This is a genomic window from Vibrio glycogenivorans, from assembly GCF_051660965.1.
Classification (GTDB): Bacteria; Pseudomonadota; Gammaproteobacteria; order Enterobacterales; family Vibrionaceae; genus Vibrio.
The window spans coordinates 519,045-615,586 of sequence record NZ_JBPVIS010000003.1; the positions used below are offsets into that span (position 1 = coordinate 519,045).

Consider the following 96,542-nt stretch of genomic DNA (forward strand, 5'->3'; position numbering starts at 1 on the left):
CTCAATCGATTGGGTTTTGTGGTTCAAACTGTCGGTTGAGGAGCGCACCTCGGTCAACATCGATTGCAGACCAGAGATAAAGGAGTTCACGCCAGCGGCAATTTCCGTCAGCTCTCCCTGTCCTTTTGTCTCAAGGCGCTGGGTTAAATCACCATTACCTTGTGACAAGCCCTTGATCAGGCGATTAAGGTTAACTATTGGCTCATAGAGCTTGTGCAGAATGACGAGTACCGCAACACAAGTTGCTAAGATGCCAATCACAATGGTCAGTAAAGATTGCTGATTGGCGCGGTTGAGCTCTGCTAATGCCACAGATTCATCAACAACCACCCCAAGTTGCCAAGTTTTCTGCTCGCCCAGACTCAATGGAGAGAGCAGCATCAGTGAGTTGACGCCCTCTACTCTCAGATGCTGAAAGTGATTTGGGTTCGCGATAGCTTGTCGCACATTGGCCTGATAAGGGAACTGACTAATATTGCTCTGTGTGGCGAGAGAAGGCAACGTCGATGCAACCACCAAGCCGTTTTCATCAATGATAAATGCCTTAGCATTGCTGCTGGCTTCCAACCCCAACAATTGTTCATGCATGTCATCAAAGCGTAGATCGCCAAGTAGCACACCGTTACCTATGTTGTAAGCGACACCAATCATTGGTATTTGGTCATGCTTGGTAAAGAACACGTCGCTTAAAGACAGTCCAGAGGTCCGTTTCGCTTGAATGTACCAGGGACGCTCGGTCGGATTGTAAAGGCTCGGGATCCCGACGCCAGCAGGGAAGGAGTCCGACTCACGTGAGGTAAAAGAGGTGCCATCATCAAAACCAACCAGCACTTTATCAATACCACCTAACTCCACAGCCAGATGCATTAGCCTTTCATGAGCAATCGTCCCCTCCACTTCATTGGCTTGGTACTCTACCGCTAGGGCCGTTACTGTTTGAATTGTCCGTTGTGCAACACTCTCAAGCGCATCCACTTCGGAGCCAATCGAATGGTTGAGATCTTCAAGGATACGCTGATTGACCTGCTGATTTAGCTGGGAATAAGAGAGATAACTGGTTGCGATCAGCGACGTGGCGGTAGTAATCAGTACTGCCGTGATCAGTTTGGCTTTAAAACCTAACTTAAGTATGTCCATCTTCCAATGGTACTCCATCTTTAATTGTTCCTTCTGCACAACTCATTTCCACCCTATATCATTTTCGGGCAAGAGAACGTCTATGCAGCTTAAAATGTCATACAAGATGATAAATTAGTCAGAAATGATTACCGTGAAGTTGCTCGAAATTCTGTCAGGATATGGATGATGTTTCACACAAAAGTGAACAAATTTATACAATTACATTTAATCGCTTAGTTTTTAAAGCCCTGCCAATTAACCACCAAATTTAAATATAGTTGAAAATTATAAAATTAATTTGATAAGTTCATCGGCTGTTAAGCAATATATAATGACAAACCTGCCTACTCATACTAAGCAGCCGTTAAATCTATCAACGAAAAATATCAGCCCTCGAGGTTAGGTAACCGCGTAGGATCAAGTTGTTGTTGCTCGGCTATAACACCGGTGTCTTAGCAGTCAACCGAAGGTGGAAGCGCGTGAACCTATAACCATGTGAACTCTAGCACAACATTTGTTGCAGAGCTTACTATTAGTCGTACAAAATCTAATATTCGTACATTTTTCCCCCTCACTTCTGACATCAAATCGTTGCATCAAAAAAAGTTTACAGAAATGACAAGCCTACCCAAATCACGTCAAACCATTGTTTATAAAGGATAATTAACATTAATCAAATGACCTACTTCAAACATTTTTTTGATTAATTCAAAAAAAAATGCAATTTTTACTTCACTTTTATTTGTCATACTTTATTATGTATAACAACTGTTACGGGGTGAGTGGTGCTGTCGTTCCCTTGCCTCTTTTATTCAGGTTACTTCACAGGGTTATCGTGGAGTGATGAGAACATCATAACCGACCTAGAATGTTTGGTCGTGAATGAACAGGCGGTGTTGAGTTGCAACGCAAAAGGCAACTTAATTAAGCATGTTCATAGTGGAGAGAGTATCAACTGTTGGTTAGATCAAACCACACAGTCTCCACTAAGTTCGATCAGAGCATGGGTTTGTCTAGATTCGAGCATGGCTAATTTCCTCGGATTAATAACTTAAGTGTTGGTACCCAACCGATGCTGTTGCTGCAAAAGTCAGCGGGTTAACGATGAACTAACAGCGGTACAAGTCACTCTGTCGGAGTAAGTGCGTTTACCGTGTTCTGATTGAAGCCCTTATTAAGGTTTCGATAACAATAATAAATTTGGCTGATTTTTCCCCCAAAATCTAGCTACCCATACCTGCTGCGCTCACACGATACAGGCCGTGTGAGCGCTTTTTTTTTCCCTCGGGAAAGAGGCGAGAGGCGAGATCGCTTTGCTACGAGTGGCGACCGGCTGGGTGTGGCCGACTAGATGTGGCCGACTAGATGTGGCCGACTAGGTGTGGCCGACTAGGTGTGGCCGGCTAGGTGTGGCCGGCTAGGTGTGATAGGTGCTTGTGATGAGGTCTCATTTTTGCCAAACCTCCGTGACTATCGTAACTCACGTTTTTCATTACTTTGCATCTACAAGCTTGTTCTGAATATATCTAACAGCCAACATTCAAACGTGTGTAAGAAGCTAAGATTTTTAGTTTATTATTCTTTACTTTCTAGCACGCCTATTTTGCACCTCGAGTGCAAATAATACCAACATCACACTTGTACTATTTTATACCGACACACTTGTAGTGCAGATTTTCCCCAAGCGGTTATTAATCATACCTAATCCAACATTCTGATTTGTTTGATCTTCGTCATATCCTTTATTCCATAAAGGGTTGAGCTCTATTTGGCTAAATGGCACGGGAAGTAAGATCTAGATCACTTGTATGACTAATTAACTCATCACAAGTGAGGATTTTGTCACGCTCTTGAAATATTGTAGTACAAATTTATCTGGCCAAAGTTAGTATTAGTATCAAGCCATTACTAATAACAGAAGGTTTAACAGATGGATCTCAATACTCTCATTGTTGGCATCTACTTCCTATTTCTAATTGCAATAGGTTGGATGTTCCGAACATTTACAAGCACTACCAGTGACTACTTCCGTGGGGGCGGTAGCATGCTGTGGTGGATGGTTGGTGCAACCGCGTTTATGACGCAGTTCTCAGCTTGGACATTTACCGGTGCAGCAGGTAAAGCGTATACGGACGGTTTCGCGGTTGCGATGATCTTCCTAGCAAACGCGTTTGGTTACCTGATGAACTATCTATACTTCGCTCCAAAGTTCCGTCAGCTTCGCGTTGTTACGGTAATTGAAGCGATCCGCATGCGTTTTGGTAACACCAACGAGCAAGTATTTACTTGGTCAGGCATGCCAAACAGCGTAATCAACGCGGGTATCTGGCTAAATGGTCTAGCGATCATTGCATCAGGCATCTTCGGCTTCGACATGACCATGACCATCATCCTAACCGGTTTGGTTGTACTGGTTATGTCTGTAACGGGTGGTTCATGGGCGGTAATCGCATCTGACTTTATGCAGATGGTTATCATCATGGCGGTTACTGTGACTTGTGCGGTTGTTGCGATCATTCAAGGTGGCGGCGTTGGCGAAATCATTGCTAACTTCCCAACTGACGAAGGCGCAAACTTCGTATCAGGTAACGACCTTAACTACCTAAGCATCTTTGGTATCTGGGCATTCTTTATCTTCTTCAAGCAGTTCAGCATCACCAACAACATGCTTAACTCATACCGTTACCTAGCGGCGAAAGACTCTAAGAACGCGAAGAAAGCCGCTCTACTGGCTTGTATCCTAATGACCATGGGTCCACTGATCTGGTTCATGCCTTCATGGTTCATCGCAGGTCAAGGTGTTGATCTAGCACTACAATACCCAGATGCGGGCTCAAAAGCAGGTGACTTTGCCTACCTATACTTCGTACAAGAGTACATGCCAGCAGGTATGGTCGGTCTACTGATTGCAGCAATGTTTGCAGCAACCATGTCTTCGATGGACTCTGGTCTAAACCGTAACTCAGGTATCTTTGTTAAGAACTTCTACGAACCAGTGGTACGTAAGCACACTGCAACAGAGAAAGAGCTAGTGGTGGTCTCTAAGATCACTTCAACCTTCTTCGGTATCTCTATCATCTTGGTTGCACTGTTCATCAACTCACTGAAAGGCCTGAGCCTATTCGACACTATGATGTACGTGGGCGCCCTAATCGGCTTCCCAATGACTATCCCTGCATTCTGTGGCTTCTTTATTAAGAAGACGCCAGACTGGGCTGGTTGGGGTACGCTAGTGATGGGTGGTATCGTTTCTTACGTGGTTGGTTTCGTTATTACCGCAGAAATGGTTGAAGCTTGGTTCGGCCTAGAGCCTCTAACTGGCCGTGAATGGTCTGATGTGAAAGTGGCACTTGGTCTAATTGCTCACCTAGTGTTCACTGCTGGCTTCTTCTGCCTAACCACTCTGTTCTACAAGCCTCTTTCTGAAGAGCGTCAGAAGAACGTTGATAAGTTCTTCGAGAACCTGGCAACACCACTGGTTGCTGAGTCAACTGAACAGAAGAAACTGGACAACAAACAGCGTCGCATGCTTGGCTCACTTATCGCAGTAGCAGGTGTGGGTGTTATGGCAATGTTCCTACTGCCTAACCCACTGTGGGGCCGCTTCATCTTCGTACTGTGTGGTGCGATTGTTATGGGCGTCGGTCTCCTACTTGTGAAAGCCGTTGACGACTCTGTCGAAGACGCAGCGACACAAACTGCAGAGCAAAACTAATCACACTCAATACTCTCAAGGCGGCCGCGATTAGGCCGCCTTTTTTAACCCCAAAAAATCAATTGTTCCAATTTAAAGAGAGAACATATTATGAAAAAGACCCTGCTTGCTGGATTGATTACCGCGTCGGTTGCCACCCTTGGCCTTAGCGCTCAAGTTTTTGCTGACACGACTAGCCCATCAATCGCTTCACACATCGCTGTATCTGAGATCACTCGCGACCAGCTGCTTGCTACTGACCGCTTGAGCACCGTTGATGGCAACAAGCTCGACACTCACGCTGAAGCTGCCGTTGCTGCGCTAAAAACACAAATCGAAAACGCACAAGATGGCACAACCATCACGATTCCAGCCGGTAAATTTGCCCACCTAGGCGTCGTGACCATTAATGCAAACAACATCACTATCGAGGCAGAGCAGCCGGGTGTGACCTGGCTGACCGGTCTGGTGCAGTTCGTGCTCAATGGTGATGACATTACTCTGGATGGTCTGGTATTTACCGAGGGTGGTCCTGCAGAGCGCTTTGGCGGTATCCGCATGATGGGCAATCGCAACACACTGCAAAACTCAACCTTCTACTACTTCAACCACGACTACGCCTACGAGCCTGACGAGCGTCGCTCTGAGTACCCGAAATACCTATGGGTATCACTATGGGGTAAAGATGGCAAAGTGGTAAACAACCAATTTGAAGGTAAGCAAAAGCGCGGCACCTTGATTGGGGTACAAAAAGACGAGACGCCAGATAACCACTATATTGCCCACAACATCTTCCTTGATCAGCAGCAAAACCAATTTGATGAGCTCGCGATCAAAGAAGCGATTCGTTATAACGGCAACAGCTGGGAAGCGATCCGTATCGGTGATTCTAAGTCTTCTCAATGGCCTTCAAAGTCGCAGTTCGTCGATAACCTTATGATCAACATGGATGGTGAGCGCGAGCTTATCTCAATCAAATCTGGCGAAAACGTGATTGGTGGCAACACCATTTTTGAGAGTGCCTCACTGATCTCGCTGCGTCACGGTAAGGCTAACGTAGTAGATAGCAACGTTATCCTGGGTAATGAGAAGCGCCTAACCGGTGGTATTCGTGTCTACGATGAAGATCATGTGATCAACAACAACTACATCTCGGGTACGCGCGGCCGTGATGGCTTAATTGAAGGTAATGCTGACTTACGCGGTGGCGTGGTGATCAACACCGGTATCATCGACGTGGTCAACAACGAGATCCTAGACCAAGAAGTTAAAGGCAAAGAGCTCAACAAGCAGTGGACACCAAAGAACATCACCGTGAAAAACAACACGCTGGTAGATACTGAGTGGGGCTTTGTCTACGGCAACCAAACTCACCGTGTCAGCCTGTTTAACAACGATGTGGTCGAAAACACCTTTACTGGCGCCAACATCAAGTTTGACTCGAACGTAATCGATAACTCGCGAAACCCTGAGTTTGTCAGCGTGCGCGCAACCGAGGAACACCCACTGGTTGATGCGACTTATAACAACGAAACTTACGTTGGTACAGTAACTGAAGCGAAGCAGTTGGGTGAATTCACTGCTGTCCTACCTAAGAACCAAAAACAGGCGGGCTTCAAATCCTATCAAGGCGTGGGCGCAGATGTGACCAGCCTGAAACTTGTTACTGCTGAAACGGCCGGTCCGGATTACCAGTTGATCAATACGTTCCAGCGTTAGAGAGCAACTCTCCAAGGTGCCGTAAAAGGCAATCTTTGCCAGTCCTTTTGGGGCTGGCTTTTTTCACTCGCCTTACAGGCTCAAGGAGCGAGGTTCGGGGACGCTTCGCTACGGGGAGCGAGGAGAACATCGTTCGCTTTGAGTCATTAGGAAAGCATTAAATATTGAGATTACTTTACGTCTACTACGTTGCCAAACTGTTGTTCGATAAAGTCAAAGCGATCTCGCGCATTACTCGCTCCCCGAAGGGCAACGCCCGTCCCCGCAACTCGCCCCTGGTTTTCGTTGGTAGTCGATGATGTTGCCTTGGTGATCAAGGGAGAATTCACAGCATTGATTGAAGATGGCGAGTAGGTTTTGGCGGCTTTTTTGTACTCGCGACTTTAGGGTGGAGTACTTAATACCATGTTGTTCAGCATAGACTTTTTGTGAGATACCCTGGATCTCGACTGCCTTGAGTAACTGTGCTTGGTCCTGATCCAATTGGTCAATAAAAGGCTCAATACACGCGGCCAGTTCGTTTATCTCAGATTCAGTGGGTGTTTCATGCCATAACTCTCCGACGCTCATGTCTTTCTCACGAGCACGTTTACGGTAAAAGTCGATAATGGTGTGGTTGGCAATTTGGAATAACCAAGACTTAAGCTTTTTACTGTCTTGCAGCGATGGGAAGTTAAGATGGGTCTTGAGCAAAATCTCTTGCAGCAAATCATCCACATCCTCCTGATTAGCGATTTTTTTGCTTAAGAACCCTCTCAAACTTTGCCTATACTGCTTCCAAACCATCTCAACACTCATTGGCCGTTACCCTCTCTATTCTTCGCCATCACTCTCGTGCCATTCAATTATTTCACATACAACACATAAAGCTAAATTTGAGTCAAATTGATTCATAGATATGACAATAAAGCATGAAAAGTGTTGAAGGTTTTCACAGGATTTTCACCGCACAATAGGTGCAAAACGACCATAATGTGCACACATAGAAATAGAAAAGCCATAGAAATGTGAGATAAACCCAAGAAATGCTCCATGTTAGTGCAATAAATGTGAGCCAGCATAAAAATAATACAGTAATACAAGGATGTAACTTAGAGTTTTGATATGATAACGTTTTCACATATATGCAAAAAACAATAATAATTTCATGGATAAGAATATAATCCGCTACAGCTTAAAGCTGACAGATAGCGAACTTAGTGGGATCATCAACACGTCTCGGCCAACTTTACTAAAAAAGATAGACTGGGTATATGACGCCTTACTATACAAATTCAATGGCGATATTGAGGAAGCAATCCTCTCAACGCTGTCTCAGTTATGTACTAAAGACTTCGAGCAGACTCCACGCAATGGCCTGCTTACTGCGCTGCTTGCGGCATATGCCAAAAAGACCGGTAGCTTGCCGACAGCGAGTATCAACTTAGACTGGCAGCAGATCTTAGAGGTTTTCTCCATTTCACCAGCCAAGTTGACCGCCAGAGTTAACTTCAGTGCTTAAACACTATGGCAATCTGCGCTCCGGCTTAAACGCAGATTGCCGTTTTCATTTCTAGTCTGAGCGACCTCGCCCAGCTATCGCCCACTGCTCAACCAGCTGCCCATCTCGCACACCATACAGCACATCAAAATTATTCAACGTGGTATCACAATGACTTGGCATCAAGGCAACTCGATCACCAATCGCGAGCTTACGTGACGCTTCGCTAAGGTGAAGAATGCCATGCTCATCACCACCGCATTGGTAGATGATTGACGAATCTTTGATAACTTTTGGCATTCCTAAATCTATCGATAGTGACTTCATACCGGCATCAATCACGGCACGATTCTCCGCTGGGTGACTAATTACTGTACTTAAAACAGAGAGCGCCGAAAGAAACTGGTTATTTACCTTTTCATTAGCTTCATCGCCGATAGCGGTATAACTAGCGTCCATAAAAAGATAAGAGCCGGCTTGGATCTCGGTATATTGCTGCTCACCATGTGCCTCAAATGTACCAGTCCCCCCGCCAGAGATGATACTAGGGCGTAGCCCTCTGGGCGTCAGCTGCTGTTCAATATAGTCAAACACCTCAGTAACGGCATCACGTGCGGCTTGATGGCGCTCTTGATAACCTTTTAATAACTGCAGGTGGCCGCTGTACGCTTGGATACCGTCATAGCGCACCCCTGGGGTCTCTAGGATCAGCTCAATAAGCTCAAGTAAAGCGTCGCCCGGTAATACGCCGCAGCGCTGTTGACCACTCTCTACCTCGACTAGCAATCCCACCTCAAGCCCAACCGCTGCAGCTTGCTGTCCAATTGCCTTGACGTGATCGGCATGGTCTATCACCTGACGAACAATCGCACTTGGGTTTTGTTGGATCAGTTGGATCAAGCGCGCAATCTTGATCTCACCTGCGATTGGCGTAGTGATAAGCACATCGCGTATACCACCTGCTACCATCACCTCTGCTTCACCAAGCTTCGAGGTACAGATCCCCTGAGCGCCATAGTCTATCTGCATCTGAGCAATAGCGGGTATTTTATGTGCCTTAGTATGTGGCCGCAGTACTACGCCCAGTTTATCTATGCGGCGTTGCATCTGTTCTAGATTGGATTCTAGCTTATCAAGATCAACAATCAGTGCGGGTGTATCGAGTTGGACCATAGTTATCGCTTTTCAACGTGAGGGAAAAGTAAAACTCTACCACATTCGAACTCAAACCATGAGCCCCCGTAAGCAAGCCCAAACACTAATCCAATGAGCCAAACTAAGTTGGCTCCCACTGTCCCAGCAACTTTTTCAGCAATCCTTCGAGCTGACGCTGCTCTTGCTCGTCCAACACCGTTAACTTGCGATTTTCATGTCCATGTACCTTTTCAATCACCACTTCAATTGTCGATTTTCCATGGCTAGTCAGCTGCACTAACTTGCTTCGACCATCCTCTGGATTTTCAATGCGTGTGATCAATCCTGCTTTTGTCAGACGAGCGAGCACTTTAGTCAGACCGCCAGAGCTAAACAACATAGAACGATAGAGGTTAGTCGGTGATAAGCAAAATGGCTCGCCACTTCTGCGTAGGGTAGCCAACACACCAAAATCGGCTTTCTGCAAGTCATAACCACGAATAATTGGTTCGAGGTCGGACTCGAGATGATCATGTATTCGATGAATACACAGGATAGATGGAGTGATGTTCGCAAACGCCTCGGGCCAATTCGCTAGGCCCTGAGACAAAAGGGTTTGCAAGTTATCTTGCTGAGACATACAACTCGAGCTCCGCTAAGTAGGATACGGCTGTAAATATATCTTGCTAGCAAGCTAAAATCCACTTAGTATCTTTCTGGAAAGATAAATAATCATAACAACAATCTAGAGGAATCTATGCAACCCACAATTTCTAAGCGACTGATTGTACTGCTCGCGTCAGTGTTTGCGATGACACCATTTGCGATAGACAGTTACCTCCCTGCAATTCCTACGATTGCCGGCGCACTTGAGGTTAACACCGCAATGATCTCTATAACGGTCAGTATATATGTCTTCGGTCTTGCGATGGGCCAGTTGATTGGGGGACCACTATCCGACCGCTTTGGTCGAATGAAAATCATGGTAATCGGACTCGTCATTTTTTCTGGCTGCAGCATGATGCTTGCATTCAGTAAACACATATATGCCTTTTGGGCGTGGCGTATTATCCAATCAATAGGTGGTGGTATCGCTGTGGTTGGAGTGCCCGCAACCATTCGGGATAATGCTGAGGGTAAAGAGGCGGCGAAACTATTAGCTTTAATTGCACTAATCAGCATGATCGCCCCATCAGTCGCACCTTCAGTTGGCACACTAATAATGAACCTCATCAGCTGGCACTGGATCTTTATCATCTCAGGCGTGTTAGCACTCATTGTCGCTCTTGGAGCAGCTAAAGTACTGCCAAACTCAAACTCACGGGTAAATAAAGCAAAAGCAATCGGCTACCGGGATGTTTTTACCAATAGTAAAGCCATAGGCTACCTTCTATCACAAGGCTTTAGTTTCGCAGTGTTGATCACATTTATTGCCAATGGTGCATTTGTCTACATGGTACATTTTGAGATCAGTGCAGAGCTCTTCTCGAGCTTATTCTTTTTCAATATCTTGGGCCTGGGCATCATTAACCGACTCAACTCATTTTTGCTTAATCGTCATGCACCAGCCTATTTATTACCGCGATTTATAAGCTTACAGGTTTTCGGGACCAGTGTATTAGTTCTCTCTCAGCTGTTTGCCCCTGATTTTCTATGGCTAACTGTCGCTGGCTTTGTTATCAGTATCTCTGCTAATGGCGGGATCATGGCCAACTCTAATGCTAGCTTCCTAAAGCATTTCGGTCAGGGGGCAGGCGTTGCCTCTGCCGCTTTGGGTGCAAGTCAGTTTCTTATCGGTGCGAGCTTAAGCGCCCTTGCTGCCGTGCTAAGCACAAACAGTTTATGGCCCATCGTAGCAATCATGTTTATCACATCTTTACTCTCACTTGGCAGTACACTGCACGCGAATCATAAAAATCGCGAGCCTTCTTTTTTGCGTCGCGTCCAAGCCTAAAGTAGGTCTGTCATCAGTAAGTAGAAAGCCAAATCGTCTTAACAACGCCTTAGCCAATAAGTTTCAGTTGCAGTTACTGTTTTGGGCTGAAAATGAAACAAGGGGCACATCATGTGCCCCTTGTTTCGTCGATTTTATCATGATGAAGGGACTTTGACCCCCCCCGATCATCTGCGGCAATTACGCCTCTACCTCTTGGTATGTACTGATGACACTGTTGTCACTGCCTTGGCCATTTGGCACATAAGCATCTGCCTGATGATCGTTTTCCCAAACTGAATCATCGAGTACGTAACGGAATTGGAATTGTGCATCTTTTGGCAAGCGGATTTTGGTGGTAAAGACTTTTTGGCGATTCAATTTCAGCGGGGTCGCCTGCCAGTCATTAAAGTCTCCACTAATTGCGACAGTTTTAACGTCCGAATCACCCTTCGGCCACTGAAACGTTACCTCTACTTCATTCTTGGTTTTAAAAAAACGTTTTGTGAACATATCAACTCCTAATCAATCCTTTCTCTCGGCAGCTGCAATTAAAATGCCAATAAACAAACAGTTACTAAACAAGCTCGAATCCTACCTTGTGCCCAATTAGGTCACCGTGTGAGTACAAGTTGCACTCAAAGCGAACGAAATTCGCTCACGCCCAGCATTAAGCAACAAGTGGCACTAAAAAGCCATCCCTTGACACAGATAAATTAAAACTGGGCTACAAAACGTGATCACTGTCGCTGATAACTAGAAATCATCTGCGAATTTCGACAACGAGAATCGCTGCTGAGGAGAGGAAAAAACACCCAAGCACCGCACAAAAGCGGTGCTTTTTGCATCATCTTGGAACATCCAAACTAAAACGCCAACAGCCATGGAATAATCAGCGCGTTGGCCAGATCGATGAAGAACGCACACACCAAGGGCACCACTACAAAGGCCAAGTGTGAGTTACCATAGCGCGCGGCGACTGCAGACATATTTGCCATGGCAGTCGGAGTTGAGCCGAGCGAGATCCCACCAAAACCGGCGCACACCACCGCCGCGTCATAATTTCTTCCCATTGCCGGGAAGACAACAAATAAGGTAATAAAAACCGCGACGGCAAACTGCATCGCCAGTATGGCGAATATTGGACCGGCGAGATCGATCAGCGTCCATAATTGCATACTCATCAGTGACATTGCCAAGAAGGTGCCGAGTGAAATCTCTGAGATCAGGGCAATCGCTGGCCTGCGCGATGGCCATTGAGTGCCCGTGATACGCGGGATAGATTTCGGGACGAGATTGGTGGCGATGATCCCGGCAAACAGACAGGTAACAAACAGCGGTAGCTGCAAACCTAGGTTCTCAATCGCTTCGTTCAATAACACACCAAAGATGATACAAATGTGGATAGCAAGAATCGCATCTAAGAAATCATGCGCGGTAATCGTGCCTTGCCCCTCACCTTCCTCAATACCAACATCTAATGGCTCAATGCTAGATGGGCTTAATTGATAACGCTTGATCAAGAACTGCGCAATTGGTCCCCCCATCAAACTGGCTAAGATCAAACCGAACGTGGCACACGCTATACCGATTTCCATCGCGTTACCAATACCAAAGTCTTCACTGATCCTGGGTGCCCAAGCGATGGCCGTACCATGACCGCCAATCAATGACACACTACCACCAAGCAGCCCAACCTGAGAGGGGAGCTCAAACAACCCAGCCACACCAATACCAACGAAATTCTGTACGAACATGTAGCCTATGGTAATGGCGAGCAAGATCAGCAGGGGCTTGCCCCCTTTTGCCAAGTCCTGCAAACTGGCATTGATACCAATCGTGGTAAAAAAGTACACCAGCAACAGATCTCGACTGACGAGATTAAACTCAATCTCATAGCCAGAAGCAAAAAACACAACTGCAATCAGCACTGAGATCAGTAAGCCGCCACTCACTGGCTCAGGGATATTAAAATGCGCCAGTGGCCCAATCGCTTTGGTCAGACGACGCCCGAGAAACAGAACCACGATCCCCAGGGTAAAGGTAAAAAACGACCCGATGAGGACTTGATTTCCAATCACTTCCATTTGTTCACCTAAGTTTTAGATTGAAATAGTTGCACCATAGTTTACTGGCACAAGATCATTAACTCGTGCCCTTAAAATTCAGCCCATGATAAAAAGTGAAGAAAACCAACCCCGTAATATCAACCTTTTAAGCCATTTCTGGTAACTGACTCACTGTTTCCCCTGCGACTTTTCAATAAGAAAATCAATCAACACACGAACCCGCTTAGCTTTTTGCGTGTTTTGATGGAAATACACATACAGCCCAGCATAGGGATACCAATACTCGCGCATCACTGGGATCAGTTGGTCATTGGCAAATAGCGCTGCAACCATTGGCTCAACTACCCGCCCTATTCCTACGCCTTTAAGTGCAGCATCGACCATCAGATTGGTATCGTTGACAATCATGGCACTGGGCATTTCCACCAACCACTCTTTCTCTCCCTGGGCCAGCTTGAGTGGCGCTACTTGATTAGAGGCGACAAATCGATATTGAATCAACTTATGTTGCTTGAGATCTTGTGGTGTCTGAGGCAGCCCATATCGCTTAACATAATCCGGCGATGCAAACAGAGCCTCAGACATTGGTGCGGTCAGTTGACGCGCCACCATCCCCTCTTCAACCCGATCGCCAAAGCGGATACCCAAGTCAAAACCCTGATTTAAGATATCGACCTTGGCATCTGAGATAGAGATCTCGAGCTCGATATTGGGATAACGTTGACAGAATTCGGCGTAAATTGGGCGCAATAAATACTCATAGACAAACCTTGGCGTGGTCAAACGTACCTTGCCTGACGGCACTTCGCTCAAATCACTGATGCTCTCAAACGAAAGTGCCAATTCGTTCATAATGCCAAAGGTGCGTTGATGTAAAAGCTGCCCCGCTTCCGTCAACTCAATCCGGCGAGTGGTGCGCGTAAATAGAGGCAAGCCGACTTGGTCTTCTAACGCCTTAAGTGCATTACTCACCGAGGGTGAAGCCATCTGCAGCTTTCGTGCTGCCCCGGTGATACTGCCCTCAACCGTGATCGCCTGAAAAATCCGCAACTGATTAAATGTGCTGCCGTTCACTGTGAACCTCAATTATTAGCTAGTGACTAATAATATATTAGATATACAGCATCTAATCATTATCAATTTGGCGACATATACTCTCTTCATCGCTTAGACAGCCCCCAAATTACTCAGTTAGGAGATATACCATGAGCCAAGTTGTTGTTATTTCAGGTCACCCAGATCTTGCTTCTTCTCACACCAATACTGTGATCCTAAAAGAGCTACAAAACAAAGTAGATAACATCGAGATACGCCGTCTAGACACGCTCTACCCTGACTACCAAATCGACGTAGAGGCTGAGCAAGCCGCACTACTAAAAGCCGATGTGATCGTGCTGCAGTTCCCATTTTACTGGTACTCGGTGCCGGCATTGATGAAGAAGTGGCTCGATGATGTGCTTAGCTATAACTTTGCTTATGGCTCAAAAGGCGACAAACTGAAAGACAAAGAGCTAATCACCTCTTTCACCATTGGTGGGCCAGAGGAGTCTTATGATCCGCTCGGTTATAACCACTTCACCATTGAGCAGCTAATTTTACCAATACAGCAAACCGCCTATCTGGCAGGTATGCGCTTTAACAAACCTGTTTATACACACCGCATGGTCTACATTCCCGGTGTCTACAACGAGCTTGAGGAAGTACAAGGTCGCGCCAAGCAACACGCTCACCGCGTTGCTGATTTGATCACTGAGCTGACTGAATCACCAGCAAAGCTTATTGAAAAGTTTGTTGCCAACTGGTTTAAACAACTTGATAGTTTGCCGCAGGAAACTGCTTATTATGAGCCGCATCTAGCAGAGGGCTTTGTAATGAATATGCCAGAGGGCACCTTCAATGGTTTAGAGGGCTTTCGTGATTGGTACGGTCAAGCACGAGAGACTTTCAAGCCAAACTGCCAGCACATCGTGGAGCAGATTGAAGTCAAACCTAATGGTGATGACTTCCAAGTTGAGTTGCGAGTTCGCCTGCAAGCAGAGACTTTTCCTCACTCCGTGTTTGAAGGGCAAGCCATCAACCTGTTGGTCAATGAAACATGGCAAGTAAAACTAGGCTCTCAATCGGACGTTAAACTGCACAATTACACTGTCGAACTTGTGCAAGGGTAACGGCATACAAAAGCCCCAAGTCTTTGTTGCTTGGGGCTTTAAGTACCCATCACCAGCAAAAAACGCTATAGTTAAACCATATGACTTGTCTTGGATTTTTCCTATCTATGGCTAAAGATTTGTACCTCACACTCGACTTAAACCTGCTGCGAACCTTTCTTGTCCTGCATCAGGAGCTCAATATGAGAAAAGCCTCTGGTCGTTTGCACATCTCTCAGCCAGCACTTAGCCAAGCGTTGAAAAAGCTCAGAAATCACTTCGATGACCCGCTGTTTGTTAAAGTGCCTTCAGGACTTGAGCCGACTTACTTTGCCAACGAATTGGCAACCAAGGTGGCCCCCCACTTAGATGGCTTAGCAAAATCCCTCAATACGCTGCAAAAGTTCGAGCCGGAGCAAGTTGATCAAACCCTGCGTATTGCCCTATCGTCTCTTATTGTTAGCTCACTCGCAGGCTCACTGTTTGCGCAGCTCAAGAGTAAGGCCAAAAATGCCAATATTGAGTTAATCCTGTGGAACCAGAGTACTGAAGACAAAATTCGTACGGGTGAAGTGATCCTTGGCATCCATTACAACCTACGACTGCCAAAAGATATCTATCACCAAAAGCTGATTGACATAAGGGCCCAAGCGATTGTCAGAAAGGAGCATCCATTGGCCGGTCGCCCCATCGATATGAAAGATCTAGAAGCCTATGAGTTTGCTTCTGTGGTCAGTGCTGGCTGGAATGACAACTTCAACTATGCCGCAAATGTCCTTGCCGAGTACGATATCAACATCAAAACTGGAATGCGCGCCGAGGATGCGCTAACCATACTCAATGTGGTTGAACAAACCGACATGATCTTACCCCACTCCAACCTTTTCCCGCTTTACAGGTACCCAGCGTTTACCTCATTGGATATCGCGCAAATTGAGCAAGATGAGAATCCATTCATTTATCCTATCTACGCGCATTTTCATACCAAAAACCTTGATAGCCCGCTAATCCATTGGTTGTTAGAGGAAATCACTCAACTCATGCAGGATCAAACCGCTCGTGTTGAGCAGTTCCTAGCGCGACGCTAACCATCTACCTTCCGACTCACCTGATAAGAAATGCTTATTAGGGCTATTGCACTTTACAATTAGCACTTAAAGTGCGTGCCTCATACAATCCCGCATTGAAAATTAGGGACTTAACGCCCCACGGAAGAAAAAAGGGCCTCTATTTACATAAATTGGAATTTATTAGATGAAATTTTTACTTCCGGCCTTGATTAGCAGTGTCGTTCTTTCAGCTGGTGCATTTGCCAACGACTTTAGTGGCCACCGTGTTGGTTTGGGTTACTCTAAAACAGAGCTAGATTTAGGCGATATAAATGTTGAGTGGGGAACGGGTATTAAGCTTGAGTATGGTTATGACATTAACCAGATCTTTGGTGTGAATGTATCTTACGCTAAACATAAAGAGAGTGATAGGTATGCATCACTTGATGGTAGCACATTCAAAATTGATACCGACATTGGTTACAAGTTTGTCTCAGAGGGCTACTCCATTAAGCCATATGCTGCAATTGGTCTAGCATTCTTGGATGAAGACCTCAAAGTGGATGATGTTAAAGGCAACATCACTGAGAACACGATTTTTGTTGGCCTAGGTCTACGTGCTGACATTGGCGATCATTTCTATACCGATCTTCGCGTCGACATTCCAAGCTTTTACGAAAATTTTGACCAAGCATCCGTAACATTTGGTTACCGCTTCTAATCACTGGTCATTGAGAACATCGTTCTCGATAAAGTAGACAAAGCCCCCTTTCGGCAATGCTTGCAAAACAAAACCACCGTCACACACGGTGGTTTTTTTAATATCAATGCGAAGTAACGTTATCTATTTCGATTCAGGTAACTTGATAGAGTATGTACTTGATGAGAAGAGTAAATACTGCGGCAAGATCTTAACCTCACAGCAAAGCTATGACGTTAATGGCGATCTAAGATTTGATACAACGATTGAGGTTGAGTATGTCGATTATCAACAAGACTTTGTCAGCCAAACCTTCACTCGTTACGATGATGAACTCTGGTTGCTTTACCCTGATTGCCAACAGACTATTCAGTCGTACGATGGGTATTACCAAACCAATTCATCAGCAGAACCAATGGAGTATTGGCGAGTTCAGCAAGAAATGGCGCACCGACTAGATTGGCGCGATGACTTAGGCTGCCACACCGCGACTGCGATTGAACAATGGCAAGTACACGATTATCTTGCTGCCAACTCCGTGCTTCAGTTTACTGCTATGGCTGCAGAAAACGGTGCTTTTCAACCAAAAGAGTTGATATCAATTAACGATCCTGATGTGCATGAGCACTTAAGTATCGTTTGTCACTAGACAAAAAAAAGTCCCAAGTTCAACTTGGGACTTTTCTAAAGATAGATTTACGCTAGCCAGTTCTTCCTGACTGCACTATTCCCAATCAAGAATCACTTTACCTGACTGACCGCTACGCATCACATCAAAGCCTGCTTGGAAGTCATCAATCTTGTAGTGGTGAGTGATGATTGGCGATAGATCGAGACCTGATTGGATCAGTGATGCCATCTTGTACCAAGTTTCGAACATCTCACGACCGTAGATACCCTTGATCACCAGGCCTTTGAAGATCACCTGGTTCCAGTCGATGCCCATGTCTGATGGTGGAATACCTAGCAGTGCGATACGACCACCGTGGTTCATGGTTTCTAGCATGGTGCTGAACGCTGCTTGAACGCCTGACATCTCAAGACCCACATCGAAGCCTTCTGTCATGCCTAGCTCGTTCATCACATCTTTCAGGTCTTCTTTCGCTACGTTAACCGCGCGAGTCACACCCATTTGACGTGCCAAGTCTAGGCGGTATTCATTCACATCCGTGATCACCACGTGACGTGCACCCACGTGCTTAGCCACTGCCGCAGCCATGATACCGATAGGGCCAGCGCCTGTGATCAGCACGTCTTCACCGACAAGGTCAAAAGACAATGCCGTGTGAACTGCGTTGCCAAACGGGTCAAAGATTGATGCTAGATCGTCTGAGATGCCTTCAGGGATCTTGAACGCATTAAATGCTGGGATCACTAGGTATTCGGCAAACGCACCTTCACGGTTTACGCCCACACCGATGGTGTTACGACATAGATGAGTACGACCACCGCGACAGTTACGGCAGTGACCACAAGTGATGTGACCCTCGCCAGACACGCGATCGCCTACTGCAAAGCCACGTACCTCTTGACCGACTTCAACCACTTCACCCACATATTCGTGACCGACAACCATAGGCACAGGAATGGTGTTTTGTGACCACTCGTCCCAGTTGTAGATGTGAACGTCAGTACCACAAATTGCGGTCTTCTTGATTTTGATAAGCAGATCGTTGTGACCGATTTGTGGCTTATCCACCTCAGTCATCCAGATGCCTTGCTCAGGCTTTAGCTTAGATAGTGCTTTGATTTTCATAACTTTTACCTAGTGTTGCTGCCAGTCAAAAGATGCGACTGACAGCAATAAAAACTCTTTACCGTATTCAAGGTAGTTGGGTGTGTCTCTAAAGTGCAACTAACCCAAACTGCCGGGCAACTTAGATGATGCCCATCTCTTTACCGACTTCGATAAACGCGTCGATGGCACGGTCTAGCTGCTCTGGAGAGTGAGCTGCTGACATTTGAGTACGGATACGTGCTTGGCCTTTCGGTACCACTGGGAATGAGAAGCCTACTACGTAGATGCCTTTCTCTAACGCGCGCTCAGCAAACTCTGCCGCTACTTTTGCATCACCTAGCATGATTGGGATGATCGCGTGATCAGCACCGCCCATGGTAAAGCCTGCACCTTCCATGCGAGTGCGGAAGTGTGCCGAGTTCGCCCATAGGCGATCGCGCAGGTCACCGCTCTCTTCAAGTAGCTCAAGCACACGCAGTGAAGCGTTAACAATCGCTGGTGCCACTGAGTTTGAGAATAGGTAAGGACGTGAGCGCTGACGTAGCCAGTCGATCACTTCTTTCTTACCTGAGGTGTAGCCGCCTGAAGCGCCGCCCATGGCTTTGCCTAGCGTACCAGTAATGATGTCGATGCGATCTACAACGTCGTGGAACTCATGCGTGCCCGCGCCGGTTTTGCCCATAAAGCCAACCGCATGCGAGTCATCTACCATGGTCAACGCGCCGTACTTGTCTGCAAGGTCACAGATAGCTGGTAGGTTTGCTACCACACCGTCCATTGAGAATACGCCGTCCGTCACGATCAGGATGTGGCGTGCGCCTGCTTCTTTAGCTGCAATCAGTTGCTGCTCTAGCTCAGCCATATCGTTGTTCGCGTAGCGGAAACGCATCGCCTTACACAGACGGACACCGTCGATGATTGACGCGTGGTTCAGCGCATCAGAGATGATCGCATCTTCTTTGCCAAGAATAGTCTCGAACAGACCTGCGTTAGCATCAAAACATGATGTGTAAAGGATAGTATCTTCTTTACCCAGGAAGCTTGATAGCTTCTGCTCGAGGTCTTTATGAATATCTTGCGTACCACAGATAAAGCGCACTGACGCCATACCAAAGCCGTGCTCATCCATACCTGCTTTACCCGCTTCAATAAGCGCAGGGTGGTTAGCTAGACCTAGGTAGTTGTTCGCACAGAAGTTCAGTACTTCTTGGCCGGTTGAGATCTTCACTTCAGCTTGCTGCTGTGAGGTGATCACGCGCTCAGACTTGTACAGACCTTCGGCTTTTACACCTTCGATCTGCTGTTGAATTTGTTGGTAAAATGCAGAAGACATTAATTGTTCCTTCCCGATTAGCTCGCAGATAAACCCTTGAGCAATGTGACTTGAGCCTTTATGTGACAAGGATCACAGGCTGTTTGTTATCAATTAAGTCTAGTGTAATTCAAGGGACCGATGAGGATTATCCCCCTGCATGGAAAAGCATTCATGAATCTCAGGCACGAATCAAAATACAGGTTCGAGGTGCGGGGACGGGCGGAGCCCTTCGAGGAGCGAGTAGCTTAGCACGCGTGAAATATTCCTTGCATCTCTAGAAACGAAGTGAAAGGCCTTTACCATCTTCAAAAGAATAGGCGAACGACATGCTGAGCCCGCCGAGAAACGCTGAATTTACGCCACGTGACATACTCCTCGAACCCCGGAACGAAGTGAAACCCGCTCCTCGGAACGCAGTGATACTGGTTTCAGCCCGGGGCGTTGAGGCAAAAACGCTGCTCATACTGGTCATCTGTTTGGTGGGTTTCTAGCACGCTGTAGTGGAGCATTAGGATGGATTTGACGATGCGGGTGCCGATGCCTAGGGAGCCACTTGGGGCGTCGGTGTCGACTTGGTTGCGGAAGGAGAAGTGGATCTTGCCGGTTTGTTGCTCTAGGGTGACCTGACACGCTACTTTGGTATGGGCTGGGCTGTGACGTAGGGCGTTATCAAGTAGGTTTAAGACTAAGCGCTCGAGCAAATGGCGATCGCCTATGGTTTCGATGCCGTTATCTATTTTTAGCTCTAACTCGACACTGCGGCGTAAAAACTGGCTGCGCATCATCTCTTTGCACTCCTCCAGTAAGGGCTTGATCGCCACTAACTGATATTCATAGCTCGGCAGGACGGAGTCTTTGCGCGCGGTATCGAGCAGGGATTCTAGCTGCGCAGAAAGCTTTTCACAGTTTCGGTAGGCGACATCAATCAGAGGGTCTCCCTGTGGCTGACCTATCTTCCAGGTTTCTAAATAACCAAGCACACTCGACAGTGGGGTTTTTAAGTCATGACTGAGCTGAAATAGGCTCTGTTTGCGGGCTGAAGCCTGATATTCGAGCAGGAGAAACTGCTGCTGAATATGCTTAGCCATGAGTTGGTACGACTCAGCAATCGGGATCAGCTCGGGTACTTGGTGGGTAAAATCAGCGGTGAGGCGAAAGTCTTGCTCGGCCTGCTGCTGCAGTTGCTCGGTGACCTTATGAATGGGATTGAGAAGGCTGCGTTTAACCAGCCAGTATGCACCGAGGGCAAAGCCCAAAATAGAGATAAGCACCAGTCCGGTTAACGCTGAATAGTGGCTGCCGACAATCGAATCGGCGATCACCCCGTGGCGAGTACTGCCAATCACCACATACAGATACCCAACCACTGAGCCAAACTCCTCAATAGCGGCAACGGAAAACACCTTGCCTTGCTCAGGGTTCCGCGGATCTTCACCAAGAATTGGGAAGGCATCACCAGCGAGAAAGCGTTTGATTGGAGCGAGGTCAATCTCACCCATCATCTGCGCGCCCTCTGGCGCGGCATGGGTGGTGATCTTGCCCTGACTGTCGAGAAAATAGATCTCAAAGTCCGGGCCGATCAACATCAAGGTGTGGAAGATGGATTTGAGTGCCTTGGGGTTGTAATCAGTGCCGATCATCAAGGGGTTGTCATCGCGCATATGGCTGGCAAGGTCTTTATGCAGGCTCTGCTTGGTTACTTGTTCGGTGATCTCGCGCTGCCAATTGTAAGTGGCGGCAATCGCCACTGTCGCAAGGCAAAACCAGATGCTGGTGAAGATCACCAGTCGAGACTTAAAGCTCATCGAATTCATTGTCGTTATCCCTGCGGCTGAAACTTATACCCCACTCCCCAAACCGTATGAATAAACTGCGTCTCGTCCGGTGAGCGCGATAACTTAGTGCGCAGGCGATTAATCGTGCTGCACACGGTATGGTGATAGCCCGCGTGGTCGGTGTGCCATACATGTTCAAGCAGCTCATCCTTACTGAATACCCGTCCTGGGCGAGCGGCGAGAAACTGCAGCAAGGTGAACTCGGTCGCGGTAAGGTTGACTTCCCTGTCATTGAGAGCTACTCGGTGTAACTCGGGGGTGATGGTTAGATCACCAAAATGCATAATATCCTGCGCGGTCTCACCAGGCTCATTCTTACCAGAATTCGTCGCCGAAAGGTTTTCGCATGAGCGGCGCAAAATGTTTCTAACTCTGGCCTGAAATTCAAGCACGCTAAAAGGCTTAGTGATGTAGTCATCTACGCCGGCTTCCAGCCCTTCGACCTTTTCCATTTCACTGCCTCTTGCGGTGAGAACCAAAACTGGTGTCCAGTTATTCTCTTGGCGCAAACGCTGGCAAACGTCCAGCCCATCGCCATCGGGGAGACCACGGTCTAATACGATCATATCGAAATTGCCTGCAGCATATTGCTCGAATGCTTGTGCGCAGCTCGACACACGCGTGGTCTGGTGCCCCTGAAACTTGATGTGCATTTGTACTAGCTCAGCGAGGTCGTCATCGTCCTCAACCAATAGTATCGATGCCACCTGATTGTTTGCTTGCACTAACATGGCTCCTCCTCACCTTGCACTCATCCACACTGACATGACCGAGGTGAGAAGAAGTTTCTTTCATTTATTTTTTCAAGCGGGTAATGTTTATTCCAAGCGGGTAATCGTTAGCCTTGCACCTGGGTTTAAGAAGCGATGCTGAGCATTGAGCGCTGAGGTTGCTAGACCATCATCTTGTGAGATCACGCCAGAGTGAAACGTCACGCGATCATCGTCATTGCGCTCGGCATTAAATCCCTCACCGCCACCAGCCGGTCCCGGAATCGTCTCGGCTAACTCATCGTTGGCCTCAGTGCCCGCATCCCAAACATTCATGTTCATCTGATAGCTCTCTCCGACCTCGAGATCCGCCACCGAGATACCCGTTTCACCGACAAAGGCATCGTTGGTGTTAACCAACATGGTCGCGACCGAAAGGTAGTTAAAATCACCATCAATGGTCAGCTCAACCGAATCCGAGTTACCCGGTAAAAGCAAGCCGTTGCCAGAAATGGCATGGTCAATATTGCTGTCGCTATCCATCAAAGCCATCAGCTCGGCATTACTCCCAGCCTCAGCCAAATGTTCAAGTTCAACCGACGCACTGCTACCCACCTCAAACAGAGTAAATTCACCGTTGTGAGTCATGATTGCTAGTGGCGACATTGGCTGATCAACAGTCAGGTTAGACACGCTAACGCTAAAGCGACTGGTAGTGTCGAATACCGCAGCTGTATTGTTGTCATCGTCGTCATCAGGACAACCGGCTAACGCCACAATAGACCCCGCGATGAGTAAGATACGATGTTTCATATCAGCCTCCTTACTTCACGATGATAGTGATAGTGGCAACAGGGTTGAGCCAACGATGGGCGCTGTTATCCAGATCGCTGATCCCGCCAGTTGGGTCGCTATCCCCTAAATTACCAGGATGGATATGCACCTTATCATTGGTCACTTCAGTCTCAAGGCCCGAGCCATTAGTGCCAAAGGTGATAAAAGGTGGGTTAGGCATGTTGCCTGCGATCTCATCATTGGCCTCGGTACCAGCATCATAGCCGTATAGCGCTGCGTGATAAGTACCTGGCGTTGAAGGGATCGCCCAGCTGTCTAGGCCAACAAAGCCATCATTAGTCGGAAGTAGCATAGCACCGAGTGACAAGTAACCTAACTCACCACTATCAAGATCAAATGTGGTGCTGATGCCTGGGTTTAAAATGCCACCGGCTGGGTTTTCAACCACCACACCACCGGCATTGCCAATCACGCCTGAGAGCTCAGAGATATCGCCCTCTTCTGCCATCAGCTCCAAGCCACTTGAGGCCACCTCACCGGTGCGGAACATAAACAGATCGTCGTTGTGCGCGGCAACAAGCAGTGGTGTGAAGTAAATACCTTTGGTGGCATTAGTAATGGTAATTTCCATCTCTGCCGCGTGGGCTATTGATGAGCTCATCGCCACAGCGGCGGTTGAGACAAGTAATCCTAGTTGATTGAGTTTTAGCATCTTGATTCCATCCCTATGTTTGTCGAACACCCTAAGCATGGAAATCAAATCTAGCGATTCGCTCATCAAATTCTCATAAAAGTCTCACAATCCCGTCACGAAATAATTCTTCTTTTTAATTCAGAACTTTAAAGCTGGCGACAAGCCCTTGGTTTGATGTGTTTGGCAAAAGCGCGGGACGGCACCGCCATTTGCCGCAGGCGCTGCTGTGAATCTTTGGCCTGAGCAGAGATTAGGCCTACTAGGTGCCACTGCCCACGCTCGCGGCGAAGCAGAGGGGCGCCGGAATAGCCAGACTCGACGTGACAGTTTTTTAGTCTTAGTGCAGTATTTTCTCTCGGTGGCAGAGCATATTCACAACCATGACTGGCCACTTGCTGATGCGGAGTATTGCTGCCATAACCGAAGGTCGACATAGTTTGAGTTGTTGCTGGCTTGTGGTCAATCTCGAGCGGCTCGATATTGCAACCAATCGGCGTGCTCAGTGTCACCACCGCCCAATCATTGTAGAGAAACTTCTCATCGAACTTGCCTGAGGGGAAGCTCTTTACACCAATCACATAACTCCGTGCCATGGATGACAAGCGATAACTGCCATCTTGATAACCGGCATAAAAGTTAACATAGGAGGGATGGTAAAGCTTGCGCGTCTTGCTGTTAAACAAGCAGTGCGCAGCTGTGACGATTTGATGGCTACTGAGCAGCGTCGCACTGCACTGCTTTCGTCCTGCCTCTAGGCGCCCTATAGCAATAATCTCCGCCGATTTGGCCCATGCGCTCAGGCTCGAACCACTTAGAAGTAACCCTATCAGCACATTCCTTGTTGCAGATTTCACGGCATAAGCCTCAGATTAACAGTTAAATGAGTCTTAAACTTAGCGCATACTGCGCAGCTTGCTCGGGGAAAAAGTGTGTTAGTATCACCGCATTGATTGTTGCTGGCGCCTTTTTCTATGGTAAACCCCAAGCTGATTGCACTGCTTCCTGACCTGGCCTCCTACATTCTCGTCGTCAACGAGGGCAGCTTTACTGCGGCCGCAAAAAAACTCGATGTCTCCCCTTCAGCGCTAAGCAAGCTGATGACTCGATTAGAGAAGGCTCTCAACGTCAAGCTGATCCAGCGCACTACACGCAAGCTGATCGTCACCGAGTCGGGTCGCCGTGTCTATGAGCAGGCCTCATTAATGCTCAATGCCGCTCAGCAAGCGGTTGAGATCTCGACCATCGATCACGCAGAACCTGTCGGTACCATCACCATAGCGGCACCTGAAGCGTTCCTTAACTCGGTGTTACAACCCTTTATCAAGCCTTTTCTCGAACAATACCCAGGCATCAATCTGCATCTAAGAGCTATGGATGGCGAGATTGATCTGTTCAAGCATGGTATTGATGTGGCGTTCAAGCTCACCGACCGCCCGGATGAGGCCTTAGTGCTTAAGGAGTTAAGTAAGACTGAGTTGGTATTGTGCGCTAGCCCTGACTACCTCACTGACAAAGGCATACCAACCCACCCCGAGCAACTGGCGGGGCATGAGTGTCTCTACTTAGCCGAAACCAACAACGACAATGTTTGGACATTTATTCAAGGCAAACAGCAACATGCCGTTGAGGTCAGCGGCCGTTATGCGGTCAATCACTCGCAGATGCGCCTTAACGGCGTCAAGCAAGGACTAGGGATTGGCCTATTTCATGACTTTGTTATTAAGCAAGCGCTCGAAGAGGGTGAAGTGGTGCAGGTGCTAGAGGATTGGCATATCAAGAGTAACTACTACGGCGCGATTGCGATGCAATACGCGCAAACCCAGTATATGCCGGCTCGGCTGCGCGTATTTATCGATTACATCGACCAGCACCTCGACCTAACCAAATAGGCGACGCCAAATCGACGGATTGCGTTTTTCGTGATACTCAATCCGCAGCGCATCAACCTGACGTAAGCTGTGCTGTGCTTGGTCAAGATCATCAGCGTCGAGGTGTGCATTCACCTCTTCAATCACAGCCGTTAAGCGTGCAAAACCCTCAAGATAATGCTGCTGTTTCTCCTCAGGGTAATCAGCTCGCTGGGACGCTTTGATTAGCTCATTCAATTGATTGACAGAGGCTCGCATTGTCTCGACACTGCTTGCCTCCGCTGCCTGCTTGAACGACAAGCGCATCTCTTGCATGTTGGCTTTTAGATCAAAATCTGCCGCTGCATGTCCACTGACAAATAGCAAGGTGAGCATCAGTGCTCTTAGCATGATGAGTTTCTCCATTTCTCTACAACTAATACGCTAACTCACATTAGTAACATTAAATCTCTTGCAGAGAAATGGCCGACAGCACAAGCTGAATCGAAACTATAATCCAGCAAACTCCTCGATGGGCGCTCGACCTCGCTGCTCTAAAAATCCCGTGAACTGCTTAACGCTTGCAGTGATCACCTGCTCTGCTGGAATACCAACCTGCTCGAGGAGATCTTTGACTAGGTCAAGATTACCCACCGCAGTGCAGTAATGAGCATCACTACCTGTGGTGATTGGCGCTCCGGCGCGCTTGGCCACATTAGCAATCTCAAAACAGCGCTCGATACTGCCAACACGGCTGTTACCCAGCAAAGTGGTGTTGTTGATCTCAATCGCCACCTGATGCTCAGCTGCGCAGTGGATCACCGATTCAAAGTCAAAATCAAAATTTGGGTTACCTAGATGCCCAAGCGCGTCGATGCGGCCAGAGCGGATCGCATTAAGCAGTGCCTCAGTATGAGTGCTGGCGTTGGCAGGACGGAAAACCGGCTCGTGAAAACTAGCAATAACCCAGTCGAGGTTGCGGTCGACGGTTGGGTGCAAGTCAATTTCCCCTTCTGTGTTGAGCAAGTTGGCTTCCACACCACGGACAATGCCGACGCCATCAATTAAGCGAGGCAAGATTCTCTGATTAGAAAAAAACCAATAGTGAGGCGCGCCTGGCATCGACTCTGCGTGGTCGGTGGTACACAACAGCTTTAACCCACTGGCTTTGGCGCAAGCCGCATTTTCATTCAAGGTACTGTAGGCATGCCCACTGGCATAGGTATGGGTGTGAGTATCAACAACTAGCTGCAATTTCTTTTCCTCAAATCAGGATTTTGGTCTCGTTTAGCTAAGTGTACACCAGCTAAACGACAGATTAATGATCATCGCGTGCTTACCAAGCTGAGTGTCCGCCCGACCTAACGCGTGAGCATGACGCAAACGTTTGGCTTAATCATCATACAATTGAACTTAAAATGGCTCTAAAAGGTTGATGTATATCAATTTGTCGTAGACAATAGCACCTCATTTAGTAGCACGTCAGTGTCGACATTATAGAAAAAACCTATTGAATCAATAGCTAATATCGAATGTCACCTTCTACGCTGCCTTGATAGGTTTAGTAGATAACTCAATGGATGACGGTAAACTGAGTAGAAACTGCGCAGATTATCGCCATTCACCTAAACTGACGAAGATTGATTATAAAAGTGTTCTTCACCTCCCCTGATGAAAGGAAAGATGATGGTAATACCTGAAAACAGCTGCATCGTGATTTTTGGTGCTTCTGGTGATCTCACCTACCGTAAACTAATCCCTGCGCTTTACCATTTGTACGCAGACAAGCAGCTTCCCGAATCCTTTGCCATCCTAGGTGTCAGCCGTACTGAGTACAGCGATGAGTCTTACCGTGAAAAGTTGAAGAAGTCTTTGCTTGAGATGGAGCAAACCGAGCCAGAAGCGCTGGATGCCTTCATCAACCACCTGCACTACCAAGCGATCAACACCTCTGACGCTTCCGATTATGCCAAGCTTAAGCACCGCCTTGCCGACCTCCGTGGTCAGTATCAGTTTGAAACGGCGAATACTCTCTACTACCTCGCAACGCCGCCTAGCCTATACAGCGTGATCCCAGCTAACCTGGCCGCGCATGGCCTTAACAGCGAAGACGACGGCTGGAAACGCCTGATCGTTGAAAAGCCGTTTGGCTACGACCTGGCATCGGCTCGTCAGCTGGATAAAGACATTCACGAGCACTTTGAAGAGCACCAAATCTACCGTATCGACCACTATCTTGGTAAAGAGACAGTACAAAACCTGTTGGTGTTCCGCTTCTCTAACGCCATGTTTGAGCCGCTTTGGAATCGCAACTACATCGAGTATGTCGAGATCACCGGTGCTGAGTTCCTCGGCGTAGAGGGCCGTGGAGGCTACTACGACGGCTCCGGTGCAATGCGTGATATGTTCCAAAACCACCTGCTGCAAGTTCTGGCGATGGTGGGTATGGAGCCACCTGCGCAGATCAACGCCGATGCGATGCGTGATGAAGTGGTTAAAGTTCTCCAGTGTCTTAAGCCGCTGGATGAGTACGACCTGCGCAACAACCTTGTCTTGGGTCAATACACCGCCTCTGACGTGCGCGGAGAGCACTTGCTTGGCTACCGTGAAGAGCCGGGCGTTGCCGAAGACTCGCGCACCGAGACGTATGTCGGCCTAAAAGCTTACATCAACAACTGGCGCTGGAATGGCGTGCCTTTTTATGTGCGCACAGGCAAACGCCTACCAACCCGCGTGACTGAGGTGGTGATCCACTTTAAGAACACTCCGCATCCAGTGTTTGGTCAAAACGCACCGGAGAACAAACTCATCATTCGTATCCAGCCGGATGAGGGTATCCAGATGAGCTTTGGTCTCAAAGAGCCAGGGGCTGGCTTTAAGGCCAAGGAAGTGAAGATGAACTTCCACTATACCTCGCTGCAAGAAACTCATATGCTTACCGCTTACGAGCGACTGCTGCTGGACGCCTTGAACGGTGATGCCACGCTGTTTGCTCGTAGCGATGCGGTTGAGGCGTGCTGGAAGTACGTACAACCGCTCCTTGATTTCAAACAAGACCCACAAGCGCTATTTGGATACGCTTGTGGCACATGGGGCCCCAAAGAAGCCGATGTGCTCCTCTATCGTGATGAGCGCGCTTGGCGATTCCCATGTAAAAACCTAACTGACACGGACTACTGCGAACTATGATCAACCATAAGATCTTTCAAACCGCTGACCAAGTAGTAGAAAGCCTCGCCAACGATATGAAGGCGTTTAGCGAGCTTGGTCGCCCTGTACACATTTCTCTGTCGGGTGGTAGCACCCCTAAGATGCTGTTCAAGCTGCTTGCGACAGATACCTATGCCACCAGCATTGCCTGGCAAAACCTGCACTTCTGGTGGGGTGATGAGCGCTGCGTGGCACCGGATGATGCAGAAAGCAACTATGGTGAAGCCAACGCGCTGCTGTTTAGCCAAGTCAACATTCCAGCTGAGAACATCCACCGTATTCGCGGTGAAAATCAGCCAGAGCAAGAAGCACTGCGCTTTGCCAATGAAATGAGCGACGTGATCCCAACACAAAACGGCACCCCAGTGTTTGACTGGATCCTGCTTGGTGTGGGCGCAGATGGTCACACGGCCTCACTTTTCCCAGGTCAAACAGACTACGCAGATCAAAACCTAGCGGTATTGGCGTCGCACCCTGAGTCAGGTCAGATTCGCGTATCGAAAACTGCTAAGGTACTTGAAGCGGCTAAACGCATCAGCTATCTGGTGCTCGGCGCGGGCAAAGTGGACATTGTAGACGAAATTCATACGACTCCTGCGAGCGAGTTGCCTTACCCGGCAGCCAAGATCCAGTCTACGACTGGCGTAACAGAGTGGTACTTAGATTCAGACGCAGCGGCGAAAATCGCGTAACGCGGTTGCTCGTCCAAAAAACGACAATTGGAGACAACGAATGAAAGGTGATATCGGTGTAATTGGCCTAGCTGTAATGGGTCAAAACCTTATCCTAAACATGAACGACAACGGCTTTACCGTTGTGGCTCACAACCGTACGGCTGCGAAGGTAGACGAGTTCCTAGAAGGCGCTGCTAAGGGCACTAACATCATCGGTGCTTACTCTCTTGAAGAGCTAGTAGAAAAACTAGAAGCCCCGCGTAAAGTGATGCTGATGGTTCGCGCAGGCGAAGTGGTAGATAAATTTATCGAAGCACTGGTTCCACTGCTTGATAAAGGCGACATCATTATCGATGGCGGTAACACCAACTACCCTGACACCAACCGCCGCGTGGCAGCGCTGCGTGAAAAAGGCATCCACTTTATCGGTGCTGGCGTATCTGGTGGCGAAGAAGGTGCGCGCTTTGGTCCATCTATCATGCCAGGCGGCTCTGAAGAAGCATGGCCAGCAGTAAAGCCTATCTTCCAAGCGATTTCAGCCAAAACTGACGCAGGCGAGCCTTGCTGTGACTGGGTTGGTAACGACGGTGCGGGTCACTTCGTTAAGATGGTGCACAACGGTATCGAATACGGTGACATGCAGCTGATCACCGAAGCGTACCAATTCATGAAAGACGGCCTTGGCATGTCGAACGACGAGATGCAGGCGGTATTTGCTGATTGGAACAAGACTGAGCTAGACAGCTACCTAGTGGAGATCACGGCCGACATCCTTGGCTACAAAGATGAAAACGGTGAAGCGCTGGTTGAGAAAATCCTGGATACTGCGGGCCAAAAAGGCACTGGTAAATGGACTGGTATCAACGCCCTTGATCTAGGCATCCCACTAACACTTATCTCTGAATCAGTATTCTCTCGCTGCCTATCGGCACTGAAAGAGCAACGCGTGGAAGCAGAGAAGCTATTTGGCAAGACCATCACGCCAGTCGAAGGTGACAAGCAAGAGTGGGTTGATGCACTGCGTCAAGCACTACTAGCTTCAAAGATCATCTCTTATGCACAAGGCTTTATGCTAATGCGTGAAGCGTCAAACGAGAATGGCTGGGATCTGAACTACGGTAACGTTGCCCTGATGTGGCGCGGCGGCTGTATCATTCGCTCAGCATTCCTTGGCAACATCCGCGATGCGTTTGAGAAGAACTCAGAGCTAGCGTTCCTAGGCTCAGACGACTACTTCAAGAACATCCTAACTGGTTGTCTTGCCGCATGGCGTAAGGTGTCAGCGAAGTCACTAGAGGTGGGCATCCCAATGCCTTGTACTATCTCTGCACTGTCATTCCTAGACGGTTACACGACTGCTCGCCTACCAGCAAACCTGCTTCAAGCGCAGCGTGACTACTTCGGTGCTCACACTTACGAGCGTCTAGACCGTCCACGTGGTGAGTTCTTCCACACCAACTGGACTGGTACGGGTGGTGATACGGCGTCTACGACTTACGACGTATAATATTCAGTAGCGAGGAGCGGGTTTCACTTCGTTCCGGGGAACGATTAGTTCAACGCACGAGTGTGATATCCCACTTCTCGCCTCTCATAACCTCGCCCTCGTAGGGCAAAGCCCGTCCCCGAACCTCGTACCTTTTATTCTCTGAGTAATCTCGGCCAATTGCGATCCCCTTTCGCAATATTGCCCGGAATATCCTGCTGCCAGTCTCGCTGCACAGATTTGCTGTAGTTGAGGTATAACTTGCCATCGACCACTGACCACGCATTCGGGTCAATTTTCGCAGTGTAACCTTTGCTCACAGCCCATGCGCAGTAGCCGCCATATTGGGGGGCGTATTTTTGTGGATCGTCGATAAACTTCTGACGATTTTGTGCCGAAGAGAAGTACCAGTCGGCGCCGTTCCATTGATAGCGGAATTGACGTGTACCTTCAATCGGCATGGACTGAGTAAAGTAGGCAACTGGATCATAGCCTTTAATCGCCTTTCCAAAAAAATCACTGTAGACCGGTTCGAGTGCCAGTGCTGGCTGGGTGAGCCCGATAGCGAGAATACACGCTGCCAATATTCGTTTAATTACTTTCATCATGACCACTCCCTGTGAGTTAATTAATCTAGATCGACTATGAGTTAATAGAGTACTTGGGTATATAGACCCGAGTCCGCAGCAAAACTTTCACTTTGCCTCCAGACAAAATGGCCTCAGGTGACGTCACACCGAGATAAACAAGGTTAATCCGAAGATGAAACCCGCCCTAGGTCAAGAAAGTCCAACACTCGCTCAAGACGCTCATGTCGGATATCGGAGTTACGATCCATAAATGGGTGGTCATAATTTTCGCCATCATAGACTAGCGCACCGCGTGCCTTGGCAACCTGACGAAACTCTGCGGTCATTTGCTCAGGTGTCACGTCATCACGCTGTCCTGTGATCACCATTAAGTTGTGCGCGTTAGCAGGAAGGTTCTCGATCGGATCGAACTTGATCGGACAACCATACATCGAGATCCGACTGGGACTGGAGTCGATCACTGCACGATCAAACTGCCCACCGCGGCCAATCGCGTTCGCCACCACGATACCGCCCATGGATACCCCATACAGCAGAGCACGCGAGTAATCTGCATTGAGGTATTCAAGTAGCTCTAGGCTATCCTCAACAAACGCATTGATCCGGCGTTTGCCCTCAGATTGACCATAGCCACGATAGTCATAGATATAAACATCATAACCACGTTGGGCAAAAGGCTTGAGAGCGAGAATGGTTTGGTCGGCAATCATGGCATTACCTAGCGCCATCCATACAAAACCCTTGGGCTCTCGCATCGTCCCATCCTCGTGATGGGCATTATAACGATAGCCACGCAGGACTCTGTCATCCAAGGTGTGAAATTCAACTGGCTCAATAAGAGGTTGGCCAGCCACATTGTCTGGGTTGGCACTCGGCGCGGCTGCACTCCACACCTGAAACGAAAAACGCTCTTGGAACCAGCCGCAAACCGTCACCTCTCTGTCGGCAAGAGTTTCAAAACTCACCAGACTCAACAAACACATCAGCCAAATCGACTTCATACCACACCTCGAGAGAGAATCAGGTGACCAATTGCATCAAGTACTCTTGTTGCGATTCCCCTACCACTTTGAACCCAAGACGAGTGTATAGTCGCTGTGCTGGGTTGGTCTTGATCACTCCTAGCCCGACTGTTGCCTTGGTCACTTGCGCTGTCTCAATCAGGTTTTCAATCAAATAGCGACCAATATTGCGCCCTTGATACCTAGGATCAATCTGGATCTGTACCAAAAACCAGTGATTATTTTCTGGGGTAAACTCAACCTTGAACAGGCCTATCGGCAGCCCATCGTCTTCGACGATCTGCGCATGTTCAAACGCATGGCGCACGCGCTCCTCAAAGGCCTCTTTGCTGGTCGGCATGCCCACATCTTGTAAATAGCCAGTCATGGTCTGATTGCGCAGACCAATCAAAAAATCCACATCAGACTCTTTGGCCGGACGAAGCTTTATCGCCATCACTCACTCCTTCCCTATCAGTCACTATCAACGCACGAATGGAACTATTCACCTGTAAGATCAAGTCGATAATGTTCAAAGTCAGTGATCTCTTTATACCCAACTGATAAGTAGAGGCATTTCGCACTGTGATTTTCAACCGCAGTTGCCAACTTGAGCGTCGTGGCCTGACACTCACGTGCGTAAGACTCGGCATGCTGCAATAGTTTTCTGGCGACACCCTGACCGCGCTTTTCCTCTACAACGTACAGATCATTGAGGTAAAAGAGTGGCTGCATAGCGACCGATGAAAATGACGGGTATAGCTGACAAAATCCGACAGCGACGTCATTGTCATCCAATGCTAAGAAGATCACTGAATCGTCAGCGGTAAGCCGCTCAAAGATAAAACCTCGAGCGGCGGATAAGTTGGCACTTTGGTGATAAAACTGCCGATAAAGGTCGAACAGGAATGCGACCGAATCAATATCACCGACCTTGGCTTGAATCGTTTTCAATCTCTCCTCCTTGTGTTCTCGCATGAATAAGAGGGAAGCAACACGCGATATCACTTCATTGAATGAAGCCCTATTGTGTTGCCTTCGGTATCACTTACGATGCTGATAAATCCATAATCACCGATGGACATCTTTGGCACTTGTACTTGCCCACCGCTCGTCGCTACTCTGGACTCTTCTATGGCGCAGTCATCGCAGGAGAAGTAGACCAAGGTGCTATTGCCACCTGCCTTTACTCCACTCATGTGAGCCAGCGCCCCCGCAGCGCCATAGCGTTCCATTTCACTTGGGAAACACCACATTTCAATGTCCATCTTGGCAGGGCTTTCAAGCTTCTCAAGTGTTACGTCGAGCACTGCTTCATAGAACGCTTTCGCTCTGTCCATCTCGTCGACATAGATCTCAAACCAGCCGACTGGATTAGATTGCCTCATCTTTATACCCTCCATTAGTGACGGTATCGCAAGCACCTCAGGCAGCATGCGATACTATTAGCATAGCCAAGTAAATCACCCTGCGGTGAGAGCTAGCGCACCAAGAGGCTTCCTAGATTAGAAATGTGGGATAATCATCAGCACGTATTACCATGTTAAACCTTGGTCGGGTTGAGTAAATCTCTTAATACTGCAAGGTTAGATTGAGGGTCGTGTCCGTCAAGTCATCCCCAGCGAACAACGCTGGCTGGCTCGACAATCTAACGCAACCATTGGCGATATTCAGGCCTGTGATCTTGCATGTCGTGATACACCCATACCATGCGATCAACAAACCACGCCTTAGACAAAACCACCGCGAACATCCCAGATAAAGTCGCACTCAGGTTTAGGCTGACTAATCCCCCAAGCCACACCACAGAAGCAATAATCGAGATTCCAGTAATCACATTCGCTGCCTTGAGGTGATGTGGTGGCAGCGCATCGTGGCGATGAGCAAGAAAAATACGCTCGCCAAAAGTTCCCTTAGATGCCCAATTGTCGGTTGAATGCGGGGCTTTGAACGCTCGCGGGTTAAGCCAAATCCATACTAGGGCCAGCACTGTTGGCAGCAAGGCATACCAACCAATCCACGCTCGGCTCCACACCGCCAGCGTAAGTAGAGGCACACAAGTGAAGAATCGTGACCACACACTCCATGGGCTGGCATGGCGCAGCCAAGTCGCCTCATCCATGCTCAATAACTTCTCTGCACCCTTAAATAAATCCATGATCTTACTCCTCATTTTTCTAAGCGCAGTGTGCGCTTTGCGCTGGAGTTTGTCTAGGGTTCCAATGGTAAGCTTGGCCGTTGAAGCACGATAATCACAGCTTGAGAAAGAAACACTTAACACCATAAGCCATAGCCTTCGCCCTTTGCTCTCGTCTATAATCAGCAACATATCAATGACGCAATAAGGGTTGCTATGACAACTGCAAATTCTCCCCAAGTACCAAAAGATCCATCTGAGCGCATGAATCTGTTTTTCAAAGCGGTAACCAATGAGCTCAAGATCTGGCTACTGATTGATGAACATGGCAGCGTACTGCTCAATACCGAAGAAGAAGAGTGTGTGCCAGTATGGCCATCAGAAGAACATGCCCTACAGTGGGCAACGGATGAATGGGAGGGCTTTAAAGCTGAGCCTATCTCACTCGCAAAATGGAAGAGTCGCTGGACCCGCGGCCTAGAAGAAGACGAGCTTTCACTGGTCGTATTCCCAGATGAAAACGGTGAAGGGATTGTCCTTTACCCTGATGAATTCGAATTCGAGCTCATCAAACGCGAGAAGAAAAAGTAGCGAGGTGCGAGGACGGGCGTTGCCCTTCGGGGAGCGAGGGGTCCAACACTAGCGATACACTCCTCGATACCCGGAGCGAAGCGTAACCCGCACCTCGAACCTGAAAACACAGTAGCGAGGCGCGAGGACGGGCGTTGCCCTTCGGGGTGCGAGGAGTCCAACACTAGCGATACACTCCTCGAACCCAGAACAAAGGTTCGAGGAACTCAACACAAGTGACACAATCCTCGATACCCGGAGCGAAGCATAACCCGCACCTCGAACCTAAAAAAAAGAGCCCTTTAGGCTCTTTTTTAAGTCTTAACCGATGTGAGTCGCGCCGCCCATGTATTTCTGCAGGGCTGTTGGGATGGCGATGCGGCCATCGGCTTCTTGGTTGTTCTCTAGGATTGCAACCATAGTACGGCCAACCGCTAGACCAGAGCCGTTTAGCGTGTGTACTAGCTCTGGCTTCTTCTCACCTTTGCGACGGAAGCGCGCTTGCATGCGGCGTGCTTGGAAGTCCCACATGTTTGAGCATGATGAGATCTCACGGTACGTCTCTTGCGCCGGTACCCAAACTTCAAGGTCGTACGTCTTGCGTGCGCCGAAGCCCATGTCACCAGTACATAGGATCACTTTACGGTAAGGAAGCTCAAGCAGTTGCAGAACTTTCTCTGCGTGACCTGTCAGCTCTTCTAGTGCTGCCATTGAATCTTCAGGCTTAGTGATCTGTACTAGCTCAACTTTGTCGAATTGGTGCATACGGATAAGACCACGTGTGTCACGGCCGTAAGAGCCTGCTTCAGAGCGGAAACATGGCGTGTGTGCCGTCATCTTCAGTGGCAAGTCCGCCTCATCAGAGATGGTATCGCGCACCATGTTAGTCACTGGCACTTCTGCCGTTGGGATCAAAGATAGACGACGTGGCTCTTCGTCACTGGCCTTCTCTTCAAGAGGCTCAGTGTGGAACAGGTCTTTACCAAACTTAGGCAGCTGACCCGTGCCGTATAGGCTGTCAGCATTAACTAGGTAAGGTACGTACATCTCGGTGTAGCCGTGCTCTTCAGTGTGCAGGTCAAGCATAAACTGAGCAATTGCACGGTGAAGGCGAGCAAATTGACCCTTCATCACGATAAAGCGCGCACCCGTGATCTTGGTTGCACTTGCGAAGTCTAGACCGCCGCCCATTTCACCAAGGTCAACGTGATCTTTAACTTCAAAGTCGTAAGTCTTTGGCTCACCCCAACGAGAGATCTCTACGTTGTCGTCTTCATCTTTACCGTCTGGCACTTCGTCATCGGGTAGGTTCGGTACCGACAAGGTGATCTCTTCCAGCTTGACTTGAATCTCAGCCAGTTCAGCTTTCTTCGCTTCCAGATCGCTACCTAGCGTACCAATCTGCTTCTTGATCTCTTCAGCACCCTCTTTATCGCCAGCCGCCATTTTTTGGCCGATCTGCTTAGAGATGGAGTTACGAGTGGATTGTAAATTTTCTACTTCTACTTGAATCGACTTACGTTGCTCTTCAAGTTGACGAATGGTCTCAACGTCAAGGCTAAAGCCTCGGCGCGCCAGTTTAGCAGCTGTTTCATCCAGCTCTGTACGAAGTAATTTAGAATCCAGCATTGTTAATCCTATGCTTTTTATTGATAAAAAAACGCGCAAAGCCATTCACGCGTTTGTCAAAATATAGTGTGGTAAAAGATACCCAAAAGCCGCTACTTTTCATAGCGCTTTATTGGGCTTTTTGCGTCTAATCCTGCGAGATAATCGAGTTTTTCCCCAATCTTGGTTTCTAAACCGCGATTGGTTGGAAAATAGTAGCGAGTTTGGCTCATTTCTGGTGGCAGGTAACGCTCACCCGCCGCATAAGCACCAGGCTCATCATGCGCATAACGATACTCGGCCCCGTAACCCATATCCTTCATTAGATTGGTTGGCGCATTGCGCAGGTGATGAGGCACCTCATACTCAGGCAGGTTGCGCGCATCATCGAGCGCCTGCTTCCACGCTGTGTACACCGCGTTACTTTTTGGCGCACACGCCAGATACACCACGGCTTGGGCTATTGCGCGCTCGCCCTCAGCGGGGCCAATGCGAGTAAAGCAGTCCCACGCGTCCATCGCCACTTGCATCGCCCTTGGGTCGGCGTTACCGATATCCTCAGAGGCGATGGCTAGTAAGCGACGGGCGATATACAAAGGATCGCAGCCCGCAGCAATCATCCGCGCAGACCAATACAACGCCGCATCGGGGTTGGAGCCACGGATTGACTTGTGCACGGCAGAGATGAGGTCGTACCAAATATCGCCCTTGTTATCAAAGCGCGCGACCTTTTCACCTGCGACTTCGGCAAGCAAAGGCAGGGTGATCTGCTTGACGCCCTCCGCGTTGTCCTCCGCCATGTCATAGAGCAGCTCAAGGTAGTTAAGCGACATGCGCGCATCACCATTGACGTGCTCAGCCAGTCGCTCTAGTACATCATCGTGAAACTGCGCCGCGGTCTTACCAAGGCCACGCTCAGGATCGGACACCGCCTGATTGAGCGCATTGAGCACCTCTTGCTTGGACAGAGAGGTCAGCTTATACACTCGCGCTCGCGAGAGCAGTGCGTTGTTGAGTTCAAACGAAGGGTTTTCAGTCGTCGCGCCAATAAAGGTCACAGTCCCATCTTCGATATGCGGCAAAAAGGCATCCTGCTGCGATTTGTTGAAGCGATGCACCTCATCAACAAACAAGATGGTGCGATGACCGGCAAGCTTGTTTTCACGCGCGCGGTCAATCGCCGCGCGAATGTCTTTGACGCCCGAGGTCACGGCAGAGACGCGCTCAACCTCAGCATTAGCGTAGTTAGCTGCCACTTCTGCTAGGGTGGTTTTACCGGTCCCAGGTGGCCCCCACAAGATCATCGAGTGGATATGACCTGCTTGCAGGGCTTTACGTAGCGGCTTACCCTCGCCAAGGATATGCGTTTGACCAATGTACTGCTCAATGGTGGCTGGGCGCATACGCGCAGCCAAGGGGCGAAAATCTTCTTGCGAGCTAAAGTCTAAGCTGTAGTTACTCACGCCCGTTAGTTCCTTTGATCATCCACTTCAACGCCTTCTGGGATCTCAAATGAGAAGCGCGAGCGATCTGGGGTGGCTTGGCTTAGATTACTAAACACGTAATCACCACGCTGGCCATCTTGCTCAATCACCTTAAAGCCAGAGACCTCGCCTTGAGCATTGATAATGATTTCAAACGTACCTTGGTTGAGCTCATCTGAGGTAGGCACCAAGGTAAACACGTCTTGCTTCTGGGTCACATCGTAGTTCTCCCAGTCGCTCTCTTGATCGCGGGTGAGCAAGATAAACGGAGTTTGCGCTGTCGCTTGCTCTTGCCAGAAGATACTCACTTGCTCAATAAATGGGCTGTAGTAGTAGATTGACTGACCATCAGAGACCAAGACATTTTCATCTGGGAAGGTTGTTGTCCAACGAAACAGGCTTGGGCGGGCAATCTCCACCGTGCCTTCGCCTTCCATAACCACATCCCCTTCTGGGCTGGTCACCACCTGAGTAAAATCGGCGCTGAAGCCATCACTGAGGGACAGGCGTTCACTCAATTCCTCTTGCGCACCGGCCCATACTGAAGAGCTGACTAACAATAACGCGATCAGTTTTTTCATTCCATTACTCCAAAATACACGGCTGCTTAACGACCGCAGCACTGCTTAAATTTCTTGCCGCTGCCACAAGGACAGTCGGAATTACGACCCACATCTTTATACGGATTATAGCTTTGTGCTTTGTCGCCAATCATTTCTGCATCTGCCGCCATCGCAATTTCATTGATCATAATATCAAGCTGATCGATAAAATTATCAAGTTGCGGCAAATCCTCAAACCCGGCCTCACGCATCTGCTGGTGGGTTCCCTCTTGGTCAATCGCCAACATCATTGTAGTCAAATAGGCTTGTAGCATGCGCAGAGTCCCATCAGATGGCTGCTTCTCTTGCCACTGCTGCTCAATCACTGGCCACAGCGTCATAAAGCCCTCGGCAAAGTCCGCCAGAGCACTTTCCTCTGCCTGCGTTTCCTTGAGCAGCGTTAGCAGTGAGAAGCTCTGCGTCTTGAGCGCTGCATACTGGGCATTGATCTGTTGCTCAAGTACTGCCTTGCTCTCTACAAGCTGTGGGGAAAAAATATCGCCCAACCAGCTCGTCGGATCGAGCGGCTTAACAGCAAAGTTGGCAGCCAATACCGCGCCTTCAACAAACCAAGACGACTCTTGGGTCGGGAAATCGCTAGTGTTAATAAGCGAGTAAGTCATAGTGTTCGATTTCTCTATAATGAGGATTGCTGCGAGTATACCGTTAATGGGGCTATTCAGCGACAAAGAGTCGTGACTTTGCACATAATTCACTCTACAATCTCGCTCCATTTTTGTGACCGGAGAGACTATTTACAATGCGTGTCGTGTTAGGCCCTATGGAGGGTGTTCTCGATCATCTGATGCGAGAGATTCTTACCAACATCAACGACTACGATCTTTGTGTCACAGAGTTCGTCCGTGTCAGCGACTTACTGCTGCCTGATCATGTGTTCTATCGCCTCTGCCCTGAGCTAAAACAAGGTTCACAAACCAAGTCTGGCGTCCCCGTGCACCTACAACTGCTGGGTCAGCACGCCAACTGGATGGCGGAGAATGCGTTTAAAGCAGCTGAGCTTGGCGCCAAGGGAATCGACATCAACTTTGGCTGCCCTGCCCGTCTAGTCAATAAACACGGCGGCGGTGCGGCGCTGCTTAAAGAGCCCAACACCATCTACGAGGTGCTTAAAGCATGTCGTGAAGCCGTGCCAAGCCATATCCCAGTGACGGCGAAGATCCGCCTTGGCTGGAGTAATCCTGAGGACTGTTTTGAAGTCGTCGATGCGATTGAGCAGGCCGGCGCAGATGAACTGACCATCCATGCTCGCACCAAAGAGGGCGGCTACAAGGCCAGTGAGATCCGCTGGGAGTACATCGATAAAATCCGTCAGCGCACTCAGATGCCATTGATTGCCAACGGTGAAATCTGGAATTACGCCGATGGCCAGCGCTGCATCGAGACCACGGGCGTGGACTCGCTGATGGTATGCCGCGGCGCATTCAACGTACCTAACCTAGGTAATGTGGTTAAACACAATGCTACGCCAATGCCGTGGTATGAGGTCGTTGATCTCCTGATCGTCTACTCGCACTACGAGATGAAAGGCGATAAGGGCTTATACTACTCCAACCGTGTTAAGCAATGGTTCTCTTACCTGCGCCAGCAATATCCTGAAGCCGATGCCCTATTCAGAGAGATCCGCACGTTCAAAAAAGCCGATGATATCGTTAAGGTTATCGAGCAATACCAACTAAAAATCAGGGGCGGGGAGCGAGTTTCACTTCGTTCCGAGGAGCGAGGAGTTAACGGCATATTTTAAGGTTCGAGGAACGGGTTACACTTCGTTCCGAGGTTCGAGGAGCTTATCACGTTCGTTGAACTACTCGCTCCTCGAAGGGCTACGCCCGTCCCCGCACCTCGCTACTTTATTTAGATTCGAGGAGCGAATTTCACTTCGTTCCGGGGTTCGAGGAGCATATCACGTGCGTTGAACTCCTCGCTCCTCGAAGGGCTTTGCCCGTCCCCGCACCTCGCTACTGTTGTTCTCGCTACTGCAGCGCTACGCGCTGCGCCGTGCTTGAATAATCAAATTTCGTGGCGTTGTCGCCTTTTCACAAAAAGTGCCGACTTCGACTTGATAGCCGTGTTCGATGAGGAACAGTGCCTTGTCTAGCACTAGCCACAACTCTAGCGGGCGGCGGAATAGTTGAGGGAGTAGACTCAGCCCTTCCATACGCCAAAATGATTGCTCTCCTTGCAACTGATAGTGAGAAAAATCCAACCCCACGGGCAAAGTCAGTGATTTTTTCTCCGCTGCCCACTGGCAAAATGCTTCAAAGCCTTCGCTCAGCTGCGATTTCTTAATACTCGGTACTGGCAGGTAGGTTGAGTCGCCGCGCAGCTCACTGACTAATTGATGAAAACCCAGTCTATAGCTCATTTCAGTTTGACGATGGCGATGAACACGCTCGCCACCGGTGACGGTTTCTTGAAGCGGAATACGCAGCTCAGATTTGGTTAGTTGTAGGTGACTCGACTTACCCAATGATGACAGTGGCTGATAGTGCTCATCACGAGTTAAGTGATAGCAACAAGGCGCAACCGTCAGCGCCGCCATGCAAACCTCGGCGGCATGGGTAAGCAGTGTGGTGTGCAAATCACCACAAGCATGCAGTGCCACACCATGTTGGTGAGATTGACATAGCGCTTTGGCTTGTTGGCTAAAGGCGTCCCCTTGGACAAAGTGCATGTCCAACTGCTTTTGATCGGCAAACTGCTGACCATCGAGACACAACTGGGCTTGGTACTCCAGACTGGTCACTGGCTGCTGAGATGAACTTGCCAATACTCGCCCTAGATAGCCTTTACCCGAGCACCACTCAAGCCAAGGGTGAGCCCCCTCTTGTATCAAGCATACGCTGCTCATGGCAGTGATCTGATCGACTTTACGTCCAGGGATACCACTCAACAAACGGGGATTAATCTGTGTCGTTTGCTCAGTAAATAGCTCGGGCAGCTCCGCCTCTGCCCAAAAGCCAATCGCGGGCACAAAGGCTGCTAGGGCATCGCTGAGCTGATGTGGGTTAGATTTGAAATTCACAATTTGCTCAGGAGTGAGCGAGGCGAGCCAATCAACCAACTCCGCAGGCAAATCATCCAACGCACCCTGTGTTGAACAGACCGCCTTAAACGGTTCTAGTCTCCAAAACGCTTGGTGCTCGATGAGCCAGTGATCGATATCGGCAAATTGTTGATGCATCTCTTCCTCCTTAGCGGATGGGCCATTTTAGAAGGAAGAGCGCAGAATTCAAGCTATCTTACTGGCAGTTTGATCCCCTTAAACATCTCTTCGATTTCAGCGTTGGATTTGAGGGAAATCGCTTGTTCCACAACCGGTCTCGTTAGGTGAGGGGCAAAGCGCTCCATAAAGTCGAACATGTATGAGCGCAAGAAAGTGCCGCGGCGAAAGCCAATACTGGTGGTACTGGCACCAAACAGATGGCTGGCATCGATGGCCACTAGGTCCGAATCAAGCTTCTCATCCACCGCCATACTGGCTATCACACCCACGCCGATGCCCATACGCACATAGGTTTTGATCACATCGGCGTCGGTGGCGGTGAACACCACTTTCGGTGTTAAGCCTTCTTTATCAAACGCCGTGTCTAGCTCTGAGCGCCCAGTGAAACCAAACACGTAAGTCACGAGCGGATAATTAGCCAGATCATGAATCGAGATTGACTCGCTCTTTGCCAATGGGTGATCTTTCGGTACCACAATGGAGCGGTTCCAGTAATAGCACGGCAACATAATGGCGTCTTGATAAAGGTGCAGCGCCTCAGTCGCAATAGCAAAGTTGGCCGTACCCTTAGCAATTGCCTCTGACATCTGGCTTGGCGTTCCTTGGTGCATGTTGAGCGAAACGTTAGGATAACGAGTCGTGAAGCCTTTAATCACCTCCGGCAGTGCATAACGCGCCTGAGTATGCGTGGTCGAAATATTCAGTGCACCGCGCTCTGGGTGGGTATGCTCTCCCGCGACCGCTTTGATACTCTCAACCCGACCTAAGATCTCTTGTGAGATGCTAACGATCTCCTCACCTGCCGAGGTGACTTTGGTTAGATGCTTGCCACTTCGCTCAAAAATCTGGATCCCTAGCTCATCTTCCAGCAGCCTCACTTGCTTACTGATCCCTGGCTGTGAGGTGTAGAGACTTTCCGCCGTTGCTGAGACGTTAAGGTTATGGTTAACAACTTCAACGATGTATTTTAGTTGTTGCAGCTTCATGGTTAATCCTTTAATTCTCCGGTACTTCTTAGCCAAAAATTCCGTTTGGCTACCTTGCGATATAATCGTTGGTTATATCAACATTCAATCGCGACTGCAATGCCGTGTTCTACACCCGGCCAATGTACAAAGTGTGGGCTGGGCGAGTTTTTGCAAAATTATTGAGCAAAGGTTAAAAAATTCATCTAATTAGCGTGATTATTGCCACGAATTTAGATACCGATGCCATTTTAATTGCGGTATGCTAAGCAAAGCCATAACCGACGGATTAGTTGTATATGAATTTCATCTTGATTATTGCCTTGATTGGCGTGCTGCTGATCCTGATACTCGGCTATAACATCATGCTGCAGTACAAAATCAAAGTAGAGGCAACCAAAAAACAAGAGCTTGCCCGCTATGTGGCGATTATCGATGGTACCGAGGAGCTGATTGGTAATGCTCACCAGCTCCCTTTTAGTAACCAGCTCCTGATGTGCTTAAATAATCGTATTCTTGATAGTTTACAAAGCATGCGCGACCTAGACCCAAAGAATAAACACCACAAGCAGCGCATCGAGCAGGTCACCGCGCAAATCAACCAGCTCAGCGAACAAAGCGACAGTCAAGATGGTGCCTCATTCAGAGTCCCCACCAGCGATAAGCAGGCCATTGCGATGCTTAAACTGGTCAAACGCTTGCGCAGTACCGTAAGCAGTGAACACAACAAAGGCCGCCTAGCGACGCCAGAGTATATCAACGAGAGTGCGCGCCTTGAGACCATTCAGCTTAAGATCAACATCGAGAATGTTATCAAACGCTCCAAGGATGCGGTGAATCGAGATCAGCCCGGCACAGCAATCCAGCTGCTAAAAAAAGGCATTGATGTGTTGAGCACCAAGAGTGATAGCTACTCTATCCGAGCACGAGAAAAGCTTCAGCACATGTATGATGATATTGAGCAGCGTCGACAAAATCGCCACTCACTGATGCAAAGAAGGTTTGAGGACAGCGAGCGTAGCCAAGATATTGATGCATTATTTGGTGAGAAGAAAAAGTGGTAACTCTGATATAAGACAATTTATTCCGTTTGTTTTTCTGTGCATATGAATACGAAGGCCAAGGTTATAAAAATCTTGGCCTTTTCTCTTGATGCTCAGTCAAATTCAATCGTGCTAAACTGGAGATCAACGCTCAACATAACCAAAAAAACAACGCATGTATCAGCAACTATTGGAACCTATTCATCGCTTTCTTAAGTGCCCAACCCCCTCATCATGGATTGATGAGGCACAAAAGCCAGAAAACTTATCGATCATTTTGCGCGATCACTTACTTTGTGAGCTAAAGGCGGCGCAGAGTGCCATTTTCTTACTCAAGCGCTACGTAGTCACCGATGAGGGCAAAGCGCAACTCTCTGAGCTAGTCGAACCCTTCGAGCTGTTCGCCTATAAAGGCCAAGGCAGCCTTGAGAGCCTCAAGGGCAAGAGCGCGCTGTCTAAATCAATTCAAGCCAAAGATGGCTGTGCTTATGGTCAAGACATGATTGATAAGTTGGTACTGTTGATCAGAGAAGAGCTGCACCACTTTTACCAAGTGCTGGAAATCATCGAAGCGCAAGGGATGGCTTATCGCCCTATCACGGCGAGTCGTTATGCTAAGGGCATGATCAAACATATCCGCACTTTCGAGCCAGCAGCGCTGATTGATAAACTGATTATCGGTGCCTTTATTGAGGCCCGCTCATGTGAGCGTTTCGCCCAGCTTGCCCCTTTCCTAGACGAGCCAATACAGAAATTCTATATCTCTCTACTTCGCTCAGAAGCTCGCCACTATCAAGACTATTTAGACTTAGCACAGACGATCGCAGATGATGATATTTCAGATCGGGTGGACTTTTTTGCCCACATCGAAGCCAAGCTCATCACCAGTGACGACAACGAGTTCCGCTTTCACTCAGGTGCCCCGGCTATCCTTGCCGAGCACCTCTAGCCGAGCGCCTCTAGCCGAGCGCCTCTAGCCGGGCGCCACTCGACTCTAGGGGCAGAGCGATCCCGCCTCTCGCCTCTTCAATGAACAGACCGTTGAACTGTCCCTTACCAATAGTTGAGTAGGAATAACGGTCTCTTTAGCGGCATTACCGGTCTTGATCAACTTGATCAAGACCTTCATTGCGGTCTCCCCAATCAGCTTCTGAGGCTGTTTGATCGTGGTAATGGTTGGGCTGCAATACTGACTGAACAGCAAGTCATCAAACCCGACCACTGACATCTGCTCAGGGATTTTTATGCCCATTTCTTGCGCCGCTCGCATCGCGCCGAGCGTCATCATGTCATTGAAGCAGAATAAGGCGGTCATGGCGTACTGCTTGTGTAAGCGGCGAAAAGCGATATAACCCGAGTCAAAGCTAAAGTCCCCCGACTCTATCGCTTGATCCTCAACACCGATACCAGCCTGCTCTAGGCTGGCGAGAAAGCCGGCCTTTCTCGCAATACAGATGGGATTCTCCATCGGGCCTGTAATGCAGCCGATGTGCTGGTGCCCGAGATCAATCAAGTAGTCGACCGCTTTTTTCGCTGAGCCGTAGTTATCAATTCGTACTGTCGGAATCGCCGAGTCAGGGAAATACTCACAGGCCATGACCATTGGGATATCTGGCTCGTTTTGATACTCCGCGGGCAGCTCTGCGGTCAGTGAAATCACCCCATCGGCTTGGCACGAGCTGACAAGCTCTAGATACTCCTTAGCTTGGTCGACTATATGTACGGTATCGCCCAAGAGCACCTTGTAGCCATATTTTTGTGCCACCAACTGGATGCCGCGGACAATCTCAGCAAAAAACATGTTTTCGATATCAGGCACGATAACAATTATCGCACGCGATTCACTGCGGCGTAAATTACGCGCGGTGGCATTTGGCGTATAGTTGGTTTCCCGGATCGCCAGCTCAACTTTTTGTCGGGTTTTGGCGCGCACTTGCTCAGGGTGAATCAGAGTGCGCGATACCGTGGCTGTCGAAACCCCGGCCAGTTTGGCGACCTGCTTAATTGTGACCATCTTTCCACCTTGCAAAATGAAATCGTTTACAATTTTCACAGGTTACCAAGCAACATCGAGCCGTTCAAATTATCTACGATAATTGTTTACTAATTAAACACACCGATCACATTACACCACTAATTGCGTATAAAACGGTCTTTTTTGTCGATATATTAACCATTAAAACATGTTTTTGCTCAAAGAATGTACTAAACGATAGCCAATCAATCCTAGTGCATTTTATTCCCTGATTTATGTACACGATTACATTTTGTGGTCTTAATAAACGAGGTGAGTAATGAAAACAATCAAAGGACCAGCACTATTTCTCGCGCAATTTGCTTCTGATGAGGCGCCGTTTAATTCCCTCGACACTATCGTCGCATGGGCAAGTCAATTAGGTTACAAAGGGGTACAGATTCCCAGCTGGGATGGTCGGCTGTTCGACCTTGAAAAAGCAGCCCATGATCAAGACTACTGCGACTCTCTCCTTGCCGTCTTAGCTTCGCACAATGTTGAATTGACTGAATTGAGTACCCACTTACAAGGCCAACTTGTTGCTGTTCACCCTGCTTATGATGAGATGTTCGATGGCTTCGCCCCTGAGCATGTCCATAACAACCCAGCTGCGCGTCAAGAATGGGCTGTCGAGCAAATGATGCTCGCTGCCAAGGCGTCAAAAAACTTGGGTCTTACCGCACACGTGACCTTCTCTGGCGCGCTGTTATGGCCATTCATTTACCCATGGCCCCAGCGTCCACAAGGGTTAATTGAGACCGGTTTTGCCGAACTGGCTAACCGCTGGAAGCCTATCCTTGATGCGTTCGATCAAGCCGGTGTCGATGTTTGTTATGAAATCCATCCAGGTGAAGACCTGCATGATGGCGTGACGTTTGAAATGTTCCTCGACGCGGTTGATAACCACCCTCGCGCCAATATTCTTTACGACCCAAGCCACTTTGTTCTTCAACAACTTGATTATCTGGCCTTTATCGACAGATATCGCGACAGAATCAAGATGTTCCATGTCAAGGATGCCGAGTTCAACCCAAGCGCACAGCAAGGCGTTTACAGTGGTTATCAAGGCTGGACTGAGCGCGCGGGGCGTTTTCGCTCACTAGGTGATGGCCAAGTCGATTTCAGTGCCATTTTCTCCAAGCTGTCGCAATACGACTTCGATGGCTGGGCGGTCGTAGAGTGGGAATGTTGCCTCAAGCATCCCGAGGCAGGGGCAGCTGAGGGCGTCGACTTTGTCAACCAACACATCATCCAAGTGACCGATAAAGCCTTTGATGACTTTGCTGATGCAGCGACAGATGTTGACGCTAACAAGCGCATTCTTGGTCTGAAGTAAGGAGAGCTGACATGAAACAACTCAAACTTGGTATGGTCGGCGGTGGAGAAGGCGCCTTTATCGGTGCGGTACACCGCATTGCCGCCCGCATTGATGGTCATTATCAGTTGGTGGCTGGTGCATTAAGTTCAACCCATGACAAAGCACTTCGCTCTGGCAAGGCACTTGGGCTTGAATCGGAGCGCATCTACACTGATTATGCTGAAATGGCCAAGGTGGAAGCCCAGCGTGAGGACGGTATCGATGTGGTGGCGATTGTCACCCCGAATCATATGCACTTTCCTGTCACCAAGGCCTTTCTTGAGGCTGGGATCTCGGTGATCTGCGACAAACCCTTAACCTCAACTCTCGAGGATGCCAAAGCGCTTAAACAGATCGCTGAACAATCACAGGCCTTTTTCTTCCTCACCCATAACTACACCGCCTACCCACTGGTTCGACAAGCACGACAAATGGTGCAGCAGGGCGATCTTGGCACGCTGAGAGTCGTTCAGGTTGAGTACCCTCAAGACTGGCTCACCACCGATGCTGAACACGGCGATAACAAGCAGGCGCAATGGCGCACAGACCCCACTCGCTCAGGTCCAGCTGGCTGCCTCGGCGATATCGGAACCCACGCCTACAACTTAGCTTGCTTTGTCACTGGATTAGAGCTCGATCAAGTCAGCGCAGAGCTGACATCCTTCGTCGGCGGGCGTCAGCTTGATGACAACGTGCATGTCATGCTGCGCTTTGATCAAGGCGTCAAGGGAATGCTGTGGAGTAGCCAAGTAGCGCCAGGGAACGAAAACGGCTTACGTATTCGCGTTTATGGCGACAAGGGAGGACTTGAATGGGCACAAGAGAACCCGAATGTGCTGGCATTCAGTCCATTTGGTCAGCCGACTCAGCGTTTAACCCGCGCGGGTAACGGGTATCTTGATACTGGAGCGCATTTGGCGAGAACGCCGGGTGGACACCCTGAGGGATATCTAGAAGGCTTCGCTAACCTGTATACCGAAGCGGCAAACTGCCTAGACAAGAAGCGCAACGGAGAGCAGCCAGCCGATATCCTTGAGCAAAGCTTGATCCCAGATATCAACACTGGCCTTGACGGCATGAAGTTTATCTCTGCCGTCATTCAGTCCTCTGAGCTCAATGGTGATTGGATATCTCTTAAGGAGATGTAGATGAACACAGACTCAGTGACTCCCTTACTGCGTCTGAATAATATCTGCAAATCATTCTCTAAGGTCACTGTCCTGCACAATATCTGCCTAGATATTCGTGCAGGAGAGGTGCTTGGCATACTTGGAGAAAACGGTGCAGGTAAATCGACGCTGTTAAAAATCATCGATGGGATCTATCACGCCACCCGTGGCACCGTTGAGATGGATGGTATACCCGTTGATATCCGCACACCTTCTGATGCGAAGAAGCTCGGGATAGCCATGATCCCGCAAGAGTTTAATCTGGTCCCGACCTTGAATGTGTTTGAAAACATTTTCTTGGGTCAGGAAATCCGCTCAAAGGGCACGTTGGGGCGAAAACTCCTCAATAAGCGCGAGATGCGCAGTCGTACCCAGCAATTACTCGAGCAACTGGACACCCCACTCTCTCCCGACGCTTTAATCGAAGACCTGACGGTGGCTGAAAAACAGATGGTGGAGATCGCTAAGGCCTTAGTCCATGATGCGCGGGTATTGATCATGGATGAGCCCACGACAGTGCTGACCCATCATGAGGTCACCATCCTGTTTGATCTGATCAATAAGCTCAAACGCCAAGGTGTGACGATCCTGTTTATCTCGCACAAACTCAAAGAAGTGAAACAGTTGTGTGATCGCCTGATCATCCTACGTGATGGCGAGCTCGTCTCCATCGATGAAGTGGCTAACATCAGCGAACATGACATGGCGACCAAGATGGTTGGTCGCGAGCTTAACCAGATATTTCCGGATAAAAACCAATCACTTGGTGAATTAGCACTGCAAGTGCGGGGGTTATCCCTGACTAAACTGGTCTCTAACATCAACCTCGAGGTTCGCTGCGGAGAAGTGCTTGGTCTTGGCGGCTTAGTTGGCAGTGGACGTACTGAGATCGCTGAGGCGCTGATGGGCCTAAGAAAAATAAAATCAGCAGACATCCAAATTTTTGGCCGTCCTTATCGACCAAGCAACGTCAAAAAAGCCGTATCTGAGGGCCTCGCCTATCTGAGCGAAGACCGTCAGGGCAGTGGGTTGATTCTCAACTTTAATCTGTTTGAAAACATCACCCTTTGTTCACTCGATAAATACCAAAACCTATTGATTAATCATAGTAAAACCAAGCAACAAGCCGAGCGTTATATCGACCAGTTCGACATTAAGACCGAAACCGCACACACCGAGCTGCAATACCTCAGTGGAGGCAACCAACAAAAAGTCTACCTATCGAAATGGATGGATACCCAGCCGAGGATCTTGATCCTTGATGAGCCAACCCGTGGCGTTGACGTCAACACCAAAAAAGATATCTACCACTTCATTCACTCCCTGACCAAACAAGGATTGGCTGTCATCGTTATCTCCTCTGAAATGGAAGAGCTAATAGGGCTCTCAAATCGCATCATTGTCATGCGCGAGGGGCAGCAGCAAGGCGAGCTTCAGGGGGAGGATATTACCGAGCAGCAAATTATGTTACTCGCTGCCGGATTAAAGGATGCAGCCAAGCCCAATCAGCCACAAGGAGTCTTATCATGAGCGAAACGATACCTGTGCACAAGCAGGATAACGGTCAATCAGCAACCGTGTTTGACAAATTACGTGCAGTAAACTGGGCGACTTTTGCCCCCTTGATTGCGCTCGTCATCCTTGTCGCGATCTCCGCCATGGCTAGCGAACACTTCTTAATGACCCGCAACCTGACCAACATATTGCGTCAAGTCTCCTACACCGGGATCATTGCGATCGGCATGACGTTTGTGATCATCGCTGGCGGCATCGATCTGTCGGTTGGCTCGGCACTGGCGCTGGTTGGCGCGCTGATCATTATGCTGCTTAACTACCTCGGCGTTGGATGGATGGCCGTGTCACTGGCCATTGTGGCGGCGATGATACTTGGCGCGCTGTTTGGCGTGATTAATGGCTTGCTCACCACAGTTGGTAAGATCACGGCCTTTGTTGCGACGCTGGCTACCATGTCCATCTACCGCTCTCTCACACTCTACATCAGTGATGCGGGTGAAGTGGTCTCAAACAACCCTTACTATCCCAAGATTGGTACCGGTTATTTTCTCGAGCTACCCATCCCTGTGTGGGTATTCTTAATCCTTGCGGTCATCGGTCATGTGCTGCTCAAACATACAGCGTTTGGCCGACATGTCTGCGCGGTGGGTTCCAACCCAAAGGTCGCCACGTATTCGGCGATCAATGTGCAAAAAATTGTCTTTCTGACCTTTGTCCTACTGGGCTTTACGGTCGGGGTCTCCGCTGTGATGCTCTCCTCAAGACTGAACTCGATCAGTCCAGGGGATGCCGGGCTGTTCTATGAGTTGGACGTCATTGCTGCAGTCGTGATTGGTGGCACAGCGATGTCCGGTGGCAAAGGCTCGATATGGGGCACAGTCGTAGGGGCAATCATTCTAGGCATAATCAACAACATGCTTAACCTCATGGGCGTTAGCCCATATCTACAAGGAACGGTAAAAGGTTTGGTCATTCTGGTCGCAGTACTGATGCAATTTAAACGCTCAGAGTAAATCAAACACCGTAAAATAGGAGAACTAAATGATGTTACTAGTTAAAAAGTTTACGCAGTTTGGCTTCGCTATCCTGTTTGCTTTGCTGTTGTGCACCACGCAAGCCTTAGCAAAAACCCATAAAATAGGGGTTTCTGTTCCCTCTGCTGACCATGGGTGGACCGGCGGCGTGCTATGGTGGGCAGAGCAAGCGACCAAAGACTTTAAAGACTCTGACTATGATGTAGAATTCTTTGTGGTCGCGGCAAGCTCAGGCTCTAAACAAGTGGGTGATATTGAGGATCTAATGATCCGTGGTATTGATGCTCTGGTCGTACTGCCGCATAACCCAGCGACACTGCAAACGGTGATTGAAGAAGCTTACGAGAGTGGTATCTACACCGTAGTGGTTGACCGTGAGCTGGCCAAGCCTGCCCAAGATGTGTTTATCGCCGGTGACAACGCAGGGTTAGGTTCAGTCAGCGGCAAATGGCTGGCTGAGGAGATGAACAAAAAAGGTAAGGTCGTGGTGATTGAGGGTATGTCGATCCCAATTAATAAGCAGCGTGTTGATGCCTTTAACGAGATCATAGCCAACTACAAGAACATTGAGATCCTTGATAGCCAGCCTGCTGACTGGTCGACTCAAAAAGCCTTGGCGGTGATGGAAAACATGCTCCAGCGCCATCCTCATATTGACGCAGTTTGGTGTCAAGACGACGATATGCTCAAAGGCGTCATGCAGGCGATTAAAGAATCTGGACGCACAGAGATCAAAACTGTACTTGGTGGCGCGGGATCTAAAGATATTATCAAGATGATTATTGATGAAGACCCTGTAGTACGCGCTACGGTGACTTATCCTGCCAATATGATTGCTTCAGGTATTGGTCTTGCGGTGACAGGGTTAAAAGAAGAGAATCTAGGAACTCTATACCATACCTCACCATCACGCGTTATCCTGGCCGCTGAGCTAGTTGATAAGCACAATGCGGATAAATTCTACGAGCCACGTTCGGTTTTCTAAGCTCTATATTAAGCTAGGCGGATAGCTTTACTAACAAGGTGGTAAATAGTGCCATACCCGAGCCTGCCTGTTTACCAAGTTAATAACCTTTACCACGTTAAAACTATCCGCCGAGTGTGCTTGACCCGCAATCCTCGTTGGTCGTTATCAATAAATAGTGATTAAATATTGGAACGAGCGACTCGGTCGCAAATTAAGCTACTCGCGCTCAAACTGCATATTGAGGTTGCTTGGGAATATATTTACAGTAACTAGATAAGTCGTTCTGTCTTAACCAACTTGTGATCATCATTTCTCTTACGCTTTAGCCAATCACTATTCGGATTTTTCTCAAGGAAGTATGACTCAACATCATTTGTATTTTCAAACATGGAAATAACAAATCTTAACGTATCCAAATTACCTATAATACGCACCTGACCTAAATTGTTTGCTACCCCTTTTTGAATATCGAATACCTCATGGTCATGACCGCGTATCGTATAGGTCCCTTCACCTTCACCCAGTGCAATGACAATTTTGGCCAACGCAAATTGATACTGACCAGGTTCAATCTTAAAGGTACTAAAGTAACCATGACTGTTGCTGGAAGTGACGACCTCTATCTTACCTGTTTTAACATTTTTAAACCTTAGTTCAATGCTAATTGGATAGCCTTTTGTCAACTCGGTTTGCTTATCATCATCCACGTAGTCAAATGACAGTTTGCCATAGACAAGAGCCATACGAAGGTCAGAAGGCTCAGGTCCAATTTTTCCCGAAGCACAACCTGACAGGAAGGTTAAAACTAATAATGATATTATTTTATTCATACTACACTTACTAAATTCATTTTTATAAGTAACCATCTTAAGTAGCCAGAGGTTACTCTATGTTACTATGAGATAGTGACTTCTATGCTAAGTAAATGATAAATAAAACCATGGAAAATTAAAACAATTAGCCACACTATTCCCATTCAACAGAATTAACTACCAAAACAGAAAATAATCAGACCAAGCTAAGAAAATAATATCAAACCACCAAATAGTTAATAACTTTGTGAAACCAGTTAATTTTCGCCACTATGAGTACATTATTATTTCAAATAGCCAAACGCTAGTTAATTAAAATAGCCTATCCAACTATACCCAAGTGACATCACTATTCTAAAGGGTTGGTCAATTATGAGTAACCGCGCTTTGATATGATACAAAAAACCCTATTTATGTAGACCGAGCAATATAAATAGGGTTTTGGGTTACGGATGACTAAATCGGGCTTAAGCCAGAGAGTGATTGATCTCAGCTAGCACCTTGGCAGGGTCAGCAGCCTGAGTAATTGGACGGCCAATCACAAGGTAATCTGAGCCCGCAGAAATAGCATCAACAGGAGTCATGATACGCTTCTGATCGCCTACATCTGCGCCGGCAGGACGAATACCTGGGGTCACAAGCTTAAACTCTTGACCAAGCTGTGTCTTCAGCATGTTGGCTTCCTGTGCAGAGCAGACAACCCCGTCAAGACCCGAGTTTTTGGTCAGCTGAGCCAAGCGAATCACCTGCTCTTGCGGCGCGATATCAAGACCAATACCAGCTAGATCAGTTTGCTCCATGCTCGTTAGCACAGTCACACCAATCAATAGTGGGCGATCCTTACCATATGGCTCAAGAATTTCGCGTGATGCCGTCATCATGCGCTCACCACCACTGGCGTGGACATTCACCATCCATACACCCATCTCCGCAGCCGCACGAACGGCCTTAGAACACGTGTTTGGGATATCGTGGAACTTCAGGTCAAGGAAAACCGAGAAGCCGCGTTGGTGTAGCGCTTTCACATACTCTGGACCAAAAAGAGTGAACATTTCCTTACCCACTTTCAGTCTGCAGCTTGCTGGGTCAATTCTATCTACAAATGCCAGCGCATCAGCTTGGTTATCATAATCAAGTGCAACGATAACTTTTGGGTCGTTCATTTCATCTCCTAACTTTTATAACAATCGAACCTGAGGCTTACTCGCCATCAAGCCCGCGGATCGGTTTAATGCAGCCCCACCCTTTACAGGATGGGCAGTGCCAATAAACCGAATGAGTAGCAAAACCACACTTACGACAACGATAGTGGGGTTTCGCTTTCAACTGTTCACCAACCAGTCTTTGTAGGGTCGTCAGGCTATCTTTACCGCGCCCTTCTTCCGCCTCTTGAATATGATAGTCAATTAAGCGGTGAAAGCCCTTCATGGTTGGGTTTTTAACCAACTGGCGGGTTAATATCTCTTGCGCAGCGCCAACCCCATCGTGGGTAGCCACAAGCTGCGCCAACATAAGCTCGGCTGATACGCCAGCCTTATTGCTAATACACTCGCGTAAAAAAGCGACCAGTTGCTCTTCTTCAGATAAGTGATGGTAGCAATCGGCAATCAGCGGTAGTACCTCAGCGACAAAATCTCGGTCTTGTTGCAAGACGCGCTCAAAGTACCCTACAGCGCTCTGGTAGTCTTCACGCTCTAGATAGAGCTTGCCAAGTACGATACTCGCGCGAACACACTTAGTATCAGTTTTGAGGGCTTTCTCCAATAACGAGATTGCTTTGGCTGGATTACTCTCTGCTAATTGCTCTTGGGCGAGTTCACACCAAAAATGAGCAACAGCGCCATTCATTCGTTGCTTACCCAGTTTGATCAGCGTGGTTCCACACTCAATCGCCTTATTCCATTCTCTGGTTTGCTGATAAATCACCATCAATTGGGTTAATGCTGCGGTGCGGTGCTCAGGCTCATCGATGAGCTGCTCAAAAATACGTTCGGCTCGGTCGAGGAAGCCGGAGACCATATAGTCCTTCGCCAACTGCTGCAGAGCAATATTTTTTTGATCAATCGTCAGGCCTTGGCGGGAAATGAGATTTTGGTGTATTTTTATCGCCCGATCGACCTCACCGCGAGAGCGGAAAAGGTTACCCAGAGCAAGGTGAGTATCGATGGTATCGTCATCGACCTGCAAGAGTTCAATAAAGTGGTCAACGGCTTTATCTGATTGATCAGAGAGCAACAGGTTAAGACCAGTAACGTACTGTCTGGATAACTGGTTTGACTGCTTTTGGCGCTCTTGGTTGGCACTTCGACTTCCCATATACCAACCGTAAGCGGCGGCAATGGGAAGTAATAAAAACAATAACTCTAACATTCGGTCGGCAATCTAACTTATTCTGACGCAGCCGTTGTTGTCGGTGTGGTAGCGGGCTTGGCGGCTTCGTACTTTTTCAGCTGTCTTTTTAGCTTAGTGATCTGTAGCTTCGCACGCAGATGTAAGGTACCAAACAATATCCAAGCGAGGATAAAACCGACGACGAAAACGCCACCGAGCAGAGTCGAGAGGTGAAAGTCGCCTTGTGCCAGTAGATAGTTAAACGTGACAATGGCCTGATTCTGGGACCCCAACGCAAGTGCAGTAAGAAAAAGGACTATTACTGCTAGTACCTTAATTATTTTCATCATCCACGTTCTCCATTATGTTTGGCTGTACCTACGACCATCGCTCATTGACAGCAAAGCTTGAGGCGGCTGCGGTATAGCGATTATGCAGCAAAAACCACTGATAAACCATGCCTCTGCACAATTAACCAATAAAAAAGCGGTACACCTAAGGTATACCGCTTTTTTCTATTCTTGCTTACTAGTGCGCGCCGTTCACCCGCTCACGCAGCTCCTTGCCTGGTTTGAAGTGGGGCACATGCTTGCCTTCCAGTTCTACCTTTTCGCCTGTTTTTGGGTTGCGCCCTACTCGTGGCTCCCTGTAGTGCAGGGAAAAACTGCCGAAGCCACGAATCTCGATGCGGTCACCGCCCTCGAGTGTATTCGCCATCTGTTCCAAAATATCTTTAACGGCATCCTCCACTTCCTTGGCGGACAGATGCGGTTGTTCAGTACAGATTCGCTCGATTAATTCAGACTTAGTCATGTTTGTCCTCGTCTTGTTCTTTTAGCAGAGATTATAGACAACATTATTAGATTCAACAAATACTTGCGTCACTCTACGAGTAAATAATAGCAACCCAATGCAAAGCAGCCATGTTGATCGGCATGAAGTTCTCTTTTCGGTTCCGCTCATCGCCGTAGGCCTATGAGCACTAAGTCAAATTTAGTTGAAATTTAGCACCTTGGCTAATAAATCCGGCTTAATTGACAACAAACTAACTAAATCTTTGACAACTAACGGTGTTTTTGACTTCCTGCTGAAGAGAAACGACAGGCGGAACCGTTGCACTGCGAGAGGCGACGGAGGAAGAAAAGAGAAGGTTCGATGAGTTCAATGAGGAGTAGAAAACAAAAAAGGAGCCCGAGGGCTCCTTTTTAACAACCATTAAGGGGAGAATTACTCGCCTTTAGCTGCTTTGAATGCGTCTGCCATAGCGTTACCGAACGAACCATCGTCTGCTTTGTTCAGTGAAGCCATTGCTTCTTGCTCTTCAGCTTCATCTTTAGCTTTGATAGATAGGTTGATTACGCGGTTCTTACGGTCTACACCTGTGAACTTCGCTTCAACAACATCACCAGCGCTTAGGATTAGAGAAGCGTCTTCTACGCGGTCGCGAGATACTTCAGAAGCGCGGATGTAACCTTCAACGCCTTCGATGATCTCAACAGTTGCACCTTTAGCGTCTACTGCAGTTACAGTAGCGTTAACTAGAGCACCTTTCTTGTTGTCAGCAACGTAAGCATTGAATGGGTCGTTTTCCATTTGCTTAACGCCTAGAGAAATACGCTCACGCTCTGCGTCTACTGCTAGAACTACTGCAGAGATTTCGTCGCCTTTCTTGTACTCGCGTACAGCTTCTTCGCCAGCAACATTCCAAGAAATGTCAGATAGGTGAACTAGACCGTCGATGCCGCCTTCTAGACCGATGAAGATACCGAAGTCAGTGATAGACTTGATCTTACCAGTAACTTTGTCGCCTTTAGCTTGAGCTTCAGCGAATGACTGCCATGGGTTAGCTTTACACTGTTTCAGACCTAGAGAGATACGACGACGTTCTTCGTCAATCTCAAGAACCATAACCTCAACTTCGTCGCCTACATTAACAACTTTAGATGGGTGGATGTTCTTGTTAGTCCAATCCATTTCAGAAACGTGTACTAGACCTTCAACGCCTTCTTCGATTTCAACGAAGCAGCCGTAGTCAGTTAGGTTAGTAACGCGACCAGTTAGCTTGTGACCTTCTGGGTAACGCTTAGCGATTGCTACCCATGGATCTTCGCCTAGCTGCTTAAGACCTAGTGATACGCGAGTACGCTCACGGTCGAACTTAAGAACTTTAACTTGGATCTCGTCACCAACGTTAACGATCTCAGAAGGGTGCTTAACGCGCTTCCAAGCCATGTCAGTGATGTGTAGAAGACCGTCAACACCACCTAGATCTACGAACGCACCGTAGTCAGTTAGGTTCTTAACGATACCTTTAACTTCAGAACCTTCTTGTAGAGTTTCTAGAAGTTCGTCACGCTCAACGCTGTTCTCAGACTCGATAACTGCACGGCGAGAAACAACTACGTTGTTACGCTTCTGGTCAAGTTTGATAACTTTGAACTCTAGCTCTTTGTTTTCTAGGTGAGCAGTGTCGCGGATTGGACGAACGTCTACTAGAGAGCCAGGAAGGAATGCACGGATACCGTTTAGTTCAACAGTGAAACCGCCTTTAACTTTACCGTTGATGATACCAACAACAGTTTCAGCTTCTTCGTAAGCTTTCTCAAGAACGATCCAAGCTTCGTGACGCTTAGCTTTCTCACGAGAAAGCTGAGTCTCACCGAAACCGTCTTCAACAGCGTCAAGCGCTACGTCTACTTCAGAACCAACTTCAACTTCAAGTTCGCCAGCAGCGTTCTTGAACTGTTCAGCAGGGATAGCAGACTCAGACTTAAGACCAGCGTCAACAAGAACGAAACCGTTCTCGATAGCGACTACAGTACCTTTAACGATAGTACCTTGTTGGAATTCAGTCTCATTTAGAAACTCTTCAAAGAGTTGAGCAAAAGATTCAGTCATTATTCAATCTTCAATTAATTTAAACTTCCACGGGCATCCTACCGCGTGGGGTTATTAACTTCGCCGGTTATCATCCTTGCAACCAACGCTCCATACAAGCCCAGCCTTAAGGGCTAAGCCAGTTTAGATTCTATATGTTCCAGTGCTTTTTCAACCACTTGCTCAATTGACATCGAGGTGGAATCCAGCACTAACGCGTCCTTCGCAGGACGCAGCGGCGCCACAGGACGATTACGATCTCTATCGTCTCGCTCCTGGATTTCGCTCAAAAGGTCGTCAAATCTAACATCTACGCCCTTGAGTTGCAACTGTTTCATACGGCGATGTGCCCGCTCTTCGGCACTGGCATCGAGGAAGATTTTTGCCTGCGCTTCGGGAAACACGACGGTGCCCATATCACGGCCATCAGCGACTAGGCCTGGCGCTTGGGCAAAAGCACGCTGGCGGCGTAGCAACGCCTCGCGAACACGTGGCAAGGCAGCAACTTTTGATGCAGCCATTCCCGTTTCTTCTTTACGCAATTCATTGGAGACATTCTCACCTTCGAGAATCACTTTCACTAAGTCCCCCTCGGCAATGAATTGCACGTCAAGGTGCGTCGCAAGTGGTACCAAAGCATCTTCTGACGTTAGGTCAACGCCGTGGTGGATTGCAGCGAGTGCAAGCACACGATAGATCGCCCCGGAATCTAGCAGCTTATAACCCAATTGATTGGCAATCAGCATGCACAATGTGCCCTTTCCTGCGCCGCTCGGCCCGTCAACTGTGACGATGGGTGTTTGTGAAGACATGGTCTACTCCATTTATTTTTGCTTGTGCCATGATCAGAGAAGAATGCGCTAAAAAACAGCAAACTGACGTAAACTCTGTGACTCTGATCCGGCTTAACCCAAATGCGGCGCTGATTATATACAAAAATCTGGGCAGATGCTCATGCAAATAGCGAGTTTTTACATTCCAGGGGAAAGATTTTCCCCATACCTAACTAGATATGGGGAAGGACCTAATTGAGCTCAAGATACCTCTTGAGATCATTTAGATAGCTTAGACTACAGCTTGATTCTGTCTGCGTTTTTACTCAATAGAGACGGGCCAATTCCTTTTACTTGGGACAGCTGTTCAACCGTCTCAAACTTGCCATGTTGCTCACGGTAATCGACGATCGCCTGCGCCTTCTGCTCACCAACCCCTATCAGCAGCGTGGCTAACTCCTCTGCTGGGGCGGTATTGATGTTAACGCTGATCGGTATGCCCTCATATTGGTCCGCTTTGGGTGCAGCCGACACCGAAGAGAGGAGTCCTAGGCAAACGCTTAGAGATAGGATAATAGTGGTGATGAGTTTTTTCATGATGTTGCTCCTAGATGATTGAGTCGCACCTTGAGCAAAATACACAACACAGTGATTGGCTAAGCGACGCACATAAAAAAAGAACGAACCACCAAGTAGTTCGTCCTCTAATTACATACGATTACATTCAGCTTACTGCGAAACTCACAGTATTGACCTTATTCGGCCTAGCTTAGTTGATGTAGTAATCCACGCTGATTTCTTGACGCAGAATTTCGATCAGGCCTTGCATGTCCTGCTGAGCATTGGTTTGCTCAAGCTGGAAGCCAATCTGATCATTGAACTCAGGGTCGATTTCAGTATTGATATCGTTAAGCTCAACAATGGCAATATCACCATTCATCTCGGTTGCGCGAGTAAAGGTTCGCTCACCTTCAACCGGCTTGACCATAGCGAATACGGTTTCAGCAAGTGGTGAACGGCGATCAATCGTCTCGATCTCACCAAACTCAACGCCTTGAGCCTCAAGTACCGCTTCATCACCAGAGCGCAGAGCCTCAAGTAACGTTTGTGCTACTTCAGAAGCCGCTTGCTCACCTTTAACTTGTGATAGTTGAGCAACAACGTCTTCCTCAACCTCTTCAAGTGGCAGTACCATCTCTTCACGCATCTCCTCGACGCGCACCACAATAACGTGCTCAGGTGCCACTTCGATCACTTCAGAGTTTAGACCGTCTTCTTTCACATCCGCGCTCAGAAGCGCTTGCATCACAGCTGGAGCCATTAGCACTTCTGGTGCATCAAGTTGTGAAATGAAATCAGTCGTCACAACTTCGCCGCCGATCGCTTCTGCTGCGTCATCCAGTGAGTCAGGGAACTCAAAAGCGACACGCTCTAGATCGTTCTGCTTAGCGTAAAACTCGTCAACCGCAGCTTGATCAAGCAGCTCTTGCTCGATGTCTTGAGCAACTTCTTCAAGTGGCTTCGCTGTCGATGCCTCGATACCGGTTAGCTTGATGATATGGAAACCAAAAGCAGATTCAACGATCTCAGTGGTCTCACCCTGCTCAGCAAGAGCAAACGCTGCATCTTCAAACGCTGGGTCCATCACACCACGCTCAATCCAGCCCAAAGAGCCGCCTTGATCTGCGCTGCCAAAGTCCTCTGACTTCTCTTCTGCCAACTGCGCAAAGTCCGCACCTGCAGTCAGTGACGCCAATACCTCTTCAGCAGCATCACGCTCGCTAACCAAGATATGGCTAATTTCACGCTGCTCTTCCGACGAGTAACGCTCGATGTTTTGCTGGTAATACTCTTCAACGTCTTGCTCAGAAACCGCGCCTGCATCACGCAAGGCCATCGCCGATAGCTCAAGGTAAGACACTTTAAGCTGCTCAGGGCGGGTGAAACGCTGTGCGTTTTGCTGGTAGTATTCCGCAACCTCTTCATCGCTTAGCTCAACGTTACCTGCAAATTCTTCAAGCGAAAGAACCACTTTACGGATATCACGAGTCTGACCCAGCAGAGTAGCTTGCAGCTCAACTTCGCTGTTTAAAGAAAACTCACTGCCTTGGATTGCAGCCAAAAGCTGGTCGCGTACTAGATCACGGCGTAAATACTCTGCAAACGCATCTGGGCTATAGCCCGCGCGGCGCAACGTAGCTTGATAAATGTCTTGATCGAATTGACCATTAGTCTGGAACTGAGGCATATCGAGCATCAGCTGACGGACTTGATCGTCGCTGATACGCAGGCCAAGCTTCTTAGCATGCTGCTCAATCAAAACATCGTTAACCATACGATCGAGAACCGACTGACGGAATGAAGCGACGTAAGCGGGATCACCAAGCATCGCCGAGAAGTACTCGCCGAGCTGAGCTTGCATACGATTACGCTCATTTTGGTAAGCCTGCTCGAACTCACCACGGCTAATGTCAACATCACCGACAGAGGCTGCAGAGTTACCTGAGCCACCTAGGTTGCCGACGACACCAGCAAAGACAAAGGAAAGGATAATGATCCCGAGGATGATCTTGACCGCTAGGCTGTTAACGCCTTCGCGTATACGCTCCATCATGTATAAAGCTCCGAAGTTTCACTTCTAATAAATATTCTTGTGCGCGATGATAACAGAAAAAGAAAAGCGCATCAGTATGATGCGCATTTTTTAAAATCGTTCACTTATAAATGGTTCTAAGTGTAAATCTTTGTTTCACTTAGCAATCACTGCTAACCGAGATTAGAAAAGATGCAATTAGTTACACGCATCTTTTAGCGCTTTACCCGCTTTAAACGCAGGAACGTTCGCTTCAGCGATTTGGATCTCTTCACCAGTCTTAGGGTTACGACCTGTACGCGCGGCACGAGTGCGAACACTGAACGTACCAAAGCCAACAAGTGCCACTTGGTCACCAGACTGTAGAGTGTCGCCTACCGCTTCAATAAAAGCGTCTAGCGCACGGCCAGCTGATGCTTTTGAGATATCCGCGTTTTCTGCAATTTTGTCTACTAGTTGTGTCTTATTCACATTATTCCCCTTAAAGTCTACCTGACGAAGATTGAGGTAGTTTCATTCCAATTTATTTTTGTTAATCATCAGCCGAGCCCTTGCTACATAAAGGCTCAGCCATAGTTTGTAACGTTAGCGCTCAAAAAAAACGCTGACAAGCCTTTTTAGACGTATCAGCGCAATCTTTTACTTATTTTTGCTGTATATCACTATTTTGTAGTGACAATTTCAACACCACTTGGCGCATTTTCCAAAGCAACGTTCAATACTTCATCAATCCACTGCACTGGAATCACCTTGAGGTCGGCGATAACATTGTCAGGAATCTCTTCGAGATCACGTTCGTTGTCTTTCGGAATCAGCACGGTAGTGATGCCACCGCGGTGTGCAGCAAGCAGTTTTTCTTTCAAACCACCAATTGGCAAAACTTCACCACGCAGGGTAATTTCGCCGGTCATCGCAACCTCAGCTTTGACAGGGTTACCCGTTAGGCTGGACACCAATGCCGTACACATAGCGATACCCGCACTTGGGCCATCTTTCGGCGTTGCGCCCTCAGGCACGTGCACGTGAATGTCTTTCTTCTCGTAGAAGTCGCTGTTAATGCCGAGTTTCTCAGCACGGCTACGTACAACCGTCATGGCAGCTTGAATCGACTCTTGCATCACATCACCTAGTGAGCCAGTTTGAGTCAGCTTACCCTTACCAGGCATCGCTTCTGTCTCAATAGTCAATAAGTCGCCGCCGACTTCTGTCCAAGCAAGCCCTGTCACTTGACCAATGCGATTGCTATCATCAGCCTTACCGTAATCATGGCGTTGAACACCCAAGTACTCCTTGAGGTTGTCCATACTAACCGTGACAGATTTCAGTTGTGTGTCTAGCAAGATATTTTTCACTGCTTTACGACAGATTTTTGAAATTTCTCGCTCAAGGTTACGCACACCCGCTTCACGCGTGTAGTAGCGAATGATGCCGACAATAGCAGAATCTTCAATCACTACCTCACCAGACTTGAGGCCATTACGCTGCATCTGCTTCTCGACTAAGTGACGCTTAGCGATGTTGAGCTTCTCATCTTCGGTGTAACCTGACAGACGGATCACTTCCATACGGTCCAGCAAAGGCCCTGGAATGTTCATTGAGTTTGAGGTAGCGACAAACATCACATCCGACAGGTCGTAATCAACCTCTAGGTAGTGATCGTTGAACGCATTGTTCTGCTCAGGGTCAAGAACTTCAAGCAATGCCGATGACGGGTCGCCACGCATATCAGAGGACATTTTGTCGATCTCATCGAGCAAGAATAATGGGTTTTTCACCCCGACTTTCGACATCTTCTGAATAAGTTTGCCAGGCATAGAGCCGATGTAGGTACGACGGTGGCCACGGATTTCCGCCTCGTCACGCACGCCACCAAGCGCCATACGCACGTACTTACGACCCGTTGCCGACGCAATTGAGCGACCTAGTGAGGTTTTACCCACACCAGGAGGACCAACCAAACACAGAATTGGGCCTTTCAGCTTATTGATGCGGTTTTGCACCGCGAGGTACTCTAGAATACGTTCTTTCACGCGCTCTAGACCGTAGTGGTCCTCATTGAGTACTTCTTCTGCTTTAGCAAGATTTTTCTTCACTTTTGAGCGCTTAGCCCAAGGCACACCAACCATCCAGTCAATGTAACTGCGAACCACAGTAGCCTCGGCGGACATTGGCGACATCATCTTAAGCTTTTGTAGCTCTTGCTCTGTCTTGTCTTTGGCTTCTTGTGGCATCTTCGATTCTTCAATCTTCTGCTTAAGAGCCTCGAATTCGTCAACGCCGTCCTCACTCTCGCCAAGCTCTTTCTGAATCGCCTTCATTTGCTCATTCAGATAGTACTCGCGCTGTGATTTTTCCATCTGTTTCTTAACACGACCGCGAATGCGCTTCTCAACCTGAAGGATATCGATTTCCGACTCCATCTGGCTCATCAAGAACTCAAGACGCTCAGTCACGTCCAACAACTCTAGTACTTGCTGCTTATCATCAAGCTTCAACGGCATATGAGCGGCAATAGTATCAGCCAGGCGTGCAGCTTCGTCGATACCGCTCAGAGACGTCAGTACCTCTGGTGGGATCTTCTTGTTCAGCTTAATAAAGCCTTCAAACTGACTGATCGCGCTGCGTACGATAACCTCTTGCTCTCGCTCGTCAAGCTCTGGCGTGGTTAAGAACTGGGCATCAGCCAGGAAGAAATCGTTGTCTTTGTACTGCTCAATCTTGGCACGCTGCTGACCTTCAACCAGTACCTTCACCGTACCATCAGGGAGCTTTAACAGTTGCAAAATAGTTGCAACCGTGCCGACATCAAATAGGTCTTCGATACCCGGCTCGTCTTTGTCTGCTTGTTTTTGCGCCACAAGCAAGATCTGTTTGTTGTTGTCCATCGCCGCTTCCAGGCACTGGATTGACTTCTCACGTCCAACAAACAGAGGAATGACCATATGTGGGTAAACCACCACATCACGTAGAGGTAATACTGGGATTTCAATACGCTCGGAACGTTCCAAGTTCATAGAGTTCTCTCTTCCGCTTATACTTTATTTGGAATATATGGGGGCTAATTGGTTGGTTTCAATGACGGAATAAAAAAAAGGAAGCAAGATCTGCTTCCTTTTTATATGCAATCACTGCGCCGAGGATTACTCTGCGCCAGCGGCTTGGCTGTCATTGTTGCTGTAAATCAACAATGGCTCAGACTCACCATTGATCACCGACTCATCGATAACCACTTTGCTCACGTCTGTCGCTGATGGCAGCTCGTACATGGTCTCTAGAAGCACACCCTCTAGGATTGAACGCAAACCACGTGCACCTGTCTTACGCTCCATTGCCTTCTTCGCAATCGCGCGTAGGGCATCTTCACGGAATTCAAGTTCAGCATTCTCCAGCTCAAAGAGTGCCGCGTACTGTTTGGTCAGTGCATTCTTCGGTTCACATAGGATCTGGATCAGTGCGTCTTCATCAAGCTCTGTCAGCGTCGTCGTCACTGGTAGACGGCCGATGAACTCTGGGATCAAGCCATATTTCACCAAATCTTCTGGTTCAACCTGGCTAAACAAGTCACTCAGCGTCTTAGATTCGTCTTTAGAGCGTACCTCCGCGCCAAAGCCGATACCTGTACCCGTTGCGACACGCTGCTCAATCACCTTATCGAGACCGGCAAACGCACCACCACAGATGAAGAGGATCTTTGAGGTATCAACCTGTAAGAACTCTTGCTGAGGGTGCTTACGACCACCTTGTGGTGGTACAGAAGCGACTGTGCCCTCGATCAATTTCAATAGTGCCTGCTGTACGCCTTCACCTGAAACATCTCGAGTGATCGATGGGTTTTCTGCTTTGCGTGAAATCTTATCAATTTCATCAATATAAACGATGCCGCGCTCTGCTTTAGAAACATCGTAATCACATTTCTGTAGCAGCTTTTGAATGATATTTTCTACATCTTCGCCAACGTAGCCCGCTTCGGTCAGTGTGGTTGCATCTGCCATGGTAAATGGAACGTCCAAGAAACGCGCCAGCGTCTCAGCCAATAGCGTCTTACCGCTACCTGTTGGACCGATCAGCAAGATGTTACTCTTACCAAGCTCAACACCCTCTTTGGTGGTGTCACCATTGCGCAGACGCTTGTAGTGGTTGTATACCGCTACCGCCAACACTTTTTTCGCGTAGTCTTGACCGATCACGTAATCATCGAGGTGATCACGGATGGCTTTCGGCGTCGGCAACGCCTCAGACTCTTGCTTAGGAAGAATATCTTTGATCTCTTCACGAATAATATCGTTACACAGATCGACACATTCATCACAAATATAAACCGAAGGGCCTGCGATTAGCTTGCGAACTTCGTGCTGGCTTTTGCCACAGAAAGAGCAGTACAGTAACTTACTGTTACCTGAATCTTTGCTTTTATCTGTCATTCGCTAACCTCTTAGCCTTTATTTCTTTCGTTACGAGTTTACTACATATCACTCAATATTGCTTGTCGCAACTGGAGTGATAGACATCCGTCCACTCGCCGTTAACCTATATTCGCCGTAAACCTTTATTCACCGCGATGGTTCAATACAGAGTCTACTAGGCCATACTCAACCGCTTGATCACTAGACATGAAGTTATCACGATCAGTATCGCGCTCGATAACTTCCAGTGGCTGACCTGTATGCTCAGCAAGCAACTTATTCAGCTTCTGCTTAATGGTAAGGATTTCTTGCGCATGGATCTGGATATCCGATGCCTGACCTTGGAAACCACCTAGTGGCTGATGAATCATCACGCGAGAGTTAGGTAGTACATGACGTTTGCCAGGCGCACCACCCGCTAGCAGGAAGGCACCCATGGAGCACGCCTGACCCATACATACGGTACTCACATTTGGCTTGATGAACTGCATGGTGTCATAAATCGACATACCCGCCGTCACACTACCACCCGGTGAGTTGATATATAGGAAAATATCCTTATCTGGATTTTCAGACTCGAGGAAAAGTAGCTGGGCAACAACGAGATTCGCCATTTGGTCTTCTACTTGACCAGTTAAGAAAATTATACGCTCTTTGAGTAGACGAGAGTAGATATCGTATGAACGTTCACCGCGAGACGTTTGCTCTACTACCATAGGTACTAGCGCGTTAAGAATTGGCGACATTGCATTTTTTTCTTGGTAGCTCATAGTCTTATATCCCTAAAATAAATGGCCCGAATGATAACCTATCACACGGACCATTGTTAGCAGATGAGTTAACGGTTAGTCAACCTGTTAGCGTCGTTTCTGCCTATTAAGCAGCAGGTTGCTGATTCATTAGCTCGCCAAAGGCAACTTCTTTCTCAGTTACTTGTGCTTTTGCAATGATTGCGTCGATAGCTTGCTCTTCTAGAGCAACGTTGCGCATGTTGTCCATCATTTGTTGGTTTTGCTCGTAGTAAGCAATAACTTCTGATGGATCTTCGTATGCTGTCGCCATCTCTTCGATAAGCGCTTTCACTTTCTCATCGTCAGCTTTTAGCTCTTCAGACTTGATCACTTCGCCTAGTAGAAGACCTACAGATACGCGACGCTTAGCTTGCTCTTCGAACAGTTCACGTGGAAGTTGCTCAGCGGCTTCTGGGTTACCACCGAAGCGTTGTGCAGCTTGCTGACGTAGACCTGCAATTTCTTGATCGATAAGTGCTGCTGGAACGTCGATTTCGTTCGCTGCAACTAGACCGTCGATCGCTTGCTCTTTGATGCGGTTCTTAACTGCTTGCTTAAGCTCACGCTCCATGTTCTTGCGAACTTCAGCTTTAAGTGCGTCAACACCGCCTTCGTTTACACCGAACTTAGCAACGAACTCGTCGTTGATTTCTGGAAGTTCACGAGCTTCAACTTTGTTTACTTTGATAGCAAACTTAGCCGCTTTACCTTTTAGGTTTTCAGCGTGGTAATCTTCTGGGAAGGTTACGTCGATTTCGAATTCCATGCCTGCAGTCTTGCCAACGATACCGTCTTCAAAACCAGGGATCATGCGGCCAGCGCCCATTTCTAGTGGGAAGTTCTCAGCTTTACCGCCTTCGAACTCTTCACCGTCGATTGAACCAACGAAATCGATAGTAGCGCGAGAACCTTCTTCAGCAGCACCTTCAACTTCAGTCCAAGTTGCTTGCTGCTTGCGAAGAGTTTCAATCATCTCTTCAACGTCTGCGTCTTTAACTTCTGCTAGTGGCTTCTCAACTGCGATAGTCTCTAGGCCAGACAGTTCGATTTCTGGGTAAACTTCGAACGTTGCGTTGAATACTAGGTCTTGACCTTCAACGTTTTCAACTGGTTCGAAAGTTGGAGCGCCTGCTGGGTTGATCTTGTCTTTAACGATTGCTTCGATAAAGTGACGCTGCATTACTTCGCCTAGAACGTCTTGACGTACTGCTTTACCGTACATCTGTGCAACCATCTTAAGAGGCACTTTGCCTTTACGGAAACCATCGAAACGACGGTTTTTAGCGATGTTGCGTAGTTCAGCTGTCACTGCATCTTCAATGTTAGAAGCAGGAACAGTAATGTTAAGACGGCGCTGTAGGCCCTCTAGCGTTTCAACAGTAACTTGCATTTTTTATAAACCTCAAAAATGGCTCAGAATTTTCTGAGCGTATGAGCCACGCATCCACAATGTCTGCGAGGCTTCATCCTTGTTTAGCGCGCAAAAAGCGCTTATTCAAATTGAGTATCGATACCCGGCTTACTCAGCCGCATACCGGACTAATGAGTGATATCTTCAGCAGCCGTGCCCAGGGCAGCCTGCCTTTAAAGGTATCTCCGATTAGTCTCAGGGTAAAATTTTAGACGAAGCATTCTAACCACCTGAGCTTAGCCTGTCGAGCCGAACCCTTGTATCGATCCCTCATTATTAGCTTTTTAAAGTTGACTGCTCCGTTTTCGACCAATTTTGACCGTTGGCCACTACACAAGCGTCAATCAACAGGAGAAATTGGGGGCTTTTATTGGCTTTTCAAGGCTAATTGACAATTTTTTCTCGTTAATTGGCTTTTTAAGCCCTTAATGTGAGCAAGATTCAACGCACTAGGGCGAAAACTCTTCATCGTTTTACACATAATTTCACGCCTGAAGCAAAGCTAACTCACTCAAGCCGGCTAAAGAATAAGTCTAAGGTTGAGCCGTGAACGTTCGATATTCACCATAATTTGGCCCAAATCAACACGGCAGGGGTAACAGTACCCTCCTACTATTGATGGCGAGTTAAGTAAAAGGTGATCCCCATGAAGACAATAGCAACGTTCGCGAAAACCACCCTTTTCTCTGCCGCTCTCTTGGCGACAGGAGCCCATGTTTCAGCTCATGCCTCAACGATGGAAGCCGACGATATGACCAACAAAGACAAAGCCATAGCCGTTATCTCTAGTATTGAAACCGGCGATCAAAGTGCGATTGGGTATATCAACCCGGAGAACTATGTCCAGCACAACCTTGGTGTTGCTGACGGTCTGGCAGGCTTTGGTGAGGTGATGCAAATGCTGCCCGAAGGCAGTGCCAAAGCCCAAGTCAAGCGCGCATTCCAAGATGGCGATTATGTCTTTTTACACACCGACTATAACTTTTTTGGCCCTAAGGTTGGCTTTGACGTATTCCGCTTTGAAGACGGCTTAATCGTCGAACACTGGGATAACTTGCAGGAAGTTGCGCCGAAAAACCCAAGCGGCCGCACCCAGCTTGATGGTCCCACCGAGGCCACTGACCTAGATAAAACCGAGTCTAACAAAGAGATAGTCACCAACTTTGTCAAAGACATATTGATGGACGGCGACATGTCAAAAATCAATACCTACATTGGTAATGAAGACAGCGAATACCTGCAACACAACCCTATGGTCGCCGACGGTTTAAGCGGTTTGGGGGTTGCTCTTGAAGAGTTGGCTAAGGCCGGTCAGCCGATGGTATACACCACCAACCATAAGGTGCTAGGTGAAGGCAACTTTGTCCTATCTATTAGTGAGGGGCAGTTTATGGGGCAGCACGTCGCATTTTATGATTTGTTCCGCCTAGAGAATGACATGATTGTCGAGCACTGGGACACCATCGAGCCTATCCCGGCAGAGTCTGAGTGGAAAAATACTAACGGCAAGTTTGGCTTTGAATAAGCCACGCTATTAGTTACTCCTTATACAGTCAACAAGGCTGCCCGTCCGGCGGCCTTTTTGCGTGTCGGTGAAATCTGTTCTAATTTTGCATGTAGTTATCAGTATTACATGCAGGTTTTGGCCTTATGGACAGAGATGGACATCCCCCACGTTAGCTTTCGCTTAAAACAGGACAATTATACTCACTTAGATATTGTTGAGTTGCAATCCCTCGCGATGCGCAAAAACCTCACCCCCGATCCGACTCGCCCTCATCGCGTCGGTTTTTTTGCTTTTATCTATATAGAAGAGGGAATCGGCCAGCACATGGTAGATTTCGAGACCTACAGCTACCAGCCCGGCTCGATGATCTTCATCCAGCGCGAACAGGTGCACAGCTTTGACTTCTCCTCAGATGCAAAAGGTAAGATTATCCTGTTTACCCAGGCCTTTCTCGATCAAGTCCATGCCAATATGCGCCTGCCCCACTATGCCCCAACCCATCTTAGCCACTCGCATTGCCCGCTCGTGCAACTCTCCGCGACTTACCGGCGCAGAGTCGATAGCTATGTTGATCATCTTAGCCAAGAGCTGGCTGAAGATAAGCCAGATACTTTGATGGCCATGTACCTATTTTCGGCACTGGCGCTGATGGTCAACCGACATCGTGAGCATGACCAACCCCACACCTTATCGAGCGAACACAGCAACAAACTGGCGCGATTTATCGAGCTAATGCAAGCGCACTATCGTGCCACTCGCGATGCCAACTGGTATGCGGGTAAAATTAACACTACTTATAAAACCCTGAATCAGGTGTGCAAGCTTGCGACAGGACTGACCGCTAAGCAGATGATTGATGCGTTTACCGTGATGGAGATGAAGCGCGAACTGGTGTTGAGCAATTGCAGCTCACAGCAGTTAGCCTATGAGTTCGGCTTTGAGGACGCGAGTAACTTTGTAAAGTACTTTAAAAACCTTACCAAGCAGACGCCCACCCAGTTTCAAAAGCAGTTTATTGCTCAATAAGGTGCAGGTTTTTTCCCAAACTAAAACGAAAACAGCAGCCGACAAAGCGGCTGCTGTTTGCATTTAAGCGGTTGCTTAATTTATCTGATTGAGAGACTCAATTAGATAGTCATTAGCGAGTAAAGTACGCCCATTGCACCTAGACTTGCTAGGATAGCGACGCCTTTCTCTGCCATTACACCGCCGTTCTCAGCCGCTTTACCAAACATACCGAATACAAGTGGGTGTACTAGGAATGTCATTGCGAAGGTAAAGGTGATTAGGCTTGCTGCTGTTGCACCGAACATGCCTTCTTGTACTGCTGCGTATAGACCGAAGTGAGATAGACCAGAAGAAGCAGACATAGATGCGTGCTCAAGTGACATACCTGCTAGCGATAGGATAGTAAAGCTACCGAATACCGCCATGATCTGCCAGCCTAGCGAGAACTGCATTAGACCTTTAACTTCAGTTTGCTCACAGCCGTTTGCATTACGTAGTTTCTTCAGTGAGAAGAACACAAATGCTGCACCTGCTGCAATTAGAGGTAGCGTGTAGCCAACCATTAGGTAGCCCGCTTCTGCACTTGCTGCAAGGATAGTAAATACGAAGATGTGGCCTGCGAATGGGATGTTGATCATAATCGGCGCACGAGAAGCCGCTTGAGAACCAAAGTCACCTGCAGTACACGCACCCGTCAGACCTGAGTGAGAAAGACCACCTGCCATACCTGGCGCTAGGTTGCGCAGGAAGTTTGCTTTACCGATGAAGATAAGTAGTGCTAGACCACCGAACATCCAGAATACCTGACCTGCGAAACCGTAAACGATAACGCTTTGTAGACCTGGGATGCCAAACGCTTCAAGCATGTGAGAACCACCCACTAGGAAACCACCAGAAAGAACTAGAGGGATACCAGCGAACAGTAGCGAGTTCATTGTTGGACCCAGTTTCCACTTAGGAAGTAGCATACCTAGGCCAGAAGATAGGATCATCGCGAAGAAGATCTGTGGTAGACCAATGATAGGTGCGATTGCCTTAGAGATAACCAGAGATAGGTTCAGTACCACGATGATCGCTAGGATTTCTACCACACCCTTACGGATGTAAAGTGCTTTGTTTGATGATTTAGCGCGGCTATCGATAAAGATAAAGCCAACAGACAAACAGATGTAAGCAAATAGTAGGTAAGAATCGCCAAGGATTGCGCTGTCAGTGCGACCTGAAAGCAACACGTCAGCCGCGTGAATACCGATCAAAAGGAAGAAACCACGCACGATGTACGTTAGCTGAGTACTGGTCGTACCCATGAATACTTCTTTGGTCGAAGGCTGGAAGAAACTGGTGTCATTATCTTCAACGTTCTCTTTTGCCAACAGACGCTTGATTTCTTGACCACCAACGAAGAAAGAGGCGATCAGTGCAATAACCGTGGTTTGACCGGCAATAACGATAACTGGGAATTCACCCAGACCCGGCTGTGCCATGCCCGTTTTCACTAGCAACGCACCCAGGCCAAGACCTGCAACTACGATAACCAATAGTGATGAATACTTAGTGCCTGCAACGATAGTACGAGCAACCAGTACCATAATTGTCAATGCTACCAACGCGATAAAAAAGTGGTTGAAAGCATATAGATGGGAAACTTGTTCCATTACAACTCCAAATAAAAAGCTATATTTTTATGGCTCACAGCTGCCCTGGCCTAAGTGCATATTTAGTGCACAAAGTCCTGACTGCTAGCGAAGGCAAAGCCGTGAGCGAATTATTAAGTTCGACGGGTAACTACGCCACGTTTGCAGGCGCCGTTGCTTCTGTTGTTTGACTCGGTGAGTCATTGAACAGTGAGCGAAGGGCTTTCAACACTTCTTGACGAGAAACAACCCCCACGTACTGACCTTGGTCGAGCACTGGCAGGATCTGCGGCTTGTTGACCTTGATAGACTTCGCACGCTCTTCAAGTGAAAGCGTGGTCATTTGAGTTGCATAGCCCATGCCGCTAGTTGGATACAGTTGCTCCTTATCCAGTGCCAACTCTTCAAGAGCGTCAGTAAGACGGTCTTCAAGGTTCATTGTCACCACATCTGTTTTCATCAGATGACCGACTTTTACTGTGTAGTCAGGCAAGTAGTCCTGACACCACATCTCTACCATCACATCGTGCGCTGATAAGAAACCCACCAACTGACCCTCTGCATCCAGTACAGGGGCACCATTGGTTTGGTGTTCAATCAACGTATCAATTGCTGATGACAAAGAAGTATCCACACTAAAAGTAGGGGCTTGAGAATTGACAATATCTCTAACGGTAAGCAAAGCACTCATAACAATCTCCTAATATAAAGCCAACACCGCTGTCGTAATTCGTTTCGAACTAACTAAAAAGCAGGCTCTTTGCGCTGCCGATGAGTAGGTTACCGAGGGGCATTATATTAGTAAAATTGATTTAATTTAATCTCTAATTCAATTTTTCTGATAGTTACTTTTGTCGTAAATCAAAGTTTGGTTCGATTCCCTATCTATCAATAGTGCTGATTTGGGCGTTTCATAGCCAACAAACCGCAGGCAAAATCTTTCAAGGCAAAATCAGCAATCCCTTTATTGGCGGGGCTTTAGGGCTTATCAGTTTCTCTTATAACGTAAAAAATCGCTCTTTTTATTTGCATTTGGGCAAGCTTAATCTGCCGAAATGTAACAAGGTGTCTAATGGCCGATTGGTACCCAATACTCAAATCGAGTTGAGTCTTTTGGCTACCACTCTGGATACTTGGGGTAGTTTTGGCTTGAGACGGTGAATAATTTACACCCAATTCGTGATATACTCAGCGCGCTTAATCGACAAGATTCAATTGTTAAATTTACTCGCCTCAACCTACGCGACATACAACGCTGCATCGCGAAGAAAAGGTTAGGCTGAGCACTCATTTTTAATCTAGGTAATAGGAGTAATAGTGCGTTATTCGTTAAAGCAATTAGCGGTATTTGATGCGGTGGCAGAGCTCGGTAGTGTCAGCCAAGCGGCTGATAAACTTGCCGTAACCCAATCGGCTGCCAGTATGTCACTCAGCCAGTTAGAAAAACTGCTGGGTCGCGATCTGTTTATTCGCCAAGGTAAGGACATGCGCCTGAGCCACTGGGGAAACTGGTTGCGTCCGCGAGCGAAACGTCTATTACAAGATGCCGAGCAAATTGAACTGGGCTTCTACGATCAACACCTACTCAGCGGCAGTATTAGTATTGGCGCTAGCCAAACACCGGCAGAGCACTTGGTGCCGGAGCTTATCAGTACAATTGATAGTGACTTTCCGGAAATTCGTACCGGGCTTGAGGTAAAAAGTAGCCAAGGGGTGATTGAAGGGGTACTTAACTATAAGTATGACCTAGGGATCATCGAAGGTCGCTGTGATGATAACCGCACCCACCAAGAAGAGTGGTGTCGCGATCACCTAGTGATCGTCAGTGCCTCTCACCACCCTTATGCCAAAAATCAACGCGTCAGCCTGGCGCAACTTGAGCATGCTCAGTGGGTACTACGTGAGGGTGGCGCGGGTACACGTGAGATCTTTGAAAGTGCAATGGTACCATTGATCCCTGACTTGGATGTGTGGAGAGAATACTCCCACGTACCGGTTATCCGCACTATGGTACAAAACGGCAAATACCTGACTTGTCTGCCTTATCTTGATGTCGCTCCATCCATTGAACGCGGTGAACTTGCTGCCCTTAACGTGCCTGAGCTCAAGATGGATCGCGCGATTTCGTTTATCTGGCGTGCAGAGATGGATGATCACCCGTTGGTTGAGTGTATCAAGCGTGAAGGGCATCGGATGCTCAAGAGTCGTAATTTGATTCAGCGCTAAGACAGTATAAACGAGTAAAAGCCAGAGTTATGCAACTCTGGCTTTTGCTTATATTTATCTAATTCTGCTCACGCCGAGCATAAACCAGACCTAAAACTTCGCACAGTCTATAGGGTAGCTTCGATACAGTGTTTCCATATAAGGCAAGGCGTAGTTCCCCCCACCCTCATGAGCTCGCCGAGCTTCAACATTGACCACGTGACATTCTTGGTTAACGTCCACCAACACCGCTTTATACATGGTACTCTGATATAGGGGTTGGCCTGTCAACGAGTGATTAGTCTGCTCCCATAGATTATTCGACTGGTGCGGCGCCCAAAGCACGCTCTGATAGACATTGATCCGCCCATTCTCTATCTGACGTTCGATGGAGGCTTGTATCGAAGCTTGCCATTGGTTGTTTTGCTGTGCAATGACCTTGGGCAGAGTGGCCTGAGCCGTCTCCTGCTCGATCCTCAATCTTTGCTGCTGCTCACCATCACTGATTGCCTGACTCGCAACGGCCTGTATATCCCCAAGCTTTTGTTGGTAAGCCGGAATCATCTTGGATTCAGGAAGATATGGCTGCCAGGTATCAATCTCAAGTACCAAACGCTCTAGCGCATCATTGATATCGTTAGTCGGCCTGAGAGAGAAGTAGCGTCCATTTGGGTCTTCATAAGACGTAGCGGCTTCCTCAAACAACGGAAATGACTGAGTGATGGCTTGCTCAAGCTGCCCTTCGGCTTGCTCATACAAATTTGAGATCTCAATGACCATTGCCATGATCATCTCATCTTGCTCATACTGGGTTGCAATGGCATGCAAACGATCCTGATGATCAAGCCAAGACCCAGCCTGCTCCCAACGCCTGACAAATGATGGAGTGTACTTAAACTGATAAATAACCTGAGCAATACCCGCTTGAATTCTTTCTAGCTCTTTAACGACTTCGCTAAGATCAATTACGCTTTGAATTTGTTTAGTGGACATGTCATGACTGGCTTGATAGGCAGCCAAATCGAGCGCCGGTATTGCTCCGGCTATCTCATCCATCGAGCTTTTGGCATTGTTGGCGTAGCGCTCCCAGTTACGGGTATTAGGATTTTCATAGTAGCTCCCTGTCGCTGGGTAGGGCACCGCTTCTTGCAATGAGCGAAGCTGAGTGCGCAGTTGTTGAACTAGCTTGAGCTGCTCGCTACCAAGTTTGACATTATCAACAAAGATCTCAGGGGTAGAAACGGGAATCGCCACTTGTTGGTTGAAGTCCGCAACTGTCTGCTGCAGCGCCGTAATATTGCTCTGATGATCAAGTTCAGCGTTATTATCTATCGATTGTTGAACCAATCGAAGACACTTTTTACTCTCGACATTGAAGGCGCGATTATAACCTTGAACCGGCGACTGCTTACTAAGGTCGTCTATACACTGATCGATCTCTTGCTGCTGAGAGGCAATCGCACCAGCCTGACCACTTTCCAATAAACGCAGTTTCGCTTGCCGATAGAGAGTTAAGTCAAAGCCCGACGCCCTTTGCTCCATTTTAAGCAACTCTTTGTCCACCGCTTGCGCGGCCTTGTTGATATTCGCTTCCTTGGCACCACTCGCCACGTTTTTATTTAACGTATTAAGGTGCCTGCGCAAGGTATTGAGATAGTTACGATTGGCCTTATCTATCTTAACCGGGTCATTGAATAGCAAAATCGGTGGGAGCACGCGACCATGTTGGTTATTTATCGTCAGCGCTTGGCTTAATGAGTGATGAGCTTGAGTGAAATCCTGCTCATTCAGCTGATCATTATCCAGTGCCTTTTGAATCTCATTATTACAGCGAGTGATACCGGTTCTCAGGCCGTTCCAGTTTTGTGTGTCTGTCTGAAGTGAGAGGTTATCCAAACACTGGCTAATCGTATCCGGCATAGCCGCGCCAGTTGGGTGGTAGGCTAGGCAGCCAATAAGGGCTATACCTAGACTTATTCGGTGGTTAGTGTTCATGTACTTGCTGACCTATTGCTCAAAAAGAACCCAGAATAGCGCAATTTAACCGACTAAAATTTGACCACCACCCAAACTAAAATACCCACCATTTTAAATTTGCATAATAGCCAGACCAGTTCCAATAATTTCCTTTGTTAGCAATGTAATTATCATTAATTCCATAAAGCCAACAACTGACCCACCTTTAAACAGCAACTTTAACTTAAGATGTTATTTGAATTGATACTTAATAATCTCTCATAATGGTCGTTGAGCACTATGAGGCAAAATAAGTAAATCAATGACAAATTGCCAATGACTTAAGGCGCTATGCAGCCTTAAATGAAGTTTCAAATACAAGAGAGAATTATGAACTGTACTAGTTGTAAAAATGGCCTATTGATTCCTAGTTTCATCGAAGGTCAATTCAGAGCTCACACCTGCAATAGTTGTGGGGGGAACTGGATTCTCATCGAAGACTTTGTTGCGTGGAAAGAGCGCAACGGTGATTATCATTTTGCCGAAGATATTTCATTTGGGGAAGATGCTTCTGACACCAAAAAAGCCTTAATGTGTCCTGCATCCGGCGTCATTATGCGCAAATTCCGCGTCTCTGCATCCAATGATCATCGCGTTGATTACAGTGCTGCAGTCGGTGGTATCTGGCTAGATCGCGGGGAGTGGGAGCTTCTAAAGGCTGAAGGACTAGCGGGTTCTCTAAATTTACTCGTGACTCAACATTGGCAAGACCAGATTAGAGAAACGGGCGCTAAGCAGAACTTTGCCGATATTTACCAAAATAAGTTTGGGGAAGAAACGTACACCAAGATTAAAGAGATTAGGTCATGGCTAAATGACCATCCACAAAAGGCGGACTTAAGAGCATACGTTTTAGCTGAGGACCCATACTCAGCCGAACGCTGATCTATTGATATAGAACACAATATTTTCGCTTCACCATTGAGATTACGCAATTTCTGAACACTAGCAGTTAACTAAATAGTCGCTCTGCTCGATGAGCCCGTAGTTAAGTAAAAACACCCTCAAGCAGTTACGATTGAGGGTGTTTTTTATGTTAATGATCCGGAATCCAAGTGACCTCTAGCCACCACTTATCTTGCTTGGCAAAAGTTATAAGGTTTTGCTCAATGCGTCCTTGAGCTCTTGCTCAGCTTTTTCGATAACAGCTTGAGCTTTTTCACGCTGCTCTCGGCCTTCCTTTACCCTTGAAAGGGTGTTTTCTAAGGTGGTTATGGTCAGTTGATTCACGGTTTCCAAAGCATCTAAATCAAGCACACCTCGCTGGAAGTTTTCGGCAATCTTCTCTTCCAGGTCCTTAAGTTGCTCCGCATTTTTGACATACTGCTGGTTGGTATAGTCTTTAACTGCTTTAGTGACCTTAAGCGCGGCTTCTTTCTCGTGGTTAGAAATGGCAATCATAAATTGGCGTTTCCACAGTGGCAGCGTATTGTGGATAATGTCTTGAATATCCTCCATCAACATTTTATTGCCCTCTTGAGAAAGGCGAATTTGCGGTGCCGTTTGGATGGTTGATAATCGCGTCAATTGTAGGTTATGAACCCGCTTTTCCAGTCTAGCCAGTGCTTGTTGGACGTCACGAAGGGCTTGTGCATCAAGTGGATCGCCACTCGCTTGAGCCTTGTCAGTAAGCTCGACAACTAGGGTTTGCTGCATTTGGTTGAGCTTAAATTCGCCTGCAGCGATGTAGTTGTCCAGTGCTTTTAGTAGCAGAAGGTTTTCATCGTATAAGCCATCAAGACGGCGTACATCATGAGCCAGTTTCACGGTTTGATTTTCGAGTTGTTTTGCTAGTTTCTCAAGATGTGCACACACACTCTCAAAACCCTCGGCAAATTGTTTAAATGAATCAAATAACTCACCAATGAGGGGGAGACGAGATAAAAAGCTGGGATTCGCAACTCTATCAAAGTCTGTGCTAGACATATCATTGACCATGCTTTGCAATATGTCTCCGGCGGCGCCTGTGTCTTTAAGTTTTATCTGTTCAAGAACAGAATCGGTGAATTCGGTTAACCCTTCTAGTGCATCAGAGCCAAAGGTGATGGTTGAAATGCTGTCCATAGGATCAAATTTATCGGCAATGGCCAATACTTCGGCAGAGATTTGTGTTTTGTTAGTATCATGTTTTACCAGTTCAGTCATTGATACTTCCTCCTGTTAAAATGGCAATTTGATCAAGTAGATTCAAAATAACGCGTTTAAAAAAAGAAGTGAAAACAAAACGTTCTCACTTCTTATTTTTTATGCGTCTTGTCCTAAGCTGGCAATATGCTGGTTCAGAGCGACTAACTGCTGCACGACTTGTCCAGCTCTGTCGGTCTCATCACCGAGCACTTGTTTACGTTGGTAACCCGTCTTTATCGTCTCCCAACGCTCGAGCTCGCTAGCGGACATATCACCACGCAGCTCTGCAAGCTTGAGTAAGTTCTCTTCGGTACCAGCGGTCAGGGTTTGAGCCTCACCTTGATAGTGGTCTTTGACTAACTGCTGCAACTCACTGTCTGTCATCACCGACGATATCTTCTCAGATAGCTTATTCATGTTTCGATACGAACCTTGCAACTTGAAAGGAGGCTCGACTCGATAGGCATCAGCAGTCGCTGCCGAAGCAATGTACTGCTGATTGACGCTAAGCACTGTTTGCTGAACCATCATTAGCTTTTGCAGTGTCGCAACAATTTCATTGGCCTCGGTCGCCGAGTAAGCATGAGACATCTCACTTAAAGCAATACTTTCACCCTGCGCCATTGAGACAAAGCGGTAGAGATCTTCAAGATCCCGTGTTGCCAGTGGTGCAAGAACAGGGTTCGAGGTCAACGAGTTTTCAATGAAGCTCAGTTCAAAGGCTTGCTTCTGATCAGAGAGCATGTCACCTAAGTTGTAGATATCGGCACGGTTCGCCAGCATATCCGGAATACGGAACACTTCGCCCGATTCGGTATAAGGGTTGCCCGCCATAACCACGGCAAACTTCTTACCACGCATGTCGTAAGTTTTTGGTTTGCCATTCCATGTGCCCTCTACGCGTCGGGTTCCGTCACACAGTGAGATAAATCGCTGCAAGAACTCTGGGCTCGTGTGCTGAATATCATCTAGGTAAAGCAGTACGTTGTTACCCATTTCGAAAGCAAGGTTGATTTTCTCAACTTCTCGCGCCGCGTTTTGGTCTGGGGCATCTGCTGGGTCAAGAGAAGTCACCTCATGGCCAATAGACGGACCGTTGATTTTCATAAACACTAGGCCAAGTTTACGGGCTATGTATTCGATTAGGGTGGTTTTACCGTAACCCGGAGGAGAGATAAGCAGAAGCATACCCATCAAGTCCGTTCGCTTGCTGTCACCCATTGCGCCCATCTGCTTGGCAAAGTTGTCACCAATCAGAGGCAAATAGCTTTCGCTGATCAATTTATTTCGCACGAATGAGGTTAGTGGGCGAGCTTGAAACTCACTAAGACGGAACTGATTACGCGCTTCATCCAATAGCGTACCGCGTGTTTGTTGGTATGCTTCAAAGCGAGGTTGCACGATAGTGCGATGGTGATTGGCACGACTTAAAAAGTCATCCAGCACCAAGTGTAATTCACCGTCAACGATACGTGAATGCTCGCCCAATAGCCCATCAACCGTGCAAGTGAGTGAAAAGTCGACTGAACTCAGAGACTGTTCGCTGTGCTCGCGCCATACGGCAATCGCAGCAGCTTCGACGATAAACTCAGTGCCCTCTTGGTTTTGCGCTGTGTAGGCCTCTAACCATTGAATATGATCATTAAAAATGCCCATAAGAGGCTGAGTGTTATCGGGTTGCCAACCAAGGCTACGACGGAACTGAAGGTAGTCTTCACTGGTACGAACGCCATCTTGACTGACCAAAAGAGGCATATCAGCTTGCGCTAGAAGATGGATCAGGTAGTCGCACGTTTCTGCTGCGTTGGTATTCGGCAGCAGTGTAATGGTCTCACTCAGGCTCTCACTTAAGTTATCAAACGCCGTTGTGGACTTAAGGTGCTGGCGAAGCAGCAGTGCGTTAGTGGCTTTACCCTGCCACTCGCTACGAGAAGCCTTATCAAGCGATAGCAACCACAGCATGGCACAGGCGCGAGCAGACTGATTATAGCGAAGCAGACCCGCTTGTTGATATTTCGGTAGCAAGGCATCAAGGATTCTTACAGCATCACTATCATGTATCCCTTTGACATACCCTTCGCGGAAACGTGGGCCCGCAACTTGTTGGACTCGATTAAGCAGTTGCCCGTCTTTGTTCTCTTGAATTAGGGTATCGAGAGTAACGTTGTCCTCGGTATTTTGCGGATCAAACAACAAACTTGCTAAGTACTCACCACGATAAATGTCAGGAGATTCCGACGCCACATCGAGTTTTGCACTCTCTTGCAGTTCAAGAAATACCGGATCATCGATGCTCTGATAGAAATCAGTGCCAGAAATATGCAGATTGAGGCTGTCTTGTTGCTCTACCAGAGATAGGTCGAGAGGTTGTTGATTGACGCTAAATCTGTGTTTACCTAAGCGCAGGACCTTACCACCCTGCTCAAAGATATCCTGATTATCACGTAGAGCGCGCAACGACTCATCTTGTAGTGCTTTTAGGCGTGCCGCAAGGCTGTCAGCTTTGACACTGTCACCACTGTTGCGGATGTCTTCAGCTAACTGATGCAGTTTAAGCACCATAGCATCAGTCGAGAAGTAACTGTTCAGTTCTGCCGAGTCTTCAAAACGTGATACGCGCTTTTGCACGCTATTGAGGGTTACCGTTGCCGCTTGATAGAGGTTTTGCACACGACGCTGCTGATTCGCCAGCAACTGCTGCTTGTGGTTATCTAACGTTGACTGGATTTCTTCACGTTTTGCGTAGATTTCAGCAAGGAAATCGTCAAAGTCGGCAAAGCGCGACTCGAGCTTTTCGAGTTGTCCAATCAGTTTTGCTAGTTGAGCATCACACTCATCTGGTGTATTGGCTTGCTCCATTGCGCTGCTAACTGATTGAGTTAAAAGCTTAAATTGTGCGCTAAACTCAGAAGTGACTTCTTTCTTTTGTTGGCTGTCGTGCTTGAGTCGCAACTTCGCTGACACTGTATTCAGCATTGTCGTGACTTCGGTAGTCAGATCGAGGATCCGAGTAGACTGTGTCGGGTCTTGCGTCTCTATCGAAGTGACTTCTTCAGAAACCAACGCCATCTCTGCGCGCAGTTGTTCCACCCGCTCCTGCAGCTTATGAATTTCGGCCGTGCGGTCGGTTGCAGCAAGCTCAGTTTCAATCGTCGAGATCTCTGTTTTGAATGGCTCATAAGCCTGTTCTTTTTGTAACAGAGTCAGAAGGTTTTTATTCAGGTCGTTACGTTGACTGTCGAGTTGGCTAAGCAACTCATCAACGGATTCTACGCACATGTAATGCTGCTGCTTGAGCACCATTGTCCGGCCAGTTTGGTGACGTAAGTCGTTGAGCAGTGTTAGCAACAATTTCGCGTCTTGACGGGAAGCAAGCTTGACTTTACCGACCAGAGTATTGACCGCTTCGACTTCACTATCGAGCGCTTCTTTGGCATGCTGCTGCAACTGCATCACTTTAGCAAATTCATCAATAATGCTGTCTGCGGTGCCGAGCAAGGCCTCAATAGCACTGCCAACCCCGAGCGCATAGTCATGCGAGAGCCAGTGATAGTGATCTAACGTCGATTGCGCTTGAGATACCAAGGTTTCATACGCAGCTTGGGTCACCTCATCCGTTTGCGCGAGGTGACAAATAGACAGAACCGAAGACAGTGCACGAACCAATTCGGCGTTGCCAAGGTTAAACAGAGGATCGGTGCGATCGCCCTGTCCGCTGAGCTGAGAGTAATACTCCGTGGTAAAAAATGGCGTATCCCAGATTCTCAATGGGTGAATGGTTGACGCAGTCGCGTTATCTTCAAGCTGAAAGACCAGCATTTGCCCGTTAGGGTAGAGGCTCATACCGTGAGTCTCTAACGGCGCGGCAAAGCGTTTTTCAATCAGGTTATAGGTGTAAACAACATAGTAGCCATCAATCGCATTGAAGAACACATACAGAATGTCTTCCCCATTTGGTGAGTTGATCTGCTGGAAAAAGCTCAGTGACTCCCACGGCATATCGAACTGCTTGCTCTCACCATTAACCAGAACGTAGCCGTGAGAGTACAAAACACCATGTTCTTCTGGCAGAGATTTTGCCGATACCTCTAATGCGTCAACTCGATTAACCTGCTGATTAAGCGGGTTATAAAGATAATAGCGGTAATTTTTTTCACGGTTTGGCAGCACTTTGAGAGCAATTAAAGTGCCCATGAAAGCATATGAGATTTTCGCATCTGCCACGCTTTGGTGGAGGTCCTCAACAGGCTCAGAGTAGATCCCTTTACCTTCTTCGGTGTTATCTTCAACTTTAATAGTCAGATCACCATCGACACACTCTACAAAGATTTGATCTTGAATGGAGACATGTGGGCAACTGCCTAACACGTGATCTGAGCGTGTGGTTTCGATCCAGGTAATATCATTCTGCACCGCTGAGTGCAAAGAGTTGTGACCGTTTGCATCAAGGTAAGTCACGCTGTCGGCCGTGATCTGAAAACGAAATACTTTTCGGTCTTCTGAGCGCATGCCAATTTGGAAAGCAATATAAAGCGTATTCTCCTGACGCGCAATTTGGGTCAATTTAGCGTCGTTATAGTAGGTAAATAGCTCTTTAAGTTCGTGGTTGAATTTCTCGTCGCTAAGGAAGCTGTCTTCTAGCGGCAACGGCTCAATGCGAAATAGTCCATCATTATGATGAAGTTGATAAAGCCCAAACACATCACTTAGCGATGGCACGGCTTTGAGACCGACGGTGACTTGATAACCAAACAGCAGTTGCTGATTAACTTGAGCCATATCAACCGGGATACATTTGGCTTGAGTTTGCACATTGGCTTTACCAATAAGCTCTAAACTCTGCTCACCAAAGACACCTTGTCGCGCGGAGTTTAACTCAGTGGTGATTGCTTTGAGATCAGCTCCTTGTTGAAGGAGCCGAGCTTTAAGCACGTCATAAGCGCCACCCACATTGTTGGCTTCTTGTGTGTTATTTTCTGACATACTTATACCTGTAAGCCCGCTTCGATAACGAAGCGGGTATTTTGGAAGGGCAGTGATTCCTGTGAAGGATTAGTCGGCTTTAGTGAGCTTCTTGAGGAAGTCTGTGACTGCATCACCCTTAGAGTTAAGCAGGTTTGCCAAAGCGACATTAGTGAGATCAGAAGACTTAATATCAGTGTTTTCTAGAATGTCTTTGATGTCTTGCGGCAGGCTACGTGAACCTTCTTGATATTCGTTAACTAGTGGACCTAGTACTTCAGACTCGTTGAACTTGGTGTCAAGATTGGCAGCATCCATAACAGTGCGACGAAGTTGTTCCATACCTTCACCACCAAACAGTTTGATATCTGCTTTCGATAGCGAGTCAGCCAGAGCTTGTGCACTTGCAGAAGAAATATCACGCTGCATCTCGTAGCGAGCCAACTCAAGCTCTTTCGCTTGTTGTAGCTCCATAACCCACTTGTCGTGCTCGCGAGTCTTCTCGTCGTACTGCTGTGCAGCTTCAAAGCGAGCAGATTGTGATTCAGCTTCTGCCAGGCCTTTAGCACGTAGTGCTTGCGCTTCGGCTTCACCCGCTGTCTGTAGGGTATGTGCTTCCGCTTCACCCTTTTCACGAATGGCGATTGCACGCTCGCGCTCTACGCTAACTTCAGCCAGACCTGTCGCGCTGATAAATTCGCGTTCAGCTTGCGCCATGCGCTCTTTCGCAGCGGCCTCGCGCTCTTGTTGAATAAAGGACGCTTCAGCTTCTGCTTTGCTCGCTTCAAACTCAGCTTCAGCCAGTTTAACTTTAGCTTCTTGCTGTGCTTCGGCTTCTTTAACCACCAGTAGACGGTTAGCTTCAGCTTCACGGCCACTGATAGCTAACATGTTTTCTGCTTCGCGAGTCTTCGCTGTTAGCTCGGCATCTTTGGCGATCAGCGTACGCTCAGCTTCTTCCTTCGCCGCTTCTTTCTCTGCTTTAGCGGTCACAATCATTTCAAGTTGCTTCGCTTCAGCCATTGCCTCAGCTTCAACGATGATTACGCGTTTTTCACGAGAGACTTTTTCGTGAACACGTAGGTTTTCAGTCTCTTCCTCTTCACGAGCAATCTTACGCTCGATTTCAACACGCTGTGAGCGAGTTTCCGCAACGGATTTCATTGCTTCTTCAACTGAGGTCTCTTTTTCCATCTCGCGTTGAGCGACTTCGGCAGCAGTGCGAACTTTTTCAGTTTCAACAGCACGCGCTAACTCTTCTTGTTGAATCGCAATTTGACGTTGGTTAGCAGTGCGAGTGAGCTCCACTTCCATCTCAACGCTTTCACGCTTCTTCGCCACTTCTTCTTCTGTTTCCAGCTTCGCTAGTTGCTCTTGACGCTGATATTCTTGACGCTTTTCTTCAGCAAGCGCGAGTTCTTGCGCTTCGATGATTTCAACTTCACGACGAGTGCGTGCTTCTGCTTCTTTGGCTTGTTTTTCCAATTGCAAGCGGTTAGCTTCGGCTTCAACATTTTTCTTTTTCGTTACCGTTTGCTCATCTTGACGAATCGCATTGGTTTCAGTGTTTTTCACTGACGTGATTTTTGAGATCTTGCGAATACCCTCTACATCCAAGATATTATCTGGGTTGTGAGCCTCTAATGACGTTTGATCTATCTTGTCGATTACAACATCGTAGATCTTAAATCCGTCCATTTCGCTACCGATAACTTGAACCACTGCATCACGGAAATCACGGCGATTAGTCAACAGCTGCTCGAACTCAAATTGCTTAACCGCAGATTTTAGAGCTTCAGAGAATTTTGGTAAAAAGTGCTCTTCTAGACCTCTGATATCTGAGGCGCCATCTGCGGTAAATAGCTTGGCTACGCGAACAATGTCTTGCTCTTGATGATTAACACCAATGTAGAAGTCGACCTTCAAGTCAGCACGAATGTTGTCACTACAGTGCAGTCCTTCATATTCCTCACCCTCTCGGTCTTTGCTACCACTACGGATGACAGAAATCTTTTTGCGCGTAATGTCCATGTACTCACTGCGGTTAACCACAGGCCAAACAAAAGTACCTGTTAGTGATGCACGAGTTTCGTTAACACCGTTGACGATAAGTGCTTCACCTTCGCGGCGCACTTTTTTGTAGCGTGATGTAATGAAAATCAGCACCAGTAGAAATAGAGCAACGCCAGCAGCAATAAAAATGACTGCAGGAGATGCGTAAGCATATAGATTATTCACCTATTAATCCTCTGAAAAAATTATACCTTCACCACTTCATAACGTTGGGATGTGGTATCTAAAGACAAAATAACAACCTCATCGCCGTAGGCGAGAGGATTTTCACTTTGGCAATACGCGTCCAATAAAAACTCGTTGCCTTGATGTAAAACGACTATTTCTCCACGATCTTTATCTAAATTTGCACTCATTACTCTGGCGCTTAAGCCAACAAACTCTACTTGGGCAAAAGAGTTCTTGTTGCAAAATAGCGGAGCCAATGGGCGCAAAGCGATATCAGCCAGTAGAAGCGACAGATAAAGAGTGACGAGTATCAGTAAGCTACCAAGCGAATACTGAAATACCGTTGGTAAATCGATTAAAAAATGACTAGCGTAGAAACTGATTATCGTACCAATAAAGAAAGTCACTGTGAGAGCGACGGCTAATGGCACTTTTGTTAATACCTTCGGCAGCAAAAAGCTCCCTCCAGTATTTGGATCAAAATCTAAGAAGTCTAACTCGCCAATAGCACTCCCTAAAAAATCAAAAATCATGTCTATCAACATGACGAGAAAAAGAATGCAGAATGGGACGGAAAAGAACATGACCGGAAAAGAGAGTAACCTTTCCCAAAAGATGGCTAATTCCATTTAAATAACCAGCGCTCCGTATTTAGACCAGCTAAATACTCTAAGTTAAACAAAAGTGTATCTATTTTTCGGCCTTCATCATATCACAGCTTAAAAAATCAAGTCGTTGTATTTTATAGTCAAAATCACATAATTGCCTGTTATTTTAACTATGAACATTTCATGTTTGAATATTAATAGTTCTATCGAAATAGATAATCTTCGACCTCGTTGCGTGATCCGGTGGGACTGACTAGGAGCTTACCCGCTGATTAGCGACATCAATCAATCGTCCTAATCTTATACCGAAACCTTTTTACACAAGTACTGACAGGAAAAAAGCAAAACCTATTTATCTGTTGCTACTCATCCCTAAGTGACTTCAAGGTACAGGCAGCACAAGCCAAGCAAGCTCACCCGAAGAGGGTTAATATCTTGCAATCACTTGGGTATGGTGAATTTTAGGCAAAAAAAGAGCCGCTAAAGCGGCTCTTGATGTTTCGTTACTTGGGAATAACTGGCTAAAGGTTATTCTTTGCCAAAGACGTTGTTCTCTTGCTCTTGTACGCGGATAAAAGTCGTGCGCTTGGTCAACTCTTTGAGTTTCGCAGCACCTACATAAGTACAGGTAGAACGCACGCCACCGAGAATATCAGAAATCGTGTTGTGTACTGAGCCACGGAATGGGAGGAGAACGGTTTTACCCTCTGCCGCGCGGTACTGCGCTACGCCACCAGAGTGCTTATCCATCGCCGACTGAGATGACATGCCGTAGAATTTCATCAGCTGCTTGCCATCTTTCTCGATGACTTCACCGCCAGACTCCTCGTGACCTGCTAGCATACCGCCAAGCATAACGAAGTCAGCGCCGCCACCGAAGGCTTTCGCTACATCACCCGCGCAAGCACAGCCGCCATCGCCGATAATCATGCCACCGAGGCCGTGAGCGGCGTCCGCACACTCGATGATTGCTGAAAGCTGTGGGTAGCCAACGCCTGTTTTAACGCGCGTAGTACATACCGAGCCAGGGCCGATGCCAACTTTAACGATATCCGCACCCGCTAGAATCAGCTCTTCACACATATCACCGGTCACCACATTACCTGCTGAGATGGTCTTAGTTGGGAAGTGTGCACGCACTTTTTCTACGTACTCAACCAAATGCTCTGAGTAACCATTGGCGATATCGATACAGATAAACTCGAGATCATCGCTTAGCGCCATGATGTCTTTAGTTTTTTCAAAATCACGATCTGAAGTCCCTGTCGAGACAAACACCTTGTTCAGGGTCTCTTTGCTGGCGCCTTTGACAAACTCAGCCCACTGCTCAACCGTGTAGTGTTTGTGCATCGCAGTCATTACGTCGTGCTCGGCCAGTGCGGTTGCCATTTCAAAGCTGCCCACCGAGTCCATGTTTGCTGCGATCACGGGCACACCTGACCATTGACGACCGCTATGCTTGAAGGTAAACTCGCGGGTTAAATTTACTTGAGAGCGGCTTTTGAGCGTTGAACGCTTTGGGCGGAATAGGACGTCTTTAAAACCGAGCTTAAGTTCTTGTTCGATACGCATTGTGTATTTCCTTGATTCATCTATCGATGTGTCACTCAGAGTGCGTAGTAAAATCGTTGGCAGACGAGCTTACTTTTCTTCGGACACAAAAAAACCGGAGCGTTGGCAGACGCTCCGGTTTTCAGCATTATAGGCTGTGATTTATTTCCGGCAAGTCTGATAATTGCATTTTTTTTGTGATACCATCACAGAAAGTTGCATATCTACGGCCACCCAAGTGAATTTTGTTCTATGTTATCAATCACTTAACATAACACCTCTATAACTATACCGAGTCACCCGCCATCATTAACCGCTTATTTTGTCTACTCAAACGACATTTAAAACCCTTTTCGCGATAAATTGGTTGCCCATAAGAGGCCTATTTCACTTTTTCTAAACCGTTTGACCTCACAAATTAGTTTAATTCCTAGTGTAAATCCGCGAGATGATTGATCATCTTACGCAGCTCCGGGATCAAATCTGATGCCAATAAGCCAATTTCACCAGATTGCTCAGCACACACATCGGCACTCGAGCTGTGAATATAGACTCCAAGCAGAGTGGCCTCAATCAAGCTGTATCCTTGAGCAATAAATGCCCCAATTAGCCCTGCTAATACATCACCCATCCCACCGGTTGCCATGCCTGGATTGCCTTGCGTACATACCCAAGTCGTGTGACCATCAAAGATTAAAGTCCCCGCTCCTTTGAGCACTATGATGCCTCGATAGCGCTGCCATAACGCTGCCACTGCCGCATATCGGTCACGCTCAACCTCTTGAATCGAGCAATTCAACAGCCTTGCGGCCTCGCCGGGGTGAGGAGTCAAAACCCAATGGTGATGGGTGCGAGGGTGGTTAGCTAAATAATTGAGCCCATCGGCATCGACCACCATGCCTGCACAGTTAGCCATAAACTGATGCTCGAACACGCTTTTGCACACGCTGTCTGCCTTGACGCCCTGACCCAAGCCGGGTCCTAAGACAAGCGCGTCGGCCCAGGCTAATTGCTGTTGTGCACACTGCCCCCAACGACTAGCCATTAACTCAGGTTGTCCCGCTTGCAAGGCTGGCAGAGATTGCTCATCAACACAGGCTCTGACCAATCCAGCCCCTACTCGCAGTGCAGCCCCACTCGCAAGCCGCACCGCGCCAAGCATGCCCGCTGCCCCACCCACGACAAGCAGACGGCCATGACTGCCTTTATGCGCAGTCGCTCGTCGTTTTATGGTAAAACTCGAGAGGTACTTATCGCTGATCACCTCAATGTTACTAGGCTCGAACTGGTGTAGCGTGTGAGTGGCGATATCAAGTGGCGCAAAGTGCAATTTACCGCAATGATGGCGCGCTTCCCCAGTGACCAAGCCGCGTTTAACACCAATAAAGCTCACCGTTGCGCTGGCCCTGACTGCCGTGCCCATCGCCTGGCCGGTATCAGCGTTTAGCCCTGAGGGTAAGTCCACCGCCACCACGGGGGCTGTCATGGCATTAATTTGATGAATAATTGCAGCATAATCCGACCTCACTTCACCACTTAGCCCTGTGCCCAGCAGTGCATCGATCACCACATCGGCTTGAACGTCTAACCCAAGTTCATCCGTCGCTAACTGGGGTGCGCCCCAACGCGAGATATAATGTTTGCGAGCCTTGGCCGCATCACCTTGATTGTCAGTGCATGACTCCAGCTCGAGCAAGGTAACGGCAAAACCGGCAGAGCGGGCTAAATCGGCAACCACATAGCCATCTCCGCCATTGTTGCCCTTACCACAAACCACCAGCCAGTGCTCGGCGTTCGGAAAATTCGCTTGGCCATATTCAAACACGGCTTGGCCTGCCTTGAGCATCAAGTCATAAAGAGGGAAATGATAATGCTCCGCGATTTTTTGCTCGCCGCGCTTGATCTGTTCACTGGTGTATAAAAACTGGACATCCTTCATCTTACTGCTCCCTTCTCTTCCCTCTATTGGCAACCAATAACTATCGGCAACCTAAACTCACTCCATGTGACCACAAAAATGTCGACCTGAGAGCCTGCATTAATATTACTTGGATATAGGAAGAGTGTAAGGGATTGCCCCTTCAGCTGCTGAGTCACAGATCGATTAACCTTTATTTCAAGATAGGCTGGTTAATCGAGACAAAAGGCAATTACCTCAAAGCTGTGAAGTCATCGAGGTGGTGAGATTTTAGCTTGAGCAAGAATGAAAAGCCTGATTGGGCTAGCTACAGAAAGACAAAAGGCGCACGATCTAGGTGCGCCTTATCCCTCGTGACTCATTACGTGAGCTTGCGGACCGTTCCAAATAAGAATAGAAACAGTGATATACGAGGATGCAGAAATGAAGTATGAATCCATCCAAATTGTAGGTAAGGCCGTTTTGTCCTCCCTGCGAGTTGAACTGTCATGCCTTACCTTTTAAATATGGCTCAACTTACCTAAAATGCAAACTTAGTTTGGGTTTTTCTTGTCTTATCATTTCCCTTTCACAACTGCACTCAAAATGCATTGTTTGCTAGAATATGCCCCACTAAATTTGCGTAACTTGGTTAAGCACTAAAGCCATGTTGCCGTTTAAAGTACATATCCCATTGAATTAGCCCGTAAATCATCGTTAGAGATAGCCCCTTGAACTGGAGAAGACTCACCCAATTTCAGAACGTTCCCACCTCACAAGCCTCCCTCGCCCTTGGCGTGATTGGGCTAGGGCAAGCGTGGGCGCTGTATTTACCTAGCGTTGGTGGTCCTGCCCAGCCATTTTTGGCCGCGTTTGGTGCTTTCTTGCTCGGCCCGGTGCTGATCAAGTACCTACTGCATCCGCGTCTCTACTTCAATGACATTCGTCACCCGCTTAGCGGGAGCCTGATGGCACCGATGAGTATGGCGCTGTTGATTTTGTGTGATTACCTTGCGCTGATCTCGCCATGGATTGCCTATCCTCTGTGGATGCTTGCAATCACCTTGCATTTAACCAATATGTTGGTGTTTTTTTCGCTGCAACTGCGCAATTTCAAGATGTCGAACATAGTCCCGAGTTGGTTCTTGTATCCGGTGGGCATGATCAGCAGCTCGCTCGCCGGCACCCAATTTGGCTATAACGTTTTCTCAGTTACCTTGGTCGAGATCTGTATAACGATCTACTTCTTTATGTTGCCATTGGTGCTGTATCGCTTGGTGTTTGAGGGCATGCTCCCAAAACGCGCTCGTCCGACGCTGGCGATCATGGCCGCGCCAATCAACCTGACACTGGCCGCCTACCTAGTCAATTTTGACGACCCAGACCCAATTCTGACCGGGGCGCTGGCGGGCATCGCGGTCACCATGACTTTGCTGATCTATATCTGCTATATCCGATTGATGAGATTGAGATTTCAGCCATCTATTGCGGCAGTAACCTTCCCTTCGGTGATCAGTGCGGTAGCCATGTATCGATTGACCGATTTCTTTGAGCACTTCCATCCCCATTGGCACTGGCTGCATAAGTTTGGCTTTCTCGAGCTCACCATCGCAACCGTAATGGTGGTTTGGGTGATCTTGCGCTACTTCACCATGTACTGGCCAGAGCTTAAGCTGTCGCGCTTTGTGAATGAGCGCATGAACGGCAGAGAGTGTTAGCCCGCTCTGAGATGCTTCGAGCGGGCCTAGCGCTAGCGAACCACGGACAACTGGCTGCCTGCTCGCGAAGGAGTCACATCAATTCGCAGGTTCATCTGCTCTTTCAGCTCTGTAACGTGCGAAATAATCCCGATGGTTCGACCGCTTTGTTGCAGCTCCATCAAGGTTTGGATGGCCAAGTCCAACGACTCAGGATCTAGGCTGCCAAAGCCCTCATCGATAAACAGGGTATCAAGGCGGATACCGCCACTGTATGACTGCACCACATCGGACAAACCAAGCGCGAGAGACAGCGCCGCCATAAACGACTCACCGCCAGAAAGGGTCGCAACATCACGCGTTTTGCCGCTATAGGCATCCTCGACCAACAGATCCAAGCCGGAGCCAACGTTGCCCTTGGCACGCTGCTCTTTGCGCAGTAACTCATAGCGCCCTTTACTCATCACTCGCAAGCGCTGAGTTGCCTGAATAAGCACGTCATCGAGTAGAACGCCCAGCACAAAGCGATGCAAACTCACTTTTGAACCGGTCTTGCCATTGGCGACATCGCTCAGCGTGCCATAAACCTGATACGCTTTGTCCAGCTTGTCGTTTTGCTGGTAAAGCTCAGCCAAGCGTAGCTTGACTTTGTTTAGGTTCGTTGCAACGGCTTGCACTTGAGTATGCTCAGTGAGCGCTTGCTGATAGCTTTGGCGCAGCGACTCTAACTCTGTCGCCAAGCGCTGGAGATCGGGCTGTTGCAGCTCACTGAGCTCAACGCTCAACTGCTGTAGTGCGCCAGCATTTTTGGCCAGCGACTGATCAAATGCTGTCAGCTCTGCCTGGATTTGCCCAACCTGCTCCTCGCTTAATACCGCCTGTTGGAAGGCCTGATCACTATCAAATTCACTCTGGTTAAGTGCTCGTTGCCATTGCTCTTGTCGCTCAAACTCTTGCTTTTGACACTCCCTGCTCTGTTCAAGCGTGCTGGCCTCTAGGGTGGTGGCGGCCGTCATAGCTTGCACACTGCGATTGAACTCAGTTTGTGCCCGCTCTAGATTCATTTTTAGCTGACTAATCTGATGGACTAGGCTCTGCTGGGCTTGCTTTGTCGTCACAAGGTCGAGATTTTCATCCCCCAGCGTACGACGCAGACTGGCTATCTGCCCTTCGAGCATGGTTTTGTCTTGCACGGCCACCTTGTACGCCTGCTCCTGGCTTTGTAAACGCGCTTGTTGCTGAGTGATCTGCTGCTGGCAGAGGCTTAATGCTTTGGTTGCTTGCTCAACGTTCCACTGCTTGTGGTGTTGAATTTGCTTGTCGAGCTCTTGTGTTTGCTGCTGTAAGGTTTGAGCCTCCTGACTCAGCTGTGAGTCTAGGTGACGCCGCCAGCCCTCGAGTGCTTTCTCAACCTTGCTCAAGGCGATCTGCTGGGCCTGACACGCTCGCTGCTGCTCCTCGACCCAAACTAAGCTCTGCTGCTGCTGAGCGCGTGCGGCATCAACCTGTGCTTTCGTCACCAAGCTACCTGCCGCTAATGCGGGTTTGGGGTGGCTATCACTCCCACACACCGGACAAGCGACCCCATTCTCTAACAACTGAGCCAATTGCGCAGCTTGGGTGCTATGCCATTGATACTCCTGCTGGTCAGCAAACTGCTTGTGCTGATTAAACGCTTGTTGACGACGTGCAAGCTCAGCATTGGCGGCGGTCAGATTAGCTTGGCACTGCTCTAGAGCCGTCTGCGTGGTCGCGACCTCAGTAAGTGTGTTGAGCTGTTTACTGATCGCTTGGGCTTGCTGCTCAAGCAGTGGCAAGGTCAACGCTGATTGCTTGGCCTGATCCAGTTGTTCGGTCAGTGCCTTTAGCTGCTGCTCTTGCTGCTGCAACTGAGCCAGCTGCTGTGCCAGTGTTCGTTCGTGTTCAGCCACACCTTGTTCGGCAGTGCGCAATGCCTGCTGCTGATGATCAAACTGACTGAGCTGGTCAACACGCGCCTCAAGTTGAAAACGACGCTGCTCAAGCTGTGTAAGCGACTCCGCCTGCGTCTTAGCAACCTGTAACCCTTGACCTTGCTGCTCATGCTCTGCTTTGGCCAGCGTAAGCTGAACATTAGCCTGTTGATGAGCCTCCACCGCTTTACGATACGCAACTTGGGCTTGGGACAGCGCCTGAAAAGCCGGCACCAGGCCAATCGCCTGACGAGCTTGGTGTAACTGGCTGCGGCGCGTGTTCATCGAGTCACTTTGCTGCTCAAGCTGCTCATGCTCAAGCTTAAGTTTGGCCTCACTGGCAAACTTGGCGCTGATTTCTTGTCCTTGTTGCAGGGCAGCTTGCGCCACTTCTTGCGCCTTTTTCGCCGCGCTCAGTGCTGAGCTCGCCTGCTCAACTAAGGGCACTTGAGCCGATATCGCCGCCGTTAAGTCTTGCTCTGACTCCACCTCAGCCAGCTCCAACACCCCTTTGATTTGATTATCAAACTGCTCTTTTTGCTTGCGGATATCCGCCGCTTGCTCAAACAAAATCCGCTCAATATCGCGGTAAATATGCGTCGAGAAAAGTTGGCCAAATATCTGTTCACGCTCTTTAGAGTTTGCTGTCAACAGCTCACGAAAACGCCCCTGCGGGATCACCATAACTTGGCGAAACTGTTTTACATCCAGTCCCATGAGTTCGATAACGTGTTTAGCAACCGGGTTAGGTCGATTGACCAACAGCTGCTCTTCGCCATCAATGATTTGATAAAGTGCCGCGCTGTGGGTTTTCTTAGTTGTACCTTCACCGCGCTGCTTCGGAACTTGTTGCTCCGGGCTGCGCTCAATACGGTATTGCTTACCCCCTAACGCAAACGTGAACTCAACTTGGGTCAATTGGCTTGGCTGAGCTTGGTCACAACGCATCTGATCGCCCGTACGCTCACTGCCTGTAGTCTCACCGTACAGGGCAAAACAGATCGCATCGAGCAGGGTACTTTTACCCGCGCCAGTCGGGCCATTGATCAAAAACAGCGGCGCTTGACCAAGTTCATCGAAATTAACTTCTTGGCGCGCTGCAAAAGGGCCAAAAGCCTGAAATAGTAGTTTAATTGGCTTCATCGCTTAACTGTCCTTTTGCTTGGTGAGTGTCTCAATGACCGTCGCAATCGCCGCATCTTGCTCGTCACTTAATGGCTGGTTCTGTACCTCGGCAAAAAAATCCTTAAACATATCCAGCTCGCCACGCGCCAAACGTGCACGCCCTACATCTTGGTCAACACCAATCAACATACCCGGTTTCTCGAGGTGCAATACATTGGGATAGACAGTCCGCAACTTATCCATCGGGTCAAGGATCGCGTGTTGATCAAGCAGCCTAACCAGCAAGTAGTCATGTGCATCTGGATCGGTTTCTCCCGCTGCGATGATCTCGTCGAGATACCCCTCAATAATGCGCATTTGGTGCGGCGCACGAAACTCTATCGGCGTGGCGCTTTTGAAGCCGTTGCTGTCAAACTCGACCAGCGTCATACCCTTGTTATGGTGCTGCTCAGAAAAGCTGTATTTCATCAATGAACCACTGTAGCGAATATACTCAACAGCGCGCTTTTGTGCTTGATGTAGGTGCCCCAAGGCGACGTAATTGAACGGAATAAAGTGCTGGCTGTTGACCCTATCAGACCCACCAATGGAGAGTGGACGCTCAGAATCAGACTCCATCGCACCATCAACAAAGCAGTGACTGATCAGCACCTTGTTCTTATGCTCTCCTGCCGCAGTGAGGATGTTGTCACACAACAGCGCATGCGCCTCATCATGACTCGCCACCGGCTGCTGATAGTAATGGCGCACCTGCTCTGGGTCGTTAAATGGCATGCCATAAAACGCTACCTCTCCGGCTTGCTCACTACGCAAAATAATCGGCGTCAGCATCGAATCGAAATCACTGATAATATGCAGCCCCGCCGATTTCATCTGCTGCGCTGCAAAACCCAAGCGCTGCGCCCCATCATGGTTACCCGGAATAACAATCATCGCGATTCCAAGTTCACGACAGATGGTATCGACGGTTTGATTCATGAGTTCAATCGCCGCAGTGGGCGGCACCGAGCGATCATAGATATCACCAGCCACGATCACCGCATCGACGGGGTTGTCACGCAGGTAGGCAATAAAATCATCTAACACCGCTTTCTGATCATCAAGCAGCGACAAATTATGAAACTGGCGACCAAGGTGCCAATCAGAGGTATGAATAAATTTCATGCTAAGTTCAAGATAACTGGGGCAATAACCCCATCATACTTTAGCGAGAGGCGAGAGGCGAGAATTCGAGGTTCGGGGTTCGAGGTTCGGGGTTCGAGGTTCGAGGTTCGAGGTTCGAGGTTCGAGGTTCGAGGTTCGAGGTTCGAGGTTCGAGGTTCGAGGTTCGAGGTTCGAGGTTCGAGGTTCGAGGTTCGAGGTTCGAGGTTCGA

The 96,542-nt window shown here is 48.1% G+C and carries 80 protein-coding genes (1 of these 80 only partly in view); 26 read left to right on the forward strand and 54 right to left on the reverse strand.

Annotated elements, in window-relative coordinates; all coding sequences use genetic code 11:
- Positions 1 to 1,155 carry the 5' portion of a methyl-accepting chemotaxis protein gene (locus tag ACSTTG_RS10330; protein ID WP_438458472.1) on the reverse strand. The gene continues 783 nt to the left of window position 1, outside the view, so the window shows 1,155 of its 1,938 coding nt (coding positions 1–1,155); its start codon is at positions 1,153 to 1,155; the stop codon falls past the left edge of the window.
- Between the two features lie 1,894 nt (positions 1,156 to 3,049).
- On the opposite strand from ACSTTG_RS10330, the gene ACSTTG_RS10335 reads away from it, so the two are divergent.
- On the forward strand, positions 3,050 to 4,834 hold the full coding sequence (locus ACSTTG_RS10335; RefSeq protein ID WP_438458471.1) for a sodium:solute symporter family protein: 1,785 nt from the start codon (positions 3,050 to 3,052) through the stop codon (positions 4,832 to 4,834).
- A gap of 90 nt (positions 4,835 to 4,924) precedes the next feature.
- Positions 4,925 to 6,532, forward strand: coding sequence for a polysaccharide lyase 6 family protein (locus ACSTTG_RS10340; RefSeq protein WP_438474740.1), 1,608 nt, complete (start codon positions 4,925 to 4,927; stop codon positions 6,530 to 6,532).
- 231 nt (positions 6,533 to 6,763) lie between these two features.
- On the opposite strand, the gene sigZ is transcribed toward ACSTTG_RS10340, so the two are convergent.
- The gene (sigZ, locus tag ACSTTG_RS10345) at positions 6,764 to 7,330 is read right to left on the reverse strand and encodes an RNA polymerase sigma factor SigZ (protein WP_438474741.1); all 567 of its coding nucleotides are present in this window, start codon (positions 7,328 to 7,330) and stop codon (positions 6,764 to 6,766) included.
- Positions 7,331 to 7,679: 349 nt separating this feature from the next.
- On the opposite strand from sigZ, the gene ACSTTG_RS10350 reads away from it, so the two are divergent.
- On the forward strand, positions 7,680 to 8,033 hold the full coding sequence (locus tag ACSTTG_RS10350; RefSeq protein ID WP_438458469.1) for a hypothetical protein: 354 nt from the start codon (positions 7,680 to 7,682) through the stop codon (positions 8,031 to 8,033).
- A 51-nt stretch (positions 8,034 to 8,084) separates the two neighbouring features.
- On the opposite strand, the gene ACSTTG_RS10355 is transcribed toward ACSTTG_RS10350, so the two are convergent.
- A complete protein-coding gene (locus tag ACSTTG_RS10355; protein WP_438474742.1) occupies positions 8,085 to 9,185 on the reverse strand; it encodes a DSD1 family PLP-dependent enzyme in 1,101 nt (366 codons plus the stop codon).
- 103 nt (positions 9,186 to 9,288) lie between these two features.
- Positions 9,289 to 9,786 carry a MarR family winged helix-turn-helix transcriptional regulator gene (locus ACSTTG_RS10360; protein WP_438458467.1) on the reverse strand — a complete coding sequence of 166 codons (498 nt, stop codon included), beginning with the start codon at positions 9,784 to 9,786 and terminating at the stop codon, positions 9,289 to 9,291.
- A 117-nt stretch (positions 9,787 to 9,903) separates the two neighbouring features.
- Between ACSTTG_RS10360 and ACSTTG_RS10365 the strand changes: the two genes are divergently transcribed.
- Positions 9,904 to 11,100 (forward strand): multidrug effflux MFS transporter, encoded by a 1,197-nt coding sequence (locus ACSTTG_RS10365; RefSeq protein ID WP_438458466.1) that lies wholly within the window; start codon positions 9,904 to 9,906, stop codon positions 11,098 to 11,100.
- Between the two features lie 180 nt (positions 11,101 to 11,280).
- Here ACSTTG_RS10365 and ACSTTG_RS10370 read toward each other — a convergent pair whose 3' ends face one another.
- The 3 genes from ACSTTG_RS10370 to ACSTTG_RS10380 form a co-directional block, all read right to left on the reverse strand.
- Entirely contained in the window at positions 11,281 to 11,592 is a 312-nt protein-coding gene (locus tag ACSTTG_RS10370) for an isoamylase early set domain-containing protein (RefSeq protein ID WP_438458465.1), read from the reverse strand.
- Between the two features lie 353 nt (positions 11,593 to 11,945).
- A complete protein-coding gene (gene gltS, locus ACSTTG_RS10375) occupies positions 11,946 to 13,166 on the reverse strand; it encodes a sodium/glutamate symporter (protein ID WP_438458464.1) in 1,221 nt (406 codons plus the stop codon).
- A gap of 150 nt (positions 13,167 to 13,316) precedes the next feature.
- Complete coding sequence (locus ACSTTG_RS10380) at positions 13,317 to 14,222, reverse strand: LysR substrate-binding domain-containing protein (RefSeq protein WP_438474743.1); 906 nt, start codon at positions 14,220 to 14,222, stop codon at positions 13,317 to 13,319.
- 131 nt (positions 14,223 to 14,353) lie between these two features.
- On the opposite strand from ACSTTG_RS10380, the gene ACSTTG_RS10385 reads away from it, so the two are divergent.
- The 4 genes from ACSTTG_RS10385 (at position 14,354) to ACSTTG_RS10400 (ending at position 17,693) form a co-directional block, all read left to right on the forward strand.
- Positions 14,354 to 15,316, forward strand: coding sequence for an NAD(P)H-dependent oxidoreductase (locus ACSTTG_RS10385; protein ID WP_438474744.1), 963 nt, complete (start codon positions 14,354 to 14,356; stop codon positions 15,314 to 15,316).
- Positions 15,317 to 15,423: 107 nt separating this feature from the next.
- On the forward strand, positions 15,424 to 16,383 hold the full coding sequence (locus ACSTTG_RS10390) for a LysR family transcriptional regulator (RefSeq protein WP_438474745.1): 960 nt from the start codon (positions 15,424 to 15,426) through the stop codon (positions 16,381 to 16,383).
- Positions 16,384 to 16,549: 166 nt separating this feature from the next.
- The gene (locus ACSTTG_RS10395) at positions 16,550 to 17,065 is read left to right on the forward strand and encodes a porin family protein (RefSeq protein WP_438458460.1); all 516 of its coding nucleotides are present in this window, start codon (positions 16,550 to 16,552) and stop codon (positions 17,063 to 17,065) included.
- A 106-nt stretch (positions 17,066 to 17,171) separates the two neighbouring features.
- Positions 17,172 to 17,693, forward strand: coding sequence for a hypothetical protein (locus tag ACSTTG_RS10400; RefSeq protein WP_438474746.1), 522 nt, complete (start codon positions 17,172 to 17,174; stop codon positions 17,691 to 17,693).
- A 75-nt stretch (positions 17,694 to 17,768) separates the two neighbouring features.
- Here ACSTTG_RS10400 and tdh read toward each other — a convergent pair whose 3' ends face one another.
- The 7 genes from tdh to ACSTTG_RS10435 all read right to left on the reverse strand — a co-directional run bounded on the left by tdh (position 17,769) and on the right by ACSTTG_RS10435 (position 24,985).
- Entirely contained in the window at positions 17,769 to 18,800 is a 1,032-nt protein-coding gene (gene tdh, locus ACSTTG_RS10405) for an L-threonine 3-dehydrogenase (protein WP_438474747.1), read from the reverse strand.
- 121 nt (positions 18,801 to 18,921) lie between these two features.
- On the reverse strand, positions 18,922 to 20,115 hold the full coding sequence (locus ACSTTG_RS10410; protein ID WP_438474748.1) for a glycine C-acetyltransferase: 1,194 nt from the start codon (positions 20,113 to 20,115) through the stop codon (positions 18,922 to 18,924).
- 410 nt (positions 20,116 to 20,525) lie between these two features.
- Positions 20,526 to 21,902 (reverse strand): sensor histidine kinase, encoded by a 1,377-nt coding sequence (locus tag ACSTTG_RS10415; RefSeq protein ID WP_438474801.1) that lies wholly within the window; start codon positions 21,900 to 21,902, stop codon positions 20,526 to 20,528.
- Positions 21,903 to 21,916: 14 nt separating this feature from the next.
- Positions 21,917 to 22,663 carry a response regulator transcription factor gene (locus ACSTTG_RS10420; RefSeq protein ID WP_438458455.1) on the reverse strand — a complete coding sequence of 249 codons (747 nt, stop codon included), beginning with the start codon at positions 22,661 to 22,663 and terminating at the stop codon, positions 21,917 to 21,919.
- Positions 22,664 to 22,750: 87 nt separating this feature from the next.
- Positions 22,751 to 23,455 (reverse strand): spondin domain-containing protein, encoded by a 705-nt coding sequence (locus ACSTTG_RS10425; RefSeq protein WP_438458454.1) that lies wholly within the window; start codon positions 23,453 to 23,455, stop codon positions 22,751 to 22,753.
- A gap of 10 nt (positions 23,456 to 23,465) precedes the next feature.
- Entirely contained in the window at positions 23,466 to 24,149 is a 684-nt protein-coding gene (locus tag ACSTTG_RS10430) for a spondin domain-containing protein (protein WP_438458453.1), read from the reverse strand.
- 128 nt (positions 24,150 to 24,277) lie between these two features.
- Positions 24,278 to 24,985, reverse strand: a complete 708-nt coding sequence (locus tag ACSTTG_RS10435) for a trypsin-like serine peptidase (RefSeq protein WP_438474749.1) — start codon at positions 24,983 to 24,985, stop codon at positions 24,278 to 24,280.
- Between the two features lie 117 nt (positions 24,986 to 25,102).
- Here ACSTTG_RS10435 and ACSTTG_RS10440 point away from each other — a divergent pair, with 117 nt between their 5' ends.
- Positions 25,103 to 26,020, forward strand: coding sequence for a LysR family transcriptional regulator (locus ACSTTG_RS10440; protein WP_438474750.1), 918 nt, complete (start codon positions 25,103 to 25,105; stop codon positions 26,018 to 26,020).
- Here the strand turns inward: ACSTTG_RS10440 and ACSTTG_RS10445 are convergent.
- On the reverse strand, positions 26,009 to 26,404 hold the full coding sequence (locus ACSTTG_RS10445; RefSeq protein WP_438458450.1) for a cytochrome b562: 396 nt from the start codon (positions 26,402 to 26,404) through the stop codon (positions 26,009 to 26,011). The genes ACSTTG_RS10440 and ACSTTG_RS10445 overlap by 12 nt on opposite strands.
- A gap of 84 nt (positions 26,405 to 26,488) precedes the next feature.
- Complete coding sequence (locus ACSTTG_RS10450; protein WP_438474751.1) at positions 26,489 to 27,232, reverse strand: phosphatase; 744 nt, start codon at positions 27,230 to 27,232, stop codon at positions 26,489 to 26,491.
- Between the two features lie 432 nt (positions 27,233 to 27,664).
- Between ACSTTG_RS10450 and zwf the strand changes: the two genes are divergently transcribed.
- From zwf to gnd, 3 genes are read left to right on the forward strand one after another with little or no spacing between them, the layout of a single operon-like run.
- Positions 27,665 to 29,167, forward strand: coding sequence for a glucose-6-phosphate dehydrogenase (gene zwf / locus ACSTTG_RS10455; protein ID WP_438474752.1), 1,503 nt, complete (start codon positions 27,665 to 27,667; stop codon positions 29,165 to 29,167).
- Positions 29,164 to 29,880, forward strand: coding sequence for a 6-phosphogluconolactonase (pgl, locus tag ACSTTG_RS10460; RefSeq protein WP_438474754.1), 717 nt, complete (start codon positions 29,164 to 29,166; stop codon positions 29,878 to 29,880). Before zwf ends, pgl begins: the two co-directional genes overlap by 4 nt.
- Before the next feature lie 40 nt (positions 29,881 to 29,920).
- A complete protein-coding gene (gene gnd, locus ACSTTG_RS10465) occupies positions 29,921 to 31,369 on the forward strand; it encodes a decarboxylating NADP(+)-dependent phosphogluconate dehydrogenase (protein ID WP_438474755.1) in 1,449 nt (482 codons plus the stop codon).
- A 134-nt stretch (positions 31,370 to 31,503) separates the two neighbouring features.
- On the opposite strand, the gene ACSTTG_RS10470 is transcribed toward gnd, so the two are convergent.
- From ACSTTG_RS10470 to ACSTTG_RS10495, 6 genes are all read right to left on the reverse strand, one after another.
- Complete coding sequence (locus ACSTTG_RS10470; protein WP_438474803.1) at positions 31,504 to 31,953, reverse strand: YHS domain-containing (seleno)protein; 450 nt, start codon at positions 31,951 to 31,953, stop codon at positions 31,504 to 31,506.
- A 146-nt stretch (positions 31,954 to 32,099) separates the two neighbouring features.
- Complete coding sequence (locus ACSTTG_RS10475; protein WP_438474756.1) at positions 32,100 to 32,939, reverse strand: alpha/beta hydrolase family protein; 840 nt, start codon at positions 32,937 to 32,939, stop codon at positions 32,100 to 32,102.
- A gap of 19 nt (positions 32,940 to 32,958) precedes the next feature.
- A complete protein-coding gene (locus ACSTTG_RS10480) occupies positions 32,959 to 33,396 on the reverse strand; it encodes a GNAT family N-acetyltransferase (RefSeq protein ID WP_438474757.1) in 438 nt (145 codons plus the stop codon).
- A 44-nt stretch (positions 33,397 to 33,440) separates the two neighbouring features.
- Positions 33,441 to 33,893 (reverse strand): GNAT family N-acetyltransferase, encoded by a 453-nt coding sequence (locus ACSTTG_RS10485; RefSeq protein ID WP_438474758.1) that lies wholly within the window; start codon positions 33,891 to 33,893, stop codon positions 33,441 to 33,443.
- Positions 33,894 to 33,943: 50 nt separating this feature from the next.
- Positions 33,944 to 34,327: a VOC family protein gene (locus tag ACSTTG_RS10490; protein ID WP_438458441.1), complete on the reverse strand. Its 384-nt coding sequence runs from the start codon at positions 34,325 to 34,327 to the stop codon at positions 33,944 to 33,946.
- A 260-nt stretch (positions 34,328 to 34,587) separates the two neighbouring features.
- Complete coding sequence (locus ACSTTG_RS10495) at positions 34,588 to 35,097, reverse strand: DUF6653 family protein (RefSeq protein ID WP_438474759.1); 510 nt, start codon at positions 35,095 to 35,097, stop codon at positions 34,588 to 34,590.
- A 195-nt stretch (positions 35,098 to 35,292) separates the two neighbouring features.
- Here ACSTTG_RS10495 and ACSTTG_RS10500 point away from each other — a divergent pair, with 195 nt between their 5' ends.
- Positions 35,293 to 35,667, forward strand: a complete 375-nt coding sequence (locus ACSTTG_RS10500; RefSeq protein WP_438474760.1) for a DUF2750 domain-containing protein — start codon at positions 35,293 to 35,295, stop codon at positions 35,665 to 35,667.
- A 300-nt stretch (positions 35,668 to 35,967) separates the two neighbouring features.
- Here ACSTTG_RS10500 and serS read toward each other — a convergent pair whose 3' ends face one another.
- The 4 genes from serS to ACSTTG_RS10520 form a co-directional block, all read right to left on the reverse strand.
- Positions 35,968 to 37,275, reverse strand: coding sequence for a serine--tRNA ligase (gene serS / locus ACSTTG_RS10505; RefSeq protein ID WP_438458438.1), 1,308 nt, complete (start codon positions 37,273 to 37,275; stop codon positions 35,968 to 35,970).
- Between the two features lie 92 nt (positions 37,276 to 37,367).
- Positions 37,368 to 38,717 (reverse strand): replication-associated recombination protein A, encoded by a 1,350-nt coding sequence (locus ACSTTG_RS10510; RefSeq protein ID WP_438458437.1) that lies wholly within the window; start codon positions 38,715 to 38,717, stop codon positions 37,368 to 37,370.
- A 5-nt stretch (positions 38,718 to 38,722) separates the two neighbouring features.
- On the reverse strand, positions 38,723 to 39,319 hold the full coding sequence (gene lolA / locus ACSTTG_RS10515; RefSeq protein ID WP_438458436.1) for an outer membrane lipoprotein periplasmic chaperone LolA: 597 nt from the start codon (positions 39,317 to 39,319) through the stop codon (positions 38,723 to 38,725).
- Between the two features lie 26 nt (positions 39,320 to 39,345).
- Positions 39,346 to 39,963 carry a YecA family protein gene (locus tag ACSTTG_RS10520; RefSeq protein WP_438458435.1) on the reverse strand — a complete coding sequence of 206 codons (618 nt, stop codon included), beginning with the start codon at positions 39,961 to 39,963 and terminating at the stop codon, positions 39,346 to 39,348.
- A gap of 137 nt (positions 39,964 to 40,100) precedes the next feature.
- Between ACSTTG_RS10520 and dusC the strand changes: the two genes are divergently transcribed.
- Entirely contained in the window at positions 40,101 to 41,102 is a 1,002-nt protein-coding gene (gene dusC, locus ACSTTG_RS10525) for a tRNA dihydrouridine(16) synthase DusC (protein WP_438474761.1), read from the forward strand.
- 240 nt (positions 41,103 to 41,342) lie between these two features.
- Here dusC and ACSTTG_RS10530 read toward each other — a convergent pair whose 3' ends face one another.
- Complete coding sequence (locus ACSTTG_RS10530) at positions 41,343 to 42,542, reverse strand: methyltransferase (protein WP_438458433.1); 1,200 nt, start codon at positions 42,540 to 42,542, stop codon at positions 41,343 to 41,345.
- Between the two features lie 53 nt (positions 42,543 to 42,595).
- Positions 42,596 to 43,570 (reverse strand): HTH-type transcriptional regulator CysB, encoded by a 975-nt coding sequence (cysB, locus tag ACSTTG_RS10535; protein ID WP_438474762.1) that lies wholly within the window; start codon positions 43,568 to 43,570, stop codon positions 42,596 to 42,598.
- A gap of 278 nt (positions 43,571 to 43,848) precedes the next feature.
- Between cysB and ACSTTG_RS10540 the strand changes: the two genes are divergently transcribed.
- Together ACSTTG_RS10540 and miaE are read left to right on the forward strand one after the other, a co-directional pair.
- Positions 43,849 to 44,613: a DNA repair protein gene (locus ACSTTG_RS10540; RefSeq protein WP_438474763.1), complete on the forward strand. Its 765-nt coding sequence runs from the start codon at positions 43,849 to 43,851 to the stop codon at positions 44,611 to 44,613.
- Positions 44,614 to 44,767: 154 nt separating this feature from the next.
- Positions 44,768 to 45,541: a tRNA isopentenyl-2-thiomethyl-A-37 hydroxylase MiaE gene (miaE, locus tag ACSTTG_RS10545; protein ID WP_438474764.1), complete on the forward strand. Its 774-nt coding sequence runs from the start codon at positions 44,768 to 44,770 to the stop codon at positions 45,539 to 45,541.
- Between the two features lie 45 nt (positions 45,542 to 45,586).
- Here the strand turns inward: miaE and ACSTTG_RS10550 are convergent, their stop codons facing one another.
- Positions 45,587 to 46,606 carry a LacI family DNA-binding transcriptional regulator gene (locus ACSTTG_RS10550; protein WP_438458429.1) on the reverse strand — a complete coding sequence of 340 codons (1,020 nt, stop codon included), beginning with the start codon at positions 46,604 to 46,606 and terminating at the stop codon, positions 45,587 to 45,589.
- A 280-nt stretch (positions 46,607 to 46,886) separates the two neighbouring features.
- Between ACSTTG_RS10550 and ACSTTG_RS10555 the strand changes: the two genes are divergently transcribed.
- The 5 genes from ACSTTG_RS10555 to ACSTTG_RS10575 are packed head-to-tail and all read left to right on the forward strand — an operon-like array spanning position 46,887 to position 52,666.
- Positions 46,887 to 47,942: a sugar phosphate isomerase/epimerase family protein gene (locus ACSTTG_RS10555; RefSeq protein WP_438474765.1), complete on the forward strand. Its 1,056-nt coding sequence runs from the start codon at positions 46,887 to 46,889 to the stop codon at positions 47,940 to 47,942.
- 11 nt (positions 47,943 to 47,953) lie between these two features.
- Entirely contained in the window at positions 47,954 to 49,111 is a 1,158-nt protein-coding gene (locus ACSTTG_RS10560; protein WP_438474766.1) for a Gfo/Idh/MocA family protein, read from the forward strand.
- Positions 49,112 to 50,662, forward strand: coding sequence for a sugar ABC transporter ATP-binding protein (locus ACSTTG_RS10565; protein ID WP_438474767.1), 1,551 nt, complete (start codon positions 49,112 to 49,114; stop codon positions 50,660 to 50,662).
- A complete protein-coding gene (locus tag ACSTTG_RS10570; protein WP_438458425.1) occupies positions 50,659 to 51,660 on the forward strand; it encodes an ABC transporter permease in 1,002 nt (333 codons plus the stop codon). The genes ACSTTG_RS10565 and ACSTTG_RS10570 overlap by 4 nt, the downstream gene beginning before the upstream one ends.
- A gap of 28 nt (positions 51,661 to 51,688) precedes the next feature.
- Positions 51,689 to 52,666 (forward strand): substrate-binding domain-containing protein, encoded by a 978-nt coding sequence (locus tag ACSTTG_RS10575; RefSeq protein WP_438458424.1) that lies wholly within the window; start codon positions 51,689 to 51,691, stop codon positions 52,664 to 52,666.
- A gap of 251 nt (positions 52,667 to 52,917) precedes the next feature.
- Here ACSTTG_RS10575 and ACSTTG_RS10580 read toward each other — a convergent pair whose 3' ends face one another.
- From ACSTTG_RS10580 to tig, 14 genes are all read right to left on the reverse strand, one after another.
- The gene (locus tag ACSTTG_RS10580; protein WP_438474768.1) at positions 52,918 to 53,478 is read right to left on the reverse strand and encodes a hypothetical protein; all 561 of its coding nucleotides are present in this window, start codon (positions 53,476 to 53,478) and stop codon (positions 52,918 to 52,920) included.
- Between the two features lie 449 nt (positions 53,479 to 53,927).
- On the reverse strand, positions 53,928 to 54,623 hold the full coding sequence (pyrF, locus tag ACSTTG_RS10585; protein WP_438458422.1) for an orotidine-5'-phosphate decarboxylase: 696 nt from the start codon (positions 54,621 to 54,623) through the stop codon (positions 53,928 to 53,930).
- 37 nt (positions 54,624 to 54,660) lie between these two features.
- A complete protein-coding gene (gene lapB / locus ACSTTG_RS10590) occupies positions 54,661 to 55,830 on the reverse strand; it encodes a lipopolysaccharide assembly protein LapB (RefSeq protein ID WP_438458421.1) in 1,170 nt (389 codons plus the stop codon).
- 17 nt (positions 55,831 to 55,847) lie between these two features.
- Positions 55,848 to 56,138 (reverse strand): LapA family protein, encoded by a 291-nt coding sequence (locus ACSTTG_RS10595; protein WP_438458823.1) that lies wholly within the window; start codon positions 56,136 to 56,138, stop codon positions 55,848 to 55,850.
- Between the two features lie 181 nt (positions 56,139 to 56,319).
- The gene (gene ihfB / locus ACSTTG_RS10600; RefSeq protein ID WP_438458420.1) at positions 56,320 to 56,604 is read right to left on the reverse strand and encodes an integration host factor subunit beta; all 285 of its coding nucleotides are present in this window, start codon (positions 56,602 to 56,604) and stop codon (positions 56,320 to 56,322) included.
- 414 nt (positions 56,605 to 57,018) lie between these two features.
- Positions 57,019 to 58,689: a 30S ribosomal protein S1 gene (gene rpsA / locus ACSTTG_RS10605; protein ID WP_438458419.1), complete on the reverse strand. Its 1,671-nt coding sequence runs from the start codon at positions 58,687 to 58,689 to the stop codon at positions 57,019 to 57,021.
- 113 nt (positions 58,690 to 58,802) lie between these two features.
- Entirely contained in the window at positions 58,803 to 59,480 is a 678-nt protein-coding gene (gene cmk / locus ACSTTG_RS10610) for a (d)CMP kinase (protein ID WP_438458418.1), read from the reverse strand.
- Between the two features lie 258 nt (positions 59,481 to 59,738).
- Positions 59,739 to 60,038 (reverse strand): ComEA family DNA-binding protein, encoded by a 300-nt coding sequence (locus ACSTTG_RS10615; protein ID WP_438458417.1) that lies wholly within the window; start codon positions 60,036 to 60,038, stop codon positions 59,739 to 59,741.
- A 172-nt stretch (positions 60,039 to 60,210) separates the two neighbouring features.
- Entirely contained in the window at positions 60,211 to 62,055 is a 1,845-nt protein-coding gene (gene ppiD, locus ACSTTG_RS10620; protein WP_438458416.1) for a peptidylprolyl isomerase, read from the reverse strand.
- A 177-nt stretch (positions 62,056 to 62,232) separates the two neighbouring features.
- Positions 62,233 to 62,505: an HU family DNA-binding protein gene (locus ACSTTG_RS10625; RefSeq protein ID WP_438458415.1), complete on the reverse strand. Its 273-nt coding sequence runs from the start codon at positions 62,503 to 62,505 to the stop codon at positions 62,233 to 62,235.
- A 191-nt stretch (positions 62,506 to 62,696) separates the two neighbouring features.
- Complete coding sequence (lon, locus tag ACSTTG_RS10630) at positions 62,697 to 65,048, reverse strand: endopeptidase La (RefSeq protein ID WP_438458414.1); 2,352 nt, start codon at positions 65,046 to 65,048, stop codon at positions 62,697 to 62,699.
- Positions 65,049 to 65,174: 126 nt separating this feature from the next.
- A complete protein-coding gene (gene clpX / locus ACSTTG_RS10635; RefSeq protein ID WP_438474769.1) occupies positions 65,175 to 66,455 on the reverse strand; it encodes an ATP-dependent protease ATP-binding subunit ClpX in 1,281 nt (426 codons plus the stop codon).
- Positions 66,456 to 66,580: 125 nt separating this feature from the next.
- Positions 66,581 to 67,207: an ATP-dependent Clp endopeptidase proteolytic subunit ClpP gene (clpP, locus tag ACSTTG_RS10640; protein WP_438474771.1), complete on the reverse strand. Its 627-nt coding sequence runs from the start codon at positions 67,205 to 67,207 to the stop codon at positions 66,581 to 66,583.
- A 106-nt stretch (positions 67,208 to 67,313) separates the two neighbouring features.
- Entirely contained in the window at positions 67,314 to 68,618 is a 1,305-nt protein-coding gene (tig, locus tag ACSTTG_RS10645; RefSeq protein WP_438458411.1) for a trigger factor, read from the reverse strand.
- A gap of 667 nt (positions 68,619 to 69,285) precedes the next feature.
- Between tig and ACSTTG_RS10650 the strand changes: the two genes are divergently transcribed.
- Entirely contained in the window at positions 69,286 to 70,164 is an 879-nt protein-coding gene (locus tag ACSTTG_RS10650; protein WP_438474772.1) for a nuclear transport factor 2 family protein, read from the forward strand.
- Positions 70,165 to 70,299: 135 nt separating this feature from the next.
- A complete protein-coding gene (locus ACSTTG_RS10655) occupies positions 70,300 to 71,172 on the forward strand; it encodes an AraC family transcriptional regulator (protein ID WP_438474773.1) in 873 nt (290 codons plus the stop codon).
- 101 nt (positions 71,173 to 71,273) lie between these two features.
- Here ACSTTG_RS10655 and ACSTTG_RS10660 read toward each other — a convergent pair whose 3' ends face one another.
- Positions 71,274 to 72,809: a hypothetical protein gene (locus tag ACSTTG_RS10660; protein ID WP_438458408.1), complete on the reverse strand. Its 1,536-nt coding sequence runs from the start codon at positions 72,807 to 72,809 to the stop codon at positions 71,274 to 71,276.
- A gap of 130 nt (positions 72,810 to 72,939) precedes the next feature.
- Complete coding sequence (locus ACSTTG_RS10665; RefSeq protein WP_438474774.1) at positions 72,940 to 73,479, reverse strand: CBS domain-containing protein; 540 nt, start codon at positions 73,477 to 73,479, stop codon at positions 72,940 to 72,942.
- Between the two features lie 626 nt (positions 73,480 to 74,105).
- Between ACSTTG_RS10665 and ACSTTG_RS10670 the strand changes: the two genes are divergently transcribed.
- Positions 74,106 to 75,014, forward strand: coding sequence for a LysR substrate-binding domain-containing protein (locus ACSTTG_RS10670; RefSeq protein ID WP_438474775.1), 909 nt, complete (start codon positions 74,106 to 74,108; stop codon positions 75,012 to 75,014).
- Between the two features lie 90 nt (positions 75,015 to 75,104).
- Here the strand turns inward: ACSTTG_RS10670 and ACSTTG_RS10675 are convergent, their stop codons facing one another.
- Positions 75,105 to 76,988 carry a hypothetical protein gene (locus ACSTTG_RS10675; RefSeq protein WP_438474776.1) on the reverse strand — a complete coding sequence of 628 codons (1,884 nt, stop codon included), beginning with the start codon at positions 76,986 to 76,988 and terminating at the stop codon, positions 75,105 to 75,107.
- 324 nt (positions 76,989 to 77,312) lie between these two features.
- Here ACSTTG_RS10675 and ACSTTG_RS10680 point away from each other — a divergent pair, with 324 nt between their 5' ends.
- Entirely contained in the window at positions 77,313 to 77,894 is a 582-nt protein-coding gene (locus tag ACSTTG_RS10680) for a zf-TFIIB domain-containing protein (protein WP_438474778.1), read from the forward strand.
- Positions 77,895 to 78,101: 207 nt separating this feature from the next.
- On the opposite strand, the gene ACSTTG_RS10685 is transcribed toward ACSTTG_RS10680, so the two are convergent.
- From ACSTTG_RS10685 to ACSTTG_RS10710, 6 genes are all read right to left on the reverse strand, one after another.
- Positions 78,102 to 79,154: a toxic anion resistance protein gene (locus tag ACSTTG_RS10685; protein WP_438474779.1), complete on the reverse strand. Its 1,053-nt coding sequence runs from the start codon at positions 79,152 to 79,154 to the stop codon at positions 78,102 to 78,104.
- 99 nt (positions 79,155 to 79,253) lie between these two features.
- Positions 79,254 to 84,119, reverse strand: coding sequence for a DNA repair ATPase (locus ACSTTG_RS10690; RefSeq protein WP_438474780.1), 4,866 nt, complete (start codon positions 84,117 to 84,119; stop codon positions 79,254 to 79,256).
- Positions 84,120 to 84,188: 69 nt separating this feature from the next.
- Positions 84,189 to 86,336 (reverse strand): peptidase, encoded by a 2,148-nt coding sequence (locus ACSTTG_RS10695; protein ID WP_438458401.1) that lies wholly within the window; start codon positions 86,334 to 86,336, stop codon positions 84,189 to 84,191.
- A gap of 20 nt (positions 86,337 to 86,356) precedes the next feature.
- Positions 86,357 to 86,968 (reverse strand): DUF1449 domain-containing protein, encoded by a 612-nt coding sequence (locus ACSTTG_RS10700; RefSeq protein WP_438458400.1) that lies wholly within the window; start codon positions 86,966 to 86,968, stop codon positions 86,357 to 86,359.
- Between the two features lie 507 nt (positions 86,969 to 87,475).
- Positions 87,476 to 88,519 carry a GMP reductase gene (locus ACSTTG_RS10705; RefSeq protein ID WP_438474781.1) on the reverse strand — a complete coding sequence of 348 codons (1,044 nt, stop codon included), beginning with the start codon at positions 88,517 to 88,519 and terminating at the stop codon, positions 87,476 to 87,478.
- Between the two features lie 409 nt (positions 88,520 to 88,928).
- Positions 88,929 to 90,437: an NAD(P)H-hydrate dehydratase gene (locus tag ACSTTG_RS10710; RefSeq protein WP_438474782.1), complete on the reverse strand. Its 1,509-nt coding sequence runs from the start codon at positions 90,435 to 90,437 to the stop codon at positions 88,929 to 88,931.
- A gap of 689 nt (positions 90,438 to 91,126) precedes the next feature.
- Between ACSTTG_RS10710 and ACSTTG_RS10715 the strand changes: the two genes are divergently transcribed.
- Positions 91,127 to 92,113: a TDT family transporter gene (locus ACSTTG_RS10715; protein WP_438458397.1), complete on the forward strand. Its 987-nt coding sequence runs from the start codon at positions 91,127 to 91,129 to the stop codon at positions 92,111 to 92,113.
- A 32-nt stretch (positions 92,114 to 92,145) separates the two neighbouring features.
- Here ACSTTG_RS10715 and ACSTTG_RS10720 read toward each other — a convergent pair whose 3' ends face one another.
- A complete protein-coding gene (locus ACSTTG_RS10720; protein WP_438474783.1) occupies positions 92,146 to 95,187 on the reverse strand; it encodes an SbcC/MukB-like Walker B domain-containing protein in 3,042 nt (1,013 codons plus the stop codon).
- 3 nt (positions 95,188 to 95,190) lie between these two features.
- The gene (locus tag ACSTTG_RS10725; RefSeq protein WP_438474784.1) at positions 95,191 to 96,333 is read right to left on the reverse strand and encodes an exonuclease SbcCD subunit D; all 1,143 of its coding nucleotides are present in this window, start codon (positions 96,331 to 96,333) and stop codon (positions 95,191 to 95,193) included.
- Positions 96,334 to 96,542 lie beyond the last annotated feature (209 nt).

Coding starts and splice junctions, on each gene's coding strand:
- ACSTTG_RS10395 (WP_438458460.1), top strand. CDS start 16,550: ATGAAATTTTTACTTCCGGCCTTGATTAGCAGTGTCGTTCTTTCAGCT.
- ACSTTG_RS10690 (WP_438474780.1), bottom strand. CDS start 84,119: ATGTCAGAAAATAACACACAAGAAGCCAACAATGTGGGTGGCGCTTAT.
- ACSTTG_RS10445 (WP_438458450.1), bottom strand. CDS start 26,404: ATGGAGAAACTCATCATGCTAAGAGCACTGATGCTCACCTTGCTATTT.
- ACSTTG_RS10420 (WP_438458455.1), bottom strand. CDS start 22,663: ATGTTAGTGCAAGCAAACAATCAGGTGGCATCGATACTATTGGTTGAG.
- zwf (WP_438474752.1), top strand. CDS start 27,665: ATGGTAATACCTGAAAACAGCTGCATCGTGATTTTTGGTGCTTCTGGT.
- ACSTTG_RS10475 (WP_438474756.1), bottom strand. CDS start 32,939: ATGAAGTCGATTTGGCTGATGTGTTTGTTGAGTCTGGTGAGTTTTGAA.
- ACSTTG_RS10565 (WP_438474767.1), top strand. CDS start 49,112: ATGAACACAGACTCAGTGACTCCCTTACTGCGTCTGAATAATATCTGC.
- ihfB (WP_438458420.1), bottom strand. CDS start 56,604: ATGACTAAGTCTGAATTAATCGAGCGAATCTGTACTGAACAACCGCAT.
- ACSTTG_RS10595 (WP_438458823.1), bottom strand. CDS start 56,138: ATGAAAATAATTAAGGTACTAGCAGTAATAGTCCTTTTTCTTACTGCA.
- lon (WP_438458414.1), bottom strand. CDS start 65,048: ATGAACTTGGAACGTTCCGAGCGTATTGAAATCCCAGTATTACCTCTA.
- lolA (WP_438458436.1), bottom strand. CDS start 39,319: ATGAAAAAACTGATCGCGTTATTGTTAGTCAGCTCTTCAGTATGGGCC.
- ACSTTG_RS10480 (WP_438474757.1), bottom strand. CDS start 33,396: ATGGCGATAAAGCTTCGTCCGGCCAAAGAGTCTGATGTGGATTTTTTG.
- ACSTTG_RS10675 (WP_438474776.1), bottom strand. CDS start 76,988: ATGAACACTAACCACCGAATAAGTCTAGGTATAGCCCTTATTGGCTGC.
- clpP (WP_438474771.1), bottom strand. CDS start 67,207: ATGAGCTACCAAGAAAAAAATGCAATGTCGCCAATTCTTAACGCGCTA.
- ACSTTG_RS10650 (WP_438474772.1), top strand. CDS start 69,286: ATGAAGACAATAGCAACGTTCGCGAAAACCACCCTTTTCTCTGCCGCT.
- tig (WP_438458411.1), bottom strand. CDS start 68,618: ATGCAAGTTACTGTTGAAACGCTAGAGGGCCTACAGCGCCGTCTTAAC.
- ACSTTG_RS10340 (WP_438474740.1), top strand. CDS start 4,925: ATGAAAAAGACCCTGCTTGCTGGATTGATTACCGCGTCGGTTGCCACC.
- ACSTTG_RS10575 (WP_438458424.1), top strand. CDS start 51,689: ATGATGTTACTAGTTAAAAAGTTTACGCAGTTTGGCTTCGCTATCCTG.
- dusC (WP_438474761.1), top strand. CDS start 40,101: ATGCGTGTCGTGTTAGGCCCTATGGAGGGTGTTCTCGATCATCTGATG.
- ACSTTG_RS10500 (WP_438474760.1), top strand. CDS start 35,293: ATGACAACTGCAAATTCTCCCCAAGTACCAAAAGATCCATCTGAGCGC.
- ACSTTG_RS10400 (WP_438474746.1), top strand. CDS start 17,172: ATGCGAAGTAACGTTATCTATTTCGATTCAGGTAACTTGATAGAGTAT.
- ACSTTG_RS10335 (WP_438458471.1), top strand. CDS start 3,050: ATGGATCTCAATACTCTCATTGTTGGCATCTACTTCCTATTTCTAATT.
- serS (WP_438458438.1), bottom strand. CDS start 37,275: ATGCTGGATTCTAAATTACTTCGTACAGAGCTGGATGAAACAGCTGCT.
- ACSTTG_RS10425 (WP_438458454.1), bottom strand. CDS start 23,455: ATGAAACATCGTATCTTACTCATCGCGGGGTCTATTGTGGCGTTAGCC.
- ACSTTG_RS10580 (WP_438474768.1), bottom strand. CDS start 53,478: ATGAATAAAATAATATCATTATTAGTTTTAACCTTCCTGTCAGGTTGT.
- ACSTTG_RS10370 (WP_438458465.1), bottom strand. CDS start 11,592: ATGTTCACAAAACGTTTTTTTAAAACCAAGAATGAAGTAGAGGTAACG.
- ppiD (WP_438458416.1), bottom strand. CDS start 62,055: ATGATGGAGCGTATACGCGAAGGCGTTAACAGCCTAGCGGTCAAGATC.
- ACSTTG_RS10360 (WP_438458467.1), bottom strand. CDS start 9,786: ATGTCTCAGCAAGATAACTTGCAAACCCTTTTGTCTCAGGGCCTAGCG.
- sigZ (WP_438474741.1), bottom strand. CDS start 7,330: ATGAGTGTTGAGATGGTTTGGAAGCAGTATAGGCAAAGTTTGAGAGGG.
- rpsA (WP_438458419.1), bottom strand. CDS start 58,689: ATGACTGAATCTTTTGCTCAACTCTTTGAAGAGTTTCTAAATGAGACT.
- ACSTTG_RS10685 (WP_438474779.1), bottom strand. CDS start 79,154: ATGACTGAACTGGTAAAACATGATACTAACAAAACACAAATCTCTGCC.
- ACSTTG_RS10705 (WP_438474781.1), bottom strand. CDS start 88,519: ATGCGTATCGAACAAGAACTTAAGCTCGGTTTTAAAGACGTCCTATTC.
- cysB (WP_438474762.1), bottom strand. CDS start 43,570: ATGAAGCTGCAACAACTAAAATACATCGTTGAAGTTGTTAACCATAAC.
- ACSTTG_RS10570 (WP_438458425.1), top strand. CDS start 50,659: ATGAGCGAAACGATACCTGTGCACAAGCAGGATAACGGTCAATCAGCA.
- ACSTTG_RS10550 (WP_438458429.1), bottom strand. CDS start 46,606: ATGGTCACAATTAAGCAGGTCGCCAAACTGGCCGGGGTTTCGACAGCC.
- ACSTTG_RS10490 (WP_438458441.1), bottom strand. CDS start 34,327: ATGAGGCAATCTAATCCAGTCGGCTGGTTTGAGATCTATGTCGACGAG.
- ACSTTG_RS10495 (WP_438474759.1), bottom strand. CDS start 35,097: ATGGATTTATTTAAGGGTGCAGAGAAGTTATTGAGCATGGATGAGGCG.
- ACSTTG_RS10725 (WP_438474784.1), bottom strand. CDS start 96,333: ATGAAATTTATTCATACCTCTGATTGGCACCTTGGTCGCCAGTTTCAT.
- pgl (WP_438474754.1), top strand. CDS start 29,164: ATGATCAACCATAAGATCTTTCAAACCGCTGACCAAGTAGTAGAAAGC.
- gltS (WP_438458464.1), bottom strand. CDS start 13,166: ATGGAAGTGATTGGAAATCAAGTCCTCATCGGGTCGTTTTTTACCTTT.
- ACSTTG_RS10430 (WP_438458453.1), bottom strand. CDS start 24,149: ATGCTAAAACTCAATCAACTAGGATTACTTGTCTCAACCGCCGCTGTG.
- miaE (WP_438474764.1), top strand. CDS start 44,768: ATGTATCAGCAACTATTGGAACCTATTCATCGCTTTCTTAAGTGCCCA.
- clpX (WP_438474769.1), bottom strand. CDS start 66,455: ATGACAGATAAAAGCAAAGATTCAGGTAACAGTAAGTTACTGTACTGC.
- ACSTTG_RS10720 (WP_438474783.1), bottom strand. CDS start 95,187: ATGAAGCCAATTAAACTACTATTTCAGGCTTTTGGCCCTTTTGCAGCG.
- ACSTTG_RS10410 (WP_438474748.1), bottom strand. CDS start 20,115: ATGTCTTCTGCATTTTACCAACAAATTCAACAGCAGATCGAAGGTGTA.
- ACSTTG_RS10520 (WP_438458435.1), bottom strand. CDS start 39,963: ATGACTTACTCGCTTATTAACACTAGCGATTTCCCGACCCAAGAGTCG.
- ACSTTG_RS10470 (WP_438474803.1), bottom strand. CDS start 31,953: ATGAAAGTAATTAAACGAATATTGGCAGCGTGTATTCTCGCTATCGGG.
- ACSTTG_RS10385 (WP_438474744.1), top strand. CDS start 14,354: ATGAGCCAAGTTGTTGTTATTTCAGGTCACCCAGATCTTGCTTCTTCT.
- ACSTTG_RS10680 (WP_438474778.1), top strand. CDS start 77,313: ATGAAGTTTCAAATACAAGAGAGAATTATGAACTGTACTAGTTGTAAA.
- pyrF (WP_438458422.1), bottom strand. CDS start 54,623: ATGAACGACCCAAAAGTTATCGTTGCACTTGATTATGATAACCAAGCT.
- tdh (WP_438474747.1), bottom strand. CDS start 18,800: ATGAAAATCAAAGCACTATCTAAGCTAAAGCCTGAGCAAGGCATCTGG.
- ACSTTG_RS10555 (WP_438474765.1), top strand. CDS start 46,887: ATGAAAACAATCAAAGGACCAGCACTATTTCTCGCGCAATTTGCTTCT.
- ACSTTG_RS10530 (WP_438458433.1), bottom strand. CDS start 42,542: ATGCATCAACAATTTGCCGATATCGATCACTGGCTCATCGAGCACCAA.
- ACSTTG_RS10355 (WP_438474742.1), bottom strand. CDS start 9,185: ATGGTCCAACTCGATACACCCGCACTGATTGTTGATCTTGATAAGCTA.
- ACSTTG_RS10655 (WP_438474773.1), top strand. CDS start 70,300: ATGGACATCCCCCACGTTAGCTTTCGCTTAAAACAGGACAATTATACT.
- ACSTTG_RS10560 (WP_438474766.1), top strand. CDS start 47,954: ATGAAACAACTCAAACTTGGTATGGTCGGCGGTGGAGAAGGCGCCTTT.
- ACSTTG_RS10390 (WP_438474745.1), top strand. CDS start 15,424: ATGGCTAAAGATTTGTACCTCACACTCGACTTAAACCTGCTGCGAACC.
- lapB (WP_438458421.1), bottom strand. CDS start 55,830: ATGTTAGAGTTATTGTTTTTATTACTTCCCATTGCCGCCGCTTACGGT.
- ACSTTG_RS10710 (WP_438474782.1), bottom strand. CDS start 90,437: ATGAAGGATGTCCAGTTTTTATACACCAGTGAACAGATCAAGCGCGGC.
- ACSTTG_RS10665 (WP_438474774.1), bottom strand. CDS start 73,479: ATGAGTGCTTTGCTTACCGTTAGAGATATTGTCAATTCTCAAGCCCCT.
- ACSTTG_RS10440 (WP_438474750.1), top strand. CDS start 25,103: ATGGTAAACCCCAAGCTGATTGCACTGCTTCCTGACCTGGCCTCCTAC.
- ACSTTG_RS10700 (WP_438458400.1), bottom strand. CDS start 86,968: ATGGAATTAGCCATCTTTTGGGAAAGGTTACTCTCTTTTCCGGTCATG.
- cmk (WP_438458418.1), bottom strand. CDS start 59,480: ATGTCTTCACAAACACCCATCGTCACAGTTGACGGGCCGAGCGGCGCA.
- gnd (WP_438474755.1), top strand. CDS start 29,921: ATGAAAGGTGATATCGGTGTAATTGGCCTAGCTGTAATGGGTCAAAAC.
- ACSTTG_RS10350 (WP_438458469.1), top strand. CDS start 7,680: ATGGATAAGAATATAATCCGCTACAGCTTAAAGCTGACAGATAGCGAA.
- ACSTTG_RS10415 (WP_438474801.1), bottom strand. CDS start 21,902: ATGAGCTTTAAGTCTCGACTGGTGATCTTCACCAGCATCTGGTTTTGC.
- ACSTTG_RS10660 (WP_438458408.1), bottom strand. CDS start 72,809: ATGGAACAAGTTTCCCATCTATATGCTTTCAACCACTTTTTTATCGCG.
- ACSTTG_RS10540 (WP_438474763.1), top strand. CDS start 43,849: ATGAATTTCATCTTGATTATTGCCTTGATTGGCGTGCTGCTGATCCTG.
- ACSTTG_RS10615 (WP_438458417.1), bottom strand. CDS start 60,038: ATGAAAAAACTCATCACCACTATTATCCTATCTCTAAGCGTTTGCCTA.
- ACSTTG_RS10365 (WP_438458466.1), top strand. CDS start 9,904: ATGCAACCCACAATTTCTAAGCGACTGATTGTACTGCTCGCGTCAGTG.